Raw genomic sequence first — 115,343 nt, forward strand, 5'->3', positions numbered from 1 at the left:
AAAGCTTGAGCTTGATCATTTATATTATGGCAATACAAAAGCACCAACTAATAAGGAAGCTCTTACGTATCGTATAGATTTCCCAATAGATGGTGCTTTTTATAATTCAGCTAATTAAGTTGTTCTAATAAACATGTCCTACACAAATACAAAGTTTGTAATAAAACTACTTTATATTCCGTCGTGCCGCCAAGCTACCAGCACTGCTGGCTAGACCAGCTCGATTGATATGTGGGTTCCCATGTTTGTACGTTTTTGGCTTACTACTTTTATCTTCTACCTTTGATTTTTCAAATTTAGTAAATAGATTGTCTAGCTCGCGCAAGAGCGCACGTTTTTGTGAGTCTTTCAACTCGAATACTTCACCTTTATAGGCGATGTATTTATTTTTGAGTACAGGACTGAGATCATAGATGGGCTCGTGTTGTTCTCCATTTACATCTAGCAGCTCATCCAAGGTCAATCCATAATAGCGAGACAGGGCACAGAGTGTATCTAAATCTGGTTCGCGATACCCTGTTTCGTAATTTGAAAGCGCCGCATTACTGATACCTACGGCCTTTGCTACTTCGATTTGGCTTTTGCCCATGCGCACGCGAGCACGCTTTAAGTTCTTATAAAACTGCATGTTCATCACCTACATCGATACATAAACAACTACAAACTATATATTTTATAATAATGTATCACTGATTTTTATAGTAGTGTATCACTAATCTTTATAGTAGTGTATCACTGATTTTTTTGAAAGCTTCATCAGCAACGGCTAATGTGCGTTCGATTTCACTGCTCTTATGGCAGATAGATACAAAGTTACTTTCATAAGGGCTTGGCGCATAGTAGATACCATGGCTCAAATTATGGTGGAAGAACATTTTGAATTGTTCTTCGTTGCAAGATGCTGCATCATCGAAGTTCTTAACTGGTTTATCAGTGAAGAAGATGGTGAACATGGAGCCTACACGTTGTACTACAACAGGCACATTGTATTGTGCTGCCAAGCGTTCAAAGCCTTCACAAAGGGCTATGGTTGCATCTTCTACTTGTTTAAAGATAGTTGGATCTCGTTGCAAAATAGAAAGCGTTGCAAGACCAGATGTAACAGCAATAGGGTTACCGCTTAATGTACCGGCTTGGTAAATAGGACCAGCTGGTGCGATTTGGTTCATAATCTCACGAGAGCCACCGAATACAGCGAGTGGCATGCCACCGCCAACGATTTTACCAAGGCATGTAAGGTCAGGTTTAATATTATAACGTTTTTGTGCACCCCCACTGCTAGCGCGGAAGCCACACATTACTTCGTCAAAGATCAATACTGTGCCATGAGCCTTAGTCACTTCCCGCAAGGTTTCAAGGAAGCCTGGTTCTGGAGGCACACAGCCCATGTTGCCCGCTACAGGTTCTACGATAATAGCCGCAATAGTATCACCGATGTCGTCGAATAATTTGCGAACCGCATCAGAGTCATTGTACGGCAAGGTAATTGTATTTTCAGCTACACCTTGAGGAACGCCAGGGCTATCTGGTACACCAAAAGTAGCAAGGCCTGAGCCGGCTTTTACCAAGAGTGCATCGCTATGACCATGGTAACAGCCAACGAATTTCACGATACGATCGCGACCTGTATAGCCACGAGCTACACGCAAAGCACTCATAGTCGCCTCTGTACCAGAGTTAACGAGGCGGATAACCTCCATAGATGGCATGAAAGCTTGTACCTTTTTCGCCAATTCTGTTTCTAATAGTGTAGGCGCACCGTAGCTAGTGCCGCGAGGAATCGCCTCTTGCAAGCTAGCGATAACCTCAGGGTTCGCATGGCCCAAAATCATAGGGCCCCAACTCAACACATAGTCGATGTATTCGTTGTTATCGATATCATAAATACGGCTGCCGCTAGCGCTGCTGATAAACGGAGGGTTAGAACCTACACTGCGGTAGGAACGAACCGGACTGTTTACGCCGCCTGGCATATAACGTTTAGCCTCTTCAAAGGCCTTTTCAGATTTACCGAGTTGGAACATGGTTTCTCCTTACTTTTGTAACCATTTAGCAATATCTATAGCATGGTACGTAATGATGATTTTAGCACCAGCGCGCTTCATGGAAAGCATTGTTTCCATAACGAGGCGTTCTTCGTCGATAAGACCAGCTGCTGCAGCGGATTTAACCATCGCATATTCGCCAGACACATTGTATACCGCTACAGGCAATTCATAGCGGTCACGTGTTTCACGAACGATATCCAAGTAGGACAAGGCTGGTTTAATCATGATAATATCTGCCCCTTCAGCGATATCCAGCTCGATTTCTCTGAAAGCTTCCAAGCGATTAGCTGGGTCCATTTGATAGGACTTGCGATCACCAAATTTAGGAGCAGAGTTAACAGCACCGCGGAACGGACCATAGTAAGCAGATGCGTATTTTGCTGCATAGCTCATGATGGATACATTAGTATAACCTGCCGCATCAAGGGCTTCACGGATAGCACCTACACGGCCGTCCATCATATCGGATGGGGCCACCATATGTGCACCTGCTTCCGCTTGGCTTACCGCTACTTTACAAAGCAATGGCAATGTTTCATCATTTAAGATTTCATGATCATCAATCATGCCACAATGGCCTGTTGTCGTATATTGGCACAAGCATACGTCAGCTACGACCAATAGATTTGGCACCGCTGCACGGATTGCTTTGATAGCTTGTTGTACAGGTTGGGACATATCCCATGCAGAGGAACCTTGTTCGTCCTTATATGTAGGAATACCGAAGATTTCTACGCCAAGAATACCAAGATCATATACCTCTTGAGCCATTTTTACAGCTTCATCAACGGATAAGTGGTATTGGCCTGGCAATGTATCGATTTCTTTTTTGATACCTTCACCAGGAACAATAAATAATGGATAAATTAAATCAGTTACGTCGAGTGTCGTTTCACGTACCAAATCACGCATTTCTGGATTGATACGCAAGCGGCGAGGACGGTATGTTAAATCGTACATGTAATCCTCCTAAATGTCCTTTACAATAGCATTTACCAAGCCATCAGTTGTATATACATCGCTGATAACAGCTGGTTTAAGACCTGCACTCATAGCTGTAGCAGCTGTGATAGGTCCGATGCAAGCAATCTTAGTATTGCCTAATAGTTTCAATGCATCATCGCCCAATAATTGGATTGTATTAGTTACTGTAGAGGAACTTGTAAACGTAATATAGTCTACAGTACCTGCAGTTAATGCATTTACTAATGCTTCTTGTTGAGATGTGTCTTGTGTCGTTTCATATAAACGCAAGATATCTACATCTATATCGTGATGACGCAAAGAGCGTGGAATTACATCGCGAGCCACTTTTGGTTGGATGAGCAATACGGAATCGCCTGCTTTGAGTTCTTCTTCAAGAGCCTCTACAGCAGATTCAGCTTTGTAGTCTGCAGGAATAATATCTGGAACAATGCCGTATTTTTGAAGTTCTCGAGCTGTAGCACAGCCGATAGCCGCCACTTTAGAATTACCTAAAGCACGTGTATCCTTGCCTTCTTTATAGAGAGCATCGAAGAAGTAGCGAACCCCTTCACCAGATGTGAATACGATGCATTGGTATTGTTTTGTATTATTGATGATACGACGATCTTCATCAAACAACTCCAATGGAGATGTTTTAATCGCTGCCGCTTCCACTACATTAGCACCTTGAGCTTCTAATTTTTCGCGGAATGCACTAGCTTGGGAGCGAGCGCGTGTAACTACAATAGTTTTGCCGAATAACGGTTTATTATCGAACCATTGTAATTTTTCACGAAGGTTAACTACATCGCCTACTACAATAATAGCTGGCGCCTTTAATTGTGCCTTTTCTACGTCTTCTACTACATGTTCAAGAGTAGATACGAGAACCTCTTGAACTGTTTTTGTACCCCAACGAACAAGCGCTACCGGTGTATTAGCTGGGCGACCATGAGCCATCAATTTTTCTGCAATAGTAGGCAAATTGCCAACGCCCATAACAAAGCAAAGTGTGTCTACTGCTGTAGCAAGGCCTTCCCAGTGAATGCCAGATACGGCTTTAGTTGGATCTTCATGGCCTGTTACAACTGCAAAGGATGTAGCCATAGCGCGTTGTGTTACAGGAATACCTGCATAAGCAGGTGCTGCAATTGGAGATGTTACACCAGGTACAAACTCAAATGGTACGCCAGCTTCACCAAGAGCCATAGCCTCTTCACCACCACGGCCAAATACGAGTGGATCTCCGCCTTTTAAGCGAGCTACGATTTTACCTTCTTTACCTTTTTGTACTAAAAGCTCATTAATTTCCCATTGGTGCATTGTGTGATCTTTACATTGTTTACCAGCGTAAATCAATTCTGCATCTGGGCGTGCCCATTCAAGTAAATGAGCATCTGCTAAATAGTCATATACAATTACATCTGCTTTTTCAATGCATTCGCGACCTTTTACAGTAATAAGTTTAACATCGCCAGGGCCTGCACCGATTAGATATACCATACCTGTCATTTTATGATTCCTTCCTCTATGAGAGCATCCACAATATGTTTGCCACCTTCTTCATATAAGGCTTTTGCAAGGTTTTTACCAAGAATTTCAGCTTTTTTAGCAGGGCCAGAAATTTCTCCTTCGTACACAGTTTTACCGTCGAGGGAGGCAATCATAGCCTTTAGTATCAATTGACCTTTATTAATAGTACCATGTACACCCATCGGCACTTGGCAACCACCATTTAACTGACGCAAGAAGCTGCGTTCCCCTTCAACGGCATAGCGTGTAGCTTCGTCGTTAATAGGAGCTAGCATTTCAAGCATTTCCGTATCGTCAGCGCGGCACTCGATAGCAAGAGCACCTTGACCAACGGCAGGAATCATTTCATCAGCTTTAAATACTTGGGTAATTTGATCATCTAAGCCCAACCGTTTAAGACCAGCTTGTGCCAAGATAACACCATCTAGCTTCTCTGTTTCAATCTTGCTCAAACGAGTTTGTACATTGCCGCGGATAACCTCCACCTTAAGGTCCGGTCGCACATGTAATAATTGGGCTTGACGGCGCAAGCTACTCGTACCGACGCAAGCACCTTCAGGCAATTTATCTAATGTTTTATACACAGGGCTTACGAGCGCATCGTAAGGAACTTCACGGGCTGAAATAGCACCTAGCGTAAGACCTTCTGGCAACTCTGTAGGCATATCTTTCAAGCTATGTACGGCGATATCGATGTCGCCTTTATGCATAGCCTCTTCTAGCTCAGCGGTAAATAAACCTTTGCCACCAACTTGAGCCAGTGGTTTTTCCAAGATACGGTCACCCTTTGTATTAAAGTGAACAAGCTCTACTGTAATGTTTGGGTACAGACGTTGTAACTCTGCACTAATATGTTCAGCCTGCCATAGGGCAAGGGCACTTTTTCGCGTGCCGATTCGAATATGGTCTCTCATGGCATTAGCCTTCTTTCTCAAGATTAAACATATCTTTGAATAAATCCCAGTACAAACCTTCTTCCTCTGTACCGGCGATTTCGTTAAAGTGAATCATCGGTTCACGCAACATTTTGCGAATGATCATGCGACTCATAGAGTCCATAATACGGCGCTCTTTATCTGAAATGTCAGGTAATTTCGCCAATGCACGATGTAACTCACGACGGCGAATGCGCTCTGCTTTTTCCGTGAGCAATGCCATCATAGGGCGCACCGTTAGATAGCTCAATTTATCTAATAATTCTTCAATGGCATCGTGAATGATAGGCTCTGCACGACGAGCTTCTTCTTCGCGTTGTGCCTTATTTTCTTCTACTACGCTTTCAAGGGAATCAATATTGAATAAATAAATACCATCCATATCTGCCACAGTAGGGTCGATATCACGAGGTACTGCAATATCAATCATAACGATAGGCTCACCCTTGCGAAGAGATGCAATTTTCTTTGCTTCTCGTTCCGTAATAATATAATGTGGCGCCCCTGTAGATGTGATGAGGATGTCCGCATCTTTAGCGTAATCTACAAAGTTATCGAGCTTAACAGCCTTACCATTAAAACGCTCAGCCAATACCTCTGCCTTAGCAAAGGTTCTATTAGATACGAAAATCGTTTTTACACCCTTTGCTTGTAAGTGCGTTGCGGTCAACTCACTCATGGTACCGGCCCCTAAGATGAGTACCGTCGCTTCAGATAAAGGTTTATCTAAGCTGTCCTCAGCTAGGTTAACAGCGGTGTAACTAACGGATACAGGCGTATTCGCGATGCCAGTATTGGTACGTACTTTTTTACCAACACTAATGGCTCGTTGGAATAAAATATTAAAAATCGTACCTGTACAGCCTGCACTATAGGCTTGGATATAAGCCCCTTTTAATTGGCTCAAGATTTGTCCTTCCCCCAACACAAGGGAATCGAGGCTTGCAGACACACGGAATAGATGTTCAATGCAATCTCGTTCTTCATAGAAGAAGAATGCATCTTCATCGATGTGATCGGCACCTTTTAAATCCTTTAATACTGCCAGCATATATTCTTTAGGGAACTCTACACCTTCTAAGGCCGCGTAAATTTCGGTTCTATTACAGGTAGACAAAATAACGCATTCTGCTACACAGTCAAATTCATAGAGGCGGTTCAGTGCTGAGGCGACCTCGTCCTTATCAAACGAGAAACGTTCACGCACCTCTACAGCGGCACTTCTATGATTTAGACCTAATACCACTAATTTCATGGTCAAGTTTCTCCTCTATAGTCATCCACTCTCCCTTGAGAATGGCTTCAAATGTTTCTACGGTCAGATGGTCTCGCCAAAATTTCTGTCGAGCCTCTGGAGTAGGAAGTAGTAACTTTACTTCTTCTCTAAATATTTTAAGTCTAGGCATAGCCTTTTGCAACTGACCATAACGATTCATCATATCTTGCTTTACGAGGCGATTGATACGAGGTCCTACGTTATTAGCGCTAATAGCGATATGAAGATCGCCTAGTTCAAGGGATGAAGGTACAGTAAATCTGCATGCACTAGGGGCGTCACTGCGATTAGTCCAAACGCGGTGTTTTTTCCCCATATCATATAACGTATCGTTTAATTCGCTATTATCTGTACAGATAAAGAACAAACTGCTCGTTATAATGTGGTGTTCATCATCCATTGTGAAAGCACGGTCGTACCACGTGATACGATTATCCTTTGCCCATTGGCAAATCCTATCTGTTACAGTGGGAGCAATCACCACAATGTTGCATGGCTCATCAATAAAGAGCTGCATTCGTCGCTCTGCGACCTTCCCGCCGCCAACGAATAGGATTGTATCTTCAGTTGTAGGTTGAAATGTTATGGATACCATGGCTGTCCTACTATATACAAAAAAATCGGCTTGATGGTCAAGCCGATTTTCAATTGCCTACATGAATCGTTTCAGATATACGCCGATACGCCCCTTACGAGATGTACCTGTAATGGCTTCTACCTTCATTCGGCCACGACCACGCATAGAGATTACATCCCCTTCTTTAACTTCTTGGGATGCACCCTTAGCTGGTTGCCAGTTTACTTGCAATAATCCTGCATTTATAGCGCTTACCAATTTAGTACGAGACACGCTAAAACCAGAACTTGCCACCGCATCTAAGCGCAAAGAAGCAACTGTAGTGCGGACTTCTTTAATTTTTTCTTCTTTTGGTGCAATATCTGATAGGTCAATAGCCTCTACAGATACAGAAACCATAGCAATTTTTGTGAAGTTTTGAATCACAAAGTCTGCTACGCTTTCATCTACCAAAATTTGAGCGCCCCCTTGTTGAACGATAACGTCCCCAAATTTGGAGCGATCAATGCCAAGACCCATCAGGGAGCCAAGCACATCGCGGTGGGTAAGCAATCGGAACCGTGGGTCCCAATTTACCTTAAGGGCGCGAATCCCCATATCCACAGTACCGTTAAAGTCGCTATCTACAAAGGCGATGCGGATACGTTCCGCCCCTTCATAGCCACCGTCTGTCTTAACGATAAGCTGTGGGTAGTTAGCCTTGATTGCGTCTGCAATGACAAGACCTGCAGGGCTCGTAAAGTCCGCCACGCGGTATGGGCGACCTTTTACAACCTGCTCAGCCAAGTCTAGCATGCGGCGAGCTTCCTCACCACTGCCACTGGCTTCAAAATATCGTATTAATTTACTAGTATCTGCCAAAATTATTTCCCCAATTCATTCGACCGAGCAAGACATGCTACTACGCCGTCTTGGAGAGCACTGCGAAGTCCACCTTTTTCCATGGCACCAATACCGGCAATGGTAGTGCCACCTGGACTTGTTACTTGATCTCGTAGTACTGCTGGATGATTGCCACTTTCAAGAGCCATCTTACCAGCACCATACATCGTTTGAGCCGCTGCCTTGATTGCCAAGTGACGAGGCAATCCAATGCGAACGCCCGCATCAGCTAACGCATCAAGAATGACGAACATATAACCAGGGCCCGCACCAGATAGTGCACCTAAGCGATCTAAATCAGCTTCGCTTACCACCGCTACCTCGCCAACAGCCTCAAATAATGCTTGAACATCACGACCAAGGTCAGTATGTACATCATCCCCGGCAAGAGCCGTCATGCCTGCACCGATAGAAGCCGGTGTATTTGGCATAGCTCTAAACCAGTTAGCTTGCGGAATTGCTGCATCTAGAGTATCTAAGTTGATACCTGCAGCAACGGAAATCATAACAGTCCCATAAGGTACTTCTTTTAACGTCTCTAATACAGATGGTAACACTTGTGGTTTTACGGCCAACAAAATCGTATTGTACTCGTTTACATTAGGCAATGTAGTAAAACCTACTACACCGAGCTCCTCAGTTAGAGCCTTACATTGTTCTTCGCGACGCACGAGAATGTGTATATCACTTGCTTTCAACACGCCATGCTGTAATGCACCGCGCAATAGAGCGCCACCCATTGAGCCAACGCCGATACATAAGGTTTTACCTAACATCGTTGTCACCACCATTTATAGAGAAATTATTTATTGTCCCAAGCGTATTCGTTTTGCTCAGCTTTGTTACTGTCATTATCAGAATAATCAATGGAAATGTTTACAGGTACACACATGAAAATGTCTTTACCTACTTTTTCCAATTTGCCATCCAATGCAAAAGTCGCACCAGATACGAAGTCCACAATACGAGCTGCTTCATGAGGATCTGTATTTTCAAAGTTGATCAATACAGGACGCATGTCGCGCAATTGATGTGTAATATTTTCAGAGTCTTCAAATACTTTTGGTTCAATTACAACTACTTTCATAGCTGTTGGACGTTGTGTCATCGTAGATTGGCCTCCTACCTTGCGTGGATGAAATTCAGATGCGCCGGATACTGGAGCTACTGGAGCTACTGGTGTAGGTTCCGCTTCATAGTCCTCTTCATCTTCATAGTCATAATCATCATATTCATAGTCATCATCATTTTTGCCTAAGAATAAGTTTTTTGCTTTGTCTAAATAATCTCCCAATGCCATTTGGATTTCCTCCTAATACTTAACGCTATCGATTATCAGGCAACCCGAGCCTTAATCATATACACGTCCCCCAAAAATTGCTGTGCCTACACGAACGATGTTAGCCCCTTCTTCCAAAGCGACTTCAAAGTCGTGAGTCATCCCCATAGATAAATATTGAATCTGTCCTTCTTCAAAATAGCCCTTCATATCCTCATACAAAGCGTTTGCTACGCGGAAGATTGGACGTGCTTCCTCTGGATCGTCGAAAAATGGCGCCATACACATCAAGCCCCGTACACGTACATGAGGTAATGTCTTTGCATAATCTCGAATCTCTGGAAACTCCTCTACGGACATGCCCGTTTTGGATGCCTCTCGAGCTACATTGACTTGCAACAATACGTCTTGCACCTTGTCGTGCTTTGTAGCGACCTTTTCGATTTCATCTAATAATTTACGGCTGTCTACAGAATGAATTAAATCAAACATAGGCACCGCTTGTCGCACCTTGTTGACCTGTAAATGACCAATCAAGTGCCATGTTAATGCTGGACCTTTATAGGTGAGCTGTTTTTCTTTAGCCTCTTGTACTCGATTTTCCCCCACATGAGTAACACCGAGACGTGCGACCTCTTCCACCGCTGATACAGGGTGGTTCTTAGTAACAGCTACTAATAATGCTGTATCTACGCGACCAACGCTCGCCATAGCATCTGCCATGCGCTGCTGTATTGCGTGTAGGGATTCTTCAATCATGTGATTCCCCTTCAATCTATATTTAAAAACCATAAAATATATTTGTATAGACTATTCTATTATATAGTATTTATTATTGATTGTACATCATTTAGGGCTTATAAAGCCTATAAATCTATGTATGTATATACTACCGTTCTTGTAGCATACCAAATAAAGCCATGCGACCTGTTTTACCAGATTCCCGGCGGTAGGAATAACAATCTACTTCGGTTACACTATCGGTACCACCGATAGCGATATGTTCTTTAGGTACACCATTAACCATAAGCCCTTCAGCAATAAAGTTCCATAAGTTAATATAAGCTTTATCTGATTTATCACCTGGATAGTTTACTACATCAGCAACGCTACGCTCTGTCATACCACGCCAAGCTAACTCAAAACGTTTGCCTAGCTCTATATCAACTTCAAAGGACTCCGGTCCAATACTAGGTCCAAGATATACATAACAATCTTTGAACTCAGTACCGTAAGTTTCTTTCATTGCCTCAATAGTAAGGACTGGTAAATGCCCTATCGCTCCGCGCCACCCTGCATGTACCGTAGCGATAGCGTGATGCTTAGCATCATAAATACCTACAGCTACACAATCAGCAATAAATAAAAATAGTGGTACATTCGGTAATTTTGTAAATACAGCATCACAATCGGCTATAGCTGTATCCTCTCCAAAGGCACCTGCCCCTATGAGGCCTTCTGTGATTTCCACAGCCTTTAAACCATGTACTTGATTACCACAAGAGATTCGCTCTGGTTCAACACCTAAATATTCAGCAACAATAGCACGGTTTTCACGAACATGCTGCGGCTTATCCCCTACGTGAAAGGCTAAATTTAGTGATTCATAGGGCTCTTGAGATACACCACCATGACGGTACGTATCACCTATTGTAATAGGAAAATGGTCTGCCCAATTAGGAGTTTCATAAGACCAAGTACCATGAGGTCCTTTAACATCTATACGTTTTACAGATTGATTCATGAGTGCCTCCTATTTACAAACACCACAGCGCTTACAGCCTTGTACACATGGCGGTGTATACGCTTCATCCACAGAACGTTTCCATTCCATTTCAAGATATCCATCGTCCATCCCCATGTCGAGGTGACTCCATGGTAAAAATTCATCAAAGCTGCGTTCACGATAGTTCATCTCGTCCATGTCGAGGCCGGCAGCCTTCATTTCAGACTTAAAGGACTTACTGCCACGATCTGCTGCACATGCCGCAAGAACAGCACCAAGACGGCGATCACCACGAGCTAGTACGCCTTGGATATACGCCTCTTTAGGTGATTCAACGAGCACCTCTATACGACGGTTCTTTTGCAATGCTTTTTTAATATATTGAAGTTTTTTCTCCACCGTTTTTTGATGATCCATAGCCATCCATTGGAATGGTGTAAAAGGCTTTGGAATAAATGGATTGATACTGAGCGTTAAACGACCTTTACAGCCTACCTCTGCCATATGGGCTTGCGTCCGTTCTGCAAGTCCTACAATTGCTTCAATATCTTCGTCAGTTTCCGTTGGCAACCCAATCATAATGTAGAGTCGCATATGTTGGATACCAGACTTAGCGGATAAAGTGGCAGCATTTTGTAAATGCTCTTCGCTAATACCCTTATTAATTACGCGCCGCAATCGTTCACTGCCCGTTTCTGGCGCAATAGTAATCGTCTTTTGCCCACTATCTGCCAAGCCATCTACAACAGCTTGTGTCAAAGAATCTGCACGCAAGGATGCACAGGAATAGCGCATATCCTTAGACCGAATATAGTTAACCAGTTCATCTACCTCAGGATAGTCCGAAATGGCTGCTCCCATGAGACCAACCTTTTTGCCAAGCTTTTCTGCCCGGTCTACGCCTTCTTTCAAAATTTCTAAAGGCCGTACACGAGGTACGCGGAAGCAATACCCAGCCATGCAGAATCGACAGTGGCGACCACAGCCACGGGCTACCTCAATGATATACATGGCGCCAAACTCTGTATAGTTTGTAGCTACTACGGTTTCACCACCGCTGGTAAGCATTTCAAAGTGACGTTTTATGGTCTTAGGAACGCCATCTGCTATATCATAGCCTTTAAACGCACCATCTTCGCTATAAATCGGCACATATAGAGATGGTACATACACGCCAGTTACATCTGCCAATTGGCGTAAAATAGTATGACGATCTAACCCTTCCATCTGTCCATCTCGAATCACATCTAATACGCGGCTGACGATGCCCTCCCCTTCACCGATAATAAAAGCATCGATAAAGTCGGCAAACGGTTCTGGATTGAAGGTTGCACAAGGGCCGCCAGCAATGACGATAGGATCGAACTCTGTGCGGTCTTTAGCCATAATAGGTACACGACCATGGCGCAACATAAGTGGAATATGGAAATAATCCATTTCAAAGGTTACATCAAAAGCCACCACATCAAATTGATGCATAGGCCGCTGTGTTTCAACACTCATCAACGGTGTCTTAGTCTTATCGTATGCTTCTAATTCTTTCTTCTCAGGCAAGAAAATGCGTTCACATACGCTATCATTGCGTAAGTTGATTTCCTCATAAATAATGTGCAGACCAAGATTACTCATGCCTACAAAATATGTATTAGGATAGACGATTGCTACCTTTTGCCCTGCATGAGGGTTTACAGTAACCCGACTATCTTCGTCTTTATATAATTCTTGTAATCGATCAATTAAATCTTTACGATTCACTAGTTCCCTTTCTATATAAGCCCACTATGAATAGTGGGCTTAAAAATACTACATATTAGATTTTAAAATTTAGATTTCAATGTATTTTTAGTAGAAATAGTTTTAGTCTTTAAAGCACTTACAATTTGAGGACGATGTTTTCTTTCATACGGATAGATGACTACCTCACCATCTTTGTATTCAGCAATATATACATCTTTTATTTTATACCCTTGCTTTTCAACCTCTTTTTCAAGCCACTCTTCTTCTTTTTCAATTACAGCTAATGTAAAATGATTAATCTGACCATCATCAATAAGGTCAAATTTAATATTTTCATCACCAAATTGAACAACGCTTAACTGACCATTTTGTTCTAGTACAGCACGTTTTACATCGGTTACATACTGAACACCAGCAGTACGCAATTTCAATTTAAGCTCTGCAGCTTGAATACCATAGCGCATACACTCTTCAGTTAACACGTGACCTTTTTCAATTACAATAACTGGGTGACCATCAAGAATGGTTTTGAAGAAACTAAGATTGCCTTTTAAGAACTTAAGAGTCATTACAAGAATAGTCCATAAAATGAGGACTAACATAAATTGTAAAATACCAATTTGATCATTATAAATGATGGCACCAATAATACCACCAAGTACATAGTTTTGCAATTGGTCAAGTGCAGAGGTTGGAGCTAAGTTCCCTTTCCCCATTAAGTTAATTTGTAAAATAATCGCCAAGAGACCAATGGCGAGTTTGGCAAAGACCATCCCATAGACGGCCATAGCTTCTGTCATATGTGGTCCTCCTTATGGTAATACATCCTCGACATCATGAATTCGATCAGTAGGGCTTACCTTATAGACACGGGTACTCGTATAGGTTGAAAACTCTGGGTTGAACTGAACCTCATAATAAGCATCATTAACCTTTAAAATCATACCATTACGAATCTTTAAGGAGTTAACCGCCAGTTGTTCACTTGGTATGGATTGATCAGTACTAAACGAATGTAGAAATTGAGCCATACGAGAAGAGTCTTCAGAGTATGTTTTCATTCGGTTATATTCTTGATACTCCAGTCCTAAGAAAAACACTACAACTAAAGACAAAATAACCAATAAATCACGATAGCGATTAGTAAAACCATTTCGCAATACCTGTACCCCTAGAACAAGCAGTGCTAAAAGAATGGCAACAAAAACGATAAAGCCCCATGTTTGGCTTGTCACAGCCTGACTTTCAACATAGGCCAACGTGTAAAAATCCATATTGTTCTCCTTTCATATATTATTCTTTATTATATCACAAATAAATATGCTAATAACCAACAACGACTTATAAAAAATAGAGCTACCACAACGATAGCTCTATTAAACAGTTACTATACTAATTTATTTACATTCACGGTACACGATGATATAAGCATGAGTATTCGCTGTAAAACCAGATTCTAATTCTAGTTCAACTTCTAAAACGACATCGTCAACGTCACCTTTATAATACGCATTCCGTTGTTCCGCGGAATAGAAATACATAGCCGCATTATATTCATTACCCGCTTGTACTGGGATTGTAATGCTAACAGGCTGTGTTTCAACATTCTTTGTTTTAGTGCCCACATTGTCCGTTGTGTAATATACGGCTTCAATAGTGTGTTCACCAGGTGTTAATGCCACAATGACTTGACCATATTGACCAGTTTTATGATCAATAGTAGAAAGGTCCTTACCATCAACCTTTACAGATTTACCATAAATATGAAGAATCGCTTTATTAGCATTCTCTTGAACAAATTGTTGTTCACCGGCTTGTCGTTTCTTATTGAACTTCATAAATACGGCAAACAAAATGGCCCAAATAACTGCGACAGCCACGATGATAATAATAGTTGTAGAACTCATAGTATCTCTCCTTATACCAAAATATACTACACTGACTCTACGCTAACTATATCATACGTACTTATATTACTCAATTAAAAAGCGACCCCAAATGGGGTCGCTTTCAGTAAGCTTATGCTTATCAAGAAATTACTACAGTAATCTCTTATTTCAACCAGCTCATCAAGTTGCGAAGTTCTGCACCAACTGGTTCGATTGGATGGTTAGCAGCTGCTTCACGATGTTCTTTAAGGAATTTTTGACCATTTTTGGAATCAGCCAAGAATTCGTCAGCGAATTTACCAGATTGGATATCAGCCAAGATTTGTTCCATAGCTTTTTTAGTATCTGCAGTAATTACGCGAGGACCTGCATGGTAGTCACCATATTCAGCTGTGTTGGAAATGGAGTGGCGCATTTTTTGGAAGCCACCTTCGTAGATAAGGTCTACGATCAATTTCATTTCATGCAAGCATTCGAAGTAAGCGTTTACAGGTTCATAACCAGCTTCTGTTAATACTTCGAAACCAGTTTTGATCAATTCAGTAACACCGCCGCACAATACAGCTTGTTCACCGAAGAGGTCAGTTTCAGTTTCGGATTTGAAGTTAGTTTCCAAGATACCGGAACGGCCACCACCGATACCAGAAGCCCATGCTAATGCAACTTCTTCAGTATCACCAGAAGGATCTTTTTCTACTGCGTACAAGCAAGGAACACCGGAGCCTTCTTGGTATGTACGACGTACTAAATGACCAGGGCCTTTAGGAGCTACCATGAATACGTTGATGTCTTCACGAGGTACGATTTTACCAAAGTGAATGTTGAAGCCGTGAGCAAATGCCAAGTATGCACCTTGTTTCAAGTTAGGAGCAATATCTTGTGCATATACGTCTGCTTGTAATTCGTCTGGAATCAATACCATAACGATGTCAGCACCTTTAACTGCTTCTGCAGTTTCTTTAACTGTAAGGCCTGCTTCTTCAGCGACTTTCCAGCTAGAAGAACCACCACGAAGACCAATTGTTACGTCCATACCATTTTCTTTTAAGTTCAATGCATGCGCATGACCTTGAGAACCGTAACCTAAAACTGTAATTTTTTTGCCTTCCAATTTGCTCAAATTACAATCTGCATCATAATAAACTGTAGTACCTAAAATTTTACCTGCCATACTAGACAACCTCCAATATATATTCAATAGAATATTTAATATATATACTGTACACAATCTCACAAATAAATGCAAGATTTGTAGTGTATATCGTAATTTATCGAATAGTCAAATAGACTAATCTACAACTTAAATTTGTACCCTTTTTGTATTAAGAAAAAATGAATTATCCCAGTTTTAGCTCTTACTTAACTATAATCCATGGGCGATTTTTCTCCCATACAACAGATACATCAATACCAAATACGTCGCTTAGAATTTCATCTGTCAAGATGTCTCGCTTCTTGCCTTTATACACAATGAGGCCATCTTTAATAATAGCTACATGTGTAATACTGGGCATAATCTCTTCAATTTGATGAGATACATAAATAAAAGGCTTATGCTCCTCTCGTGCCATATTCTCAACAGTTCTTAAGAATTGCTCGCGAGCAGGCAAATCAAGGCCAGAGCAAGGCTCATCTAGAATGAGCAAATCTGGATTAGCCATAATAGCCCGTGCTAATAATACGCGGCGCTGTTCACCAGCGGACAATGTATGAAATCTATGGCCTTCCAAATAGGACAAACCAAACTCAGACAATAATTGCAGTCCTCGTTCACGTACTTCAGGCTCTACCTGTTGATAGATACCGATACTATTAAAGGCACCAGAAATAACAACATCTTCTACGACTTGTTTATCCAAGGTGGACTGGAATTGTCCAAGCGCCGAACTAACAAAGCCTAATCGGGCCTTGATCTTAGGCCACGCATATTTACCAAATTCATGACCAAATACGCGTAATAGTCCTGTTGTAGGAATTTGGTAAGCTGGAATCATGCTGAGCATCGTCGATTTACCAGCCCCATTGAGACCTAATAAGGCCCAATTCTCCCCTTCTTCAACATGCCAATTAATGCCTTTTAAAATTTCGCGACCTTCACGACGAAACTTGACGTCTTCATAATGGAGTAATTCACTACTCACACAACCATCTCCTAAATCTTTTCTCCACGGCTCATTGCGGTAATGCCAGTTTTGGCAATTTCAAGGACACCATAAGTTTCCATAATTTGAATGAAACCGCGTAATTTTTCTATGCTACCAATTACTTCAATAATCATAGAAGTAGGAGAAATATCGAGCACATTGCCACGATATACATCGGCAATTTGTACAATTTGAGAGCGTGTTGCAGCAGTTGCTTTTACCTTGATAAGCATTAACTCACGGCACACCACATCATGATCTTCAAAGACTTTAACCTTTACAACATCAATGAGCTTGTAAATTTGTTTTTGAATTTGATCCAAGATGCGATCATCTGCCTCAACGGTGAGGGTAATACGAGCGTAGCCTGGTGTATTGGTAATACCAGATGTCATCTTTGTAACATTAAAACCACGACGGTTAAAGAGTGCCAATATACGTGCACCAATGCCTGCTGTATTTTTTGCAATTACTAAGACTTGATGTTCTCTCGCCATTATAGCACCCCTTTCTTGCCCATCATACCACTTACAGTACCGCCAGCTGGAATCATCGGCAATACATTATCTTCTCTTGCTACACGGCAATCCAAGATGATACTTTCATCAGATGTAATGAAAGATTTAAATTCTTTATTGAAATCCTCTACATTATCGATACGCGCGGCTTTCAAATCAAAGGCATCTGCCAATTTCAAGAAGTCTGGACTCGTTTCCAAATCTACATAGGAATAACGGCGGTTATTAAAGATTTGTTGCCATTGACGAACCATGCCAAGGTAACCATTATTAATGATAACAATCTTAATTGGTAAATTATATTGGCGAACCATCATGAGCTCTTCGAAGGTCATTTGGAATCCACCATCACCAACAACAAGGATAACTTGTTTATGAGGTGCCCCCACTTGAGCCCCAATTGCAGCTGGTAAACCATATCCCATAGTACCTGCACCACCAGATGTAACAATGGTATGAGGTTTTTTATGAGTTAAGAATTGAGCCGCCCACATTTGATGTTGGCCTACGTCTGTTACAATAACTGCATCCTCTTTGGCAATCTTGTTAAGTTCAGATAATACGTATTGTGGATGTAATACACCATCTTTAGATTCAGGAATTACCATAGGATATTCCGCTTGCCATTCACGAATTTGTCCGATCCACGCTTCATGAGTTGTAGGTTCTACAAGCGTATTAAGTTCAGATAAAACTCGCTTCAAGTCACCTACAATTGGTACGTTAATAGTAACGTTTTTATCAATTTCTGCTGGGTCGATATCGATATGTATGATTTTAGCTTTTTTACAGAAGAAATCTGGATGACCTGTAATGCGGTCGTGGAAACGAATACCAGCTGCAATAACAAGGTCTGCTTCTTCTGTACTATTATTAGCCGCTACAGAGCCATGCATACCCACCATACCAAGAGCAAGCTCATGGTTACCTGGGAAACCACCAAGGCCAACTAATGTATTTGTTACAGGAATTTGAGCTTTTTCTGCCAATTCCTTTAACTCATCCATAGCGCCAGACTTCAATACACCAGCACCGGCAATGATGAGCGGACGTTTCGCATTTTTAATGAGTGTAGCCGCTTTTTTAATTTGCCCTTGATGACCTTTATAGGTTGGATCATAACCTTCAAGATGGATAGGTACTTCATATAATTTATTGTATTCTGTCATGGATATTTTTTCTGTTTGAATATCCTTTGGAATATCAATAAGAACTGGTCCTGGACGACCTGTACTAGCAATAAAATACGCTTCTTTAATGATGCGAGGTAAATCGCGAATATCTTGAACAAGGTAGTTATGTTTTGTAATCGGCATGGTAATACCTTGGATATCTGCTTCTTGGAAGGAATCCTTACCAATAAACGGACGACCAACCTGACCAGTAATGGCCACCATAGGTACAGAATCCATGTAAGCAGTCATAATACCTGTAACAAGATTAGTTGCACCAGGACCGGATGTAGCAAGGCATACGCCTACTTTTCCAGATACGCGGGCATAACCATCTGCTGCATGAGCTGCACCTTGTTCATGACGAACAAAATAATGTTTAATTTCAGGGAAGCTATAAATTTCATCATAAATTGGAATTACCGCGCCACCTGGATAACCGAACATGTCGGTTACACCAAGGCGATGCAATGTTTCAAGGACAATGCGTGCCCCATTGATTGTTTCTGCGCTCATAGGAACCCTTTCGACCAGCTATTCAGATAAAATCTCGCTGGAATTTAATCGTTTAATAATGTAACCATTATTTTTGAAAGTATCAATAATGTGTTTGATGTGTTCTTCACCATTTGTTTCTACAGTCACTTGCAATTCCACTTCATGGAAGCGGTCAAGGTTTTTAAACTGATTATGATCAAGTTTAATAACGTTTGCATCCGCATCTGCAAGCATTTCAGATACAGCAACCAATTGACCTGGTTTATCCGGAAGGTTGACAGAGAAAGTGAAGATACGACCACGTAATACGAGACCTTTATTGATCATAGAAGAAATCGTAAGTACGTCGATATTACCACCACTAACAATGGCTACTGCCTTTTTGCCTTTACAGTCTAATTTTTTTAGACCTGCTAATGGTAAAATACCGGAGTTTTCTGCGACTAACTTATGTTTTTCTACAAGCAACAAAAATGCTTCCATCAATTCATAATCAGAGACAGTAACAATTTCATCTACATATTTCTTAATATATTTTAATGTAGTTTCGCCGATTTGACGTACAGCTGTACCATCTGCGATAGTTGCCACCTCACTAAGTGGTACAGGATGATCTTCTTTTAACGCAGCTATTGCACTAGCCGCGCCTTCTGGTTCTACACCAATAATTTTAATGCTAGGATTTTTTAATTTTGCAGCAGCTGCGATACCAGAAACAATACCGCCACCACCAACAGGAACTAGCAATACATCCGCATCAGGCAATTCCTCAAGAACTTCTAATGCAATTGTACCTTGCCCTTCGATAACATCTTCGTCATCAAAAGGATGGACGAACACATAGCCGTGCTCTTGTTGTAATTCCATCGCTTTTTGGTAAGCTTCATCATAAATCTCACCATGTAGAACGACTTCGGCACCATATTGTTTTGTAGCATTAACCTTGATGAGAGGTGTATGTTTTGGCATAACGATTGTCGCTTTAATGCCTAGACGTTTTGCAGCAAGCGCTACACCTTGCGCATGGTTACCGGCAGATGCGGCAATAACGCCGCGCGCCTTTTCTTCTTCTGTTAATTTTGCAATTTTATTATAGGCACCACGAACCTTAAAGGAACCTGTTATTTGCAAGTTTTCTGGCTTGATATATACATCATTGCCACTTTCATCGGAGAACACATCACTGTGAAGCAATTTTGTTTTCACCGTGATTGTGCTTAATCGCTCACGAGCCTCCATAAAATCATACAACTTATGCATGTACTCTATCTCCTCTAGTTAGTATTAATGAAAATCTACTATTAGTCTTCAAATACTTCGATAGCACCTTGTGCTGCAGAGGATACATGAAGAGCGTATTTTTTAAGATATCCAGTTACATTGGATTTGAATGGTTTCAATGCTGCTTTACGACGAGCGATTTCTTCATCAGATACAGCTAATTCCAATTTGCCGTTTGGAATATCGATGTTGATGATATCACCATCTTCAACAACGGCGATTGTGCCACCTGCTGCTGCTTCTGGAGATACGTGACCAATAGATGCACCACGTGTAGCACCAGAGAAACGACCGTCAGTCAACAATGCTACGTCTTTATCAAGACCCATACCAGCAATCATGGATGTTGGTGTCAACATTTCGCGCATGCCAGGGCCACCTTTAGGACCTTCGTAACGGATAACTACCACATCGCCTTTTACGATTTTACCGCCTGTAATAGCTTCAACAGCTTCTTCTTCGCTGTTGAATACCTTTGCTGGACCAGAGTGAACAAGCATATCTTCATCTACGGCACCTGCTTTTACAACGGAACCGTCTACAGCAAGGTTACCTTTAAGAACGGCAATACCACCTGTTTCATGAACAGGATTATTCCAAGGATGAATAACGTCTTCATCAGTTACATGAGCTACCGCTGCAATTTCACCTTGTGTTTTAAGAGCTACAGTTTTGCAATCTGTATGCAAACGACCATTTTCGGCTAAACGTTTCAACACAGCAGATACGCCACCGGCAGCATACAAGTCTTCGATGAAGTATTTACCAGATGGAGAAAGTTTAGACAATTGAGGTGTGTTTTGTGCAATGCGATCAAAGTCGTCCAAGGACAATGGTACGCCTGCTTCGTGAGCGATAGCTGGCAAATGAAGTGCTGTATTAGAGGAACCACCCAAAGCCATATCTAGAGCTACTGCATTTTCAAAGGCTTCGCGTGTCATAATGTCTTTAGGACGAAGGTTTGCTTTCAATACCTCTACTGCTTGCATACCTGCTAATTTAGCAAGACGTAAACGTTCAGAGTATACTGCTGGAATTGTACCATTACCAGGAAGGCCCATACCAAGAGCTTCTGTTAAGCAGTTCATTGTATTAGCTGTATACATACCAGAGCAAGAACCACATGTAGGACATGCTGTATTTTCGATTTCAGCTAACTCAGCATCACCCATTTCACCAGTTTGATGTTTACCTACGGCTTCGAATACATCAGACAAACCGATTTTTTTGCCATTATGTACGCCTGCAAGCATAGCACCACCAGACACGAATACGGATGGAATATTTAGACGAGCTGCAGCTATCAACATACCAGGTACTACTTTATCGCAGTTTGGAATGAATACCATAGCATCAAATGGTGTTGCCATAGCTGTTGCCTCGATGGAATCAGCGATGATATTACGAGTTACCAAGGAGTATTTCATACCGATGTGGTTCATCGCCAAGCCGTCACAAATACCAATTGTATTGAACTCGATTGGCACACCACCTGCGTTGCGAATGCCGTCTTTTACGGCTTGTACAATATTTTTCAAGCCCACGTGACCAGGGATAATTTCGTTGAAAGAGTTCGCAATACCAATGACTGGTCTGCCCATTTCTTCATCAACAAAACCAAGAGCTTTTAGCAAAGATCTGTGTGGTGCACGTGCTACGCCTGTTTTTAAATTGTCACTTCTACAACTCATGTTAATCTCCTCACTTTTCTTGAAAGCATCCACTTGGATGCTTTTCAACTTAATAAAAAAAGACGATTCTTATGAATCGTCTTAAAAGTTTACAAATGATATTCCTTTTGTTTACAGAATCCCTATATACATAAACGACCTATGTATCCCTTGGAATAAATACACATAAGAAACAAACCGTATAGTCAATTCTTATTGATTGTATATTAAACCATTCGTGGAACTTCTAAGACAAAAACGTGTTAAGTTGTTGTTCATAATTCGAATGTTTTTAATAATCACGACGAGCGCGATAATCAACAAGCTAATGACTAAACCCAACATGTTTCCTCCTAAAGTAATCTGTAATCATAAAATAATAATAACACTTTATATAATGTCGTGCAATAAATATTCTATAGATTTATCATATAAATTTTTAAAGTTTACCATATATAAAAACTATAGCAATAACAATAATACACTACCTATCTAATACATATAGAAAATAAAACGATAACAAACTACTAAACAGATAGCGCAAACAAAAAATCCCCCACTACCGTGAGAGATTTTTGAATATTATAGAATACCGAATAGCCACATACCAAGGGTGCCGCCCCAGAAGTGAATAAGGAAGCTTACTACAGAAATGGCAAGACCTACACGCCACCACGTTCCTTGCGGTACGTAGCCCGCACCGAAGAAGATTGGCGTTACACCAGAGCTATAATGCGTTAATGTACAGCCAGGACTATTCATCAAACCAAAGAGCAAGATGGTAAATGGAATTGGTGCTCCCATCGCTACCAAGATGGCTGCAAAAGCGGAGAATAACGCTGTAATACGCGCTGTACCACTGGCAAAGAAATACTGAGAGTATACAAAGGTTGCAGAGATAATAAAAGATGCCCAGAACCAATCAATACCTACAAGATGTTGACTTACAAAGTCTGCAAACACCGCTACAACACCTAATTTACCAAGTAAACCAGCCATACCAACGAGGGTACCCATCCAGATTAGAATATCCCAACCTGTGCGTTCACCTAGAATATCTTCCCAAGTAAGGGATCCTGTAACTACACAAGCAAGTACGCCCATCATAGCAACTACAGTAGGATGTAACTTCGTCCAAATCGCTGTGGACCACAGCAAAATACAAATTACAAAAATAATAGCCACTGAAATTTCAGCCTTTGTAATAGGACCTAGTATATCTAGCTCTTTTTGGGCCATTACCGCTGCTTGAGGCGTCTCCTTGATTTCAGGTGGATAGATTTTATAAATAAACCAAGGCATCAAGATCATACAAAGTACACCAGGGATTACACCTGCTTGGAACCATTCCCACCATGAAATATCATAGCCAAATAATTTTGCACCTAAGGATGTAATCAATAAGTTACCACTACAAGCAGTTAAGAAGATTGTTACAGTAATGGTGTTTATCGTATGAGCCGTGGTCATCAAGTACGCCCCAATACGACGTGCTGTACTACCATTTGGCTCAGAATCAAAGGCTAACGAAATATTTTGTACAATAGGGAAAATAATACCGCCCCCACGAGCCGTATTAGATGGCGTGGCAGGAGAAATAATAAGATCCGTACAAGCCAATGCATAAGCTAACTTTAAGGAACTAGTACCAAAGGAGCGAATCAAAGTATACGCGATACGCTTACCAAGGCCAGAATTAATAATGCCTCTAGAAAAGAATACAGCTGCTACGATAAGCCATACATTGGCTTCAGCGTAACCACCTAATGCTTGCACCATGGTAATAGAATTTGTTGCTACAGCCGCAACAATACCAAAGAGTGCCATAATACCTGTTGGCCAAGGTCGTAAAATAAAACCTACAATTGTAGCTGTGAAGATAGCTAATAAATGCCATCCTTCAGGCTTAATCGCCTCTGTGTGAGGCAAGAACCAAATTACAAGTCCTACCAGTACCGTCAGTGCGGCGCGTGTAAAGGTATTCATAGAACCTCCCTATCAAACTACACATATCAACAGTTACTGTTGATTATAAAAAACTATATGGCGGTCATTACACATAACCGCCATATAAATTAGCAACTTTCCAAAAATTCTTTAATCTTTGGATTAGAGCGCAATGTATCCATCTCTTCAGGGGTTAATAATTTCACCTTGTCCCGATCTTGGTTAACCAAGCAAAGGAATCCGATATAATCTCCTTTATTAGCCCGGAATTGATGTATCGTTTTACCTGGAATTTCAATAAAATCACCAGCTTCTACATCATGGATTTCATCGCCTAATAAGACTTGACCCTTCCCGCGGAATATCATAACCATATGTGTATGTTCATGATATTCAAGCGTAGAATACCCACCTGGCAAGCATTCAAAATAGCGGAATTGGCATGGAATATCAAAGGCCCCATCGTATAAAACTTGACGTGTTACATCTTTAAAAGGGCTACCATCTTGTTTATATACCAAGGTATCGACGCCATCCCACTTGAAATTTTCAGCATCAAACTTGCGTATCATTTTATTACCTCTTTATGAAAAAAGGCTGCATCGAAACAGTGTTTCAATACAGCCCTATGGGTTCGATTATTTGAAGAAACGTTTCAATGTTCCTAGTAAACCATGACTATGTTCTTGTACACCATCTGCAACGCTTTCTACTTCAAAGCCTGTACGTTCAATAGCTTTTGTAATATCTTCAACAGATGCTTTTGCTGGATCAAAAGAAACAGTCGCTGTTTTCTCTGGCAAATTTACCTCTGCACTCAAAACACCAGGTAATCCAAGGGATGCACCTTCAACAGTTTCTTTACAGTTATTGCACATCATACCAGGTACAGTAAATACCTTTGTTACAACGCCATTATCTTCACCACAACCACAATCTTTGCACATAGTAATACCTCCTATTAATCATTAACTTCTTTATGTTTATCGTCGTTTTTAGCCCCTGCTGTTACGTCAATAGTAGTCGCCTTTTTAACGGCTTCTTTCGTTTCATCAACAGCTTTTTTAGGGCCGGAAATAGCATCTTTAAATTCATTGATGCCCTTACCAATAGCTTTACCTACTTCAGGCAACTTACCAGGTCCGAAGATAACTAGAGCGATCACTAATATAACTATTAATTCAGGTGTTCCTATAGATCCCATATGTATCTCCTTTATATTTACTAAAACTTACATCTTTTAGTGTACATCATTATAGGCTGCCTTGTCTACATACCAGGTCACAGCTTCTTGTGAAAGCACCGCACCAGGCAATGTACGACCAATGCGTTTATCCCACGTTAAATCCTCGTAATCTTCGCGTTGGTATAATACCTTTGTCAATGCAGTTCGCTTGCTTTCACCAGTCACAGTAAACCAGACAGCATCAGATTTTGCTAGGAAAGAAAAAGTCATAGAAATGCGTTCCCATACCTTGCCATCCTCAACGGCAACCACATCTTGATCAGCTACACGAAGCGCGTGAGAGCCTGCAAATAATCCTGCCGTATGACCATCCTCGCCTAAATCAAGCAACGCTAAATCAAGACCAGATTTTTTACATGCCTTTAGGACATTGCGAACCTCTTTTTCATATTCTTCAGCCGCTTCATGTACGGTTTTAGAATCCGTATTAATCGGCAAGAAATGAGCAGCCCCCTTTGCCTTGCATAGCAAATGAGGTTTTACGCGATTGAAGTAATTATCCTCATGCGTTTGTGGCAAGAAACGCTCATCAGTCCACAAGAAGAATATACGTTCCCAATTAAGGCGCTCAATATATTCAGGAGAGTTAAGTAATTCTAACAAACCATTTATAACAGTACCCCCAGTAATACCAACGATGCACGTTTCAGTACGGCTAATTTCATCATTCGTAAAATCAATAAAATCCTCCGCCAATGCTTGGACTACATCACTAGGACCGTCATAACATTTAATTGTATCTTGAGCCATGTAATAATGACCTCCTAAAACTATTATAATAGTACTATTATATATACTTTTGCTTTTTTATGAAAGCAAAACCGATGTAACTCAATATATAGAGCCACATCGGTTCGAATTATATTAGTAACTGCTTATAAAATACATGATATTTCAAAGAATTACAAGAGAATAATTATTATTTTTGACCAAATTTAGGGCGACGACGTTCTGTGAAAGCTCGTACACCTTCCTTAAAGTCTTCAGAAAGACCTAAGGAGCATTGATTTTCTACTTCAAACTTCTTGTACTCTTCCCAGCCAGATAAGAAGCTATTCCACATCATTTCTTTCATAACGCGGTAAGATTGTGCAGGACCTTTTGCTAATTTCTCTACAAGACGTCTTGTAGCAGTTTCTAGATCTTCTAATTCACAAACTTTATATACAAAGCCAAGTTCTTTACCTTTTTCAGCAGATACGGCTTCACCAGTCATAACGATATGCATAGCACGGTTCATACCAATGGAACGAGTCAACAAGAACAAACCACCTGCATCTGGAGCAAGACCTACGTTTACGAAAGCTTGAATAAAGCGTACGTTATTAGCTGCCACCACAAAGTCTGCAGCTAACGCCATGTTGAACGCCGCACCTGCTGCTGCACCTTGAAGGCTCATGATAACAGGTTTAGGTAAGCGTTTCATAGCCATAGAAATTTGAGCTACAAGCTCAACAATTTCAAATAAAGACTCTGTATCACCATCATTTACAGCCCGTTCCATTTCTGTTAAATCGCCACCAGCAGAGAATACCTTGCCTTCAGCATTGATGAGCAATGCACGAACACTTTCATCATTATGTGCTTTGTCTAAAACCTCAAGGATCTCCTTGCACATCTCGATATTAAAACCATTCGCCACTGTAGGCCGATTAAATGTCAACGTACCAATGCCGTTGTCCACTACGTACTGAATTGTATTATAAATCATATGAGTTCTCCTATATGAAAATCCATTTTCGAAAAAATTCGATGATATATCTCTATTATAGGAGAATTAAATGTCCCTGTAAATGATAGAATTACATAACCCAATAAAATCAAAGCAATACTATTATCCTATAAGCTATAAGCCACAAACTAAAAATAAGACCTAAGCTATAAGTAGTCTATAATGCAAAAACACCTGCAGACATTGTCTGCAGGTGTAATAACCTGTATTCCAAATATTAACGTTTGGAGAATTGGCTTGCTTTGCGGGCTTTTTTAAGACCGTATTTTTTACGTTCTTTCATACGTGGGTCACGAGTCAAGAAGCCAGCTTTTTTCAAAGATTGACGAAGTTCACCATCTACGTCCAATAACGCACGGGAGATACCGTGACGAATTGCACCAGCTTGACCGGAAGGACCGCCACCAGCTACAGTTGCGATTACATCGTATTGTTCAACTGTGTTAGTCAAGTTCAAAGGTTGTTTTACGATCAATTCCAAAGTTTGGCGACCGAAATATTCATTAAGTTCACGTTTGTTAACAGTGATTTTACCTGTGCCCGGTACCAGACGAACTCTAGCAACGGAAGATTTTCTACGACCAGTGCCGTAATATTGTGCTACTGCCATTATATGTTCCTCCCTCTAGATTATCGTACGGAAATTTCTAATACTTCTGGTTTTTGAGCTGCATGTGGATGCTCAGGACCAGCGTATACGTTTAATTTACGGTATTGTTGTGCACCCAATTTATTTTTTGGAAGCATACCACGAACTGCCATTTCAACAACACGTTCAGGTTGTTTTTCAAGCATCATGGACAATTTAGTGAAACGGGAACCACCTGGGTAACCAGAGTGACGGAAGTATTCCTTTTGTTCCAATTTTTTACCAGTTACGCGAATTTTTTCTGCGTTTACAACGATCACATGGTCACCAGTGTCTACGTGTGGTGTGAAAGTTGGTTTATTTTTGCCCCGAAGAACTTTTGCAACTTCGGCAGCAAGGCGTCCTAAAGTTTTACCTTCAGCGTCAACAACATACCATTTCCGTTCGATTGTGTTCGGATTGGCCATAAATGTAGTTTTCATGCTGCATATCCTCCTAATAACGTCATAATTCTACCAAAATCAGCTTGTCCTTTGCTTCCGGGGCTAATGGAAACACGACTAAAGCTTACTCAAAATAGTATACAGATTTTATAGGTTTGTGTCAATTAAAATTTAGTACTTATATGCTGTCATCAAATTATTTTTTTAATATAGAATTACATTGCTGTATTACATCATTCAATACGGTCTGATCAGTATTAAGAAGAAGTTTAACCCAATTATCACGCCAACTGCCTCCTAATTGAGCTTCTACTTTTATATGTCCATATGAATTACATATAATATGGACATAATCATCCGAATCATCATAAGCAATACGAACTTCTCCATCTAATGTTATATATATTAATTTGAGTTGACTGATTAATTCTCTAAATTCATTTACAGTATAAACAAAGGTACCTCGACCAGAAAAGTCTCCACTTTTGATATATACACTAAAGGCAATACACTCTTCTCGCGGCTCAGCATCAGCGATATATTTTTCTTCTAACTCAACACGGATAATATCCATTAATATCTCCTCTAAATAATAAAAATGAACAGTCCCCTTTATTATCTTTCATTAGCAGAAACCTACTTATATTACACATTACTTTATATTGTGCAGGAAATTTAAATATTTATATAGAATTATGAATGTATAACATCAAAATTGGTAAAAGTTTAATTGAGATTTTGTAAAATAATACATATTATATCAGTACATCTATTATCTAGGAGATGATAGTATGAATCTAGAAAACAAAAACTCATTTCTCTTAAATAGTGCTCTATTCTTTTCAACAATGGGAAGCACCGCAACAACACTAGGTTTTATAACATATATATTCAATACCACCCACAGTCCCTTTGATACAGGGGCAGTTACAATAGCGACATTATTAGTTGGAATGTTATTAGGCCCATTTTTAGGGATACTCGTAAAAGAAAAAGGCTTAATGTGGTCTATGGTTGTTCCTGAAATAGTTTCGGGTTTTATATTATTAATTTTTGTTTTCATAGATAACCTATATCTAGTATATATCATAGCTTTTCTTATAGGTTTTAATAATAAAATTTTAGGAATCGCTAGACTTTCTTTTGTACCTAATATTACAAATGATTTAGTCAAATTCAATGCACTGCTCCGGTCTATTAATCGTTTTGCATTAATAAGTGGTTCCTTATTATTTAGCGTTATAATTAATTACTCTTTAACGCTAGTATTCGTTATTGATGCAATTACTTATATTATTTCCGCCTACCTACTTTATCGTTTAAATAAAAATGTAAGAATCCAATCACACTCAACTATCTCCAAAAAATCTATTAGGGAAAGTATATATGATCGCATTCAACTTTTATTAAAAGGATATAAGTTATTATTCCTAAATAAAAAAATTAATTTTATAGTTTATTTGGGTATATTAGCCAGAATATTTTATATGTGTATACCTATTCTACTATTAATATTTATTAAAGATATCTTACATTTAACTGATAGTCAGTATGGATATACGCAAACAATCTCTAGATTGGCATCATTCATTATTTTTGGACTTCTTGCTAAATATTTTACTATTAACTTAGCAACGAGTTTTAAAAAAGTTTTGTTCCCTCTTTTTATACTATATGGAGGAAGTATTTTTTGCATAGGCTATATAAAAACAATAGAACAACTTTATATTCTATATAGTATATCTGAAATATTATTATTTACAGCCGTTGTTTTAGTTCATGCATATATACAATCTATTTTTTCACAAGAAGAGTTAACATTGGCTAGCGGTTCTGTAAGTACAGGTTTCTCTATTGGATCAATATTATCAATAACTATATTTACAAACTTAGCAAATATATTACCGCTACATGATATATTTTTTATATGTGGACTGGGGATAATTATAAGCGCAGTTATTATAATAGGCTATACTCGATTAAACCAAGAAAGATAGATTTTATGATAATTATTTGATTTACCCTTTTATAAATGATACACACATAATATATAAAAAATCCGCAGTGCGTTGCACTGCGGATTTTTGCGCCAAATTATTTGGAGTACAATTCGACGATAAGTGTTTCGTTAACTTCGATAGGAAGTTCTTCACGTTGAGGAAGACGAGTGAATGTAGCTTTGAAGCCTTCCAAGTCTTTTTCAATGTAAGGAAGTTCGAAAGAACGAAGTTCTTGGAAGTTAGTTTTGAACATTTCGTTGTCACGAGATGCTTCGCGCAATTCGATTACATCGCCTGGTTTGCAGGAGAAGGAAGGAATGTCTACGCGACGACCGTTTACCAAGATGTGGCCATGGTTTACCATTTGACGAGCTTGACGAATGGAGTTACCGAAGCCGATGCGATATACAAGGTTATCAAGACGTTGTTCCAAAAGGATCAACATGTTTTGACCTGTAACACCTTGCATTTTTTTCGCTTTATCATAATAGCGTACGAACTGGCGTTCTAGCAAGTTGTAGTAAGCTTTAACTTTTTGTTTTTCTAATAATTGTGTGCCATACTCAGACATTTTTTTCTGACGTTGGTCTTTTTTGACGCGATTCAAGGCTTTTGCGTGACCGAATACGTTCACACCAAAGCGACGACAAAGTTTGAATCGAGCCTCTCTTCTCGTTGCCATGTGATTATCACCTCATAAGATTAATATAAACTTGTACCTACACATAAAGGTACTCATGTATAATATCATTTTCATTTACTTATGTCAATTATTGATAATGGTGAAAGTCATTGAAATAAGTGCATAATAGCGAACTGATTTTACACTTTTTTGCGATAATATTGCTCACTATATCGATTGTGCATGCTTCATCATATTTTATAGATTTAGATGAAAAAACAATTATAGTATGCTACAATATTAGTAAGAAAGGTAATAGGTATCATTGGAGTTTTATGTCAATATTGGGGGAATACTATGAAAGAGTTACCTACAATGCAAGAGCTACAAAGTTTTATTACCTATAATAAAACAGGAAGCTTTACATTAGCTGCACAATCTATGAACATTACACAATCAGCTTTCAGCGCTCAAATGAAAAAATTAGAGCGTCTAGTTGGTGTGAAATTAATTTCCCGCTCTACACGAGGTAGCCGTTTGACACCAGAAGGTGAATTATTCCTACCAGAAGCAGAACAAGTTCTCGACACATTGGAACGTGCTATTCAATCAATCCGTTTAGCCAGCAAGGTAGAACGTCCAATCTTAAATATTGGTGTATTGCGTAGTTTAGGGGACATTCGCCTTAACGGATATGTATCCCACTTCTTCCAAAACCATCCTGAGTTCTCTGTCAGCATTTATGACATGGAAGAAGAAGAGTTGATGCTCGACTTACGCGAAAATCGTATCGACATTGCCCTCCTCTACTTACCAAATAACAAGGATATGTCAGCATATGAATCTACAGCCCTTCGCGAGGACGAATTCGTATACTATGCGCCAAACATTATCGATGGTATGGAAGTTGCTAGTTTGAAAGCAATTCAGCAACAACCGTTGCTTATGTATCCACCTAAGTACTTTATGTATCGCACATTGAAAAACTATGTGGGTAACGGCCAACAAAACCTACATATTAGAGGTAGCCGTTTATCCAACCCATATACAATGATCGACTACTGCCAAAAAAATAAATCTGGCTGCATCGTAGCACGCCAAATCTTAAATTCTTTAAATATCAATGATGGCTTCATACCTTTAGAAAAACCGTTTAAACTGCAAGTGTGCTTCGCATTCAAGAAGAATAACTCTAAATCCGAAACAATGCATACCTTTATGGATTATGTGCATAGCGAATCACCAGCACGTTTATAAGAACGAACCAAAGCCTGTACACAAATACGTGTACAGGTTTTTTTATTGCCCTCTACCGTTACAAGTTGTAAAATAGAGAATAGATTTCAATTAATATTGTGAGGTTATTATGCTCTTATCTATTTTCTTCTTTATATTGGCTGGTCTAGCCGAAATCGGTGGTGGCTATTTAGTATGGCTGTATATGCGCGACGATAAAAGTCCTGTCTATTTACTAGCTGGTGCTTTCATCCTGTTCTTATACGGCATTATCCCTACCTTTCAACCAGAAGCAAGCTTTGGTAAAGTTTACGCAGCCTATGGTGGCGTATTTATCGCCCTCTCCATCCTATGGGGTTGGCTCATCGATGGTTTACGACCAGACACATATGATATCATCGGCGGTCTTGTATGTCTTGTAGGCGTCTATATCATCATGTACGCGCCGCGTTAAATACTAAGAATCCAACTACTATATAAAGAACAACAATAACTACATAAAGTGCAAAGAGTACAACCACTACAGTTGTACTCTTCTTTTTATTCCTATTACTATTGTTTTATATAGGTAACCATTTTCCTATAACTATCACCTTAAACAAATGGCTATTCCTTTATCTATAAATATATGTTGTTTACTATAACAAAAAGCGGTCATCCGAAGATAACCGCTTACGTTGGTGGACGATGACAGGATCGAACTGCCGACATCCTGCTTGTAAGGCAGGCGCTCTCCCAGCTGAGCTAATCGTCCATGTGGTGACCCGTCCGGGAATCGAACCCGGGATACCGCCGTGAAAGGGCGGTGTCTTAACCGCTTGACCAACGGGCCATATGAAATTGGCTCCTCGAGTAGGACTCGAACCTACGACCGATCGGTTAACAGCCGATTGCTCTACCAACTGAGCTATCGAGGAACATTAATGGAGCGGGAAACGAGATTCGAACTCGCGACCCCCGCCTTGGCAAGGCGGTGCTCTACCGCTGAGCTATTCCCGCATGTGGTGGACGATGACAGGATCGAACTGCCGACATCCTGCTTGTAAGGCAGGCGCTCTCCCAGCTGAGCTAATCGTCCATATGTGGTGACCCGTCCGGGAATCGAACCCGGGATACCGCCGTGAAAGGGCGGTGTCTTAACCGCTTGACCAACGGGCCAGAATGGTGACTCACCCGCGACTCGAACGCGGGACACCCTGATTAAAAGTCAGGTGCTCTGCCAACTGAGCTAGTGAGTCATGAATGGCTCCTCGAGTAGGACTCGAACCTACGACCGATCGGTTAACAGCCGATTGCTCTACCAACTGAGCTATCGAGGAATGTATGGAGCGGGAAACGAGATTCGAACTCGCGACCCCCGCCTTGGCAAGGCGGTGCTCTACCGCTGAGCTATTCCCGCATACAGAACCGATAATTAATATAACATAATCATCAATCTGTCGTCAAGAAGAATTTAAGTCTGTCCTGACTGCCCTATAATAATATCAATTTACACATATAGTGTCAATGGTTTTTCCATGAAATTCTCAGTTAATTTTGCATAATTGAGCATAAAACATATAAAAAGAGGGATTTAATAACCCCTCTTTTATATAGATTACTCTTTGTTCTTTTGTCTACCTTTACCGGCCCCATCTTCAGCGGCTTTAACCTCAGCTTCGACGAAGGTTTTCATATCATTCAGCATATGCATGGATGCATCAATAATGGATAGTCCCATTGTAGAGCCTAATGCTTCATCAATTTGTAAGTTATAGTGCAAACATGGTTTTACACCTAAGAATCGACATTGCTCCTTATGGATTGGTTCCTCATATGCTGCAGATGGGAATATATAGTCCTTAACCAATGGCTCAATAGTAACTGCCGCTAATACAGCTGCACCGGTTACGGCATTATCAAACACTACCGCCATACGATGACTAGCAGCACCTAAAATAAATCCAGTTAAGAATGCAATATCTAAACCACCTGCGACATGAAGCAAATGCAATACCGCATCACGACGCTCGCTTTCACTCAAAGCAGACCAATCATCAACGGCAATGTTGAAACGATCTACAAAGGAATGAATATGAGCAGCTCGTTGCTCAATGGTAGGTCCACATTCAGTATGAACTAGAATATCGTCATAGGCGCAACCTGTAATCGTTGCTGTCGTTACTAGAGAATCCAAGAAAGCTCGTTCACCAATATTACCAATAGCAACTACTTGCAAGCCAGCCTTATGTAATTTCTCGGCATAGGTAAAGCCTAGTTCAAGGGCCTCTTCTAATTCATCACAAGAAATAACAGGTTCTACACCAAAGAAATGGGAACCCTTACGGATAACCTTTTGGTCAATATTCGTCAAATCCGTTGTATCTTGTTCAAGGCCTATATTTACTACATGCACAGGTGCTTGTAACTTAGATGCCGCACCTTGTGTAGCCGTTCTACCATCATTGAAACGCTTAATAGCTGCGTAGCTTTCACGACCATGCTGACTATTTTGAGGACCATCTACTAAGTGATCCGCCGCCACCACAAGTACACCATATTGCAAATGGTTTGGTTGAGGATTTGCCAGAATGCCCGCAAAGCGCTCAGCTATTAACTCTAATGTTGCAAGACTATAAATAGGTTTTGTTAAATTATCGATACGTAATCGGCATGCTTCCATGGATGGCGCATGTAATGGTTCAATTGTAAAAGTTCTCATGCCTTACCTCCTGTAACAGCCAAATACATATGAACAGCAAGATCTAGCATTCCCATTTGAATGGAGCCACCAGAGGCCTCACCGAGACATAGCCCTAAATCAACATAGGCTTCAAGGCCTAAATTTTCTAAAGAAGATTTAGCCGCTTTTTCAGCTGATAAATGAGATGCCATTACATAATCCATCGCCTGTGGAACTAATGTTTTAGCAACCAATGCACAAGCAGATGTATTAAAACCATCAATAATAACAAGTGCATTATTCGCTGCAGCACCTAGAATAACACCTACGATACATGTAAATTCAAAGCCGCCCACAGAGGATAAAATTCCGATTGCATCATCTTTCGGAATATTTTTATATTTTTCTAATACATCATGCACAATGCGTTGCTTTAATTTTAGACGCTCATCAGAAATATTAGTGCCTCGCCCTGTAGCTTCCTCTGCAGTGAGTCCTGCAAACTTGGCAGTCATAAGAGCACTAGCAGTAGTATTAGAAATTCCCATTTCCCCTACTAAGAAAACATTAAAGCCTTCGTCGATTTTCTCTTTTACAAGGCGGATACCTATTTCAATGCCTTCAACGGCTTGTTCACGTGTCATGGCCGGTTCTTCAACAAAGTTTTTTGTGCCCATACCAAGTTTATGACTACGGAGTCCTGGTACCCAGCTCATATCTGCATCAATGCCCATATCGATGACTTCCATTTGAGCCCCACAGTAATTAGCTAAGGAATTGGCACCCGCCCCTTTAGGAATTAAGTAGTTTTGTGTCATCCCTACAGTTGTTTCCTTTGGATACGCACTTACGCCCATATCGGCCACGCCATGATCGGCAGAGGCAATAATCATACAAGGCTTTGGAACCGTTAAGTGTTCCTGATTTGTAGCCGCACCATATTGAGCCACCACGTTTACAAGTCGCCCATATTGTTCTACAGGTGAACCTGCATTCCAACTATCAATTATATGTTGTTCAATCTCATGACTGCGCCCAGTAATAGCGTCACAAGTTTCTTGTAACAAACTCATAATATCTCCCTTAACTAAATCATATGTTACATGTATATTCTTTACGAACCCTAGTATACACATTATACTGCATAAACCGCGTTACTTCAGCTATATAAATAGACATCAAACTCAAATGAATGTTAATTACTCATTGTTAGTACTCTATGAATGTTAACCAATGTATAGCCTTAGCTAATAATTATTTATCATTAGCTATTCTTTATTTGTCCTGTTAAATATGGTAATTTACCGCGAATTTCTCTACTTCGTTCTAAATAGGTTTCTAGACTTTGACCTTCGTCTTCTTGTGAAAGTATCTCTTTTACCCGTTGAATTTCAAATTCGATTTGTGAAAGACCTTCAATTACATTGTGTCTATTACCGTAAATGATTTCACGCCACATAGATGGTAATCCACCGGCAACACGTGTACAGTCTCTAAAGCCCCCTGCGGACAATTTCATGCGCAACTCGCCTAGTTCATCACCACCGGAAACTTGAGTTAGAATGGATGCCAATAAATGTGGCATATGGCTTACCATGGCTAAGTATGCGTCGTGAGCGTAGATATCTACAAATTCAATACGAGATCCTACAGCGCGACCCATTTCAGCCAATTCTTGAGCCACCTCTTCACTATATACATCAGAGGCCTTATCCTCTAGTACAATCCAGCCCATACCTTTAAATAGGTTTTTATGAGATACTTCGTAGCCCCCCTTTTCAGAGCCCGCCATAGGATGAACAGATACAAAAATTGTCCCTTTCGGAATGGAACTATATACAGCTCGTACAAAGTTTTCCTTTGCACTAGATACATCAGTTACCACTTGTCCTGGTCTAAAAAGATGTGCCGTTTCTGTAAATAGTCTTGCATTTGTATCTGGAGGTAGTGAAAATACGACAATATCCGAATTCTCAATCAATGGTTCTACCTCAGTCCAGGCAGCTTTCACCACACCATCTTGAATGGCTGCATCACAAACCTCTTGGCGACGCGCATAGCCCACTACCTCATAATCGGTATAAGCCTTTAACGCCTTTGCCAACGAACCACCTAATAACCCCAAGCCAATAATACCTACTGTCTTACTCATATAAACCTACTTTCACAAATAATTAGCCTTACACTCTCTAATGTAAGGCTAACTATATCTACAAACTACTAAATATATACTGAAATCGTGTAACTATAAGACTATGCCTCTATGAGGCGTCTATTTTTCCACTTCCCACTATACCAGCGATATACAAATAATAAACCTCGTAAAATTTCATCTACCGCCATGGCAATCCAAATGCCTACGAGCCCCCATCCCCAGTAAATACCAAAGAGGTAGGACAATGGCACAGCACATAGCCACATGCCAAAAACGCCTACGAGCATCGGCGTTCTAATATCCCCTGCTGCTTGTAAGCAGCCAACCATAACAATATTAACGGCACGACCTAACTCAAGGAAAATCTCAATCAGTAATACATTATGTGCTAACGATAGGATTTCTGGATCCGTAGTAAATATGGATAGTACAATATCACTGGTACTATAAAAGAACGTAGCCAGTCCTACACTAATGGCAATGGCTAACAACATAGAATGCCATACGCGATTTGTCACCTCAGCTTGTCGTTTAGCCCCCATCAGGTAACCCACAATAACTTGAGATGCATTTGCTAATGCTATGGTATATACATAGCAAAGCATGGCAATAACCGATACATACACCTTTGTATTAATAACAGCTAACCCTAAGATGTTGACCATTTTCATAATCGTTGTCTGAGATAACTGATAACTTAAGGTTTCACCACCAGAGGGAACACTGATATTTAGTAAAGACTTAACCGTATGCCACGGGAATGGTTTTAAAAATTTGAAGCTCACCTCTAAAGTAAGCAACTTCTTAAAGGTATAGCCGATAATTACGAGGCCTACCACCTTAGATAACCAGGTAGAAATTGATACCCCTAGTACACCAAGGCTTGGTATGGGACCATGACCAAATATTAATACATAGTTAGTTGTGATATGGATAATATTCATAACTAACGCGATATACATAGTAACACGCGTTAATGAATGGCCTCTAAATACGGCAACCAACGCATAATACATAGCCTGAATCGGTAATCCTGCGGCCACAATGGTCGTATATATCGACGTATCGCTCATCGTTTCTGGCGGAATACCAAGCCATGTAAAAATCCATTCATGACAGGTGATAAAGAATACAGCCGCAACAGATGAAAACAAGAAGTTCAACACCAAACTGACCGTACATACCTCTGATAGCTTAGACTGATTTCGAGCCCCTAAATACTGGGCAATCAAAATCGTCGTAGCTGTACTCATAACAATGATGAGCATAATAAATATATTTAAAATTTGATTGGCATTAGCCACAGCTGCTACCGCTTGAGGAGAGTAGTGACTCATCATCACTTGGTCTATATTACCTACTAACAGCTGTAGGAATACTTCAATAAATATAGGCCAGCTCAATGTCCAGATAGACAAGCTAATCCCTTTTTCATAAGACTTCATAGTATCCCCTTATATACTAATGTCAGATTTTATAGTATGCCCTTTATACACTAACGTCCAATTGCCTATCCCTTAAAAGAAAACGTCCTTAGCTTTTTCTTTAGTTTCTTGATCTGCAATAAATGGAATTCTAGTAGTTCTACCTTCTTTTGCAGCTACAATCTTTTTAAATGGGAATTCAAAGATTTCTCTATTCCAAGTATTTACAGCATCATTATACAACGTTCTAGCTGCAGTAATTTCTTTTTGTAAGTAAGAATTTTGTTGCATTGCATCACGAATTGTATCTTGGCTTTGTAATTCAGGATAATTTTCTATAGCTACGTTGAGGGCTCTTGTAGCCTTGTTAAGTTGTGCATTCACATCACTTCTAGATTCTTCAGAAAAATTACCACTTCTATACTTAGCAATGTCTACAAGGATATCCTTATCAACTTCAATAGATTTTTCCACAAGTTTAGCCGCATTAGAAAGAATCACCACACGTTGCTCCATATAGTTATCAATTTCAGATGCAGCATTTTGAATTCTTTGTTCCATCATATTAAACTCTGAGCTAATTTGTTTTAATCGCCACCATGGATAAATCAATACAATGGTGCCAATAATAGATACTAGATACTTGTCTATAACTATGCCAAAAACGATACCGATAACACCAACTGCCATAAGGATCGTTGGAAGAAGTTTTTCAAAGCCACTAGTTTCAACAGGGATTACCTTAGCGATAACATGCACATCTCTGCCTTCAGACATAATTTCCGGATTCATTTCGTCGAGTTGGTTAGCCATTTTGGGTACCTCCAAATTCTTTGTAAATAGTATTTAATAAATCGTCGAGAGACTGATTTTGTCGATATAGTTTACCTGCCATAAAGTGATCGTATGCAAAAGACCTATCTCTATTATTTTCAGATTTTTGATACTGATCTAGACCTTTAATATGATTAAAATCCTCTCCAGCAGATTTAATTTCTGAAACCTCTATCAATTCGTGTTTTGTAACAGGAACATACTCGTCCCAGCGGACTGGAACATAATAGGTTCTACCATTACCAGCTCGTACAGGTACTTGATCTACGTGTTCGATGGCCCTATAAGAATAGGCATCTACCTTAATTACCTCAGAGTCACCTTCATTTTTATGGTGGCTAGTCTTAAGAATTGTTTTTACATTATTCTGCTGAGCCGCATCAGGAGGAACAAATAAATTAAGTCCCATTTTATTTGCTAGCATTTCTGTAATGTAATCATTATATTTGAAATTATAAGACTTGCCATAAATATAATCATTAGAAGCCATTTGTTGATACACAGGAATCGCTAAAATTGGTAGGAATGAGAAATACATGTGTTCAAAGTAACTGCAGTTGTAATTAATGAACTTCTCTTTAATCTTTTGGAATGAAAAATCATAATACTGAGATGGTGATGTATCAAAGTCCCAATTTTGAGAATTGTCAGCTTTAATCTCATTAATTTTACACTCTTTATTAAATATAAAATCATCTCCATATGGAGAGTTTTCAAAAATATCCTTATAGTTGTTTTGTGCTAATGGCGTAAATAGTACGCGGAACTCAACCTCATTGTTGCGATCTAATGCATTAAATTGTGCATCAAACTCTTCATTGGCTAAAGCTTGGAAGCCTCCACCATTCTCCAATGAATCCTGACTCTTCTGTCTAAGACTAGCAATACCTTTTGCTATCTTACTCTTAGCGCCACCGAAATTAAAGAATCCTTTTTCCGGTGGCTTCCTATGGAATGTTAGGTTAGGTGCTGCATGATTACCATACACTAAAGATACTTTATTGGCATAATAAGGACCAGGTTGTCTTATAACGGCCCGTAATGTTTCGTTAACATCACGAGTTTTTAGATTCCCATTAGAATCAACATACTCTTCTGTATACGTAACATTTAAGGTGCCCTCATACGTATAATCATCCATCCAGTGGATTATGCGCTTCAGAAAAACAAAGGGGTTTCCTAAAATATCACCAGAAGCAATATCTAAGGTGGAATGATTTACATCACCTTTTTCTAAAAATCCATAATCTTTAACGAGCTGTTCATATCGTTCAATATTAAAGTTAGAATCCATATGAATAAAAGGAATCGCCTTTTTTATAAGTTCTACAGTCATTTCACTATGAAATAGATTGTTTAAAGGGGCCATCATCTCATAGCCTTCTTGACGCATTTTAGCTAATGTCGCATCTAAATCATTAAGTTTTTCTTCAAGGCTTTTACTATTAGGCTTAATCCAATATAGGTAAAGCCCTACACTTAGAACTAATATAAGTATAGAAACAATAATCGCTACAATATCAATATGATCTTGTGAAAACTGATAAATACCATAAATAATGGCACCTATACCAATAACAATATCAACCTTTTTAATAAGGCCAAATCGTTTATAGGATGTGTTTGATTGATCGCGATTTTCTGATACATCAGTATACTTATCTATTAATAATTTATTATTATCTATATCAATCTTTGATTGATCTACTAGTTGTTGAAAGTATTCTTCGGTTACTTGTTGAAACGCGTCCTTTAACTCTTCCCGATAATACTTAAGTGGCTCTAGTAATGCTTCATTATATTCATTCGACACGTTACTCATTCCCTCTCCTTAATGAATCGCATAGTAAATGATACTTCTATACGTTTCCATTATGCCTCATATTCTGAAATAATAGCCTCTTATACTTATAAGCGTTCAATTTTTACTTAATTATAAATATCCTAAATTATAAATTAGTATATCAATTAAGAAAACCTCCGTAAAGTAATAATACGATTCATACCACTATAAAATAACCATATCATTCACAACACTCTAAAGTAATCATACTATTCATAATGTCATAATGTAAAAACCCCTCTTTACTGGACATTCAGTAAAGAGGGATTCAGATTATACATAATTCAATTTAGATAAGATTATTTAAATTGATTGCAAAGGCTATCAAATAGCGCTTGATCTGGTTTTACCACATCTTCAGTTAATGGACGAGGATGTGGACCACCATTTGCTGCTGCCAAGGATTTTTCGAAGGAAGGTTTAGATGTATTTTGGTAAATAAGACCAGTAACCAAACCATCTGTATCGCCCAAAGTTTTAAGTGCTGCTGCACGATCTGTTGGATTATAGCCTTCAGGCAATGCTACTAAGTGTTCTTTGAACCAGTCATAGCTGTTGCGTTTGTTGTATGTAACACATGGACTAAATACGTTGATGAAGGAGAAGCCATCATGGTCCATAGCCTTTTGAATCAAATCAACAAGTTCTTCACGGTTGATCATGTAGCTTTGAGCTACGAATGTAGCACCTGCTGCAATCGCAGTTTCACAGATAGACAATGGAGACTCGAACGCCCCACGAGGAGTTGTTTTTGTAACAAAACCGATGTCGGAACGAGGGGATGCTTGACCTTTAGTCAAACCATATACATGGTTATCCATTACGACGTATGTCATATTTACATTACGTTTAAAAGCATGGATAGTGTGACCCATACCGATAGCGAACGCATCACCGTCACCGGAGAATGCGATAACTTCTAAGTCTTGGTTAGCAAGTTTAACGCCTTGTGCGTAAGGAAGCGCACGACCATGAGTTGTATGAGCACCATATGCGTAGAAATAACCACCGATACGGCTGGAACAACCGATACCGGAAATTACTGCTAATTTTTCTGGTGGAATATTTTTCGCTACTACAGCGTCAGTAATCGCTGCTTGAACCCCATAATGGCCACAGCCTGGACACCAGTTAGGACGAATATCGTTTCTGTAATCTTTAGCTGTTGTCATATTATAGGACCTCCTTAATCGCATTTTTCACATAACTTTTTGTGAATGGATTACCATCGTATTTCAAGCAGCTGGAAATTTTAGATTTCTTATGCATGTTGATTTTAAATAAGTTAGTCAATTGACCTGTTGCATTGTGCTCAACGATAACCACTTTTTTTGCAGCATCCATAAATGGTTGTAATTGTTTTGCTGGGAATGGTTTAATCAAGCGCAATTGCAAGTGATTAACTTTAACACCTTCTTGATCGAATTCAGCAACAGCTTCTTCGATAGCGCCACGGCTAGAAGCCATACCTACAACGAGAACATCTGCTTCGTCGTATTTAGCGTTATTCAAGAATGGCTCGTAATTATCAGCTACAGTTTCCAATTTGCGGAAACGTTTATCAGTTTGCGCTACGTGCATTGTAGGCGCTTCTGCTGGTTTACCTTCTTCATTATGTTCTAAACCTGTGGAAAGGAAGAGACCATTTTTCATACCAGGAATTGTACGAGGAGAAATACCATCTTCAGTCAATTCAAAGCGTTTGAAGTACTTAGGTTGTTCCAATTCAGGAAGGTCAGCTTCTTTCATCATTTTACCGCGGTTAATAGGTACACGGTTCAAATCGAAGGAAGGAACGGATTGTTTATTCAAACCTTGTTGTAAATCCGGCATGAAGATAACTGGACATTGGTACATTTCTGCCAAGTTGAAAGCTTTTTGAATTTCATAGAAGCATTCTTCAATAGATGTTGGAGAAATAACGATACCAGAATAATCGCCATGTGCATTGTAGCAAGCCGCAGCAATATCGGATTGTTCAACCTTTGTAGCCATACCTGTGGATGGGCCAGAACGTTGAACGTCGATAACAACCATTGGTAATTCAGCCATGGAAGCCATGGATAAGGATTCAGCCATCAAGGAAAGACCCGGGCCAGAAGTACATGTGAAGCCACGAACACCTGCGTATACACCGCCCATAGCTGTCATGCATGCTGCGATTTCATCCTCTGTTTGAACGATAGTAGCACCCAATTTATCCATATTTTTAATCATATATTCCATTACTTCAGATGCTGGAGTAATAGGATAAGATGCCATGAAACGGGAACCCGCAGCAATAGCACCTAAAGCACATGCTTCATTACCTAATAAGAACATTTGATCTTTCTTACCAGGAGCTGGCAATGTATCGATTTCCACATCGCCCAATTTTTCCATTACAAGGCTATGACCATCGTCAAAGGCAGCTAAGTTTTTATCCACGATTTCTTGGGATTTTTTCGCAAATTTAGCAGCAATCGCATCTTTAAACATCTTAGTATCAAAACCAAGAAGTGCTACAGACATACCAAGTGCTACGATATTACGCATCAACAAGGAACCTTGTTTCATTGCGGTTTCAGAGATTGGCAAGGACAAGCAATTAACCTTTGTACCTTCAAATTTAGAGAAGTCAGGATTTACTTTGCTGTCACAGATGATGTAACCGCCCTCACGAACTTCAGAACCATGCATATCAACTGTTTCTTGATCAAGAGAAAGCAAGAAGTCTACGCCTTCACCAATGGACATAACTTGTTCTAATGCAACGCGCAATGCGAATGTAGTATGACCACCTTTGATACGAGATGCAAATAAACGTTGGCTATACAAGGAATAACCTTCTTTAGCGAGGATTGTCGCCATAATTTCGCCACAACTCTCGATACCTTCACCTTGTTGGCCGCCCATTTTCCAGATAAAATCTTTACGTTTTTGCAAGAGATTCACCCTCCTTAGGATAAAAATTACACTGCTGACAAGAGTCTACCTTACTATGTTAATGTTTTATAGTACGAACCTGTCCATATCGTCATTGTATCATGTATATATTGGGTTTACAATGTATCATTTCACATAATAATAGGTATAAATTAAGGCATTATAACTAAAAATTATAAGAAAAAAGGATACTACATGCTATGTAGTATCCTTTTAGTATTAATAGTTATCGTTTTAAATAAATTCTAAGAGAATGCAGTCTATACAAAATTATATAGAATATTTATTCTGTAACACCTCTTGCTGACGTTCTTCCGTAAAGAATATCTCCTCTAAACATAACCCTTGGGCTGGCGCCGTTTTACCTATAACACGACGATCTTTAGCGGCTAAATAGCCCTTAATATCCTCCACCTTGCGTCTTCCAAGGCCTACATCGACGAGGAGCCCTGCAATATTGCGAACCATGTGGTATAAGAACCCATCTCCCACTACAGAAATGGTAACATGAGAGCCTTCTGCCTCTACATGAATTCCTATAATTGTTTTTACCGGATCAGCGGGCGTTGAATTCGTCCCCTTTAAGGTTGTAAAATCATGGGTGCCTAATAATTCATTGCCTGCAGCTTGCATGAGATCGATATTAAGAGGCTTCTTAACATGCCAATGGTATCGTTTTGTCAAAGGATTGGCAATGAGCTGATTATGAATGGTATATACATATTCCTTACCATATATATTCCATCGAGGCTTCCAATCGAGTGGAATTTCCAGGGCTTCAAGAACAACGATATCCTTTGGAATATGCGCAATCATAGCACGAGGAATGTTTTCTACTGGTATAGATCCAGATGTTTGGAACGTACATACTTGAAACTTTGCATGTACACCTGCATCTGTTCTAGAAGCTCCATAGATTTGTATGGGTTCGTTACAAATTTTGGACAATCCATATTCTAAGCAACCTTGTACTGTTAAGCCCTTATCATCAGGTTGCTTCTGATAGCCTGCTAAATCGGTGCCATCATAAGCAACTATGATTCGTATATTTCTCATAGACCTAACCACCACAATGCAATGAGTACAAGGGTAATCAAAATAACAGCACCGACGCCAATATAATCAACATAGGTAACTTGTAGTTCCTTCATACGCGTACGGTTTACACCACCTCGATAGCAACGCGCTTCCATAGCAATAGCCAGTTCATCAGCACGTCTAAATGCACTGATGAATAAAGGAACCAATAAAGGTACCATATTTTTTGCCCGTTGAATGATAGACCCTGTTACAAAGTCTGCACCACGAGCAGATTGAGCTTTCATAATACGATCCGTTTCATCCAATAAAGTAGGAATGAAACGTAATGCAATGGTCATCATCATAGCCAATTCATGAGCAGGTACGCCAATACAACGGAATGGGTTTAGCAAATGCTCAATACCATCGGTCAAACGAATTGGTGATGTCGTATAGGTCAATAGGGAGGAGAACAAGATTAAAAAGATTAATCGTGCTGCCATTTGTAGACCCATAGCCAAGCCTTGATCTGTAATATTAATAATGCCCCATTGGAAAACTGAATTACCTGGGGTCGTAAAGATATGAATACCCATAGTAAATACAATGATAATCCAAAGTGGTTTAATAGCTGACCACATCAAGCGTAATGGCAATCTTGATAACAACATAGCAAAGATGGTAAATGCTCCTACCAAGCCATACGCAAGAGGAGAATTTGCTAGGAAGATAGCTACCACAAAGATAGTTGTAGCAATAATCTTGGCACGAGGATCCATGCGATGCAAGAAGGAGTTTCCTGGGAAGTATTGCCCAATAGTAATGTTATTTAACATGGCTACCTCCTTCTAGAATGGCTTGTACTGCATCATCTACAGATAATACACGATTAGATACATCTAATCCTTGTTCACGCAAATATTCCATGGTTACAGATACTGGTGGTACGTCTACACCAACAGCTTGCAATGCATCGCGGTGATGATTAAAGATTTCCATCGGTTCTCCATCGAGAACGATACGACCTTTATCGAGTACCACGAGGCGAGATGCCATGCGAGAAATATCCTCCATGTTATGTGATACAAGGATTACAGTAATGCCCTTTTCTTTATGAAGTCGAATGATCTCTTCAAATATTTCTTCACGACCAAATGGGTCAAGGCCTGCAGATGGCTCATCAAGGACTAGGAAATCTGGATTCATAGCCACTACTCCTGCAATGGCAACACGGCGCATTTGTCCACCCGATAAGTGGAATGGAGAGCGCTCCGCGTAGGTGTCGTAATCAAGACCTACAAATTTCATTGCCTCCCGTACCCGTTCATCTACTTCATCAGCACTGAGGCCTAAGTTTTTAGGGCCAAAGGCAATATCTTCGGCAATAGTTTCTTCAAACAACTGATGTTCTGGATATTGAAAAACCATGCCTACCTTATGGCGCATCTTTTTAGCTTCCTCTGTAGAAGCACTAATATCTACACCATTAACGGTAACCGTTCCTGTTGTAGGATGTAATAAGCCATTTAAATGTTGTACAAAGGTAGATTTACCAGAGCCGGTATGACCAATGATGCCTAAAAACTCACCGTTTTCAACAGTAAGAGATACACCGTGAAGGGCTGTCTTTTCAAATGGAGTACCTACACCATAGGTATAAGTAATATTATCTATTACAATCGCCATTAGTGTGTGCCCTCCCCTCTTACTACATTTGAATTTTCATTGATAGGAGAACTTATCGTTTTAGCACCTACGTTATGTTCACTTAGTAATTGATCCGCTAATTTAGAATGTTTTAGACCTACTGCTAATTCTTCATTATTGATGATACTTTTACCGATCTCATATCCTTTTTCATTTAATTTGAAAGCAATTTCAGACGCTACTGGTACATCGAGGCCAAGGCCTTTTAATGTATCTACATGGCTAAAAATCTCACGAGGGGTACCATCATGTAACTTCACGCCATTTTTCATTACCACCACACGATTAGCTGTGACAGCTTCCTCCATAAAGTGTGTAATGTACACGATAGTGATACCTTCTTCTTTATTGAGTTTATGAACTGTCTCTAATACCTCACGACGACCTTTTGGATCGAGCATAGCCGTTGGTTCATCAAGAACGATACAATCAGGTTTCATGGCAAGTACGCCTGCAATAGCAATACGTTGCTTTTGACCACCAGACAACAAATGAGGACCATGCTCTCTATATTCAGTCATATTAACAGCCTCTAATGCTGCATCGACACGTTTTCTAATTTCAGCACTAGGAATTCCAAGATTTTCTGGACCAAAGGCAACATCTTCTTCTACGACAGCTGCCACAATTTGGTTATCCGGATTTTGGAACACCATACCTACATGTTGGCGTATATCCCAAATATGTTCTTCATCACGCGTATCATAGCCACATACATTGATATACCCTTCACTAGGTTGTAATAACACATTGAAATGCTTGGCTAGTGTACTTTTACCACTACCATTAGTACCGATGATACAAACAAACTCGCCACGCTTGATGGATAAACTCACATCATTTAGTGCGTGTACATCATTGCCATTTTCATCGGTATAGATATGACTCATATGATTGACCTGAATCATAATGTCTTTTTCATTCATGGATAACCTCATATCTTTCTAGTCAATTTCGCTTCTATAAAAGTAGAACCATTTACAAATCAATCATTCCCATATTGAGCCTACTAGCATCAATATAATATGTCCTGTTCATACACTTAGAATGAAATAGTATCTAAGGTATACTGTAAAAGGTTAACAATAGACATTTAATATTTACGATAACTGCTAATATATTACGATATTATACTCATCGATTGTACCATAAAATTGACAATAAAAAAACGGTGCTGCAACATAAGTTACAACACCGTATAGAGTTTGATTAAACTAACTCGATAATAGCCAAAGGTGCAGCGTCACCTTTGCGAAGACCAGTTTTGATTACACGAGTATAACCACCTTGACGGTCTGCATATTTTGGAGCAATTGTATCAAACAATTTTTTTACTACGCTTTCATCCATGAGGTATGCAAGAACTTGGCGACGTGCATGAAGATCACCACGTTTAGCCAAAGTTACCATTTGATCAGCTAAAGAGCGAAGTTCTTTCGCTTTAGCTTCTGTAGTTTCAATACGCTCATATTGGAAGAAAGATGTTAACATGCTACGGAACAACGCTTTACGAGCGGAGCTGTCGCGGCCTAATTTTCTGTACATTCGTCTTCCTCCTTATTCGCCTTTTTGTTTAAGTTGAAAACCACCTGGATGATTATTGAGTTTTTCCTCAATTTCATCGATGGATTTTTTGCCTAAATTGCGAACTTTTCCTAAGTCATCAATGGTTTTGTCTAGCAAATCTGCAATTGTATTAATGCCAGCACGTTTCAAGCAGTTATACGCACGAACAGAGAGTTCCAACTCATCGATGGAAATCTTTGCTGGGCCTTCATCTACAGCTGGTTCTTCATTATCGGAACCTACTGGATCAACAACGATACCGCCTTCACCTGTGTTTACATCTACAACATCTGCAGAGTGCGCTAATTTAGTGAAGTTCCCTAAATAACCAATCATAATGGCAGCAGATTTTGCCACTGCATCAGCAGCAGTAATGGAACCATCAGTCCAAACTTCTAATGTAAGTTTGTCAAAGTCCATTTCATTGCCTACACGAACATCACTCACTTCGTATTTGGCACGAAGAATTGGAGAGAAGATGGAATCGATTGGAATACAACCGATTACATCTGTGTCTTTTTTATTCTTCGTAGAAGGAACGTAACCTTTGCCACGTTCAATCACTACGTCCATTACGAGATGAGCTGTCTCATCCATAGTCGCAATCACAAGTTCAGGATTCAATACTTCCACTTCTGGTGGGAATTGCTCAGCTAAGTCAGCTGCTGTCAATACACCATCCTTTTGGAAGTCAAAGTGAACTTCCAATGGTAGTTGCACATCTTCTTCAACTTTGATGCACAATTGCTTTAAGTTAAGGATGATATCCGTAACGTCTTCGCGAATACCAGGAATAGTAGAGAATTCATGAAGAACTCCATCAATTTTGATAGAGGTGATAGCTGCCCCATCCAAGGATGAAAGCAAAATTCTGCGTAAGCTATTACCGAGAGTGATACCATAACCACGGTCTAATGGTTCACATACGAACTTACCATAGCGACCGCCTTCGGCGATGTCCACCTTCTCGATTTTAAGTTTCTTTTCTTCGCTCATCAGGAACATCCTCCTATACAACACACGTTCATAGTTTAATTATAGCACCGTATCAAATCGGCCGCTATTAATTATACACGACGGCGTTTTGGAGGGCGACAACCATTGTGAGGAATTGGAGTTACGTCTTTAATGGAAGTAACTTCAAGACCTGCAGCTTGTAAAGCACGGATTGCAGCTTCACGGCCGGATCCAGGACCTTTTACGAATACTTCAACAGTGCGAAGACCATGTTCCATTGCAGCTTTAGCAGCTTGTTCAGCAGCCATTTGAGCAGCGAATGGAGTGGATTTACGGGAACCACGGAAGCCCAAGCCACCAGCGGAAGCCCAAGACAACGCATTACCGTTTGTATCTGTCAAAGTTACGATAGTGTTATTGAATGTAGAACGAATATGAGCCGCACCGGATTCAATATGTTTCTTTTCTTTTCTTTTAGTTCTAACAACTTTTTTAGCCACGCTTTATCCCTCCTTTATCTTATTTCTTTTTACCAGCAATTGCTTTTCTAGGACCTTTGCGAGTACGTGCATTCGTTTTAGTACGTTGACCACGAAGTGGTAAACCCATACGATGACGTTTGCCTCGATAGGAGTTGATTTCAATTAAGCGTTTAATGTTAAGAGCTTCTTCACGACGAAGGTCACCTTCAACTTTGTAATCAGCATCTAACAATTCACGGATTTTCGCTACTTCATCTTCAGAAAGATCACGAACACGTGTGTCAGGATTGATGCCAGTTTTAGCAATGATTTCAGATGCTAAAGTTGGACCAATACCATAAATATAAGTTAAACCAATTTCCACTCGTTTATCACGAGGTAAATCTACACCGGCGATACGTGCCATCTAATCATCCACCTCCTATCAGATTATCCTTGTTTTTGTTTATGTTTTGGATTTTCGCAAATAACCATTACACGGCCTTTGCGTTTAATGATTTTACATTTTTCGCATATCTTTTTAACTGATGGTTGAACCTTCATTAGTACCTCCTTTGTGGACCCTATGCTTATTTGAAGCGATAGGTGATGCGACCACGATTTAAGTCATACGGTGTCAGTTCCATAGTAACTTTATCACCAGGAAGAATACGGATAAAATTCATACGCATTTTACCTGACACATGAGCCAATACGATATGACCATTTTCCAATTCAACTTGGAACATGGCATTCGGTAAAGCCTCAACTACCGTACCTTCCACCTCAATAACGTCTTCTTTTGACATATCTTTTCCTCCGGTTACCTGTTTTATTTAATTAACCGCGGTTCATCACGCATGGTTAATATTTCAGGGCCGTTTTCTGTAACAACCACTGTATGTTCGAAATGAGCAGCAGGTTTACCATCTACGGTAACTGCTGTCCAGTCATCCCCTAATACATGAACACGATAACTACCCATTGTAATCATCGGTTCAATACACAATACCATACCTGGTTTCATTAAAGGTCCTTGATCAGGACTACCATAGTTTGGTATTTGCGGATCTTCATGCATTTCGCGGCCTAAACCATGACCTACGAAGTCGCGAACGACACCGTAACCATGTTTCTCACAATACGTTTGAACAGCGTGACCGATAGCACCGATACGGTTGCCAACTTTCACTTGTTCAATTCCCTTGAACAGACTTTCTTCTGTAACTTTTAACAATTTCATCACATCTGGTTTGACGTGACCGATAGGAATCGTCACAGCCGAATCGCCGTGATATCCATCAATAGATGATACAAGATCAATACTGAGGACATCACCGTTTTTAAGCTTACGCTTAGCGCTCGGAATACCATGAACAACTTCATCATTGATAGAAGCACAGATTGTAGCAGGGAATCCATAGTACCCTTTACAACTTGGTATACCACCGTGGCTGCGAATATATTCTTCGGCAATTGTATCTAACTCAAGCGTCGTGATGCCAGGTTTAGCCTTTTCTACTAACAAGGACAACGTGTCTGCTGTAAGCTTACTTGCCTTGCGGATACATTCAATTTCATGGGGCGATTTTAAAATAATCATGGATTATTTCTCCAAAGCCTTAATGATGTCAGCAAATACTGCGTCTACATCTTGTAAACCGTTAATTTCTTCATATAAGCCGCTGTTGCGGTAGTAATCAATTAAAGGTTTAGTAGATTCTTCGTACACAGCTAGACGTTTCTGTACTGTTTCAGGGTTATCATCAGCACGATTTTCTAGAACAGCTCGTTCGCTAATACGTTTAACTAATTCCTCGGAAGGAACATTTAAGTTAAGTACAGCGTCCAAAGAAATTCCTAATTCTTTAAGGATTGCATCCAAGGACACAGCTTGCGCTGTTGTTCTTGGGAATCCATCAAGAATAAATCCAGATTTGCAGTCATCTTTCACCAAGCGATCACGTACGATACCAACAGTTACACTGTCAGGTACCAATTGACCAGCATCGATGTATTTCTTAGCCTCAACTCCAAGAGGTGTTTCGTTCTTAATCGCAGCGCGGAACATATCACCTGTTGAAATTTGGGGAATACCGTATTTTTCAATAAGTCGAGCTGCCTGAGTGCCTTTACCAGCACCAGGAGGTCCCATTAATAGAATATACATATTGTTTCCCTCCTATTTCACAAAGCCTTTATAGTGGCGTGTTACCATGAGCGACTCAATTTGTTGCATTGTATCAAGTGCTACACCTACAACGATAAGGAGAGCCGTACCACCAAAGTATACGCCTTGGACGCCGGTAATACTACCGAGGAAATTCGGTATAATAGCAACGACAGCTAAGAATACAGCGCCAGCCAAAGTGATCTTGGTCATCACGTTATCCACATAATCAGCAGTTGGTTTACCCGCACGAATACCTGGGATAAAACCACCGTATTTTTTCATATTATCTGCCATATCTGTAATGTTGATAGAGATTGCAGTATAGAAATACGTAAAGATAAAAATCAATAATGCATACAATGCCGTTTGTAACGGCGTCCCCCATGTAAATAAATCTGCAATTTTATGAACATATTCATTGTCAATAAATTGCGCAATTGTCACAGGGAACATCAACACAGATGACGCAAAGATAATTGGGATTACACCTGCCTGATTGACTTTCAACGGCAAGAATGTAGAGTGACCACCGTACATTTTACGACCTACTACGCGTTTAGCATATTGAATCGGAATACGACGTTGGCCTTGTGTAACTGCAACTACGACAGCAATCATCGCAAGAGCAATTACAGCAAATAAGAATGCTTGGAACATATTGATTGTTCCGTTTTGGATATATTGATAAATAGTTTCTAAACCATCTGGTAATCGAGCTACGATACCAGCAAAGATGATCAAAGAAATACCATTACCTATACCATATGCTGTGATTTGTTCACCAATCCACATCAACAAGCATGTACCTGCTGTTAGGATGATGGCCACAACGAATACACTAAGGAAATCATTATTTACCAAAGCGTTGTTTGCTCTAAGAGCAAATGCCATGCCTGCGGCTTGTACAAAGCCGAGGACTACGGTGCCATAACGAGTTACCTTCGCTATTTTCTTACGCCCGTCTTCACCATCTTTACTCCATGCTTCAAACTGAGGAACTACAGACTGAAGCAGTTGCATGATGATGGAAGCATTGATGTAAGGTGTAATACTCATTGCAAAGATAGAGAACTTACTAAGCGCACCACCAGCAAACAAGTCTAATAGACCGAATAGGTTACCGGATGTAAACAAGGATTCGATAACAGACGCATCAACGCCTGGAACAGGAATGTGGATACCAGCTCTAAAGATGGCAAACATCATTAATGTGTAAAGAATCTTATTACGTAATTCGGTAATCTTAAAGATGTTCGAGAGGCTATCTAGCACCCTAGATCACCTCTACTTTTCCGCCTGCTGCTGTAATTTTTTCTTCAGCAGATTTAGTGAAGCCATTAGCGATAACTGTTAAGTTTTTAGTTTCCAATGTACCGTTACCTAAAATACGAATGCCATCGCGTACATTTTTCAAAATGCCAGCTTCAATAAGAGCTACTGGATCAACTGTTGCACCGTCTTCAAAACGGTTCAATTGTTCTACGTTAACTTCAGCATATTGTTTAGCAAAAACGTTGTTGAAACCACGTTTTGGTAAACGACGATAAAGAGGCATTTGGCCGCCTTCAAAACCGGAGCGAACGCCACCGCCAGAACGGGAGTTTTGACCTTTTTGACCACGACCAGATGTTTTACCCAAGCCAGAACCTAAACCACGGCCTACACGAGTACGAGTTTTTTTGGAACCAGCAGCTGGTTGTAATTCATGAAGTTTCATTCAGTGCACCTCCTTATCAGTATTAAACTTCTTCAACTTTTACTAAATGTCTAACTTTGTGAAGCATACCTTCGATTTGAGGTGTTACTTCTTTTACAACTTGAGAATTAGTTTTTTTCAAGCCCAAAGCTTTAACTGTCGCGCGTTGATCTTCAGGACGACCGATTAAGCTTCTTGTTAATGTTACTTTAACTTGTGCCATTTCTTGTCTCCTTATTACGCGTTATAAATTTCTTCAACGGTTTTACCACGAAGTTCAGCAACTTCGCTAGCGCGTTTCAAATCTTTCAAACCTTCGATTGTAGCGCGAACCATATTGTTAGGGTTAGAAGAGCCCAAAGATTTAGTCAAGATGTTACGAACACCTACTAATTCCAATACGGCACGAACAGGGCCACCAGCGATAACGCCAGTACCTTCAGCAGCTGGTTTCAAGAATACGCGGCCTGCGCCGAATACGCCTGTTACGCTGTGAGGGATTGTACCATTTTTAATTGCTACGTTTACAATATTTTTCTTAGCATCATCGATACCTTTGCGAATTGCTTCTGGTACTTCCGCTGCTTTACCTAAGCCAACGCCTACATAACCGTTGCCATCACCAACAACTACAAGAGCGCTGAAGGAAAAACGACGACCGCCTTTAACTACTTTGGCTACGCGGTTGATGAATACTACTCTTTCTTTAAGATCAAGACTGGTGTAGTCAATTCTCGCCATGTCTATAGTTCCTCCTTCTTAGAATTTTAAGCCTGCTTCACGAGCACCTTCTGCAAGGGCTGCTACGCGGCCGTGGTAAATGTAACCACCACGGTCAAACACTACAGTGTCAATGCCTTTAGCGATAGCTTTTTTAGCAACTGCTTCACCAACAGCTTTAGCAGCAGCTACGTTACCACCATAGGATAAGTTCAAATCTTTATCTAAAGAGCTAGCAGCAACCAAAGTTGTACCTGCTACGTCATCGATTACTTGTGCGTAAATGTTGCTCAAAGAACGGTAAACGTTCAAACGTGGGCAAGTTGCCGTACCAGAGATGTGACGGCGAATACGAAGATGACGTTTTGCTCGAGCGATATTTCTACTAGATTTACGAGGCAAGATATTCACTCCTTTCATTCATATAGATGATATTACTATTTACCTTTTGCACCAGCTTTACCAGCTTTGCGACGAACAACTTCGCCTTCATAGCGGATACCTTTCCCTTTGTAAGGTTCAGGTTTTCTCCATTTACGGATATCAGCTGCTACTGCGCCTACAACTTCTTTGTCTGCACCAGAAACAACGATTTTGTTAGGAGCTGGAACTTCAATTGTAATACCAGCTGGAGCTTCCATTTCTACTGGATGAGAGAAGCCAAGTGTAAGAGCTAATTTATTGCCTTGTTTAGCCGCTCTGTAACCAACACCGTTGATTTCAAGAGTTTTTGTGAATCCTTCAGATACGCCTGTTACCATATTAGCAACAAGAGCGCGAGTCAAACCGTGAAGGGAACGATGAGCTTTATTGTCGGAAGGACGAGCTACTGTAATTGTGTTACCTTCAACAGTGATATTCATATCTGGATGCAAATCGCGAGATAATTCACCTTTAGGACCTTTTACGTTCATATGATGGTTATCATATGTAACAGTAACGCCTGCAGGGATCTCGATAGGCATTCTACCGATACGTGACATTATTTCTACCTCCTATTGCTACTATTACCAAACGTATGCGATTACTTCGCCACCAAGACCTTCTTTACGAGCTTGTTTGTCGCTCATAACGCCTTTGGATGTAGAAATAACTGCGATACCCAAACCACCAAGTACACGAGGAAGTTCTTCCTTTTTCGCGTAAACACGTAAACCAGGTTTGGAAATACGTTTAATTCCTGTAATAACTTTTTCGTTATTGGAACCATATTTCAAAGTTACTTTTAAAGTGTTTTCTTCTTTTTCTACGTTCTTTACGAAACCTTCTTGTAAAAGGATGTCAAGAACAGCTGCTTTCATTCTAGATGCAGGAATGTTTACCGTTTCATGAAGTGCAGCATTTGCATTACGGATGCGCGTAAGCATATCCGCGATAGGATCGGTCATTACCATAATCTAAAAACCTCCTCTCGTCTAATATTACCAGCTGGCTTTTTTAACACCAGGAATTTGTCCTTTGTACGCCAATTCACGGAACGCAATACGGCTGATACCGAATTTGCGCATATAGCCGTGAGGACGACCAGTTAAGTTGCAACGGTTGTGTAAGCGTGTTGGGGATGCGTTTGCTGGTAATTTGGACAAGCCTTCATAATCACCTGCTGCTTTTAACGCTGCACGTTTAGCTGCATATTTTTCAACGATTTTAGCGCGTTTCTTTTCGCGTTCAATCATAGATTTTTTAGCCATCTATATGTTCCTCCTATTATTTTTCGAAAGGCATACCGAATTGAGTCAACAATTCACGAGCTTCTTCATCTGTTTTAGCAGTTGTTACTACGATGATATCCATACCAGTAACACGTTCTACTTGATCATATTCGATCTCAGGGAAGATGAGCTGTTCTTTAAGACCCAAAGCGTAGTTACCACGGCCATCAAATGCTGTTGCGCTGATACCGCGGAAGTCACGTACACGAGGTAATGCCGCATTGATCAATTTGTCGAGGAATTCATACATGCGTTCGCCACGAAGAGTAACTTTTGTACCCAACGCCATGCCTTCACGAACTTTGAAGTTCGCAATGGATTTTTTAGCTTTTGTGATTACAGGTTTTTGACCAGAAATGATAGTCAAATCATTAACTGCTGCTTCCAATGCTTTTGCATTGCCTACTGCATCACCAACGCCGATGTTGATAACGATTTTTTCCAATTTAGGGATTTCCATAACGTTGCCGTATTGGAATTTTTCTTGCAAACTCTTTTTGATTTCAGAGTTGTATTGTTCAAATAAACGAGACATTTATTTAGCTCCTCCTTTCCTGATTATTTAAGTACTGTACCAGATTTAACTGTAGCGCGAACGAATTTACCGTCTTTGCCTTCAACTTTTTTGATACGAGTAGCTGTTTTAGTTTCTGGGTCAACGATCATTACGTTAGAAACATGGATACCAGCTTCTTTAGTAACGATGCCGCCTTGTGGGTTAGCTTGAGAAGGTTTTGTGTGACGTTTTACAGTGTTAACGCCTTCAACAAATACGCGTTCTTTTTTAGGTTCAGTTGCAATTACTGTACCTTGCTTACCTTTATCTTTACCGGAGATAACAACAACTGTATCGCCTTTTTTGATTTGTAGTTTAGCCATATGCTGCGTTCCTCCTTCTTATAATACTTCTGGAGCCAAAGAAACGATTTTCATGAAGTCTTTTTCACGAAGCTCTCTAGCTACAGGTCCAAAGATACGAGTACCACGAGGGGTCTTGTCATCTTTAATAACTACTGCTGCGTTTTCATCGAAACGGATATAGGAACCGTCTTGACGGCGGATACCTTTTTTAGAACGAACAATAACAGCTTTGACTACATCGCCTTTCTTGACAACGCCACCGGGTGATGCATCTTTTACAGAAGCAACGATTACGTCACCGATATTGCCGAATTTGCGATAAGAACCGCCCATGACTTGGATACACATAATACGTTTTGCACCAGTGTTGTCGGCAACATTCAAAATTGTTTGTTGCTGGATCATCGTCTATTCCTCCTTACATCACTCTTATTTTTGTCTTTCAAGAATTTCAACAACTCTCCAACATTTATCTTTAGAAAGTGGACGAGTTTCTACAATTTTAACTGTATCGCCAATTTGGCACTCATTGTTTTCATCATGAGCTTTGAAGCGTTTAGTGCTAACCATTGGCTTATTATATAATGCGTGAGGTACTTTACGTTCTACAGCAACAACAACAGTTTTATTCATTTTGTCGCTTACAACTTTACCTACGCGGACTTTACGTACGTTTCTTTCTTCTGCCACGATTTTAAGCCTCCTTTTCAACCTTTAACAAATCTGTTATTATGCGTTTTCAGATTTAAGTTCAACTTCACGTTGTACAGTTTTAATACGAGCGATTGTCTTCTTAACTTCACGAATGCGCATAGGATTTTCTAATTGACCTGTTGCAAGCTGAAAACGGAGGTTAAATAACTCTTCCTTAAGACCGGAAACTTTTTGTTCCATTTCGGCAGCGCTCATATTGCGAATGTCATTAACCTTCATTTACGTCACCACCCAATTCTTTACCCTTAACAACAAATTTGCATTTGATTGGAAGTTTATGGCTTGCAAGACGCATAGCTTCACGAGCTGTAGCTTCTGGCACACCGTCCATTTCAAACATTACACGACCTGGTTTAACTACTGCTACCCAGTATTCAGGAGAACCTTTACCGGAACCCATACGAGTACCAGCTGGTTTAGCTGTGATTGGTTTGTCAGGGAAAATTTTAATCCATACTTTACCACCACGTTTGATATAACGAGTCATAGCAATACGGGCAGCTTCGATTTGACGGTTAGTGATCCAAGATGGTTCGCATGCTACCAAGCCGAACTCACCATGAGACACTGTATTACCGCGCATAGCACGACCTTTCATACGGCCGCGGAATTGCTTACGATGTTTTACGCGCTTTGGAATAAGCATTACTTGCCACCTTCTTCCTTCTTAGCAGGTTGTTTCGCTTCTGGCAAAACTTCACCTTTGTAAATCCATACTTTAATGCCGATACAACCATATGTTGTATGAGCTTCAGCAGTACCGTAGTCGATGTCTGCACGAAGTGTATGCAAAGGAATAGAACCTTCACGGTAGGATTCGCTACGAGCGATTTCAGCGCCGCCAAGACGACCGCTTACCATGATTTTAATACCTTTTGCACCTAAGCGCATTGTACGACCTACAGCTTGTTTCATTGCACGACGGAAACCGATACGGCGTTCCAATTGGCCAGCAATGTTTTCTGCAACCAAAATTGCATCCATGTCTGCTTGTTTAATTTCTGCGATGTTAACGTCCACTTGTTTGTCAGTGAAACGAGTCATTGCTTTTTTGATATCTTCGATACCAGCACCACCACGACCGATAACCATACCTGGTTTTGCAGTGTGGATAGTCAATTTAATACGTTTATTTGTACGCTCGATTTCAATGCGGGAAATACCAGCAATGAAAAGGGTTTCTTTCAAGAAGTTACGAATTTTTACGTCTTCATGAAGATTAGCAGCGAAATCTTTATCTGCATACCATTTTGCGTCCCAATCTTTTACGATACCGACACGCAAACCGTGTGGATTAACTTTTTGACCCACTCTGTTTCCCTCCTTCTTAAGCTCTTTCTTTAACTACTACTGTTACATGGCTAGTGCGTTTCAAAATTTTGAAAGCTTGACCACGGGAACGAGGATGAATGCGTTTTAATGTAGGGCCTTGATCAACGAAGATCTCGGATACGTAAAGATTGTCAACATTCATATCGAAATTATGTTCAGCGTTTGCGATTGCAGAACGCATAACTTTTTCTACTACATCAGCGCCAACTTTCGGAGTGAACTTCAAGATGGCAAATGCTTCGCCGATGTTTTTACCGCGCACTAAATCTGCAACGATACGGATTTTACGAGGCGCGATTCGGATATGTCTAGCGATTGCTTTTGCTTCCATGTATTATTTCCTCCTATTTTTTGCCTGTAGATTTTTCGTCCTTACCATGACCTTTATAAGTACGTGTAGGAGCGAACTCACCTAATTTATGACCTACCATATCTTCTGTAATGAATACAGGTACATGTTTGCGACCATCATGCACAGCAATTGTGTGGCCTACAAAACTTGGGATAATAGTAGAGGCACGGGACCAGGTTTTTACAACTTTCTTTTCGTTAGTTTCGTTTAAAGCTTCAACTTTCTTAAGCAAATGATCTGCTACGAAAGGGCCTTTTTTAATAGATCTGGACACTATTTTATCTCCTTTCCTTTATCCTATTTTGTACGACGTTTAATGATTAAGCTGTTAGAAGCTTTTTTCTTGTCGCGAGTTTTAACACCATGTGCTGGTTTGCCCCAAGGTGTAACAGGATGTTTACGACCAACAGGAGATTTACCTTCACCACCACCATGTGGATGGTCACAAGGGTTCATTACAACACCACGGTTGCCAGGGCGAACGCCCATCCAACGATGACGACCAGCTTTACCAATTACAAGGTTGCTGTGGTCAGCGTTACCAACAACACCTACTGTTGCACGGCACTCTTGACGAACACGACGCATTTCACCAGATGGTAAACGAAGAATAGCATAGCCATTATCTTTACCCATCAATTGAGCAGATGTACCAGCGGAACGAACGATTTGGCCACCTTTACCGATTTTCAATTCGATATTGTGGATTTGTGTACCGTCTGGAATATTAGCCAATGGTAAGCAGTTACCAGGTTTAATATCGGACTCAGGACCGGAGAATACAACGTCACCAACTTTTAGACCGTTAGGAGCTAAAATGTAGCGTTTTTCACCATCAGCGTAGTTAAGCAAAGCGATACGAGAAGAACGGTTAGGATCATACTCGATTGTTGCTACTTTAGCTGGAATATTATCTTTAGTACGTTTGAAGTCAATAATACGATATTGACGTTTATGACCGCCACCTTGGTGACGAACTGTCATTTTACCAGTATTGTTACGACCACCTTTTTGAGAAATCTTAGCTAGCAAAGATTTTTCTGGTTTGCTTGCTGTGATTTCGTCGAAGGCGGATACTGTCATAAACCGGCGACCAGCGGAGTACGGTTTAAATGATTTAATTGCCATTAGTGGGCCTCCTTACAACTAGACTCTTAGACACCTTCAAAGAATTCAATGGATTCGCCAGCTTTCAAAGTAACGATAGCTTTTTTGTAATCGCTGCGTTTACCTTGTGTACGACCCATGCGTTTAGTTTTGCCTAAAACACGAATAGTAGCTACTTTTTCTACTTTTACATTGAAGATTTTTTCAACTGCTTGACGGATTTGCACTTTATTTGCAGTCAAAGGCACACGGAAAGTGTATTTGCCTTCTTCCATAAGCATAGTGGATTTTTCGGTAATAACCGGGCGGATTAGTACATCATGTAATTGCATTATCCAAGTACCTCCTCGATTTTTGCGACAGCACCTTTAGTAATGAAGAGCTTATCGTAATGAAGAAGATCGAAAATGTTCATACCTTCGCAAGCCAACGCTTTAACACCTTGGATATTGCGAGCGGAACGTTCAACATTTACATCACCTTCAGTGATGAACAATACTTTTGCATCACCAACATTGAAGCTATTGATAATATTCAATACTTCTTTAGTTTTAGGAGCTGCTAATGTGATTTCTTCCAAAACGTATAATTCGCTATTATTCACTTTATCGCTAAGAGCAGATTTAACTGCTAAACGTCTAGCCTTACGAGGCATAGCTTTGTAATAGCTGCGAGGTTGTGGACCAAATGTAGTACCGCCACCAATCCAGATTGGGGAACGGCTGGAACCGGAACGTGCACGACCAGTACCTTTTTGTTTCCAAGGTTTGCGGCCACCGCCACGAACCATACCTCTAGTTTTTGTTGCATGTGTGCCGAGACGTTCGTTAGACAATTGACGAACTACGGCTTGATGCATTACGGCTTCGTTAACTTCAACGCCGAATACTGCATCGTTTAACTGTATTTCACCGACTTTAACGCCGGATTGATTATATGTTGCTACTGTAGGCATTACATAATCCTCCTTTCGACAAATGATTATTTAACAGGTTTAACCGTGTTGCGAACCATAACCAAGCTACCTTTAGCGCCTGGGATACCACCTTTAACCAATAAAAGGTTACGTTCAGCATCAACTTTCTCAACGGATAAGCGTTGTACGGTAACTCTGTAACCACCCATTTGTCCAGGGAGTTTTTTACCTTTGTATACCTTACCGCCGCCACCGGAGATCATAGGACCGATGGAACCAGGTTCACGGTGAGATTTAGAACCATGAGTTTCAGGACCACGGGAGAAGTTATGGCGTTTAATTGTGCCAGCAAAACCCTTACCTTTACCTGTACCCACTACGTCCACCAATTCACCTTCTGCGAAGATATCAGCTGCCAGAGTTTGGCCTACTGTGTAGTCAGCTGCATTAGCTACGCGAACTTCGCGAAGATATTTAACTGGAGCTACGCCAGCTTTGTCGAACTGACCTTTTACAGGTTTTGTTAAATGTTTTTCTTTAATGGAACCGTAACCAATTTGTACTGCTTCGTAGCCGTCTGTTTCAACAGTCTTAACGCGCACTACAACGCTTGGGGTAGTTTCCACTACTGTTACAGGAACTAATTGGCCTTCAGCTGTGAAGACTTGAGTCATTCCTAATTTTTTACCCAAAATAGCTTTAGACATTATCGCACCTCCTTATAGTTTTATTTCAATAGATACACCAGCTGGTAAATCTAAACGAGTGATAGCATCTACTGTTTTCGAATTTGGTTCAAGAATATCGATTAAGCGTTTATGTGTACGCATTTCGAATTGTTCACGAGAATCTTTGTTTACGTGTACAGAACGAAGAATTGTGAAGATATTCTTTTCTGTTGGCAATGGAATCGGACCAGATACCATAGCGCCATTTCTTTTTGCAGTGTCTACGATCTTAGCAGCGCTTTGATCGAGAGCTTTGTGGTCGTATGCCTTAAGGCGAATACGGATTTTTTGCTGTTTAGCCATTATTAATAATTCCTCCTGTCGTCCATTTCATGAATGGGCTGCTCCATAGAAATTCTCCTCCGCAGAGGCAACCTTCTACTTCATAGTTTAAAAACACAACACTAGAGCGGCATTACTGCCGCTCTGAATGCTGCATGTATTGTGCTCAACGCATCACTACGATGAGCATAAAAGGTTAAATTAACCTTCGATTTCAGTTACAACGCCAGCGCCTACTGTATGGCCACCTTCGCGGATCGCGAAACGAAGACCTTCTTCGATAGCGATTGGAGTGATCAATTCGATATCCATTGTTACGTTATCGCCAGGCATACACATTTCTACACCTTCAGGAAGGTTTACAACACCTGTTACGTCTGTTGTACGGAAGTAGAATTGTGGACGGTAGTTGGAGAAGAATGGAGTATGACGGCCACCTTCTTCTTTAGTCAATACGTATACTTCTGCTTTGAATTTTGTGTGTGGGTTGATGGAACCTGGTTTAGCCAATACTTGACCACGTTCGATGTCTTTGCGGTCTACACCACGAAGCAATGCACCAACGTTATCACCTGCTACTGCAGAATCCAAAGTTTTACGGAACATTTCAAGACCAGTTACTACGTATTGTTCAGCTTTTTCTTTCAAGCCTACAACTTCTACTGTGTCGCCTACGTTTACTTGACCACGTTCAACACGGCCAGTTGCTACTGTACCACGACCAGTGATTGTGAATACGTCTTCCACAGGCATCAAGAAAGGTTTGTCAGTATCACGAACTGGAGTTGGGATGTAGGAGTCTACAGCTGCCATCAATTCGTCGATTTTAGCTACATATTGAGCGTCGCCTTCCAAAGCTTTCAAAGCGGAACCTACAACGATAGGTACTTCGTCGCCAGGGAATTCGTAGGAAGAAAGAAGTTCACGAACTTCCATTTCTACCAATTCGATCAATTCTTCATCGTCAACCATGTCAGCTTTGTTCAAGAATACTACGATTGCAGGAACACCAACTTGGCGAGCCAACAAGATGTGTTCGCGAGTTTGAGGCATAGGGCCGTCAGCTGCGGAACATACCAAGATAGCGCCGTCCATTTGAGCCGCACCAGTGATCATGTTTTTAACATAGTCAGCATGGCCTGGGCAGTCAACGTGTGCATAGTGACGGTTTTCAGTTTCGTATTCAACGTGTGCAGTGTTGATTGTGATACCGCGTTCACGTTCTTCTGGAGCTTTATCGATCATGCTGTAATCTTGGAAATCAGCTTGGCCTTTTTCAGCCAATACTTTAGTGATTGCAGCAGTCAAAGTAGTTTTACCATGGTCAACATGACCGATTGTACCGATGTTAACATGCGGTTTCGTACGTTCAAATTTTTCTTTAGCCATTTTAAATTATCCTCCGAGGAAAATAGTAATTCTATTAATCTAATGTAAGATTAACCGTTTTTCTTTGCTTGAATTTCTTCAGCAATTTTCTTAGGAACTTCTTCGTAATGATCGAATGTCATGGAGTAGTTACCGCGACCTTGAGTTTTGGAACGAAGGTCAGTTGCGTAACCGAACATTTCGCTCAATGGAACATATGCTTTGATATGTTGGTTACCATTACGAGCTTCCATGCCGTCCATGCGACCACGACGGGAGTTCAAGTCACCGATAACGTCGCCCATGTATTCTTCAGGAACGTCTACTTCTACGGACATATATGGTTCAAGCAATGCAGGATCTGCTTTGCGAGCACCTTCTTTAAAGCCCATGGAACCAGCGATTTTGAAGGCCATTTCGTTGGAGTCAACGTCATGGTAGGAGCCGTCAAATACGATAACTTTGATGTCAACCATTGGATAACCAGCGATAACACCGGATTCCATAGCTTCTTTAACACCATTTTCAACAGGTCCGATGTATTCACGAGGAATTGCACCACCTACGACCTTATTTTCAAATTCGAAGCCAGCACCTGGTTCTTGAGGAATTAATTCCAACCAGCAGTGACCATATTGACCACGACCACCAGATTGACGAACGAATTTACCTTCAGATTTAACAGCTTTACGGATAGTTTCGCGATAAGCTACTTGAGGTTTACCTACGTTACATTCTACTTTGAATTCACGGTTCATACGGTCAACGATGATATCCAAGTGAAGTTCGCCCATACCGGAGATAATAGTTTGACCTGTTTCTTCATCAGTACGAACTTTGAAAGTAGGATCTTCTTCTGCCAAACGAGCAAGAGCTGTACCCATTTTTTCTTGGTCAGCTTTTGTTTTAGGTTCAACAGCAACGGAGATAACTGGTTCAGGGAATTCCATGGATTCAAGAATTACAGGATTCTTTTCATCACAAAGAGTATCACCAGTAGTAGTATCTTTCAAGCCTACAGCTGCAGCGATGTCGCCAGCGTAAACCATGTCGATTTCTTTACGAGTGTTAGCGTGCATTTGAAGAATACGGCCGATACGTTCTTTCTTACCTTTTGTGGAGTTGAAAACGTAGGAACCGGATTCCAATGTACCGGAGTACACACGGAAGAACGCTAATTTACCAACATAAGGGTCAGCCATGATTTTGAATGCCAATGCGGAGAATGGTTCATCATCGGAAGAAGGACGAGTAGTTTCTTCTTCAGTACCAGGAACGACACCTTTAATAGCTGGAATGTCGATAGGAGCTGGCATGTAATCCACAACAGCGTCCAATAACATTTGTACACCTTTGTTTTTGTAGGAAGAACCACAAAGAACTGGGAACAATTGGTTAGCAATAACTGCTTTACGCAATGCTGTTTTCAATTCTTCAATGGAGATTTCTTCACCTTCCAAATATTTCATCATAATATCGTCATCAGTTTCAGCGATAGCATCGATCATCATTTCGCGACGAGCTTCAGCTACTTCTTGATATTCTGCTGGGATATCAGTGATTTCATATTCTTTACCGTCATCGGATTTGTAAATTTCCGCTTTCATAGTCATCAAATCGATGATGCCTTCGAAAGTATCTTCAGCGCCGATTGGCACTTGAATAGCTACGGAATTTGCACCCAAACGGGATTTCATCATATCAACTACGTTGAAGAAGTCAGCACCTACAGTATCCATCTTATTTACATAAGCGATACGAGGTACGCCGTAGTTAGAAGCTTGACGCCATACTGTTTCGGATTGTGGTTCAACGCCGCCTTTAGCACTGAATACCGCAACAGAACCGTCAAGTACACGTAGAGAACGTTCTACTTCTACAGTAAAGTCAACGTGACCAGGAGTATCGATGATGTTGATACGATGATCTTTCCAGTGACATGTTGTCGCAGCAGAAGTGATTGTGATACCACGTTCTTGTTCTTGCGCCATCCAGTCCATCGTAGCAGCACCTTCATGTACTTCGCCGATTTTGTGAACAATACCTGTATAGTAGAGGATACGTTCTGTAGTTGTTGTTTTACCAGCATCGATGTGAGCCATGATACCGATATTACGAGTTTTTGCTAGGGAAAACTCTCTTGCCACAGTTGTCACCTCTTATTACCAACGATAATGAGCAAATGCTTTATTAGCTTCTGCCATTTTATGAGTATCTTCTTTTTTCTTGATTGCAGCGCCTGCATTGTTGAAAGCGTCCATCAATTCGCCTGCTAAGCGTTCTTTCATAGTGCGTTCACCACGAAGACGAGCATAGTTTACAACCCAGCGAATACCGAGTGTTTGACGGCGATCAGCACGAACTTCAACTGGCACTTGGTAGTTCGCACCACCGATACGGCGAGCACGCACTTCAAGTACAGGCATAACATTTTTCAATGCTTGATCAAAAACTTCCATTGGGTCTTGACCCATTTTGGAACGAATAATTTCGAATGCATCATATACGATAGTTTCAGCAATGCCTTTTTTGCCATCGTACATAACTTTGTTAATGAAACGTGTTACTAATTTGCTGTTGTACACCGGATCTGGAAGTACATCACGTTTCGGAACAGGGCCTTTTCTTGGCATGTTCAATTCCTCCTTTATAATGATGTGTGTTAGTTTCGTTTAATGGCTAAAATTATTTTTTAGCTTTTTTCGCGCCGTATTTGGAACGACTTTGCATACGGTTTTGTACGCCAGCTGTATCCAATGCACCACGAACGATGTGATAACGCACACCTGGAAGGTCTTTTACACGACCGCCTCTGATAAGTACAACACTGTGTTCTTGTAAATTGTGACCAATGCCTGGGATGTAAGCAGTTACTTCAATAGCGTTTGTCAAACGTACACGGGCAACTTTACGAAGCGCGGAGTTTGGTTTCTTTGGAGTAGCTGTGTACACACGAGTACATACACCACGTTTTTGTGGAGATTCTTGAAGTGCTGGAGCTGTAGATTTTTTAGTCAAGCTCATGCGACCTTTGCGTACTAGCTGATTAATTGTTGGCATTTGGGCACCTCCTTTCCAAATTTGAGATTTATAATTGATCCGTCATAACAAAGTGTTACATCGGATATTACCAAGATTAACGTAGGATACCTACCGCTGTGGCCCGCACCTTAATGCGACACGCACGACCAAGGTCATCCATAGTGTGCTTGTCATTCACAGGTATTCCCTGTTCAGCACAAGCATTTCGTATAGGTCCAACTACACTTTCATCACTATCATGTCCTACGAACACATACTTCACAGTCCCTCGTGCAATGTTTTTCAACGTTTGCTTGGCACCGATTGTTTTGTTCATCGACTTCAGATGGGCAATGTCCATAGTAAAATTCTCCTTACGAAATTATGCTACTTAGGCATACTTGCCCCTGAGCACTATGTAAGTATACCAATTACACAATCACATGTCAAACGTTTTTCGATGCTCTACACCGCTATACAACTGCATTTTATGTGTACACGTTTCCGTGCGTTTCACAATAGCGAATCATATAACAATATATGTAATTTTTATGCAAGAATGGTTATTTTATTCTCATTTTTATACATTATTTTCATATTATTTTAATTAATCACATTTCATGTATGCATAATTGATATAACTGAAAAATAAATAGTCATTTTTTCGATTCATTTTATTTGCTTTATTCAAAATAACGATTTTATTAGACTTATTATTTTATTTATCCATATGACACGTCTATCTGTAACAGCAAGTTTGGGATAAAAAAAAGAGCGTGCCCTAAGGCACGCTCTTTTATAGTATCCCTATAGATTATTCTTCTATAGCAGATTCTTCTGTAATATCGATAATTTCAGGTGTGTTTTTAACAACCTCAATCTTACGGTAACGGCTCATGCCAGTACCAGCAGGGATCAATTTACCGATAATTACGTTTTCTTTTAAGCCCAATAATGGATCGATTTTACCTTTGATAGCGGCATCTGTAAGAACACGTGTTGTTTCTTGGAAGGACGCTGCAGACAAGAAGGAATCCGTTGCCAAAGCGGCTTTAGTAATACCCAATAATGTACGTTTGCCTGTAGCATTTTCACGGCCATTAAGAGTAAGACGACGGTTTTCTTCGTCAAAGGTATTAACGTCGACCATATCCCCTGGAAGCATATCTGCATCGCCAGCTGTTTCAACTTTTACTTTATGAAGCATTTGACGTACGATAACTTCGATATGTTTATCATTAATTTCTACACCTTGAGATTTATATACTTTTTGTACTTCGTATACGAGGTAACGTTGAGTTGCTTCAGTACCCATTACGCGCATAATGTCATGAGGGTTGATAGAACCTTCTGTTAAACGTGCACCTAAGGATACAACATCACCGTCTTTAACGATAATGCGAGAACCATAAGGGATGAGGTAATCGAGTTCAATACCGTCTTCACCAGTGATGAAGATAGTATTAGTACCTTTTTTACCTTCGTTAGGTACAACGCGAACTGTACCTTCGTTTTCTGCGATGATAGCATTACGTTTTGGTTTACGCGCTTCGAATAATTCTTCGACACGTGGCAAACCTTGTGTAATATCGTCACCTGCGACACCACCTGTATGGAATGTACGCATTGTCAACTGAGTACCAGGTTCACCGATGGATTGCGCTGCAATAATACCTACAGCTTCACCAACTTGAACTTGACCGCCTGTACCAAGGTCGCGACCATAACACTTGCGACATACACCATAAGGGCTGCGACAAGTCAATACGGAACGGATTTTAACTGTTTCGTAGTGTTTTACAACTTCATCAGCCAATGGTTCTGTGATTTCACCGTTAAGAGGAACGATAACTTCGCCAGTTTCTTTATTAACTAATTCTTCAGCTGCAATACGGCCTACGATACGATCTTTTAATGGTTCAATAACGCCAGTACCCTCAACGATTGCTTCCACTTCAATACCGTGGATTTCGTTGTTACGTACTTGTACTTCTTTTACATCAGAGTTAAGGATAGCTTCGATGCCTTCTTCAGTGAGGCGAGTATTAGCAGGGAAGATTTCTACACCTTCACTGTCAACAATTGCTTGTACAGTATCCTTGTTCAACATATTTTGAACCATAGTTTCTTTTAATGTTGCACGGATGCTGTCGTCACTTTCACCAAGAATAATTTTTTGAACCAAATTAGTATGGTTGATATCGCTATCAGAGCCCAAGTGAGCACCGCGCAATGCGACAGATGTAACACCGGATTCTGCAATATCAGCTAAGCATTGTTCGTCCAAGATAGTTTCAGCAGGTACAACAAGTTCCCCTGTTTCTACATTCACTACATCTTTATCTAGAACACGACCAATAAGCTTGTCTTTCAACAATTCCAATGCTTGACGTGGAGATGTAGCCAAACGAGCGCGTTCACGAACGAGATCGATACCTACAACGTCACAATCGTCCTCACGAACGATAACGTCTTGAGATACGTCAACAAGACGACGAGTCAAGTAACCGGAGTCAGCTGTACGAAGCGCTGTATCGGCCAAACCTTTACGAGCACCATGAGAGGATGTAAAGTAATCCAATACAGTCAAACCTTCTTTAAAGTTTGCTTTGATTGGTAAGTCGATGATACGACCAGATGGATCGGCCATCAAACCACGCATACCAGCAAGCTGACGGATCTGTTGTTTGTTACCACGGGCACCAGAGATAGCCATCATGTAAACAGGGTTGAAGCCATCTTTGTCACGCGCCATATTATCCATCATGGCATCAGTAACATCTTCTGTTGCTTGAGTCCACAATTGGATAGTTTTACGGTAACGTTCTTCTTCTGTAATAAGACCACGGCGATACAAGCGAGATACTTTTTCTACTTCTTGTTCTGCTGTGTCTAATAAACCAGTTTTTACTTCTGGTACTTTAATATCTGCAATAGCTACAGTCATACCTGCGCGACGAGCGAAGGAGTAACCCAAGGATTTGATACGGTCCAAAAGTTCTGCAGTTTTTTCATTGCCAAACAATTGGAAGCATTGGTCAACCAATTTACCAACTGTTTTCTTATCCATAACCTTACCTAAAGAGTAAGTGCCATCTTCACGTTTTTCGTATTGCCATAATTCTGGGAATAGTGCATTGTTGAAGATTAAGCGACCAGCTGTAGTTTCTACACGGCCATGGTCAGGTAAACGGATATAAAGAATATCTTGCAAGCCAATGATATGAGACTCGTATGCAAGCATTACTTCGTCATAAGTAGCAAATGTTTTTGCTTTATCACGAGTATCTTCGCGTACAACTGTTAAGTAGTATGTACCCAAGATCATATCTTGAGAAGGTACTGCTACTGGTTTACCGTCTTTAGTAGACAAGATGTTATGGCTAGAAAGCATCAATGTACGAGCTTCTGCTTGTGCTTCTACGGACAATGGTAAGTGACACGCCATTTGGTCACCGTCAAAGTCGGCGTTGAAGGCTGTACATACTAATGGATGCAATTTGATAGCACGGCCTTCCCAAAGGATTGGTTCGAAGGCTTGGATACCAAGTCTATGCAATGTAGGGGCACGGTTCAAGAGAACTGGATGTTCTTTGATTACCTCTTCCAAGGATTCCCATACACCAGGGCCAATTCTTTCTACTTGGCGTTTAGCTGCCTTGATATTGGATGCTTGACCGCGTTCTACCAAACGTTTCATAACAAAAGGTTTGAACAATTCCAATGCCATTTCTTTAGGCAAACCACATTGGTGCATTTTAAGTTCAGGACCTACTACGATAACGGAACGACCAGAGTAGTCAACACGTTTACCAAGCAAGTTTTGACGGAAACGACCTTGTTTACCTTTAAGCATATCGGACAAGGATTTCAATGGACGGTTACCAGGACCTGTTACAGGACGGCCACGGCGACCATTATCGATCAATGGGTCAACAGCTTCTTGAAGCATACGTTTTTCGTTGCGCACGATGATATCAGGAGCACCTAAGTCTAACAAACGTTTCAAACGGTTGTTACGGTTGATAACACGACGGTACAAATCATTGAGGTCAGATGTAGCGAAACGACCACCATCTAATTGAACCATAGGGCGCAATTCAGGTGGGATAACAGGGACAACATCCATGATCATCCATTCTGGGCGGTTGCCAGATTGACGGAATGCTTCTACTACTTCTAAACGACGAACTGCACGGATTTTACGTTGACCACTAGCAGTGTTCAATTCTTCGCGCAATTCAGCATTCAATGCTTCAAGATCAAGTTCTGCTAAAAGAGCTTTTACAGCCTCAGCACCCATGTCGATACATACGAAGAGAACCTCTTCAGCAGCGCCCAATTCATAACGCTCTTCACGAGTTAATTCTTCGTATTCTTTATCAGCTTCTGGGATTGTTGCATCATCGCGAAGAGCCGCATTATAGCGCTCTTTGCGTTGTGCTTCACGAACAATAGCCAAACGTTCGTTACGTTGAGCTACTGTTTCGATTACGACGGATTTACCACCGATAGTATAACCGTCTTCGTTAAATTGAGCTTCATATTCGCGGTACTCTTGCTCGGACAACAATTGGCGTTTTGCCAATGGAGTACTAGCTGGATCTACTACGATGTAGGAAGCAAAGTATAATACGCGTTCCAAGGAACGTGGAGATACATCAAGGATGAGGCCCATGCGGGATGGGATACCTTTAAAGTACCAAATGTGAGATACAGGAGTAGCCAATTGGATATGGCCCATACGTTCACGACGTACTTTTGCACGTGTAACCTCTACACCACATTTATCGCAGACTACGCCTTTATGGCGAATGCGTTTATATTTGCCGCAGTGACATTCCCAGTCCTTTGTTGGTCCAAAAATGCGTTCGCAGAATAGACCATCACGTTCTGGCTTCAACGTACGGTAGTTAATAGTTTCAGGTTTCTTAACTTCCCCATGAGACCAAGCTAAGATCTGCTCTGGAGAGGCTAAACCGATTCGCATGGAATCGAATTCATTTACGTCTAGCACTACTATCGCTCCCTTCCTTATAGATAGTTTTAGTCTTCATCGTTAGAGGAATCGCCCATTGGGAACGCCAATTGGCTAAGGATATCGTCTTCACCGCCGTTATCAGCAGGTGCTTCTTCCTCTACTACAGTTACTTCATCAGTTTCTACTGCACTGCCTTCCATAACTTCTTCAATGCCAGTTTCTACCACTTCATCTTCGTCATCAAGTTCTTTCATAACAACTTCTTCTTGATCTTCATTCAAGATTTTTACATCAAGACCAATACTTTGAAGTTCTTTGAGCAATACCTTGAAGGACTCAGGTACACCTGGTTCAGGGATGTTTTCGCCTTTAACGATTTTTTCGTATGCTTTCACACGACCAACAACGTCGTCAGACTTAACAGTTAATAGCTCTTGAAGTGTATAAGCTGCGCCATATGCTTCGAGAGCCCAAACTTCCATTTCCCCGAAACGTTGACCACCGAATTGAGCTTTACCGCCCAATGGTTGTTGTGTAACAAGGGAGTACGGACCTGTGGAACGAGCATGGATTTTATCATCAACCAAGTGATGGAGTTTAAGCATGTATACGTAACCAACAGTTACACGGTTATCCATAGGTTCACCAGTACGACCATCGTACAATACTGTTTTACCATCATCGGAACGACCAGCAATGCCTAATGTTTCAAATACGTCTTTTTCATGCGCACCATCAAATACAGGTGTAGCAATATGAATACCAGCTACATCTGGTTTTGGCATGCCATATGTTTCATAATCGTAACCAAGGCCTTCGAGTTCATGACGAATTTCAACGCGTTTAGCACGAGCAGATTCAATATGGTTCAATGTAGTTTTAACTTTATTAATAGCTTCTAATTCTTCTACAAGAGCTGGATCCATTTCTGGAGCGTCTTCTTCAGAGTCGAAGAATTCTACATGAAGTGCATTGTATTTAGCTTCAATAGCTTTAAGCTCTTTATAACGAGCTTCGCCACCAAGAGCTTCAAGTTTCTTTTGCGCTGCAGATTCTACATGGCCAAGAATTTGAGATTTCAAGTCGATGATTTTTTCATCGATGTCGAAATGAGGAACTGTCACATCTTCTTTAGCTTTTGCTTCTAATTCTTCAATTTCAGCATATAAGCCGCGAATAGCGTCAATTTGTTCCCAATAAGATGCATCAGTACGAGCTTCTTTCAATACATTTTGAATGTGAAGGTCTGTAGCTTTGATTTTCATACCTAAGCCTTGAACAGCCCAACCCAAGTGAGTTTCAAGAACCTGACCGATGTTCATACGAGAAGGTACGCCCAATGGGTTCAATACGATTTGTACTGGAGTACCATCTGGAAGGAATGGCATATCTTCTTTTCTCATAACGCGAGAAACGACACCTTTGTTACCATGACGGCCCGCCATTTTATCGCCTTCATGAATCTTACGTTTTTGAGCGATGTATACGCGAACAAGTTTATTTACACCTGGTTGTAATTCGTCGCCGTTTTCACGAGTAAAGACTTTAACGTCTACTACTTTACCAGATTCGCCATGAGGTACACGCAAGGATGTGTCGCGAACTTCACGTTCTTTGTCGCCAAAGATAGCGCGCAATAAACGTTCCTCTGGAGTAAGTTCAGTTTCGCCTTTTGGTGTAGCTTTACCTACTAGGATATCGCCAGGGTGTACTTCTGCACCAATGCAGATAATACCTTCTTCATCTAAGTTTTTAAGTGTGTCGTCACCAGTATTAGGCAATTCGCGAGTGATTTCTTCAGCGCCTAATTTAGTGTCGCGCGCATCACATTCGTATTCTTCAATATGAATGGATGTATAGATATCTTCTTTGCAAAGTTCTTCACTAAGCAAGATCGCATCTTCGTAGTTATAACCTTCCCAAGGCATGAACGCTACAAGAACGTTATAACCTAATGCCAATTCGCCGCCATCAGTAGCAGGACCGTCAGCCAACACTTGACCTTTTACAACATGGTCGCCACGATTAACGATTGGTTTTTGGTTAAAGCATGTGGATTGGTTAGAACGAAGGAATTTATTCATACGGTATACATCAACACGACCATCGCTATCGCGAAGAACGTGGATTTCATTACCCCAGCAACGTACAACTTTACCAGCTTCACGGGCAAGTACGCAAACACCGGAGTCAGTAGCTGCTGTATATTCCATACCTGTACCAACAAGTGGAGCTTGCGCACGCAAGAGTGGTACCGCTTGACGTTGCATGTTCGCACCCATCAAGGCACGGTTAGCATCGTCATTTTCAAGGAATGGAATCATAGCTGTACCAATGGATACAACTTCTTTTGGACTAACGTCCATGTAGTCAACCTTATCAGGTGTAACTTCTAATACATCATGACCACGACGACAAGCAACATGTTCATTAGTGAAGTAACCTTCCGCATCGATTGGAGAGTTCGCTTGGGCAATTGTCATGCCTTCTTCTTCATCAGCTGTCATATATACAACGGAATCAGTGACACGAACTTTTACAACCTTGTCTGCATCAGCGCCTGTACCATAGATTTTTTCTACTTTACGGTATGGAGCCTCAATGAAACCGAATTCATTTACCTTCGCATAGTTAGACAAGGAGTTGATCAAACCGATGTTTGGACCTTCTGGAGTTTCAATTGGACACATGCGGCCATAGTGAGAGTGATGCACGTCACGAACTTCGAAGCCTGCACGCTCACGAGATAAACCGCCAGGGCCAAGGGCAGATAGACGACGTTTATGAGTCAATTCTGCTAATGGGTTTGTTTGGTCCATGAACTGAGACAATTGGGAGGAACCAAAGAATTCTTTGATTGCTGCCACTACAGGTCGAATGTTAATCAACGCTTGAGGCGTAATAGATTCGATTTCTTGAATTGTCATACGTTCACGAACAACACGTTCCATACGAGTTAAACCAATACGGAATTGGTTTTGTAACAATTCACCTACACAACGAAGACGACGGTTACCCAAGTGGTCGATATCATCTGTATGACCTGCTCCATCCATAAGGTTGAGCAAATAAGAGATGTTAGCGATCATGTCTTCACGTGTTACTGTACGGTGATCATATGGCAAGTTGCAGTTGTTACAGATAACTTTGGATTCTACACCATCGTTATTTACGATGTAGAACTCAGCGAAACCTTCACCATCGAATACATGGCTATTAGCAACGATATCAAGTTGTTCTTCTCCAACTTGTACACCTGCATCAAGAATGATTTCGCCAGTTTCTGGATCTACGATTGGTTGAGCCAATGTTTGACCCAACATACGTTGACGCCAGCCAAGTTTTTTGTTCAATTTGTAACGACCAACGCGCGCTAAATCATAACGGCGTGCATCGAAGAACAAGTTGTCGAACAAGTTACGAGCAGACTCTACTGTTGGAGGCTCGCCTGGACGTAATTTTTTATAGATTTCAACCAATGCTTCATCAGCAGATTGAGTTGTATCTTTTTCTAATGTACGAACGATGCGTTCATCATATACTGGCAAACCATCTTCATCAGTTTTACCATTCCAGAAGAGGTCAAGGATGCTTTCATTAGTATCCCAACCTAATGCACGTACCAATACAGTAGCTGGTAATTTACGGTTACGGTCAATACGAACAGCAACAACTTCGCTTGCGTCAGTTTCAAGCTCAATCCATGCGCCACGGTTAGGAATAACTGTGGAATCGTACAAACGGTTACCCATTGTATCGATTTCTTTATTGTAGTAAACGCCTGGAGAACGTACCAATTGGGATACGATTACACGTTCTGCACCATTGATGATGAAAGTACCTGTGTCAGTCATCAATGGGAAATCGCCCATGAATACTTCTTGTTCTTTAATGTCCATATTTTCTGGATCATTATTTACTAAGCGAATATTTACACGAAGTGGTGCTGCGTAAGTAGCATCACGGTTTTTACATTCATTAATATCATACTTAGGTTCACCTAAGCTGAAACCTTCGAAAGAAAGAACTAGATTACCTGAATTGTCTTTAATCGGAGAAATATCGTTGAAAATATTTTGTAAACCACTCTCCAAGAACCACTCATACGATTTACGCTGAATGTCCAATAAATGCGGCATCTTGATAACTTCGTTAATTTTTGCGTACGTATAACGAGTTCGTTTGCCTACCTGTTCAGGTTTGAACATATTTGCTTTCACCCCTATCAAAACACACTGGTCTACCATTTTCTATAACGGCACGGAAAAGACATCTTACAGGTCTCAGTTTTCCTGCTCGGATAACGTCAAATAAAGCAAGGCCCATTTCATTTTTAAAAATAACCTTGCTTTCCATTAACCAAGCACAACCTTGGAAGAAAACCTCATCACTATTCAAGTTATAGTTTTTATATCCAAAAGCAGGAAACGCTACTTTTGCAATATATAATTCTATCAGTATTAAAAAAGACTGTCAACCAAAAGGGTTGACAGTCTTTCATTTTCATGCTTTATTCATGTATCAAAACAACTGACTATGTTAGTTGCCTTTATGTTTTAAAAGATTAGCACCAGCAATACCAGGGCGAGTCATTTCTTTAGGAGAAAGGATATGATTGATTTCATCTTCAGTCAACAAACCTTTTTCCAAGATGATATCACGGATAGCACGACCAGTGGTATATGCTTCTTTCGCAAGAGAAGATGCTGTTTCATAGCCAAGGTGTGGCAACAATGCTGTTACGATACCAACGGAACGATTCAACCAGTATTCGCATTGTTCACGATCTACTTCAAGATCCACGAGTAATTTATCAACGAATGTATTTACACCGTTTTTGAGGTAGCAAAGATTATTGAACAAATTGTAAGCCAATACAGGTTCCATTACGTTCAATTCGAATTGACCATTTTCTACAGCCAATGTGATGGTTAAGTCATTACCGATAACTTGATAACATACTTGGTTCAATACTTCGGCGATAACAGGGTTAACCTTGCCTGGCATGATGGAAGAACCAGGTTGACGAGCTGGTAATTTTAATTCCCCAATACCACAACGAGGACCAGATGCCATCAAGCGGAAGTCGTTGGCCATTTTAATCAATACGAGAGCAGTAACTTTCAAACCGCTGGAAATATCTGCAAAGATATCTGTATTGTTAGTAGCATCAATTAAGTTTTCAGCTGTATAGAATGGTTCGCCTACTACTTCACTAAGTTCGTATGCTACATCATGAATATAATTAGGTTCCGCGTTAAGGCCTGTACCAACTGCAGTAGCACCCATGTTAATTACATGTGCACCTTCAACGGCAGATTTAATACGTTTAATACCGCGGCGAACACCAGATGCATAGGCACCCATTTCTTGGCCTAATGTAATTGGCACCGCATCTTGTAAATGAGTGCGACCCATTTTCAAAATTCCGCTATATTCATCAGCCTTTTTCTCAAGTTCATCAACAAGGCGTTGTAATGCTTCAAGTAAAGGTTTAGATTTTAAAATTGCACATACCTTGATTGCTGTTGGGAAAGCATCATTTGTAGATTGTGCCATATTACAATGGTTGTTAGGGCTTACAATATCATAGCTTCCTTTTGGATGCCCCAAAATTTCACAAGCACGGTTAGCCAATACTTCGTTCATATTCATGTTTACAGAAGTACCTGCACCACCTTGAATTGGATCAACAGGGAATTGGTCAGCAAATTGACCTTCAATTACTTCGTCTGCAGCTTGTACAATAGCTTTACCAATAGATACATTTAAGCGACCAGTTTTCATATTCGCTAAAGCAGATGCTTTTTTAACCATTGCCAATGCTTTGATAAAGTCTTGGTCCAAATGTTTTCCTGTAATATGGAAGTTTTCTAATGCACGAATTGTTTGTACACCGTAATATAATTCATCAGCTACTTCTAATTCACCTAAGAAATCATGTTCTTTTCTCATAATAAATCCTCTTTCTACTATTTTTATACAAAATAGTATTTCAATGAAACGGTTTTATCTTACGCGCTCATTATAGCATGTATTTTGTATACATAAAAGTCATTTCATGTATTCTGTACAAACAATATTCTATACAATATATTATTTCATAAATAATTTTTTTGTAACTATTTCCATATTGCTAAAAGCTTTATCTTTCATTGGTTTAATTATTACACGCCCTATAGTACAATAATATAAACTATGTAAGTAAGGAGTAATTATGATTAACAATCACATGCTGCGCATAGGTGCGCTATTTTTATTAACCGTACTAAGTTACGGTTTCTATAATGCCTATCTACCCATAACCGATCCGGTTGAATCTAACTATGTATTATCTGCTATTACAATGTTAAAACATAACTCATGGATATCCCCCATGATATATGACCAAGTCTGGTATGATAAACCGCCCCTCACCTATTGGGCGCTTATGATAAGCTATAAACTATTTGGCATATCTGACTTTACATCGCGCATACCAAATACACTTATTGCTGGTGGCAGTGTTGCGCTTATGTACCATCTTGTGTATCGCATTAAAGAGTCCACGCATATAGCAATTACGAGTGCCATACTTTTGTTTGGTGCCTTACAGTTCTGGTACATTTCTCACGCAGTCATAACAGACGGCTTCCTATTCTTCTTTTCACTAGCTATCTTCGGCTATTCTTATCTAGCTTTCACCAACAACGATAAACATTCCATGGTAAAAGCCTATGGAGCGGCAGCCTTAGCGGTTGTAACTAAAGGGCCCGTTGGTATTGTTCTGCCTGGATTAATACTATTACTATTCATTGCTGCACGATGGCTTACCCAAAAAGATAAAGATGAATACTCACTTGCTAAGGATATTACATTATTATTTAATCCTTTGGGAATTCTCTTATTTATAGTTCTTGCCAGTCCATGGTACATCGCTATGTACTCGATTCACGGTCAAGAATTCATATCTGGTTTCCTAGGGCTTCACAACATGGAGCGAGCACTTGTATCTGAGCATCCAAAATTCAATGTTTGGTATTATTACCTAATCATTGTCCCTCTTGCTCTATTACCATGGACACCAGCCGTTATTTACCGACTCAAAAACATTACCTGGAAAAATAATTTTTATCTTCTCGGCGCCATCTGGTTTGTAGTAATTGTATTATTCTATTCACTAGTGGCCACAAAGTATATAACCTATACGTTACCAGCAATAATCCCATGTCTTATCTGGGGTGCTGAAGCTATCACAACTAGCTGCCATAACAAGAGTACTAGTTTTAAATATATTGTAACGATTCCATTAGGCATATATACAATCTTATTCCTAGTAGCCAGCATCGCAACACCAGAATTAAATCCTATACCATTAATTAGTGCATTCGTATTACTAGTACTATTTGCACTAGTAGTTAAACGGTATAGAAATCGCAACGTACCATTATCTATCTATTTAGCCACACCTTTAACTATTTTATATACGGCAATCACAATAACTGTAACACCTATTTTATCTGATCAATCGGGGCTTCAATTCAAGCCATATATTGAGTCAAGTGCACAACACACATATATATATGGTACCTACTATACATCGATTGTGTATTATACAAAAGATACACCAACTCAAGTATTTGTACATACTACAGATAATCCAGTATGGACAGCAGGCAAAACATTGATGCCCACAATAACAGTAGAAGAATTTGATACTAGGATATCTAATGAGAAAGGTGCTACCATCATTGTGCCAAATAAATATAGTAAAGAATTTGCTAATTCACCAACTAACAACATAGCAACAGAGGTTGGAAAAACTAAATCGGCTAGCATTTATAAAATTCAATAATCATAACCAAAACTTGCTAATTGGTATTGATAGATAACTACAAAATTTTATTTCTATAACAAAAAAGGCGTACCCGAGGGTACGCCTTTTATTATGGCTAGAATTATTTCAATTCTACAGTTGCGCCAGCTTCTTCCAATTGAGCTTTCAAAGCTTCAGCTGCTTCAGTAGCTACGCCTTCTTTTACAGGTGCAGGAGCGCCGTCAACGATAGCTTTAGCTTCTTTCAAGCCAAGACCAGTTGCTTCACGAACAACTTTGATTACGTTGATTTTGGATGCGCCAGCATCTTTCAAGATTACGTCGAAGGAATCTTTAGCAGCGCCGCCTTCAGCACCACCAGCAGCTGCTACAGCTACAGGAGCTGCTGCAGTTACGCCAAATTCTTCTTCAATTGCTTTTACAAGATCATTAAGTTCAAGAATAGTTGCTTCTTTCAATTCAGCAACGATGTTTTCAATGTTCAATGCCATTTTAGTTTTCCTCCATAAAATAGTTTATTGTATCAGTCTTAAGCGACCAATGAATACTTCGCAGAAATTATTATTCTGCAGCTTCTGCTGGTTGAGCTTCTGCAACAGCTTTGACAGCGTATGCAACGTTGCGAACAGGAGCTTGCAATACGGAAAGCAACATGGAAAGCATGCCTTCGCGGTTTGGAAGACTTGCAATTGCTTTAACGCCTGCAGCATCCATAACTTCGCCTTCAACGATACCAGCTTTAACTGTTACAACTTCTTTCTCAGTAGATTTGATGAATTGTTCGATTACACGAGCAGGTGCAACAGCATCTTCTTTAGAAGTAGCCAATGCAGTTGGACCTTCTAAATGCTCAGCGAAACCTTCAAGATTCAATTCATTTGCAGCAATGCGAGTCAAAGTATTTTTGATTACTTTGTATTCAACGCCTTCAGCCAACATTTTGCGGCGAAGATCAGTTGCTTGCGCAACAGTCAAACCAGTGTAACCAATCAATACAGCGCCTTTTGCTTCAGAAAGAGTTTCTTTCATTTGAGCAACGATTGCTTTCTTTTGTTCAGTGACAGCCATTAGATTACCTCCTTGTAGATTTTTTGGTGCTCTATGTACTATCTTAGCGTAAAAACGACCCCATCGCACGCGATGAGGTCGAACTAGTCCTAGATTATCTAGTGTCAGCCTCAGCGGGCGGATTTTCATCCATTATACATACCAGCCGTCTACAGCTAAGAGACATATGTGATTATTGCTCTTTTGTAACGTTGCTCAATTTGAACACGTTCAAAGGCACACCAGGGCCCATTGTAGCGGACAAGGTTACAGATTTAATGTATTGACCTTTAGCTGCTACAGGTTTAGCCTTGATAATAGTATCAACGATTGTACGGTAGTTGTCAAGTAATTTTTCTTCATCGAAGGACGCTTTACCGATGGAGCAAGAGATAATACCTGCTTTATCAGTACGGTATTCGATTTTACCAGCTTTGATTTCGTTTACTGCACGAGCAACGTCTGGAGTTACTGTACCAACTTTAGGGTTTGGCATCAAGCCTTTAGGACCCAAGATTTTACCAAGACGGCCAACTTGACCCATCATGTCTGGTGTAGCAACTACTACGTCGAAGTCGCTCCAACCACCTTGGATTTTAGCTACTAACTCTTCAGAACCTACGAAATCTGCACCAGCTTCTTCAGCTGCTTTAATGTTGTCGCCTTTTGCGAATACAAGAACGCGTTTAGTTTTGCCAGTACCATGAGGCAATACTACTGCACCACGAACTTGTTGATCAGCGTATTTAGGGTCGACATTCAAGTTGAAAGCGATTTCAACTGTTTCATCGAAATTTGCAGTTGCAGTTTTCTTAACCAACTCGATTGCTTCTACTGGTTCGTAGAACTTACCAGCTTCAATAAGTTTTACTGCCTCAGCGTATTTCTTACCTACTTTTGCCATTATAATATCCTCCTTATGTGGTCAAACGGGAATTCCCTCCCACCGATTTGCGCCTTATGCGCAAGTCGTACGCTTATTAGTCAACGATTTCAATGCCCATGCTGCGAGCAGTACCTTCTACCATGCGCATACCTTGTTCTACGGTATTAGCATTCAAGTCAGGCATTTTCAATTCAGCAATTTCACGAACTTTATCGCGACCTACTTTTGCTACTTTATCACGGTTAGGTACACCAGAACCTTTTGGAATACCTGCAGCTTTTTTCAATAATACTGCAGCTGGTGGAGTCTTAGTGATGAAGTCGAAGCTACGATCTTCATATACGTTAATAACTACTGGGATAATTAAGCCAGCTTGTTTAGCAGTACGTTCGTTGAATTCTTTTGTGAAAGCAACGATGTTAACACCTGCTTGACCTAGTGCAGGACCAACTGGTGGTGCTGGAGTAGCTTTAGCGGCTTCAATTTGTAGTTTTACTTGTTTAACTAATTTCTTAGCCATGGGTAATTAAACCTCCTATGCTTATACTGTGGTGGTAACGGATATACATCCTCCCACTGGCAACCAAAATCGATTGCTCTTTTTTAGAGTTATAATATATATATTAAAGAGCTTTCTCAATTTGAGAGAACTCTACCTCTACCTCGGTATCTCGGTTGAACATTTCCACATTAAGTTTTAATGTTCCTTTTTCAGGGTTAAGTTCGGTAATAACACCTAGTTTATCTTCAAAGGCCCCGGACGTAATGCGTACCGTTTCACCAACTTCTACATCGATGTTGATGCTTGGTTTCTTATCCAAGCCCTGAGACTTAAGTATATGTTCTACTTCGGAATCAGAAAGTGGAACTGGTTTAGTGGCAGAGCCAACGAAGCCTGTTACACCTGGTGTGTTGCGCACAACATACCAAGAGCGGTCGTTAACTTCCATTTCAACCAATACGTACCCAGGAAATATCTTACGTTTTACTACTTTTTTAACCCCATCTTTTTCGTCTATTTCGTCTTCAAGAGGTACCAAAATTCGGCTAATCACATCTTGTAGACCCATAGACTGAACTTTAAGTTCAAGAGTGGTTTTAACTTTATTTTCGTAGCCTGAATAGGTATGAATTACATACCACTTCTTATCTGCTTCCATGAAATGGCCCCCTTATCCAACAAAGTGCAACAACGTATTAAAAAGTTGGGCAAAGACTGCATCAAGTACATAAATAATAAAGGCGATAAAAATCGTCACTAAAAATACTACTATTGTGTAATTGATGAGTTCTTTTTTTGTTGGCCAGACTACTTTTTTAAGTTCAGCTTTCACACCGCGGAAGAATTTTCCAAATCCACCACGCTGCTGCACTGCTGAGTTAGACTTTGCCATTGTTTCACATCCTCAAATCAACAGGTAATGAATGATAAGAATTATTTTGTTTCACGGTGTAATGTATGTTTACCGCAGAATTTGCAATATTTCATCATTTCAATACGATCAGGATTGTTCTTTTTATTCTTGTTCGTTTGATAGTTACGTTGTTTGCAATCTGTGCAAGCTAAAGTAATGGCATTACGCATCCGGATACACCTCGCTTTTTATTTACTAATCTGTCTCTTGTACTCGAAAACGCTCGACTACATACTAAAGAAATATATCATACGTAGCAAGCGATGTCAAGAATTTTGAGCAACTCAAAAAAGCCAGGCACATGTACCTGACAGGGATAGTATAACAAAAAATGGCGTTCCTTGTCTAGAAAGGAACGCCATTAATATGGTAATAAATTATCACATATTTTTCATGCAATTTATGCCGTTAATGCATAGAATTATATTATGCCTGTCAATTACGATTTCTTCGGAAATAGAACTTTCACAATTTGCCAGAAGAATGCTACGGCACCAATGATTAGTATTGTATCACCAATCATACGAAGCCAACGCAAGTTTTGTAACAATGGTTGTTGCATAAATTCTTCGCTACGTGCAAACCACAAACCATGTGTAATGCTTGCCCACGCTTGGATAAGACCAATCGGCAATAAGCTGATGAGCACCATTAAGGCAAGGCCTATATTGAGAGCCCAGAACCCAAATTTCATCAATTTATCGTTGAATTCAACTTCAGGTCGAATATAACGAGCAATAAGGAATACAAAGCCTAAGCTTAAGAAACCATATACGCCAAACAATGCGGTATGCGCATGTACTGCAGTTGTATTAAGACCTTGAATGTAGAACAAGGATACAGGCATATTGATCAAGAAGCCGAAGACCCCCGCACCAACAAGATTCCAGAAGGATACCGCAATGAAGCAGTATACAGGCCATTTCAAACGATGCATCCAAGGTGCGCTGTGAAGACGTGTATAGTTTTCAAAGGCTTCATAACCTAATAGTACAAGTGGTACTACTTCCAATGCGGAGAAGGATGCGCCTGTCGCCACAATAGTAGAGGTAACACCTGTAAAGTATAGATGATGGAATGTGCCAGGAATGCCACCGATGAGATAAATAGCGCCAGAGGAAATGGCTGCCACAGTACCAGCACGATACGATACAAGACCAAGTGTAACAAAGATAAATGCCATCAATGTAGTAGAGAATACTTCGAAGAAGCCTTCTACCCAAAGATGAATTACCCACCAACGCCAGTACTCCATAATTGCTAAGTGGCTATGTTCACCATAGAACAAACCTGGACCATAGAAGATACCTACCATGATAACAGAGAAGATAAAGGCAGCAATAAGGTTTTTATCCCCTTTTTGTTTGAAAGCACCAATAATACTGCGTATCATGAGTACAAGCCAGAATAGAATACCAATGTATTCAATCCATTGCCAAATACGTCCTAGTTCTATATATTCGTAACCTTGGTGTCCGAGAAGGAAATTCCAGGCTGCTGGAATTTGATGTGCTACACCTAAATATGTGCCAGCGAAGGAACCAACTACGAGGACTACAAGCGCCCAGAATAAAATATCTACACCTAGCTTTTGATATTTAGGATCCTTACCACCATTAATGATTGGTGCCAAGAATAAACCAGCGCTCAAGAATGCCATAGCAATCCAGAACAAGGACGCTTGAATATGCCATGTACGCGCAATAGAATAAGGGAAATATTGTGCCAATGGAATACCATAGAACGCTTGGCCTTCTACAGTGTAGTGAGCAATAATGCCGCCCATCCCCAATTGGAATAAGAACAGTGCTAAGATTGTAAATAAATATTTACCTAATGCACGTTGAGATGGAGTTAAAGTAATCTTGCTAATTGGATCTTCTATTGGCAGAACCAGTGCATGCTCATCATCCTTTTTACCAAAGGCCCATAACCATACAACTACACCAATGCCACATAATAAGATAATAACACTCACAACAGACCATGCGATACTTTCAGGTGTAGGATTATGATCCAACAAAGGTTCATGTGGCCAGTTGTTTGTATACGTTGCATCCGTACCAGGACGTTGCGTAGAGGCCATCCAAGTAGTCCAGAAGAAGAAGCGTGCCATATCAATGCGATCTTGTAACTCAGGTAGTGTGTTATCCTTCATTGCAAAATGATCACGAGTCAATGTTAACTCAGGGTTATCACCGTACAACTCAACAAAATAACGACCTGTAATATTCATCGCCGTAATGCGTTCTGGAGATAAAACCACAGTTCCATCATCGCGAACAGCACTACCTAAATATTCTTCTTTTACAACTTCTTTAACTGCTGCTTGTTGTGCAGTTCCCAATTGGTTATAAAGAACCCCAAATGCCTCTTGAGATTTAATATCCAGCATTATAGATACTTCTTTATGCAACCAATCTGCAGTCCAGTCAGGTGCTTGATATGCGCCATGACCTAAAACGGTCCCTACCGATTGACCACCTGTAGATTGCCATGCCGATTGACCATGTAAAATATCTTCCTTAGTGAACAAGACTTGTCCATCTTGAGATACATACGCAGTCGGTACTGGCGGTGCTTGATGATACACATCAGTACCTAGATAACCAAGGATTGAAAAACCAATAATAAGTACGGCTACTACGGCTATCCAATACTTTTTGTATTCACCCATCACATTACCTCCTTTTCTATAAAAACACAAAAGGAGGGCCTTTGCCCTCCTTGAGATTATAATAACACTATTAGCAGAATAATTCTGTATCTTTGGTTACAAATACAATAATCAATATATAAGTTAATACAAAAATAGGACCCCAAACGGGGTCCTATTTACTACAAAGATTATGAATTAACCTTCGATTTCAGTTACAACGCCAGCGCCTACTGTATGGCCACCTTCGCGGATCGCGAAACGAAGACCTTCTTCGATAGCGATTGGAGTGATCAATTCGATATCCATTGTTACGTTATCGCCAGGCATACACATTTCTACACCTTCAGGAAGGTTTACAACACCTGTTACGTCTGTTGTACGGAAGTAGAATTGTGGACGGTAGTTGGAGAAGAATGGAGTATGACGGCCACCTTCTTCTTTAGTCAATACGTATACTTCTGCTTTGAATTTTGTGTGTGGGTTGATGGAACCTGGTTTAGCCAATACTTGACCACGTTCGATGTCTTTGCGGTCTACACCACGAAGCAATGCACCAACGTTATCACCTGCTACTGCAGAATCCAAAGTTTTACGGAACATTTCAAGACCAGTTACTACGTATTGTTCAGCTTTTTCTTTCAAGCCTACAACTTCTACTGTGTCGCCTACGTTTACTTGACCACGTTCAACACGGCCAGTTGCTACTGTACCACGACCAGTGATTGTGAATACGTCTTCCACAGGCATCAAGAAAGGTTTGTCAGTATCACGAACTGGAGTTGGGATGTAGGAGTCTACAGCGTCCATCAATTCGTCGATTTTAGCTACATATTGAGCGTCGCCTTCCAAAGCTTTCAAAGCGGAACCTACAACGATAGGTACTTCGTCGCCAGGGAATTCGTAGGAAGAAAGAAGTTCACGAACTTCCATTTCTACTAATTCGATCAATTCTTCGTCGTCAACCATGTCAGCTTTGTTCAAGAATACTACGATTGCAGGAACACCAACTTGGCGAGCCAACAAGATGTGTTCGCGAGTTTGAGGCATAGGGCCGTCAGCTGCGGAACATACCAAGATAGCGCCGTCCATTTGAGCCGCACCAGTGATCATGTTTTTAACATAGTCAGCATGGCCTGGGCAGTCAACGTGTGCATAGTGACGGTTAGCAGTTTCATACTCAACGTGTGCAGTGTTGATTGTGATACCACGTTCACGTTCTTCTGGAGCTTTATCGATGTTGCTGTAATCTTGGAATTCAGCTTGACCTTTTTCAGCTAATACTTTAGTGATTGCAGCTGTCAAAGTAGTTTTACCATGGTCAACGTGACCGATTGTACCAATGTTAACATGCGGTTTCGTACGTTCAAATTTTTCTTTTGCCATTAGGATTGTATCCTCCTTCACAAAAACAAATTACATTCTAGTATTAATATAATATATTAACCCTAATTTATCAATGGAATATAAGATTCCCTTATACATTATTATACCATATATAGAAAAACTTCTAAAAATACAAATATTCTTCTAAAATAAAAAAACTGACAAATGTAATCTTTACACTCATCAGCTTCAATTTATATTTTATGGAAAATAAAAAATCCTCACCAACGTGAGGTTTAATGGTGGCGGCACACGGATTTGAACCGCGGACACACCGGGTATGAACCGATTGCTCTAGCCAACTGAGCTATGCCGCCATGTATGGAGCTAGTGACCGGGATTGAACCGGTGACCTTATCCTTACCAAGGATACGCTCTGCCGACTGAGCTACACCAGCACAATGAACGATCATTTCACTGTGAATTTTTGTGGTTGCGGGGACAGGACTTGAACCTGCGACCTTCGGGTTATGAGCCCGACGAGCTACCAACTGCTCCACCCCGCTATAAATGGTGGAGGGAGAAGGATTCGAACCTTCGAAGTCGAAGACGGCAGATTTACAGTCTGCTCCCTTTGGCCGCTCGGGAATCCCTCCAAAAATAAAATGGAGCTGGCGATAGGAATTGAACCCACAACCTGCTGATTACAAGTCAGCTGCTCTACCAATTGAGCTACGCCAGCATCATTACGACAAGATGTATTTTATCATCCGCCTCACTAAGTGTCAAGAACTTTTTAAAAGCTTTTTTGAAGTTTTTTCGTTCACTGCGGTAACCCTTAGTGCTTAATCATAATAACATGAAACGATACCCTATGCAAGTATTTTTTCTAAACTTTTTAAACTTCATTTTTTCCTCATCGGCAATCATAGATAAAGGTAGATAATCGCTAGTATAGCAACAATAATTCTATAATATCCAAAGGAAGATAATGAAGAGCGATTTAAATACCATAAAAATACTTTTACAGTGATATACCCTACTATATACGATACTAATGTGCCAATGGCAAACATAATAATATCATTTAGTTCTAGTAAATGGATTACCCGTAACAAATCATACACGCAAACAATGATCATAACAGGTACAGCCATAATAAAAGAAAAATCAGCGGCAGCTCTACGCGTACATCCAATCAACATGCCTCCCGCAATGGTCGCACAAGGCCTACTATGACAGGAATTGGCCCAAATAGATACCCTTTAATAATATATTGTAAAAGATAGCCCGCTGTTAATACAGGTAGCACACCTGCCCCAATATGTAATAGAGATACGCCACGAGTTTTAATCCAATTCTTCCGTTTTAAAAAGCTATTAAAGGTCCGTCTATAATGTGTATATATAGCAAGAATAGCCCCAATTTGAATAAACACTTCAAATACATCGGCATGGGCGGCTTCAAAATTAAGCATATGCCCAATAATAATCATATGACCTGTACTAGATACAGGAATGCATTCGGTTATACCTTCTATAATACCCAAAATGAGGGCAATTATATATTGTTCCATGATATCACCTACCTTTATAAATGCGGTCATAACTCATGGCAATATATAATGCCCTCAGTAATCAATATAGCTTTAATTAATCAATAACCATAACACGTTCAGGTTTAGTAACTGTTACAACCGCATGTTTTGGATCATTATTGTGTTCTAAGTATAATTGATCACCTTCGAGATGACCACGCCAACCTACAACAATCGGATATGTTTTACTAATAGTCTTTAATAGTTCAAGAGGATTTAAATTTAAAATCGGTGCAAACAACACATTAATACCATCGATGAGCACCACTTCTGTATCACTACGACTTAATGCACGGCGAATTACTTCTTCTGCCAATTGTGGTCTTTCATCACGAGGTACTAACAAAAATTCTTCTTCAATAAGTTGTTTCGCTTCTAAGTACTTCCAACCTTTTTGCTCAGACAATTCACGAATTAGCAAACTTTTACCAGAACCAGGACCACCAACGATAAACAATATGCGTTCATCATCACCTTGAATTTTTTCCCAACGTTCTCTTACATCTTGAACAGTAACCATATCCTTTGCCTCCTCGCTGTGACCAATCCTACTTAACTGGACGGTCAGATAACATAACGGATTTGATATATTGGTTTTTATCATCTAGGGCAAACTGTAAATATGAATCGCTTGCCGCTGGATTTTTATATTCATATACGGTAGACGTGCCCGCATTTGTTGTAGATTCAACGATACGAGTTGGCATACCATACACAAAGAGCAATAGATACTTAGTATCGCCCATCGCGATGCCACGACGGGTAGGTGTGTAAATGTTTAACAATACGCGATTGATAAGATTTTTTTTATCAACACTTACACCATATTCGTTATATCCAATAAAGGTGGAACCAAACAACATACCTTGATGTTTCCAGTCGTTATTTGGATCATTAACAAAATGATCATTCAATTTATAGCCACGCAATACAAAATCATCAGCAGTCAACTTACCAGCTTCGAAATCATATACTGGAGCTTTAGGTAATCCAAATCTTGGCCATACTTGACCACTAATCATATCAACAGCTTCTACATTGCTTTGTTTGATGGTGAAAGCAATATATTCTTTCTGTTGTCCTAACATAGATTGTTGTTGGCTATTATTATTTGTATTCTCTATCGAGCCGTTAAAGTCCTTTTTTCGAGACAATGAATTTTCGGAATGACCTTCATAAAGGAAAATATAGCTTTCATTTTTCAAGTCACGCCACATCGCATTAGGACTGCCATAAGCAAATACCAATTCCATGCGCGTACTACCCACACCTATATCGCGTACAGTACGGGCGCCTTTTTTCGTACTATGAATATTAGTAATAGTATTTGGCTCAAAGAAATAGGTAGCCCCTTGACCTCGCAATTGATTGTTTATCAATCGTTCTTGAGTAGGTCCCGTATATACGGTTACCTCCAAATCTTTCATATAGTACGTCGTAAAGTTATCACGCACTACCGTTTTTTCTACATCTTTAGGTGCTACAAACTGATCACCTAAGCGGTACCCATCAATGGCATAATCATCTTCAGACCCTATGGTTGGTAAATTATTAGCCGTATAGGACTTGCCGATATCCGCCAAATTATTTTGCGTTACACTAGGCAAGGATCCTTCATTTTCGCTAGCTGCTTGCCAAAATTGTATGGAATCACCAAACTCGGTAACTGCCATTTGTTCGGCCAACCAACCTGTTTTTGTGTTTTCCTTCTTTATTTTTGTATCAATTTTAACGGCTTTAATCGGTGCATTATCTATATACGCAACAGAATTAGCCGCATCAGGTTCCACCGTTTCTACAGGTGCAGCAGTAGCTGCCGCATCATTTGTATCCTCTGTAGCTTCTACAGCCGTCGGTTTCACTGTGGAAATAGCCGGTTCTGCCGCATACCCTACCGTTGTAGCAGATAGGCCAACTAAAAGTGCCGCTACGATACGGCTCTTAATAGAATGATTCATCGATTACTCTCCAATTGCGCACGCAACCATGTCAACCATGGCTCTAACCCATTATGGGCCGTGCAACTTACTTCAAAAATCTCTCCTGTTGGATTCAAATTACGTATATCTTGTATTGCCTTGTCTTTTTTAAATGGTACATAAGGCAATAAATCTATCTTATTAATGAGAATAGCCTTTGACTCTTTAAAGATTAATGGGTATTTAAGAGGCTTATCTTCACCTTCAGTAACAGATAATACAGTTACTTTCATGCTTTCACCAATCTCAAATTCTGCAGGGCATACAAGGTTACCTACATTCTCGATAATGATCATATCCAGTTCATCAAGATTTAAATCACCTAGTGCATCTTGAATCATTTGTGCATCAAGATGGCAACCTCCCACTGTATTGATTTGAATAACAGGAACTCCTAATTCATGAATCCGTTCCGCATCCTTAGCAGTAAATAAATCACCTTCAATAACAGCAAGGCGGTAATCTTTTTTCAAATCATGTAAAGTTGCCTCTAACAGAGATGTTTTACCAGCTCCTGGAGAACCTAATAGATTAAATACAAAAATATTTTTTTCCTTAAACAACTGTTGTAAGGACTCTGCAATGGCATCATTTTTTGCCAATACATTAGTTTTAACTTGAACTTGCATGTCCTAACCTTTCTATCAATCGATATCCATGGAGGTCACTTGTAGTTCACGGCCACCAATGGTTTGTACGAAATGACTGTCACAATACGGACAGATAAATTTATAATTTTCTACAGGAAATGTTTTATCACAATCCAAGCACTTTCCTTCAATAGGAATGGTGTTGATTTCAATACGTGAGCCTTCTGCGGCGGTCCCCTTTGTAACGGCTTCCCAACAGAAAAGAAGCGAATCTGGTTCCACGCCACTCATAAGACCCAAATCGAGTTGAACAGAATGAATCACAGATGCATCGTGTTGGCGTAACGTATCGAGGGCTACATCAAGTATGCCTTCTGCTATAGACATCTCATGCATGGTATGCCTCATATACAGCTTCAAGCATCATAGTAGTCGTTACAGAGCCTACACCACCAGGTACTGGAGTAATTGCAGACGCAATATCTTTTACCGCTTCATAATCAACATCGCCTACCGTCTTACCTTCTAGTTCATTAATGCCTACATCGATAACAACAGCACCTGGCTTAATCATATCTGCTGTAATCATATGAGCACGACCCGCTGCAGCAATGACGATATCGCCTCGTTTTACTTGCTCTGCCAAATCAGGAGTTCTAGAATGGCACATTGTAACAGTACCATGTGCACCAAGGGTCATAAGAGCTACTGGTTTGCCAATAACTTGGCTACGACCGATTACTACCACATGTTTCCCCTCTACAGGAATATCGTAGTGATTCAAAATTGCCATGCACGCCTTAGCAGTACAAGGGGCAAAACCACCTTTACCTGCAGTTACAAGGCCAATATTGTACGTAGTTAAACCATCGATATCTTTTTTAGGATCTAGCATATCAATAAGAGCCTCTGTATCAATGTGTTTAGGCATCGGCATTAACGGTAAAATTCCATGAACAACCGCATCATTATTTAATTCTTGCAATGCTGTAACTACTTCATCCTGTGTAGCCGTTTCAGGTAATTCCTTTAATACAAAGCCATAGCCAAAGTTCTTAGCTGTCTTTTCCATAAATGTAGCATACATATGAGCCCCATGGTCTTCACCAACGAGTAATACTGCCATAGTAATTACAGAGTCGCCTACTGCTGCAACTTTTTCTTGTAAAATCGCCTTGTGAGCATCTGCTACTGCTTTACCGCGTAATTCAATCATGTGTATCTCCATTCATTCAAACTATCTATAAAATAAGGTGCCTCCGGAGAGGCACCTAAGTCTCTTATTCTATTATATAACGAACTGTCTATAATTTCTAATTATGACCGAATTCGTTTTATCTACGGAAATGAACAGTAATTGCTGTACCAGCCTGAACAGTTGTACCGCTACTTTCATCTTGAGATGTAGCCGTACCAGTTCCATCCGGTTTAAAGGCAAGTCCCGCCTTATGTAACCAATCACGCACTTCACCATAGGTAAAACCAGTAAAGTTAGGCAATGTAACAGAACCATCACTTCCCGGTTTTGGTTCAGGTAATGTATTAGCAGCTTTAACAGCTACTGGTGTACTTTCTTTAACATACGGACTCATTTGGTAATACCGTACAAGTTGAGATACGATGTCCTTAAATACAGGGGCTGCAATTTGACCACCATAAATAGAACCCTTTTGTGGGTCATCAATAACGACAAGAACTACAAATTTTGGATCCTCTACAGGGCCAAAGCCAATAAAGGACGCAATGTATTGTCCGTCGAGATAACCGCCATGTTTGGTATCTAGTTTTTCCGCCGTACCAGTTTTACCGCCGAAGTGATAACCTTCTACCATCGCTTTTGTACCGCCACCTTCGGATACTTCTTTTTCTAGAATATCTACAATGGTTTTAGCGGTTTCCGCCGGAACTGGTTGTCCCACAACAGATGTTTCAGTCGTACTTGTAACATCGCCTTGAGAGTTACTATAAGACTTGATGATATGTGGTTTCATCATAGCCCCACCATTAGAAAGTGCACCAAAGGCGCGAACCATTTGTAATGGTGTAACCGCAATACCTTGACCGATGGACATAGTCGCAACGTCTAGCTTACTCATATCCTCTGGATTATACAAAATACCTGCTCCTTCACCAGGCAATTCAATACCTGTTTCAGAACCAAAGCCATAATCACGTACATATTTCGAGAGAATATCTGCGCCTGTTAATGTACCAATTTCAGCCATACCAGTATTAATAGAGTACTTCAAAATATCTAGCAAACGAACAGGACCATATCCCTCACCATTCCAGTTTCTAATGATATGTCCATTGGCAGCGAAGGCCCCTTTATCGTTATACACAGTGTCTAACTTCCATTTGCCTGCTGCAAGAGCTGCAGATGCAATGATAGGTTTGAATGTAGAGCCTGGTTCATATAAATTGGTAACCGCAATATTTTTGAAAGCCTCTTCACCACTTTGGTTGTAGTTATTAGGATCATAACTTGGACGATTGGCCATCGCTAATATTTCACCGTTCTTTGGATCCATAACGATAACGCTGGCATGCTTAGCTCCTGTATCAACCATCGCCTTATCAAGAGCGCGTTCTGCAATAAATTGAATTGTTGCATCGATGGTTAAGGTTACACTTTTACCCTTATCTGGTAAAAATTTAGATAGTACGGAACCAAAGATGGCATTCCCTTTATTATCAGTAGCTACAATTTCTTGTTGTACGCCCCCCTTTAATTCGTCATCAAGAACCATTTCTAGCCCATCAAGGCCTTTATCATCAGTACCGACAAAGCCTAATACTTGTGCCGCTAAGACACCATTTGGATAATAGCGCTTAGATTCTTCAACGAAATTAAGGCCTGCAATATTATTATCCTTAATAACTTGTTGTACCCCTTTTGATTTGTCTGCATCCATCATACGATTCAACCAGACAAAGGCGGTATCCTCTTGCAAAGCTTTCACAATATTCTCTTTTGACATCGTTACGTACGGTGAGATGAGATCCGCAATCTCTTGAGGAGACTGTTTAATCATCTTCGGATCCGCATATAAAGATTTTGTAACTACACTCATCGCCAAAGGCTTGCCATTACGGTCATAGATTGTACCGCGCGGCGATTGTAATTTTCTATCTACTTGAACTTGTAATAAGTTTTTCTTCTCTAGGTCAAAGGTATCAAAGACCTGTAACTGTGCTAAACGCCCGATAAGGACGAAGGCAACGGTCATGAGTATGGCAAGGCACCACGTAGTGCGACTCCAATCACTCATGCGTAATAACGCTTTATTTAATAACTTCATCATTTCTCCACTGGACGGCGTAACTTATGGTCTAATGCATCATATAATGCATCTGGTTCATTGGGAATCACCCCATTTTGAACCTGACCTAATAAATACTGCAATCCTTCCCCCACTTTTTTCCCTGCAAGCTTAATAACTCGTTCGTCATAATTTAAATCCTTTGTATGGATAGGCATCTCTAGGCTAAGATCTGCCATACATTCACCAAAGGCTAAGGTGCCATCCGTCGATGCATAAGGCTTCCCACAGCCTAATACATCGGCAGCACAAACCTTAGATAATTGTTCCCATGCAATTCGCATAATTTGACTATCTCGAAACTCACCGCTGCGAGCCTCTTTACGGATCCACTTCTTCTCATTAGCTTCCCCATTTTGTACAAAATAGTGAAAGCGCATATGATTTTTTACAATCCAAGCTACACGGCGCACAAAACTCTTAGGGTAACCTAAACGAGTAAGTAATGTTTCTGTCATTTCAGCCCCTAATGTATCATGACCACGATCTGTGAGGCGACCATTCACCACAGCACGCACCGTAGGCATCCCCTTTGCTACATCGTGTAACAGTGCACCCCAACGTAATGTTAAATCTGGTTCTGTATGAGATACAACGGCTAATGTATGATACCAACCATCAAATTCGTGAAAGTCTTTTTCTTGTGGTAAATTCACAAGATGGTATAGCTCTGGTAAAATAGGCACTTCACGAGCCACGCCATTTTCTACAACGCGACAAGAGCACTCGGCCAAGCGAGATTGTACTAATACATCAAGGCCCTTAGCCACAGCGGGCTCTAACATGAGTCGGTCCAGTTCACTACGGACTCTCTCAAGAGATAACCCAGGCACACGATAAAATGCCTTTGGCATAGCTTCTAATAAGTCTTCGGTAGGTAAGAAATCTAGCTTTGCCACAAAGCGGCATGCTCTAAATAATCGCAATGCGTCTTCTTCGAAGCGTTGCTGTGCATTGCCAATGGTTCGCAATGTCTTATGCTTGATATCTCGACGTCCCCCTACTAGGTCTATGACCTCACCAAAACGATTCATCGCCATGCCATTGACCGTAAAGTCGCGACGCAACACGTCTTCCTCCAAGGTATCGGCATAAGCGATTTCTTCTGGTCGATGACTATCCGCTCCATATCGTTCAGTGCGATACGTTGCAATTTCATATTGCTTTCCTTCTAGTGTAGCTACTACTACACCAAAAGATTTTCCTACTAAGTCTGTCGTTTGAATATCTTGACCGCGTAGGACTTCAATTACCGTATCAGGGCGTGCAGACGTCACAATATCAAAGTCATGAGGCTTTTGATGCATCAAAATATCACGCACTGCTCCGCCAATGATATAGGCTTCATAACCTGCTTCTTCTAATACAGTCAATATTCGATTGGCTTGTTCCATCATGCACACTCCTTTCTGAACTAGTCTAACCTTTATTTTACTACAAATGAAAGCATGAAAAAAGTGCAATCCTATAAGGATTGCACTCGTTCTGCAATAGCTGTACCCGTCGGTGTTACCGCAAGGCCGCCATCACTTGTTTCACGCAATGCTGCTGGCATAGCGCGACCGATATTATTCATTGCTTCAATAACTTCATCTGGTGGAATTTGACTTTCAATATTCATCAAAGCCAATTCAGATGCAGTAATGGCATGAACTGCATAGAAACCATTACGTTTAACGCACGGTACCTCTACAAGCCCTGCTACTGGATCACAGGCAAGGCCCAATAAGTTTTTCATGCACAATGCGATAGCATGTCCTACTTGACGAGGCGTACCACCCATCATTTCTACAATAGCACCGGCAGCCATACAAGCGGCCGTACCAATTTCTGCTTGGCAACCGCCAACGGCACCGGCCACACAAGCGCGATTCGCTACGACATTGCCAATGCCAGAGGCAGCCAAGAAGCCCTTTACCATAGTTGCTCTATCTAGCTTGTAATGGTCCGCTACTGCTTTCACCGCACCAGGCATAACACCACAAGATCCAGCCGTAGGGCACGCAACAATGCGGAACATCTTTGCATTTGCTTCATTAACAGCAATAGCATAGGTCATAGCTTTGTACGCAATATCACTCATAAATCTTGGTGTTTGTCCATTAAGCTGTGCTGCCTGGCCACCGGACATACCAGACGCTGTTTTTTCTGCATAGTCTATACCATCTTGAATAGAACCTTCAAAGATGTCTAAACGATGCTCTATTTCACGAATAACCGCTTCTTCACTGCGGTCATAATTTTCTAATTCATAACGCAGTACTACTTCACCAAAGGAAATGTTATTTTCCTCAGCTAAGCGAATAATATCTGCAATTGTATCGTATGCATAACTCATCATTCGCCCTCCTATAACGCTTCAAAGGTCATCACATCTTGAATGCCTGGACACTCGCGCATAAACTGAACGGTAATAGGATTTACTACTGTATCGGTAGTAATGACCATCACTGCATCCTTGTGCTTACCCTTACGGAATACACGCATGGTAGCAATATTAATATCGGACTCACTCAATGCTTGGCTCACAAGAGAAATGGCACCAGGTCTATCCTCATGAAATACGACAAGGGTAAACTCATCGCCAGTAATAGACATATCATTGCCATCTACTTCGGTAATCATAATTTGACCACCACCAAGAGAACGACCAATAACAGTCATATGACGATTATGTTCATCGTACATATCAAAACGAACTACATTAGGATGGCCTACATCGAGAGGAGACTCAATAAAGTTGTACTCCATCCCCTCTTTCTCAGCTAATTTATGAGCAACACGAATATTCGTATCATCCTCTTTGAACCCCAATAAACCGCCAATCAAAGCACGGTCTGTACCATGACCTTTATAGGTCTTCGCAAAAGATCCATATAAGGTTAAATCTACCTTTTTAGGTGTGGAACGGAAAATACACCGCGCCATCTTACCTAGCCGCGCAGCACCAGCTGTATGCGAACTAGACGGGCCAATCATAACAGGCCCTATAATATCAAAAATACTATTCATACACGCCTCTATATACACATCAACAATGTGAAAAAATCTTACTTTACCTATAGTATAACAATCGATATTGATTACTGTCTATATGCACATTAGGGGCATAAATGTACTTCTACAGAGGACTATACGTATACATCGACATCCCCACTCTACGTTACTATTTTGAAAAACACTATTTTATAAGTTTGTATATTGATGGAACTTATTTTCCACGAACCTTTCTGCTAATGGGCATAACCTATTGAGTGCAAACCGCATCCCTCTCCAAGTACTATTTTGGTGAAAGCTATTTAAGAATTAGTATATTGATGGGACGCCTTCTTATCTACAGTTATAAAAAGGAAAGACTATACTTATGCAGCGACATCAGGTCACGAGGAGCAAAGAAGTATAGTCTTTCCTTTTTAACTAAGTTGTAGATACAAACTGGGCCCCATCAATATACAGCCACTAAGATATAGCTTTCAAAAAAATAATAAAAAACGCACCTTAGGCGAACCTAAGGTGCGTTATTTATAACAACAGTCCTAAATCATAAAAGAGAGGGGAAGTAGGACTGTGGTTAATAGATTAATGGATCCGATTAGCCCAAGATAGCTTTCATGTCAGCTTCTGGAGTTGTAATTGGATGTAATTGGAATTTTTCTACCAAAATGTTCAATACATTGCTGGAGAAGAATTTAGGCAAGGAAGGTCCGATGTAGATGTTGCGGATACCCAATGCCAACAATGTTAACAAGATACATACTGCTTTTTGTTCGTACCAGGACAATACCAATGTTAATGGCAAGTCGTTTACGTCACATTCAAATGCACCAGCCAAAGCTACTGCTACTTGAATAGCGGAGTAAGCATCGTTACATTGACCCATATCAAGGATACGAGGGATACCGCCGATTTCACCGATGTTAAGGTCGTTGAAGCGGAATTTACCACAAGCCAATGTCAATACTACAGTATCATCTGGAGTTTGTTTTACGAATTCTGTGTAGTAGTTACGGCCTACTTTAGCACCGTCACAACCACCAACTAAGAAGAAGTGTTTGATTGCGCCAGCTTTTACAGCGTCGATTACTTTATCAGCAATACCCAATACTGTACCGTGACCAAAACCAGTAGTTACTTCGTGACCACCGTTGATACCAGTGAATTCTTGAGCTTCTTTGTAGCCGCCCAATTCGATTGCGCGTTCAATAACAGCGGAGAAGTCTTTAGTGCCATCAGCTTTTTCTTCTACGTGTGCACAGCCGTCGAAACCTACCATATCTGTAGTGAAGATATTAGCTCTGTAGTTTTCTTTTGGTGGCATAATGCAGTTTGTAGTGAACAAGAATGCGCCAGGAACGTCAACGAATTCTTTTTGTTGGTTTTGCCATGCAGTACCGAAGTTACCTTTCAATTGAGGATGTTTTTTCAATTCAGGGTAAGCGTGGCAAGGTAACATTTCACCATGAGTATAGATGTTTACACCTTTACCATCAGTTTGTTCCAACAATTGATTCAAGTCGTGAAGGTCATGACCAGTTACAACGATGAAAGGACCTGGTTCTACAGTCAAAGGTACTGTAGTTGGTACTGGAGTACCATATGTTTCAGTGTTAGCTTTATCAAGAATAGCCATGCATTTCAAGTTGATTTGACCGAATTCCATCAACAAGTTCAACCATTCTTCAGCACTGTGGTCTTTAGCGAATTCTACCATGCCTTTGATGAACCAAGCATCAACTTCAGGATCATGGAAACCAAGGCGTGCAGCATGCCATGCATAAGCAGCCATACCACGCATACCTAACAATAATGTGGAACGAAGGGATACGATATCTTCTTCACCTTTCCACAATTGTTCCCAATCGAAGTTTTGAGCTGCGCTATCGATTTTTGCATGATAAGCGTTTACTTCGTCGATGAATTCTTGAACGCGGTCTTCAGAGAAGTTTACGTTTGTTACACACATGAACAAACCACGCATTAAATAGTCAACGCCTTCTTTAGTTTGGCCTTTTACGTCTAAAGCGCGTGCTAAACCAACTAAAGCAGCAGTTAATTCGTCTTGTAAGTTAGCAACTGGTGCAGTTTTACCACATACACCTTGTACAGTACAGCCGCCTGGTGCTGCAGATTGTTCGCATTGATAACAGAACATACTCATTTAAAAATCCTCCTTTGCGAGACTTCCTCGCATTCAAGCTAGATAATATAAAACCTATACATTACACTGATGAATTATCAGGTGTCTGATTGATTACATTTGAAAGTATAACGTAAAGATGATACAATTTCTGTAGCTTGAGCAACAAATAAAAAACTTTTTCAAAATTTTTACCTGGCTCCCCTTTCGGAACAGGTAGGTCATTTGACCTTATACTATTATTATACAATAATCAATTTAATTTACTATAGACTTCGTCACATCGGAGGCGACCATGAAGCAAATACTTTCAAATGACATTATCAACCAATATCTACCTACCCTAATTAAATGCCCTTTATTTAATAAGTTGGGCGAACCTGAACTACGCAGCTATTTACATAATGCAAAGGTTATTGTACATAGCTATAAGAAAAATGATTTTATTGCCCTCTCTGGGGATCCTATGGAAGGCATTGGCGTTATTCTCGAAGGCAGTGCGTTACTGACACGGGAAAATGTTATGGGCCAACGCGTTATTATGGCTAACCTTGAACAATCTGATATTTTTGGTGAAGCATTGCTATTTAGTAAACAACCATTATGGCCTGCTACGATTAAAGCTACAAAGGTTAGTAAAATTATGTTCATTCCTCTTGAAACATTTATTGATACATTGCCTGATTGCCAACAATGCCAAACAAAAATTTTGTCCAACCTATTGGAGGACTTGTCTGAAAAAGCTATTCTCCTTACAAGAAAGGTTCATTATCTTACCTTGAAAGGTATGCGCGAGAAGATTTTCGCGTACTTAACAGACATTTATAAACGTCAGCAGTCTACAACAATCCATTTGCCACATAACCGTGAGCAAATGGCAGAAGTACTCAATGTATCTCGCACAGCACTTAGCCGTGAGCTCGGTCGACTTCGCGATGAAGGCATTATAGATATTACAGGTCGCACGGTAACGTTAAAAGATATTGAAGGAATTGAAGAATTTGGTTTTAATAGTTTCTAACATGTAATCGCCCTATCGTTTTTAAAATGTAATCAAATCGTCGTTTCTAATAAATAATACAATTATTCGTTCTAACATATAATCAAACGAAAAAGGTCTCCCTAGATCATCTAGGGAGACCTTTTATAGTTTAATTATTTTCTTTGGTTATTAGAACCAATGAGATAAATCGAATTCTTCACCAATAGTTGCTTTCACATGAGCACGGCCTAAGTAAAGGCCAAGCAATGTTAAGCTGATTTTAGACATCGGCGTATGATCAAATACATCCGCTAAATCTAGTAGAACTGGAGAAATATCATCCATAATATCACGTGCTTCTTGACCTCTGAAAGCAGTCGGTTTACTCTTCATAAGCGCAATGAGATCACGTTGAACCATAGAATCAGAAATACGAGTTTGTCTAAAGAAACGAGGTGCTAAAGACTCGTCAACTAACGCCAATTTATAAAGATTGGAATTCAAGCTACGCACCACATAACGTGGATCAACGCCATGACCATCAGTAGCACGGAAGAGTTCCTCCTTGGAGAAGCCACGATAGTTGAACACAAATGGATAGGAATTGGATAACACTTGAGCTAATGTAATTGGTTCGCGTTCCTCTTGCGTACAGCGTAAATAGTCTAGCTGGCGGTAGAAAGAATTGTTTTGAGGCAAATCAGAAATGAATGGCTCAATATATTTTTCTACATAATGTTGGAAGTGAATCAATCCATAGTTATTAGAGTTTCTAGAGTATTGTAATAATAGGGTCAATGCCATGACTTGGAAATGACCTAGCGTTAAATGTGGCAATACGCGTAATGCATCAAAGGCTACAAGGTACGGCGTACTAGACTTAGGCGATTGTACTACATCTAGGAATGCGCCTAGCGCAGCGGATTTCATCCACTCTGTATTCGTAGCAGCATAAGCCTTTTGCATGCTCATTAGTGCTTCTTGAATTACAATATTATCAAGAAGTGCGTTGACTTCAGCTAACTTTGTAATATTAAGAGCAGCTAACGCATCTCTTGTAATGGATTCCACATAATGTTGTGTATCGCCATGTAATACACCAAAAGCATGAACAAATGGTGCAATCGCTAACTCAACACATTTATCTTCATGTGCTGCTTTAGCCCATTGCCCTGTAGGTACCTCTTCTTCAACCATACTAGCTGCCGCCAATTGAGCTTCTATTTCAGAAGCGTCAAACAAGCGTGTTTCATCCAATACAGATGGACCTTCTACTGTTTGTACCTCGTCGGCACCACCAATCATTTGCGTAACATCTAAATTCTCAGCTTCATCAGCTTCTAAGGCTTCTACAGACTCGCCCATAGCAATCGTATCCTCTACGGAATTAGCTCGATTGCGCAGTTCATCTGTTACGGCATCGAGAACAATAGTCTTATCCATCAATGGAGTAGCATTATGCTCAACATTTTGAAGTCTATTATCTGAAACAGCGGGCATTACAATGGTTTCATCCATACTAGGTGCTATTGGACTAGATACTGGCACCTCTTGGGAAACAGATTCTTGTTGAGTCGATTCGCCAGAAACAGTTGAATCTTGAACAGTTTCCTGTTCTTCCAAGATTGGTTTACCAGACTCTGTCTGAGTTGACTCTGCTTGATGACCTAATGCTAATGAATATCCTGTAGAGGAATTTTCAACATGTAATTGATTCCCATCTCGTCGATTATAGGATGTATCTTCATGATCCACCATAGATTCAGAAGCTTCGGAATCCTTATTGTCATCCATAATGGAGGCTGTATATACATTGGTTCCACCTTCATGTGTAACCGTTACATCCCCAACCTTGGATTCATTAAGCGATTTTTCTTTATGATGTTCATCATTAGGCTTAGTAACAGATCTATCACGATGCTCATGTTTCGCTTGGCTTTCACCATCATTACGATTAAAAACAGCGTAACAAATAGCAAAAAATCCGAGCGCCACAACGGCTAATACAAAATACGGTATTACGTTTGACATACTAACCCCCTACATCAACGCTTCATTATATGCAGCACGTTCACCACCAATGCTCTTAGGTCGAACACGACAAGCTGTTACATGGGCCCCACCAATTTCTTTAATGCTGAGGCGCACTGGTACGGTAACATGTTTCATATGCATGCCTATAAAAGTATCCCCAATATCGATACCAGCATCAGCTTTAATAAATTCAACCATTACTGGATCTTCAAAACGTTCATAAGCAGTAACTGCCATAGCTCCACCTGCATGACGTTGAGGCACTACATTAACCTCTTCCTCCCATGTTACCGCGCTACGTTCCATAACAAGCGCACGGTTAATATGTTCACAGCATTGAACCGCCAAATTAAGACCTTTAGCTTTAACAGCTTTATATATTTCATCAAATAAGACCTGAGCCACATCAATGTGGGAATCAGTACCTATTTTCTTACCCATAACTTCGCTAGTGGAACAGCCCACAACGAACAATTGACCTTCTCGAACCTTTGCCAAATCGAGTAATTCAGCCATCGCTGTGCGCACTGACTGACGAATAGTTTCTACAGAAGTCATGATATCGCCTCACTCACTTTGAATGTATAAATCTATATGTATATTATCACAAAATGGACAGAATCGGTAGACTTTACTCTACGCAATACAAGTGAACATTACATAAGACTATAGTAATTATAAAAGTAGTTTTATTTATTACTATCATACTAATAAACAATGTAATAATCATTAAATATATACATTTACAGTGATACATATAGATTTTCTACAAATAAAAAGAGGCTTGCAAATGCAAGCCTCTTTTAATCACTCAACGGTGATATTAGATTTTTCTGTAAGGTTTTTGACCTTGTTCGTAGAAGTTGTTACCTTCAGTATCGCCAACTACGATGCAAGGGAAATCTTCAACTGTCAATTCAGCCAAAGCTTCTGGACCAAGTTCACCATAAGCAAGTACTTCGTATTTTTTGATGGATTTTGCAATCAATGCTGCAGCGCCACCAACTGCTGCGAAGTATGTGCAACCATTTTTCTTCATGGATTCAACTACTGCTGGTTTACGGGAACCTTTACCGATCATGCCTTTGATGCCTTGATCAAGCATTGTTGGTGTGTAAGCGTCCATACGACCAGAAGTTGTAGGACCAGCGGAACCAATTGGGTCACCAGGTTTTGCAGGTGTTGGGCCAAGGTAGTAAACGAATTTGTTAGTCCAATCGATTGGTAATTTTTCACCGCGTGCTAAAGCTTCAGTCATAACTTTATGAGCAGCGTCACGAGCGGAGTAAATTTTGCCAGTGATAAGTACGCTATCACCAACTTTTAATTTACGGGAAAACTCTTCATTATATTCTTCAGTATTAATGCGAATTGTTTCAGCCATTGTAATTACCTCCTACCGATTAAAGTACTACGTGTTTATGACGAGCAGCATGACACATAATAGTAACAGCAACAGGAAGGCCGGCGATATGAGTTGCACCCCATTCGATGTTTACACCGATACAAGTTGTTGTGCCGCCCAATTGTGGACCGATACCAGTTTTGTTAACCATTTCCAAAATTTCTTCTTCCAATTTTGCATACTCAGGATCTTTATGAGGAGTGCTAATATCGCGAAGCAAAGCTTTTTTGGACATAACAGCTGCTTGGTCCATAGTACCACCAATACCTACGCCAAGTACGATTGGAGGGCATGGGTTAGGGCCAGCATGTTTTACGATTTCAAGAACTGCATTTTTAACGCCTTCAACGCCATCTGCAGGTACCAACATAGCTACGTCAGATTTGTTTTCGGAACCGAAACCTTTAAGTTCTACGTTGATTTCTACTTTATCGCCAGGAACGATATCGATGTAAATGATTGCAGGTGTATTGTTTTGAGTGTTTTTACGGTTGAACAATGGTTCTGCTACAACGGATTTACGAAGGTAACCTTCTACATAGCCTTGAGCAACACCTTCATTGATAGCTTCTTTAAGATCGCCACCAACAAAATGTACGTCTTGACCTACTTCTAAGAATACCAATGTCATACCAGTATCTTGGCAGTATGGACGATCTTCAGCATCAGCAATTTCTGCATTTTTGATGATTTGATCGAGAACGATGCAACCAACTGGAGACTCTTCTGTTTCACGGCCTTTTTTCAAGCCTTCATAGATGTCTTTTGGCAAGTGGTAAGCTGCGTCCATACACATTTGACGGACTGTTTTTGTGATTTCAGATACTTGAATCTCGCGCAAGATAATCCCTCCTCAGGAACATAGTTGAATATTAATTCTAATTACCGTGAGATAACTTTTTACTCTCGAGTATATGAAATATATGTATCTCATACACATCGAGATTAACTCTATGCATCAATCGTAACACACAATATACAGGCTTTCAACGGCTCAACTATACAGTTTTCTCAATGCTTTTTCATATTTTGAGAACAATTTTCATGAATATTGCTGTATATATTTCGGCATGTCAACATCACTTTTTTACCCTTTTTCGTCCCCAAAAAATCACTTCGACGATGTGATAAAAGTCATAGTTAATCATAGGTTGAAAGTATTTTTATACTCTTTATCACAATCGACTTTTAGAGGTAAGAATTAGGTTAAAAGCACCTTATAAATGCAGAGTATATCTAAGATGATGAATACGCTTTTAAGCTACTTGATATTACTTTTCAAATAAAAGGTTTAAACTTTTTTACAATGCATATGTATACCGATTATATTCAATATACTTATATTGCTAACTCTTAAGAAAATATACATTATGAATCCCTTATAAATATAGGCATTATCTATGTTTATTCATCTCTATAGATTATATAAATTTTAATGACTTGCTTATCACTATTTTTGATAAGTTATTTTTTGTATAAAGTTATGTGTTTTAGTCATAATTAACGCCTTTTGATTTATAGTAATTTTAAAAAAAACGCTTGCTTTTATAATTAATCTAACATATAATAACAATCGTACCATTCCTCGATAGCTCAGTTGGTAGAGCAATCGGCTGTTAACCGATCGGTCGTAGGTTCGAGTCCTACTCGAGGAGCCATTCTGGCCCGTTGGTCAAGCGGTTAAGACACCGCCCTTTCACGGCGGTATCCCGGGTTCGATTCCCGGACGGGTCACCACATGGACGATTAGCTCAGCTGGGAGAGCGCCTGCCTTACAAGCAGGATGTCGGCAGTTCGATCCTGTCATCGTCCACCAGACCAAGAAGCAAGCATAAAGCTTGCTTCTTTTTTTTGTATATGTGATATAATAGTACCAGTTGTTTTGTTTGTAAAAATTTAAAGAGTTTTATTAAGAGGAGGAACTATGTTTCGTAAATTCGGACGCTATAAACGTTCGCTACTTACAGTACTAGGTGTACTATTGGCATCTACACTTGCTACAGCAAGTGCGGCCACAATTAATATGAGTCAATTAACATCCAATAGGGCTCAACCGGTTGTTATTAATTCTGTGCAATCCAATGTAGATACAACTACACCTACATTACAATCCGATAATAATGGTCAACCTATTTTGAAGGTTGCCAACACACCTGTTTCTACTCCAGTTGTAGGAACCCCTGAAAAAGCGACGATCAATACATCTAATTCTAATTATGATGGTCACTTAGAAAACTTCCCTAGTCGCAAGGTAACAATCGTAGTACCTGCCAAGTTGCGCAATGAAAATACAGCACAATTTGGTCGTTACATGACAGACCGCCTATCTAACACACTTAAATATCCGTACTACGACACAGCAATCGTAAGTACTAATACGCCAACAGCAGAAATTAGAGCTGTTGACCTTGCACAAATTGCATCTGCACAAAACTCTGAAATTGTTATCATGCCTGTACCATTGCAAGACGTTTACGTACAAATCAATGGTGTAAATAGCCCATACGCATATAACAATGATGATCGCGAAATGTACATTGCAGCAAAGGTAAATGCATTGTTATATTACTACGATGTGAATGACCAAGTTATTCACACTGTACGCAGTGGATTCAATCAAACAGATGATTCCTTGACAATGCCAACACATAAGGCTGTATGGAATAAAGTTATGACCGTATTACTTGATAAATTACCGTATAAACGTATTCCAACAGACCATGACCGCTATCAAGCACCTGGCATCAACTCTGAATCTCCTGTTGTACTTGACTTCCAAGTAGAACAACCTAGAAATACTGCTTACTCCTTAAAAGGTGTTAGCGTATTATAAGAGACAATAAAAAGACCGTTAAGCAATTGCTTAACGGTCTTTTTGTATTCACCTATTAATGATACATAACTTAGTGAATCAAGCCGATTAATCTAAGTTGATGCTCTGTAAAACCAGCATTTCTTAAAAGTGCAGTAAATGAACTACGGAAGGAATCAGATAAATCGCTTACGTAATAAATTGAATCATCATCTTTTGCACTTGCCGTACTTGTATTAGTAGTCGCAGCATATTTAGCATTATTAGCTTCATTTTGTTTAACCATGTTAGCTCTAAAAGCATCATTTGTAGGAGTTTCTACTGGTGGGCGAACCGAGTCAGTATATTTATAACCATAAGATGCGTCTACATGTGTTCCTAGTGTAGATGCACCAAAACAGCATGCTAATACAGCAAAAGCAATGAAAGATTTTTTAGATACGTTCATTAGAAAACCTCCAAATTAACACAATAAGTCATTAAATTTAAATGACAAATTTTAGTATAAGCAGATGACCTTAATGTTAGATGAGTGTTTCCTATAAACAAAATGAAATTCTATAGAAAAAGGCTAGCCCTATGGCTAGCCTTTCATTTTATAGTTGTTTAGTTACATGCAAGCGCAATAATGCACGTTGCAATGCTGCTTCTGCGCGTTCTACATCAATATCTGGTGTAGGATTGGATAACCTACCTTCTGCACGTTCTTTAGCTCGACGAGCACGTTCCACATCAATAGATGATGGATCTTGGCAGTCTGGAGTTACAATACTCACCTTATTATGTTCAATTTCACAGAAACCACCAAATACTGCAAGTTCACGAGATGTTCCATCTGGTTGATCTATGCGTAACGGTGCTAAATCTAATGCAATAATCATAGGTGCATGATTTGGCAAGATACCAAATTGACCATCAATGGCTTTACCTACAAAGAATGTAGACTTACCTTCAAAGACAATCGCATCAGGTGTAATGATCTGTAGGGACATAGGTTCCGCCATGGATTATTCCCCCTTCTCTTGCATTTCCTTTGCTTTTTGAACGGCTTCATCAATGGTACCAACCATGTAGAATGCACCTTCTGGCAAATCGTCATGTTTACCATCAAGGATTTCTCTAAAGCCTCTCAATGTTTCGGACAATGGTACATATTTACCAGGAGAACCAGTAAATACTTCTGCTACGAAGAATGGTTGACTCAAGAAACGTTGAATCTTACGAGCACGAGATACAGTCAATTTATCTTCGTCAGACAATTCTTCCATACCAAGAATTGCGATAATATCTTGAAGATCACGATATTTTTGCAATACTTCTTGTACGCCACGAGCTACTGTATAGTGTTCTTCACCAAGTACATGTGGGTCCAAAATACGGCTTGTAGAATCGAGTGGATCTACAGCTGGATAAATACCAAGTTCTGCAATGGAACGAGACAATACTGTTGTTGCATCCAAGTGAGCAAATGTCGCAGCTGGAGCAGGGTCAGTCAAGTCATCGGCTGGTACGTATACAGCTTGTACGGAGGTAATAGAACCTTCTTTGGTAGATGTAATACGTTCTTGTAAGGCACCTACGTCATTAGCCAATGTAGGTTGGTAACCTACGGCAGATGGCATACGACCTAAGAGGGCAGATACTTCAGAGCCCGCTTGAATAAAGCGGAAGATGTTATCGATAAACAAGAGTACGTCTTGTTTCTTCACATCACGGAAATACTCAGCCATTGTAAGGCCTGTAAGACCTACGCGCATACGAGCCCCAGGTGGCTCATTCATTTGGCCATATACAAGAGCTGTTTTGTTGATAACGCCGGACTCTTTCATTTCGTTCCACAAGTCGTTACCTTCACGAGTACGTTCGCCTACGCCGGAGAATACGGAGTAACCACCATGCTCTGTGGCAACATTGTGAATCAATTCCATAATCAATACGGTTTTACCTACACCAGCACCACCGAAGAGGCCGATTTTACCACCTTTTACATATGGTGCAATAAGGTCAACGACCTTAATACCTGTTTCCAAGATTTGAGTATCTGGAGAAAGGTCATCAAATTTAGGTGCTGGACGGTGAATAGGCCATTTTTCATCGGCTACAACTGGAGCTGGATCATGGTCTACAGTTTCACCCAATACGTTAAAGATACGACCCAACACGCCTTCGCCTACAGGAACGGCAATTGCAGCACCAGTATCTTCAGCATCCATATTACGGGTCATACCGTCAGTAGAGCTCATCGCAACACAACGTACAGTATCGTCACCTAAGTGTTGCATAACCTCTACTACAATTTTTTGTCTATCATGTGCCTTATGATCATGGTAGATGTTGATGGCGTTGTAGATGCTTGGCAAATGACCAGCATCGAAGCGCACGTCTACAACTGGACCAATGACCTGCACAACTTTACCAATATTATTACTCATCGACAGATGTCTCCTTATTTATTGCAAGGCATTAGCGCCACCAACGATTTCAGAAATTTCGTTTGTAATGCTAGATTGACGTAACTTGTTATATTCAAGTCCTAAGGAATCAATGAGTTCCCCTGCATTATCTGTAGCAGATGTCATGGCTGTCATACGAGCACCCAATTCACTTGCTGCAGATTGCAACAATCCATTATAAACAGTAATCTCTAAATATTTTGGTAGCAACGCCTCCAAGACAGATACAGCAGATGGCATGAAATCATACTCTTCGCCCTTTACCTCATCTTGTGGTTGCTCTATTGGCAACAAGCGCTCAGCCTGTGCAATTTGCGTCATAGAATTTACAAAACGTGTATAGATCATGATGACTTCGTCAACTTCATGACGTTCGTATAGTGAAAGCGCTTCATGCATAATAGCACGGGCATGTTCATAAGAAGGTTTATCAGAGAAGCCCGCATAGGACTTATCGATATGAATTCCTCTAGATTTCATACTGTCTCTAGGCTTTTTACCTGCCGTGATAACACGGTATGTATCGGAAGATTTACCATGCAATTGTTCCATAGTAAACTTCAATACATTAGACGAGAATGCCCCTGCAAGGCCCTTATCAGCACCTACTACGATATAGCATGTGCGTTTTATAGGGCGTACCTCTAACAAAGGACTGCTAAAGCCTTCTAAATCACTATTAGACATATGACGCAAGATTTGCCCAATCTTCTCTGCGTAAGGACGTGTAGATTCCGCTTTTGTTTGTGCCCTACGAAGACGAGCTGAAGCAACCATCTTCATCGCTTTTGTAATTTGTTGCGTATTGGTAACACTTTTTATGCGTTTTCGCAAATCTTGTGCACTAGCCATACATTACGCCTCCTTATGAGACACTAATGTATGCGTAGAACCAAATGCTTCTACACATTCTGGGATTGCTTGCTTCAATAGATTTTCAGTATCTTCATCAATTTTCTTAGACGTTTCAATATTCGTGATAATTTCAGGATAGTTAGCTTTCACAAAACGTAAAAGTTCAGATTCAAATGATAATACATCAGCTACTTGAATATTAGCTAAGTATCCTTTTGTACCAGCGTAAAGATTGATAACCATTTCTGCTACGCTCATAGGTTCATATTGACCTTGTTTTAACATTTCAGTCAAACGTTCACCGCGGTCTAATTGTGCTTTAGTAGCCGCATCAAGATCAGAACCGAACTGTGCGAAGGCTGCCAATTCACGATATTGTGCAAGGTCCAAACGCAATTGGCCTGCTACTTGTTTCATCGCTTTAGTTTGTGCACTACCACCTACACGGGATACGGACAAACCTACGTCAACAGCTGGACGGATACCAGAGTAGAACATATCTGTCCCCAAGAAAATTTGACCATCAGTGATGGAGATTACGTTTGTTGGGATGTATGCAGATACGTCACCCGCTTGTGTTTCAATGATTGGCAACGCTGTAATAGAACCACCGCCAAGTTCTGGTGAAAGTTTAGCAGCACGTTCTAATAGGCGGCTGTGTAAGTAGAATACGTCGCCTGGATACGCTTCACGCCCTGGTGGACGGCGTAATAATAGAGACATAGCACGGTAAGCAGCTGCTTGCTTAGTTAAGTCATCATATACGCAAAGTACATGTTTGCCTTTGTACATGAAGTATTCACCCATAGCAACCCCTGCATACGGAGCAATGTATTGTAATGGAGCACCTGTAGAAGCACTAGCAGAAACGACGATTGTATAATCCAACGCACCTGTTTCTTCTAATTTTTGTACTACACGAGCTACGGTAGATTCTTTTTGACCAATCGCTACATAGATACAAATAACATCTTTACCTTTTTGGTTGATGATTGTATCAAGAGCGATTGCAGTTTTACCAGTACCACGGTCACCAATGATGAGCTCACGTTGGCCACGGCCAATTGGTACCATTGCATCAATGGCTTTCAAACCAGTTTGCAAAGGTTCATTTACGGATTGACGATCCGCAATACCAGGAGCTGGATGTTCTACAGGACGACGTTCTGTCGCTTGAATAGCACCCTTACCATCGATAGGCTGACCCAACGGATTTACTACACGACCAATAAGTGCATCACCTACTGGTACGTCCATAATTTTGCCAGTACGGCGTACTTGGTCACCTTCTTTAATCAAGAAGTCATCACCCAATAGTACGGCACCAACATTATCTAATTCTAAGTTCAAAACCAAGCCATATACGCCGTGTGGTAACTCTAACAACTCACCGGCCATGGCTCTTTCAAGACCATAAATATGGGCGATGCCATCCCCTACGTCGAGAACAGTACCCACGTCATCGACATTGAGGTCAACATCATAGTCCTGAATCTGCTGTTTAATTATAGCAGTGATTTCTTCAGGCTTCATTTTCATATATACCCATTCACCCCTATCTAATAGAGTTCGTTCTTAATAAAGATTTTTCTAATTCTTGCAAGCGACGAGATACAGAGCCATCAATGCGTTTATCCCCTACTTGAATGATAATACCACCCATAATGGAAGGATCTTGACGCACGGATAGAATAACATCTTTGCCCGTTACCTCTCGTAATTTAGCTTGTACAGATGCTTCTATATCAGCTGTGATTGGTTCTGCTACAGTGACAGTAGCTTCTAGAATACCACGAGCTTCGCGTGATTTCTTAATAAATGCCGCAATAGTCTGCTTTATATAGCGATCACGACCACGTTTAATCATCACATAAATAAAATGCAAAGCAACCTTATCGAGACTAGATTCAAAAATTTTACCAATCAGCTTAATCTTTGCATCTTCTGTAACAGTTGGATTTTCAAGGAATGAGCTTAATTCAGGTTGCTCATCCATTACAAATGCTACATAGCCTAATTGCTCCTCCATGAGATCCAACTTATTTTGTTCTTGAGCTAATTCAAACATAGCTGAACTGTATTTATCTGCTACAATTTCTATGCTCATCGTATCACAACCCTATCGTTTTACTATCAAGTTGACGAATAGCGTCTTCGATCAATTTCGTATTAGTTTCGCTGTTCATATCTTTAGCAACAATTTTACCAGCCATAGCTACAGATAAGGAAACAACTTCATTGCGCAAGCTGTTCATAGCACGATCACGTTCAATGGCAATATCTTGACGAGCACGATTTTTTTCTTGTTCAATTTGCTCGCGAGCTGTTGCTAATTGTTCACGTGTTGTATTTTCTGCTTCTTGAATTGCTTTTTCAACAATTTTTTGTGCCTCTACACGAGCATTAGAAATTTGAGCTGCATAATCAGCTTTAAATTCCTCTGCTTCTGCACGAGCTTTTTCTGCAGCTTCTAAGTCTTTAGCAATTCGTTCTTTACGTTCTGTCATCATAGCCAATAATGGTTTATATGCAAAACGAGCCAATAGCCAAACTAATATAAAAAAGTTCAACATTTGAGCAAGAATCGTTCCAAGGCTTAAGTCAACCAAGGTTATTCCTCCTCGTTATTATCTGAATAACAAAATAAATGCTACTACTACACCGATGATAGGCATCGCTTCGATCAAACCAATCGCTACGAACATTGTAGACATCAATTGACCACGTAATTCTGGTTGGCGTGTAATACCTTCGATTACTTTGCTAGATACAAGACCATCACCGATACCTGCACCAATGGCACCACAACCTACTGCGATTGCTGCTGCTAATGCGAATAAACCTTGAGCTTCCATAATATATCCTCCATATAAAATAATTAATGTTCCTCACTAAGAGCCATCCCCAAGTAGGAGGCAGTAAGAACTGTGAAAATAAAGGCTTGAATAATACCGATAAATAAACTAAAAGCAATCCAAACCCATGGTACAGGTACAAACCAAGGCAAGTTATACAATACTTCTAACAAAATTTCACCAGCTACGATATTGCCGAATAGACGGAAAGCAAGTGTAACTGGTTTTGCAATTTCCTCAAAAATATTAAGGATTAGCAAAGCCTTATAAGGTTGTACAAAATGATTGAAATAGGATAAGCCTTTAACTTTAATCCCCATAACCCATACCACTAATGTGCTACATAGAGCTAATGCAATTGTAGTATTAATATCGGATGTTGGTGATGTTAAAGCCTTAAACGTTGGCATTAAACCCAGTTCGTTCCCTACAAAAATAAATAAGAAAAACGTAAATAACAAGGAACTTACCATCGGCCAATGACGACCCAAGTTCGGAGCTAGCTGCCCCTCTAAGCCTTCTAATATAGCTTCCACTATATTTTGCAAGCCTACAGGCACCAATTTACGTCCTCGGGTGGCCAATACTGTTACCAGTATTACAATAGCCATAGTAACCCATGTAGCAATCAAGGTATCAATATTAAATGTTAACCCCAACCACTGCACGACCTCATGGTGTCCCGCATGTAATTCCACGTTCTCAACCCCTTCCATAGTCATAATAAAAACCTTATATATTTACAATTAATATAAATATATTATATATGTATCATCATACATCGTTATAGATATATAATCAACACTTACAAGGTAAACAATTCCAATTACTCATAATCACATTGTGTATAACGCATTATCGGTATACACCTATCATTCTTACTGCTACTTACGGGGTCAGAAATGCCGACTAAGCCACCAATACACCACATATAATGCCGGTTGTATGAGTGCAATACCTATAAACATGCTAACAGCTTCAACGCCAGGTATTTTTAATCCTAAGACGACCAAAGAGCCTACTAACATAAGACGCCATATCATCTGCCTGCGAGCTTTACGTACGGCTTTATAAGGGTCTCCTGACACAATAGATTGTCCATGCAAAGCCAAGCTAAGCAAGTAGAGTACCATTATAAAAATGCCCCAAAGCCATCCCCATAGATACACTTCTAAGCCACATAAAACTTGTATTATACCGCCTAAAAAGGCAATAAAAAAACAAGTTAGTAGCACACGCACTATGAATTTAATATATTGATTCATATATACCTCACTACTTAACTTGTTTATATAACATATAAAAGCCTGTTATAGCTCCAATAAGACCAAATATAACCATACATAATGGTTCAGTTCTAAACCAACCATCTAGTATATATCCAATCCCAATAAAGCCACCTATACAGAAAACGAGTGTGAGCCCCGCCGATGTTGCCATGACGAGGGCTTTCACAAGGTCCTTATCCATATTATTTACCAAAACGTTCAGGACGATTAGGATCGCCTAAAAATTCATGGCGCAACGCTTGGATGATGCGTTCAGATGCTTTGCCGTCACCATATGGGTTAACGGAATTAGACATCAATTTATAAGCCTCTGCATTGCTCAACAATTCATGAGCTGCTGCATGTACAGCGTCTTTGTCAGTACCTACAAGGCGCACAGTACCAGCTTCAACAGCTTCTGGGCGTTCTGTAGTATCACGCAATACGAGAACTGGTTTACCAAGAGCTGGTGCTTCCTCTTGAATCCCACCAGAATCAGTAAGAATCAAATAGGATTTAGCCATCAAATTAGCAAATGGTTCGTAATCAAGCGGGTCAATTAATGTAACACGTTCTACAGAACCGAGTTCTTCTTGTACAACTTGGCGAACTTTAGGATTCTTATGTACAGGGAATACCACTTGAATATCTTTAAATTCATCAAGCAAATCGCGAATAGCTTGGTATACATGGCGCATAGGCTCACCCAAGTTTTCACGGCGATGTGTAGTAACAAGCACTGTACGTTTTTCAGGATCTAATGCATTGATAGCAGCATCATCAAACACATAATTTTCTTGTACTGTTGTATCAAGGGCATCAATAACCATATTGCCTGTTACATACAAATGGTCTGTATTTATATTTTCTTTTTTAAGATTACTTTCAGAACTAGCTGTTGGTGCAAAATGATATGTCGCAATAGAACCAGTCAACTTGCGGTTCATCTCTTCTGGGAATGGAGAGTAAATATCACCAGTGCGAAGGCCTGCTTCTACATGGCCTACAGGAATTTCTTGATAGAAGGACGCCAAAGCACCTGCAAAGGTAGTTGTAGTATCACCATGTACAAGAACCACATCAGGTTTAGCTTCTTCTAATACATCTTTAAGGCCCATCAATGCACGGTTTGTTACATCGTACAATGTTTGACCTTGGCTCATAATATTCAAGTCGTAATCAGGGGTAATATTAAACAAGTTTAGTACTTGATCGAGCATATCGCGATGTTGTGCCGTAACGGTTACAATCGGTTCCATATCCGGTGCTGCTTCTAATGCTTTTACAAGAGGAGCCATCTTGATAGCCTCAGGTCTTGTACCAAAGATTGTCATAACTTTTAACATAGTTGCCTCCAACATAGTAGGATAGAAAAAATGGGGCGCCAAGCGCCCCACATGGTTATTTCTTATGGGAATCCTCGGATTCCTCTAAAGCTTTTGCCA

General features: G+C 40.3%; 124 protein-coding genes, 17 tRNA genes and 1 pseudogene (1 of these 142 running past the window's edge). 9 read left to right on the top strand and 133 right to left on the bottom strand.

Annotation, left to right across the window (positions count from 1 at the left end; translation table 11 throughout):
* Positions 1–166 precede the first annotated feature (166 nt).
* The 31 genes from EL171_RS07480 to EL171_RS07630 form a co-directional block, all read right to left on the bottom strand.
* Positions 167–628, bottom strand: a complete 462-nt coding sequence (locus EL171_RS07480) for a helix-turn-helix domain-containing protein (RefSeq protein WP_005385599.1) — start codon at positions 626–628, stop codon at positions 167–169.
* Between the two features lie 91 nt (positions 629–719).
* Entirely contained in the window at positions 720–2,024 is a 1,305-nt protein-coding gene (hemL, locus tag EL171_RS07485; RefSeq protein ID WP_005385598.1) for a glutamate-1-semialdehyde 2,1-aminomutase, read from the bottom strand.
* A gap of 9 nt (positions 2,025–2,033) precedes the next feature.
* On the bottom strand, positions 2,034–3,008 hold the full coding sequence (gene hemB, locus EL171_RS07490) for a porphobilinogen synthase (RefSeq protein ID WP_039969007.1): 975 nt from the start codon (positions 3,006–3,008) through the stop codon (positions 2,034–2,036).
* 9 nt (positions 3,009–3,017) lie between these two features.
* Positions 3,018–4,526: a uroporphyrinogen-III C-methyltransferase gene (gene cobA / locus EL171_RS07495; protein WP_005385595.1), complete on the bottom strand. Its 1,509-nt coding sequence runs from the start codon at positions 4,524–4,526 to the stop codon at positions 3,018–3,020.
* On the bottom strand, positions 4,523–5,461 hold the full coding sequence (gene hemC / locus EL171_RS07500; RefSeq protein WP_039969005.1) for a hydroxymethylbilane synthase: 939 nt from the start codon (positions 5,459–5,461) through the stop codon (positions 4,523–4,525). Before hemC ends, cobA begins: the two co-directional genes overlap by 4 nt.
* Positions 5,462–5,465: 4 nt before the next feature.
* Positions 5,466–6,737 carry a glutamyl-tRNA reductase gene (gene hemA / locus EL171_RS07505; RefSeq protein WP_005385587.1) on the bottom strand — a complete coding sequence of 424 codons (1,272 nt, stop codon included), beginning with the start codon at positions 6,735–6,737 and terminating at the stop codon, positions 5,466–5,468.
* On the bottom strand, positions 6,706–7,353 hold the full coding sequence (locus tag EL171_RS07510) for a precorrin-2 dehydrogenase/sirohydrochlorin ferrochelatase family protein (protein WP_005385585.1): 648 nt from the start codon (positions 7,351–7,353) through the stop codon (positions 6,706–6,708). The genes hemA and EL171_RS07510 overlap by 32 nt, the downstream gene beginning before the upstream one ends.
* A gap of 57 nt (positions 7,354–7,410) precedes the next feature.
* Positions 7,411–8,196, bottom strand: coding sequence for a YlmH family RNA-binding protein (locus EL171_RS07515; protein WP_005385583.1), 786 nt, complete (start codon positions 8,194–8,196; stop codon positions 7,411–7,413).
* 2 nt (positions 8,197–8,198) lie between these two features.
* On the bottom strand, positions 8,199–8,993 hold the full coding sequence (gene proC, locus EL171_RS07520; protein ID WP_039969003.1) for a pyrroline-5-carboxylate reductase: 795 nt from the start codon (positions 8,991–8,993) through the stop codon (positions 8,199–8,201).
* Positions 8,994–9,019: 26 nt separating this feature from the next.
* Positions 9,020–9,517 (bottom strand): cell division protein SepF, encoded by a 498-nt coding sequence (locus EL171_RS07525; protein ID WP_005385578.1) that lies wholly within the window; start codon positions 9,515–9,517, stop codon positions 9,020–9,022.
* Between the two features lie 51 nt (positions 9,518–9,568).
* Positions 9,569–10,255 (bottom strand): YggS family pyridoxal phosphate-dependent enzyme, encoded by a 687-nt coding sequence (locus tag EL171_RS07530; RefSeq protein ID WP_039969002.1) that lies wholly within the window; start codon positions 10,253–10,255, stop codon positions 9,569–9,571.
* 130 nt (positions 10,256–10,385) lie between these two features.
* Positions 10,386–11,240 carry a purine nucleoside phosphorylase YfiH/LACC1 family protein gene (locus EL171_RS07535; protein ID WP_005385574.1) on the bottom strand — a complete coding sequence of 285 codons (855 nt, stop codon included), beginning with the start codon at positions 11,238–11,240 and terminating at the stop codon, positions 10,386–10,388.
* A gap of 9 nt (positions 11,241–11,249) precedes the next feature.
* A complete protein-coding gene (locus EL171_RS07540; protein WP_005385573.1) occupies positions 11,250–12,977 on the bottom strand; it encodes a radical SAM protein in 1,728 nt (575 codons plus the stop codon).
* Between the two features lie 62 nt (positions 12,978–13,039).
* Positions 13,040–13,759: a DUF421 domain-containing protein gene (locus tag EL171_RS07545; protein WP_005385572.1), complete on the bottom strand. Its 720-nt coding sequence runs from the start codon at positions 13,757–13,759 to the stop codon at positions 13,040–13,042.
* Between the two features lie 12 nt (positions 13,760–13,771).
* Entirely contained in the window at positions 13,772–14,233 is a 462-nt protein-coding gene (locus EL171_RS07550; RefSeq protein WP_005385570.1) for a DUF3290 family protein, read from the bottom strand.
* Between the two features lie 123 nt (positions 14,234–14,356).
* Positions 14,357–14,866 carry a hypothetical protein gene (locus tag EL171_RS07555; RefSeq protein WP_005385568.1) on the bottom strand — a complete coding sequence of 170 codons (510 nt, stop codon included), beginning with the start codon at positions 14,864–14,866 and terminating at the stop codon, positions 14,357–14,359.
* Positions 14,867–15,011: 145 nt separating this feature from the next.
* Positions 15,012–16,019, bottom strand: coding sequence for a ketol-acid reductoisomerase (gene ilvC, locus EL171_RS07560; protein ID WP_005385566.1), 1,008 nt, complete (start codon positions 16,017–16,019; stop codon positions 15,012–15,014).
* Positions 16,020–16,203: 184 nt separating this feature from the next.
* Positions 16,204–16,989 (bottom strand): ABC transporter ATP-binding protein, encoded by a 786-nt coding sequence (locus tag EL171_RS07565; protein WP_005385564.1) that lies wholly within the window; start codon positions 16,987–16,989, stop codon positions 16,204–16,206.
* Between the two features lie 11 nt (positions 16,990–17,000).
* Positions 17,001–17,489 carry an acetolactate synthase small subunit gene (ilvN, locus tag EL171_RS07570; RefSeq protein WP_005385562.1) on the bottom strand — a complete coding sequence of 163 codons (489 nt, stop codon included), beginning with the start codon at positions 17,487–17,489 and terminating at the stop codon, positions 17,001–17,003.
* Positions 17,489–19,198, bottom strand: a complete 1,710-nt coding sequence (ilvB, locus tag EL171_RS07575) for a biosynthetic-type acetolactate synthase large subunit (protein ID WP_005385560.1) — start codon at positions 19,196–19,198, stop codon at positions 17,489–17,491. The genes ilvN and ilvB overlap by 1 nt, the downstream gene beginning before the upstream one ends.
* Positions 19,199–19,216: 18 nt before the next feature.
* Entirely contained in the window at positions 19,217–20,440 is a 1,224-nt protein-coding gene (gene ilvA / locus EL171_RS07580; RefSeq protein WP_005385558.1) for a threonine ammonia-lyase, read from the bottom strand.
* Positions 20,441–20,481: 41 nt separating this feature from the next.
* A complete protein-coding gene (ilvD, locus tag EL171_RS07585) occupies positions 20,482–22,152 on the bottom strand; it encodes a dihydroxy-acid dehydratase (RefSeq protein WP_039969000.1) in 1,671 nt (556 codons plus the stop codon).
* Between the two features lie 561 nt (positions 22,153–22,713).
* On the bottom strand, positions 22,714–24,117 hold the full coding sequence (locus EL171_RS07590) for a DASS family sodium-coupled anion symporter (protein ID WP_005385555.1): 1,404 nt from the start codon (positions 24,115–24,117) through the stop codon (positions 22,714–22,716).
* Between the two features lie 89 nt (positions 24,118–24,206).
* Positions 24,207–24,650: a cupin domain-containing protein gene (locus tag EL171_RS07595; protein WP_005385552.1), complete on the bottom strand. Its 444-nt coding sequence runs from the start codon at positions 24,648–24,650 to the stop codon at positions 24,207–24,209.
* Between the two features lie 66 nt (positions 24,651–24,716).
* Positions 24,717–25,025 carry a heavy-metal-associated domain-containing protein gene (locus tag EL171_RS07600; RefSeq protein ID WP_005385551.1) on the bottom strand — a complete coding sequence of 103 codons (309 nt, stop codon included), beginning with the start codon at positions 25,023–25,025 and terminating at the stop codon, positions 24,717–24,719.
* Between the two features lie 14 nt (positions 25,026–25,039).
* Positions 25,040–25,282, bottom strand: a complete 243-nt coding sequence (locus EL171_RS07605; protein ID WP_005385550.1) for a Sec-independent protein translocase subunit TatA/TatB — start codon at positions 25,280–25,282, stop codon at positions 25,040–25,042.
* A 36-nt stretch (positions 25,283–25,318) separates the two neighbouring features.
* Positions 25,319–26,074 carry a 6-phosphogluconolactonase gene (pgl, locus tag EL171_RS07610; protein WP_005385548.1) on the bottom strand — a complete coding sequence of 252 codons (756 nt, stop codon included), beginning with the start codon at positions 26,072–26,074 and terminating at the stop codon, positions 25,319–25,321.
* A 169-nt stretch (positions 26,075–26,243) separates the two neighbouring features.
* Positions 26,244–27,035, bottom strand: a complete 792-nt coding sequence (gene fabM / locus EL171_RS07615; protein WP_005385546.1) for a trans-2-decenoyl-ACP isomerase — start codon at positions 27,033–27,035, stop codon at positions 26,244–26,246.
* Between the two features lie 238 nt (positions 27,036–27,273).
* Positions 27,274–27,666, bottom strand: a complete 393-nt coding sequence (rpsI, locus tag EL171_RS07620; protein ID WP_005377846.1) for a 30S ribosomal protein S9 — start codon at positions 27,664–27,666, stop codon at positions 27,274–27,276.
* A 20-nt stretch (positions 27,667–27,686) separates the two neighbouring features.
* Positions 27,687–28,127 (bottom strand): 50S ribosomal protein L13, encoded by a 441-nt coding sequence (gene rplM / locus EL171_RS07625; RefSeq protein ID WP_005381375.1) that lies wholly within the window; start codon positions 28,125–28,127, stop codon positions 27,687–27,689.
* 157 nt (positions 28,128–28,284) lie between these two features.
* Entirely contained in the window at positions 28,285–28,662 is a 378-nt protein-coding gene (locus tag EL171_RS07630; protein WP_005385543.1) for a WapI family immunity protein, read from the bottom strand.
* 217 nt (positions 28,663–28,879) lie between these two features.
* Between EL171_RS07630 and EL171_RS07635 the strand changes: the two genes are divergently transcribed.
* Positions 28,880–30,085, top strand: a complete 1,206-nt coding sequence (locus EL171_RS07635) for an MFS transporter (RefSeq protein WP_005385542.1) — start codon at positions 28,880–28,882, stop codon at positions 30,083–30,085.
* 97 nt (positions 30,086–30,182) lie between these two features.
* On the opposite strand, the gene rpsD is transcribed toward EL171_RS07635, so the two are convergent.
* A complete protein-coding gene (gene rpsD / locus EL171_RS07640) occupies positions 30,183–30,770 on the bottom strand; it encodes a 30S ribosomal protein S4 (RefSeq protein WP_004695181.1) in 588 nt (195 codons plus the stop codon).
* Between the two features lie 297 nt (positions 30,771–31,067).
* On the opposite strand from rpsD, the gene EL171_RS07645 reads away from it, so the two are divergent.
* Both EL171_RS07645 and EL171_RS07650 read left to right on the top strand, forming a co-directional pair.
* Entirely contained in the window at positions 31,068–31,967 is a 900-nt protein-coding gene (locus EL171_RS07645; protein WP_005385540.1) for a LysR family transcriptional regulator, read from the top strand.
* A gap of 109 nt (positions 31,968–32,076) precedes the next feature.
* Positions 32,077–32,400 carry a YnfA family protein gene (locus EL171_RS07650; RefSeq protein ID WP_005385538.1) on the top strand — a complete coding sequence of 108 codons (324 nt, stop codon included), beginning with the start codon at positions 32,077–32,079 and terminating at the stop codon, positions 32,398–32,400.
* Between the two features lie 224 nt (positions 32,401–32,624).
* Here the strand turns inward: EL171_RS07650 and EL171_RS07655 are convergent.
* From EL171_RS07655 to EL171_RS07945, 59 genes are all read right to left on the bottom strand, one after another.
* A tRNA-Val gene (locus tag EL171_RS07655) sits at positions 32,625–32,700 on the bottom strand.
* A 3-nt stretch (positions 32,701–32,703) separates the two neighbouring features.
* Positions 32,704–32,778 (bottom strand) — tRNA-Glu (locus EL171_RS07660).
* Between the two features lie 9 nt (positions 32,779–32,787).
* Positions 32,788–32,863, bottom strand: a tRNA-Asn gene (locus EL171_RS07665).
* Between the two features lie 7 nt (positions 32,864–32,870).
* Positions 32,871–32,945 (bottom strand) — tRNA-Gly (locus EL171_RS07670).
* A gap of 3 nt (positions 32,946–32,948) precedes the next feature.
* Positions 32,949–33,024 (bottom strand) — tRNA-Val (locus tag EL171_RS07675).
* A 5-nt stretch (positions 33,025–33,029) separates the two neighbouring features.
* Positions 33,030–33,104: transfer RNA gene (locus tag EL171_RS07680), tRNA-Glu, on the bottom strand.
* 4 nt (positions 33,105–33,108) lie between these two features.
* Positions 33,109–33,184 (bottom strand) — tRNA-Lys (locus tag EL171_RS07685).
* 5 nt (positions 33,185–33,189) lie between these two features.
* Positions 33,190–33,265 (bottom strand) — tRNA-Asn (locus EL171_RS07690).
* A gap of 5 nt (positions 33,266–33,270) precedes the next feature.
* Positions 33,271–33,345 (bottom strand) — tRNA-Gly (locus tag EL171_RS07695).
* 198 nt (positions 33,346–33,543) lie between these two features.
* Positions 33,544–34,647 carry a nicotinate-nucleotide--dimethylbenzimidazole phosphoribosyltransferase gene (locus tag EL171_RS07700; protein WP_005385536.1) on the bottom strand — a complete coding sequence of 368 codons (1,104 nt, stop codon included), beginning with the start codon at positions 34,645–34,647 and terminating at the stop codon, positions 33,544–33,546.
* Positions 34,644–35,681 carry a nicotinate-nucleotide--dimethylbenzimidazole phosphoribosyltransferase gene (locus EL171_RS07705; protein WP_039968997.1) on the bottom strand — a complete coding sequence of 346 codons (1,038 nt, stop codon included), beginning with the start codon at positions 35,679–35,681 and terminating at the stop codon, positions 34,644–34,646. The genes EL171_RS07700 and EL171_RS07705 overlap by 4 nt, the downstream gene beginning before the upstream one ends.
* Before the next feature lie 191 nt (positions 35,682–35,872).
* Entirely contained in the window at positions 35,873–36,760 is an 888-nt protein-coding gene (locus tag EL171_RS07710) for a prephenate dehydrogenase (protein WP_005385533.1), read from the bottom strand.
* A gap of 101 nt (positions 36,761–36,861) precedes the next feature.
* Positions 36,862–38,208, bottom strand: a complete 1,347-nt coding sequence (locus EL171_RS07715; RefSeq protein WP_005385531.1) for an MATE family efflux transporter — start codon at positions 38,206–38,208, stop codon at positions 36,862–36,864.
* 72 nt (positions 38,209–38,280) lie between these two features.
* Positions 38,281–39,000 carry a LemA family protein gene (locus tag EL171_RS07720; protein WP_005385529.1) on the bottom strand — a complete coding sequence of 240 codons (720 nt, stop codon included), beginning with the start codon at positions 38,998–39,000 and terminating at the stop codon, positions 38,281–38,283.
* Positions 38,993–40,843: an MAG1210 family protein gene (locus EL171_RS07725; protein WP_005385527.1), complete on the bottom strand. Its 1,851-nt coding sequence runs from the start codon at positions 40,841–40,843 to the stop codon at positions 38,993–38,995. Before EL171_RS07725 ends, EL171_RS07720 begins: the two co-directional genes overlap by 8 nt.
* 320 nt (positions 40,844–41,163) lie before the next feature.
* The gene (locus tag EL171_RS07730; RefSeq protein WP_005385526.1) at positions 41,164–42,036 is read right to left on the bottom strand and encodes a 2-oxoacid:ferredoxin oxidoreductase subunit beta; all 873 of its coding nucleotides are present in this window, start codon (positions 42,034–42,036) and stop codon (positions 41,164–41,166) included.
* A 1-nt stretch (position 42,037) separates the two neighbouring features.
* The gene (locus EL171_RS07735) at positions 42,038–43,789 is read right to left on the bottom strand and encodes a 2-oxoacid:acceptor oxidoreductase subunit alpha (RefSeq protein WP_039968993.1); all 1,752 of its coding nucleotides are present in this window, start codon (positions 43,787–43,789) and stop codon (positions 42,038–42,040) included.
* 270 nt (positions 43,790–44,059) lie between these two features.
* Positions 44,060–44,845 carry a tRNA pseudouridine(38-40) synthase TruA gene (truA, locus tag EL171_RS07740; protein WP_005385522.1) on the bottom strand — a complete coding sequence of 262 codons (786 nt, stop codon included), beginning with the start codon at positions 44,843–44,845 and terminating at the stop codon, positions 44,060–44,062.
* The gene (locus EL171_RS07745) at positions 44,842–45,645 is read right to left on the bottom strand and encodes an energy-coupling factor transporter transmembrane component T family protein (protein ID WP_005385521.1); all 804 of its coding nucleotides are present in this window, start codon (positions 45,643–45,645) and stop codon (positions 44,842–44,844) included. Before EL171_RS07745 ends, truA begins: the two co-directional genes overlap by 4 nt.
* On the bottom strand, positions 45,635–46,495 hold the full coding sequence (locus tag EL171_RS07750; RefSeq protein WP_005385519.1) for an energy-coupling factor transporter ATPase: 861 nt from the start codon (positions 46,493–46,495) through the stop codon (positions 45,635–45,637). The genes EL171_RS07745 and EL171_RS07750 overlap by 11 nt, the downstream gene beginning before the upstream one ends.
* Positions 46,495–47,442: an energy-coupling factor transporter ATPase gene (locus tag EL171_RS07755; protein WP_005385518.1), complete on the bottom strand. Its 948-nt coding sequence runs from the start codon at positions 47,440–47,442 to the stop codon at positions 46,495–46,497. The genes EL171_RS07750 and EL171_RS07755 overlap by 1 nt, the downstream gene beginning before the upstream one ends.
* A gap of 283 nt (positions 47,443–47,725) precedes the next feature.
* Positions 47,726–48,061 carry a 50S ribosomal protein L17 gene (gene rplQ / locus EL171_RS07760; protein WP_004695155.1) on the bottom strand — a complete coding sequence of 112 codons (336 nt, stop codon included), beginning with the start codon at positions 48,059–48,061 and terminating at the stop codon, positions 47,726–47,728.
* 12 nt (positions 48,062–48,073) lie between these two features.
* A complete protein-coding gene (locus EL171_RS07765) occupies positions 48,074–49,078 on the bottom strand; it encodes a DNA-directed RNA polymerase subunit alpha (RefSeq protein ID WP_039968990.1) in 1,005 nt (334 codons plus the stop codon).
* A gap of 71 nt (positions 49,079–49,149) precedes the next feature.
* The gene (gene rpsK, locus EL171_RS07770) at positions 49,150–49,539 is read right to left on the bottom strand and encodes a 30S ribosomal protein S11 (protein ID WP_004695151.1); all 390 of its coding nucleotides are present in this window, start codon (positions 49,537–49,539) and stop codon (positions 49,150–49,152) included.
* Between the two features lie 19 nt (positions 49,540–49,558).
* On the bottom strand, positions 49,559–49,927 hold the full coding sequence (gene rpsM, locus EL171_RS07775; RefSeq protein WP_004695149.1) for a 30S ribosomal protein S13: 369 nt from the start codon (positions 49,925–49,927) through the stop codon (positions 49,559–49,561).
* A 23-nt stretch (positions 49,928–49,950) separates the two neighbouring features.
* Positions 49,951–50,064: a 50S ribosomal protein L36 gene (gene rpmJ / locus EL171_RS07780; protein ID WP_004695148.1), complete on the bottom strand. Its 114-nt coding sequence runs from the start codon at positions 50,062–50,064 to the stop codon at positions 49,951–49,953.
* Positions 50,065–50,090: 26 nt separating this feature from the next.
* The gene (gene infA / locus EL171_RS07785; protein ID WP_004695147.1) at positions 50,091–50,309 is read right to left on the bottom strand and encodes a translation initiation factor IF-1; all 219 of its coding nucleotides are present in this window, start codon (positions 50,307–50,309) and stop codon (positions 50,091–50,093) included.
* A gap of 23 nt (positions 50,310–50,332) precedes the next feature.
* Positions 50,333–51,103 (bottom strand): type I methionyl aminopeptidase, encoded by a 771-nt coding sequence (map, locus tag EL171_RS07790; protein ID WP_005385514.1) that lies wholly within the window; start codon positions 51,101–51,103, stop codon positions 50,333–50,335.
* Positions 51,104–51,106: 3 nt separating this feature from the next.
* Entirely contained in the window at positions 51,107–51,670 is a 564-nt protein-coding gene (locus EL171_RS07795; protein ID WP_005385513.1) for an adenylate kinase, read from the bottom strand.
* A 12-nt stretch (positions 51,671–51,682) separates the two neighbouring features.
* The gene (gene secY / locus EL171_RS07800) at positions 51,683–52,945 is read right to left on the bottom strand and encodes a preprotein translocase subunit SecY (RefSeq protein WP_039968988.1); all 1,263 of its coding nucleotides are present in this window, start codon (positions 52,943–52,945) and stop codon (positions 51,683–51,685) included.
* 1 nt (position 52,946) lies between these two features.
* Positions 52,947–53,390, bottom strand: coding sequence for a 50S ribosomal protein L15 (gene rplO, locus EL171_RS07805; protein WP_005385511.1), 444 nt, complete (start codon positions 53,388–53,390; stop codon positions 52,947–52,949).
* Between the two features lie 22 nt (positions 53,391–53,412).
* Positions 53,413–53,592 (bottom strand): 50S ribosomal protein L30, encoded by a 180-nt coding sequence (gene rpmD / locus EL171_RS07810; protein ID WP_004695138.1) that lies wholly within the window; start codon positions 53,590–53,592, stop codon positions 53,413–53,415.
* Between the two features lie 14 nt (positions 53,593–53,606).
* On the bottom strand, positions 53,607–54,110 hold the full coding sequence (gene rpsE, locus EL171_RS07815; RefSeq protein ID WP_004695136.1) for a 30S ribosomal protein S5: 504 nt from the start codon (positions 54,108–54,110) through the stop codon (positions 53,607–53,609).
* Positions 54,111–54,128: 18 nt separating this feature from the next.
* The gene (gene rplR / locus EL171_RS07820; RefSeq protein WP_005385510.1) at positions 54,129–54,509 is read right to left on the bottom strand and encodes a 50S ribosomal protein L18; all 381 of its coding nucleotides are present in this window, start codon (positions 54,507–54,509) and stop codon (positions 54,129–54,131) included.
* A gap of 17 nt (positions 54,510–54,526) precedes the next feature.
* Positions 54,527–55,072: a 50S ribosomal protein L6 gene (gene rplF / locus EL171_RS07825; protein ID WP_039968986.1), complete on the bottom strand. Its 546-nt coding sequence runs from the start codon at positions 55,070–55,072 to the stop codon at positions 54,527–54,529.
* Between the two features lie 24 nt (positions 55,073–55,096).
* On the bottom strand, positions 55,097–55,483 hold the full coding sequence (gene rpsH / locus EL171_RS07830) for a 30S ribosomal protein S8 (protein ID WP_004695128.1): 387 nt from the start codon (positions 55,481–55,483) through the stop codon (positions 55,097–55,099).
* Positions 55,484–55,510: 27 nt separating this feature from the next.
* A complete protein-coding gene (rpsN, locus tag EL171_RS07835; protein WP_005377140.1) occupies positions 55,511–55,780 on the bottom strand; it encodes a 30S ribosomal protein S14 in 270 nt (89 codons plus the stop codon).
* Between the two features lie 16 nt (positions 55,781–55,796).
* On the bottom strand, positions 55,797–56,336 hold the full coding sequence (gene rplE, locus EL171_RS07840) for a 50S ribosomal protein L5 (RefSeq protein ID WP_005385508.1): 540 nt from the start codon (positions 56,334–56,336) through the stop codon (positions 55,797–55,799).
* Positions 56,337–56,359: 23 nt separating this feature from the next.
* On the bottom strand, positions 56,360–56,680 hold the full coding sequence (rplX, locus tag EL171_RS07845) for a 50S ribosomal protein L24 (protein ID WP_005385506.1): 321 nt from the start codon (positions 56,678–56,680) through the stop codon (positions 56,360–56,362).
* Positions 56,681–56,698: 18 nt separating this feature from the next.
* Positions 56,699–57,067 (bottom strand): 50S ribosomal protein L14, encoded by a 369-nt coding sequence (rplN, locus tag EL171_RS07850; protein ID WP_004695117.1) that lies wholly within the window; start codon positions 57,065–57,067, stop codon positions 56,699–56,701.
* A gap of 24 nt (positions 57,068–57,091) precedes the next feature.
* Positions 57,092–57,352: a 30S ribosomal protein S17 gene (gene rpsQ, locus EL171_RS07855; protein ID WP_005385504.1), complete on the bottom strand. Its 261-nt coding sequence runs from the start codon at positions 57,350–57,352 to the stop codon at positions 57,092–57,094.
* A 39-nt stretch (positions 57,353–57,391) separates the two neighbouring features.
* Positions 57,392–57,595, bottom strand: a complete 204-nt coding sequence (gene rpmC, locus EL171_RS07860; protein WP_004695115.1) for a 50S ribosomal protein L29 — start codon at positions 57,593–57,595, stop codon at positions 57,392–57,394.
* A complete protein-coding gene (rplP, locus tag EL171_RS07865; RefSeq protein WP_004695114.1) occupies positions 57,585–58,022 on the bottom strand; it encodes a 50S ribosomal protein L16 in 438 nt (145 codons plus the stop codon). The genes rpmC and rplP overlap by 11 nt, the downstream gene beginning before the upstream one ends.
* Positions 58,022–58,687: a 30S ribosomal protein S3 gene (gene rpsC / locus EL171_RS07870; RefSeq protein ID WP_005385501.1), complete on the bottom strand. Its 666-nt coding sequence runs from the start codon at positions 58,685–58,687 to the stop codon at positions 58,022–58,024. Before rpsC ends, rplP begins: the two co-directional genes overlap by 1 nt.
* 16 nt (positions 58,688–58,703) lie before the next feature.
* Entirely contained in the window at positions 58,704–59,039 is a 336-nt protein-coding gene (rplV, locus tag EL171_RS07875) for a 50S ribosomal protein L22 (protein WP_004695112.1), read from the bottom strand.
* A 13-nt stretch (positions 59,040–59,052) separates the two neighbouring features.
* On the bottom strand, positions 59,053–59,334 hold the full coding sequence (rpsS, locus tag EL171_RS07880) for a 30S ribosomal protein S19 (protein ID WP_005385498.1): 282 nt from the start codon (positions 59,332–59,334) through the stop codon (positions 59,053–59,055).
* 23 nt (positions 59,335–59,357) lie between these two features.
* Positions 59,358–60,188 carry a 50S ribosomal protein L2 gene (gene rplB, locus EL171_RS07885; protein WP_005385496.1) on the bottom strand — a complete coding sequence of 277 codons (831 nt, stop codon included), beginning with the start codon at positions 60,186–60,188 and terminating at the stop codon, positions 59,358–59,360.
* Positions 60,189–60,214: 26 nt separating this feature from the next.
* Positions 60,215–60,499: a 50S ribosomal protein L23 gene (rplW, locus tag EL171_RS07890; RefSeq protein WP_004695108.1), complete on the bottom strand. Its 285-nt coding sequence runs from the start codon at positions 60,497–60,499 to the stop codon at positions 60,215–60,217.
* Positions 60,499–61,122 (bottom strand): 50S ribosomal protein L4, encoded by a 624-nt coding sequence (gene rplD, locus EL171_RS07895; RefSeq protein WP_005377066.1) that lies wholly within the window; start codon positions 61,120–61,122, stop codon positions 60,499–60,501. The genes rplW and rplD overlap by 1 nt, the downstream gene beginning before the upstream one ends.
* 26 nt (positions 61,123–61,148) lie before the next feature.
* Positions 61,149–61,790, bottom strand: a complete 642-nt coding sequence (gene rplC / locus EL171_RS07900; RefSeq protein ID WP_005385494.1) for a 50S ribosomal protein L3 — start codon at positions 61,788–61,790, stop codon at positions 61,149–61,151.
* Between the two features lie 12 nt (positions 61,791–61,802).
* Positions 61,803–62,114, bottom strand: coding sequence for a 30S ribosomal protein S10 (rpsJ, locus tag EL171_RS07905; RefSeq protein ID WP_004695100.1), 312 nt, complete (start codon positions 62,112–62,114; stop codon positions 61,803–61,805).
* Positions 62,115–62,294: 180 nt separating this feature from the next.
* Positions 62,295–63,482: an elongation factor Tu gene (gene tuf, locus EL171_RS07910; RefSeq protein ID WP_126413463.1), complete on the bottom strand. Its 1,188-nt coding sequence runs from the start codon at positions 63,480–63,482 to the stop codon at positions 62,295–62,297.
* Positions 63,483–63,532: 50 nt separating this feature from the next.
* The gene (gene fusA / locus EL171_RS07915) at positions 63,533–65,608 is read right to left on the bottom strand and encodes an elongation factor G (RefSeq protein ID WP_005385490.1); all 2,076 of its coding nucleotides are present in this window, start codon (positions 65,606–65,608) and stop codon (positions 63,533–63,535) included.
* Between the two features lie 15 nt (positions 65,609–65,623).
* Positions 65,624–66,094 (bottom strand): 30S ribosomal protein S7, encoded by a 471-nt coding sequence (rpsG, locus tag EL171_RS07920; protein ID WP_004693556.1) that lies wholly within the window; start codon positions 66,092–66,094, stop codon positions 65,624–65,626.
* Between the two features lie 52 nt (positions 66,095–66,146).
* Positions 66,147–66,521 carry a 30S ribosomal protein S12 gene (gene rpsL / locus EL171_RS07925; protein WP_004693554.1) on the bottom strand — a complete coding sequence of 125 codons (375 nt, stop codon included), beginning with the start codon at positions 66,519–66,521 and terminating at the stop codon, positions 66,147–66,149.
* 76 nt (positions 66,522–66,597) lie between these two features.
* A complete protein-coding gene (locus tag EL171_RS07930) occupies positions 66,598–66,843 on the bottom strand; it encodes a ribosomal L7Ae/L30e/S12e/Gadd45 family protein (protein ID WP_005385487.1) in 246 nt (81 codons plus the stop codon).
* A 453-nt stretch (positions 66,844–67,296) separates the two neighbouring features.
* Complete coding sequence (rpoC, locus tag EL171_RS07935; RefSeq protein ID WP_039968980.1) at positions 67,297–71,499, bottom strand: DNA-directed RNA polymerase subunit beta'; 4,203 nt, start codon at positions 71,497–71,499, stop codon at positions 67,297–67,299.
* 29 nt (positions 71,500–71,528) lie between these two features.
* A complete protein-coding gene (gene rpoB, locus EL171_RS07940; protein WP_126413465.1) occupies positions 71,529–75,671 on the bottom strand; it encodes a DNA-directed RNA polymerase subunit beta in 4,143 nt (1,380 codons plus the stop codon).
* Positions 75,672–76,002: 331 nt separating this feature from the next.
* Positions 76,003–77,418 carry an aspartate ammonia-lyase gene (locus EL171_RS07945; RefSeq protein ID WP_126413467.1) on the bottom strand — a complete coding sequence of 472 codons (1,416 nt, stop codon included), beginning with the start codon at positions 77,416–77,418 and terminating at the stop codon, positions 76,003–76,005.
* A 262-nt stretch (positions 77,419–77,680) separates the two neighbouring features.
* Between EL171_RS07945 and EL171_RS07950 the strand changes: the two genes are divergently transcribed.
* A complete protein-coding gene (locus EL171_RS07950) occupies positions 77,681–79,297 on the top strand; it encodes an ArnT family glycosyltransferase (RefSeq protein WP_005385478.1) in 1,617 nt (538 codons plus the stop codon).
* Between the two features lie 103 nt (positions 79,298–79,400).
* Here EL171_RS07950 and rplL read toward each other — a convergent pair whose 3' ends face one another.
* From rplL to hcp, 25 genes and pseudogenes are all read right to left on the bottom strand, one after another.
* Complete coding sequence (gene rplL / locus EL171_RS07955; protein WP_005385476.1) at positions 79,401–79,769, bottom strand: 50S ribosomal protein L7/L12; 369 nt, start codon at positions 79,767–79,769, stop codon at positions 79,401–79,403.
* Positions 79,770–79,839: 70 nt separating this feature from the next.
* A complete protein-coding gene (gene rplJ / locus EL171_RS07960; protein ID WP_039968977.1) occupies positions 79,840–80,346 on the bottom strand; it encodes a 50S ribosomal protein L10 in 507 nt (168 codons plus the stop codon).
* Between the two features lie 172 nt (positions 80,347–80,518).
* Entirely contained in the window at positions 80,519–81,229 is a 711-nt protein-coding gene (gene rplA, locus EL171_RS07965) for a 50S ribosomal protein L1 (RefSeq protein ID WP_005385473.1), read from the bottom strand.
* A gap of 76 nt (positions 81,230–81,305) precedes the next feature.
* Complete coding sequence (rplK, locus tag EL171_RS07970; RefSeq protein WP_004693535.1) at positions 81,306–81,731, bottom strand: 50S ribosomal protein L11; 426 nt, start codon at positions 81,729–81,731, stop codon at positions 81,306–81,308.
* A 103-nt stretch (positions 81,732–81,834) separates the two neighbouring features.
* Positions 81,835–82,371 carry a transcription termination/antitermination protein NusG gene (nusG, locus tag EL171_RS07975; protein WP_005385471.1) on the bottom strand — a complete coding sequence of 179 codons (537 nt, stop codon included), beginning with the start codon at positions 82,369–82,371 and terminating at the stop codon, positions 81,835–81,837.
* 12 nt (positions 82,372–82,383) lie between these two features.
* Positions 82,384–82,605, bottom strand: a complete 222-nt coding sequence (secE, locus tag EL171_RS07980) for a preprotein translocase subunit SecE (protein ID WP_005385468.1) — start codon at positions 82,603–82,605, stop codon at positions 82,384–82,386.
* 41 nt (positions 82,606–82,646) lie between these two features.
* Positions 82,647–82,796, bottom strand: coding sequence for a 50S ribosomal protein L33 (gene rpmG, locus EL171_RS07985; RefSeq protein ID WP_004693530.1), 150 nt, complete (start codon positions 82,794–82,796; stop codon positions 82,647–82,649).
* Positions 82,797–83,065: 269 nt separating this feature from the next.
* A complete protein-coding gene (locus tag EL171_RS07990) occupies positions 83,066–85,303 on the bottom strand; it encodes a nitric-oxide reductase large subunit (protein ID WP_005385467.1) in 2,238 nt (745 codons plus the stop codon).
* Between the two features lie 177 nt (positions 85,304–85,480).
* Complete coding sequence (gene tuf / locus EL171_RS07995) at positions 85,481–86,668, bottom strand: elongation factor Tu (protein ID WP_039968974.1); 1,188 nt, start codon at positions 86,666–86,668, stop codon at positions 85,481–85,483.
* A gap of 240 nt (positions 86,669–86,908) precedes the next feature.
* Positions 86,909–86,985, bottom strand: a tRNA-Met gene (locus EL171_RS08000).
* 5 nt (positions 86,986–86,990) lie between these two features.
* A tRNA-Thr gene (locus tag EL171_RS08005) sits at positions 86,991–87,066 on the bottom strand.
* 32 nt (positions 87,067–87,098) lie between these two features.
* Positions 87,099–87,174, bottom strand: a tRNA-Met gene (locus EL171_RS08010).
* Positions 87,175–87,179: 5 nt separating this feature from the next.
* A tRNA-Tyr gene (locus tag EL171_RS08015) sits at positions 87,180–87,264 on the bottom strand.
* Positions 87,265–87,274: 10 nt separating this feature from the next.
* Positions 87,275–87,350: transfer RNA gene (locus EL171_RS08020), tRNA-Thr, on the bottom strand.
* 184 nt (positions 87,351–87,534) lie between these two features.
* Positions 87,535–88,184 (bottom strand): annotated as a pseudogene (locus EL171_RS08025) (undecaprenyl-diphosphate phosphatase).
* Positions 88,185–88,260: 76 nt separating this feature from the next.
* Complete coding sequence (gene brxF / locus EL171_RS08030; protein ID WP_005385460.1) at positions 88,261–88,725, bottom strand: BREX-3 system P-loop-containing protein BrxF; 465 nt, start codon at positions 88,723–88,725, stop codon at positions 88,261–88,263.
* A gap of 28 nt (positions 88,726–88,753) precedes the next feature.
* Positions 88,754–90,163 (bottom strand): hypothetical protein, encoded by a 1,410-nt coding sequence (locus EL171_RS08035; protein WP_005385458.1) that lies wholly within the window; start codon positions 90,161–90,163, stop codon positions 88,754–88,756.
* Positions 90,160–90,813 carry a hydrogenase nickel incorporation protein HypB gene (gene hypB / locus EL171_RS08040; protein WP_005385456.1) on the bottom strand — a complete coding sequence of 218 codons (654 nt, stop codon included), beginning with the start codon at positions 90,811–90,813 and terminating at the stop codon, positions 90,160–90,162. Before hypB ends, EL171_RS08035 begins: the two co-directional genes overlap by 4 nt.
* Before the next feature lie 15 nt (positions 90,814–90,828).
* Positions 90,829–91,170 carry a hydrogenase maturation nickel metallochaperone HypA gene (gene hypA / locus EL171_RS08045; RefSeq protein WP_005385455.1) on the bottom strand — a complete coding sequence of 114 codons (342 nt, stop codon included), beginning with the start codon at positions 91,168–91,170 and terminating at the stop codon, positions 90,829–90,831.
* Positions 91,163–91,990: a bifunctional 5,10-methylenetetrahydrofolate dehydrogenase/5,10-methenyltetrahydrofolate cyclohydrolase gene (locus EL171_RS08050; protein WP_039968972.1), complete on the bottom strand. Its 828-nt coding sequence runs from the start codon at positions 91,988–91,990 to the stop codon at positions 91,163–91,165. The genes hypA and EL171_RS08050 overlap by 8 nt, the downstream gene beginning before the upstream one ends.
* A gap of 118 nt (positions 91,991–92,108) precedes the next feature.
* Complete coding sequence (locus EL171_RS08055) at positions 92,109–94,076, bottom strand: penicillin-binding transpeptidase domain-containing protein (RefSeq protein WP_039968971.1); 1,968 nt, start codon at positions 94,074–94,076, stop codon at positions 92,109–92,111.
* Positions 94,076–95,494, bottom strand: a complete 1,419-nt coding sequence (locus EL171_RS08060; protein ID WP_005385449.1) for a CCA tRNA nucleotidyltransferase — start codon at positions 95,492–95,494, stop codon at positions 94,076–94,078. Before EL171_RS08060 ends, EL171_RS08055 begins: the two co-directional genes overlap by 1 nt.
* Positions 95,495–95,562: 68 nt before the next feature.
* Entirely contained in the window at positions 95,563–96,435 is an 873-nt protein-coding gene (gene sdaAA, locus EL171_RS08065; RefSeq protein WP_005385447.1) for an L-serine ammonia-lyase, iron-sulfur-dependent, subunit alpha, read from the bottom strand.
* 11 nt (positions 96,436–96,446) lie between these two features.
* Positions 96,447–97,109, bottom strand: a complete 663-nt coding sequence (gene sdaAB / locus EL171_RS08070; RefSeq protein WP_005385446.1) for an L-serine ammonia-lyase, iron-sulfur-dependent subunit beta — start codon at positions 97,107–97,109, stop codon at positions 96,447–96,449.
* A gap of 580 nt (positions 97,110–97,689) precedes the next feature.
* Positions 97,690–99,255: a hydroxylamine reductase gene (gene hcp, locus EL171_RS08075; protein ID WP_005377073.1), complete on the bottom strand. Its 1,566-nt coding sequence runs from the start codon at positions 99,253–99,255 to the stop codon at positions 97,690–97,692.
* A gap of 274 nt (positions 99,256–99,529) precedes the next feature.
* On the opposite strand from hcp, the gene EL171_RS08080 reads away from it, so the two are divergent.
* Positions 99,530–100,255, top strand: a complete 726-nt coding sequence (locus EL171_RS08080) for a Crp/Fnr family transcriptional regulator (protein ID WP_005385445.1) — start codon at positions 99,530–99,532, stop codon at positions 100,253–100,255.
* 150 nt (positions 100,256–100,405) lie between these two features.
* On the opposite strand, the gene EL171_RS08085 is transcribed toward EL171_RS08080, so the two are convergent.
* The 4 genes from EL171_RS08085 to EL171_RS08100 form a co-directional block, all read right to left on the bottom strand.
* Positions 100,406–102,247, bottom strand: coding sequence for an LPO_1073/Vpar_1526 family protein (locus tag EL171_RS08085; protein WP_005385444.1), 1,842 nt, complete (start codon positions 102,245–102,247; stop codon positions 100,406–100,408).
* 9 nt (positions 102,248–102,256) lie between these two features.
* Positions 102,257–102,808: a TIGR01440 family protein gene (locus tag EL171_RS08090; protein ID WP_005385443.1), complete on the bottom strand. Its 552-nt coding sequence runs from the start codon at positions 102,806–102,808 to the stop codon at positions 102,257–102,259.
* 265 nt (positions 102,809–103,073) lie between these two features.
* Entirely contained in the window at positions 103,074–103,634 is a 561-nt protein-coding gene (locus EL171_RS08095; RefSeq protein ID WP_005385442.1) for a Fe-S-containing hydro-lyase, read from the bottom strand.
* A 19-nt stretch (positions 103,635–103,653) separates the two neighbouring features.
* Complete coding sequence (locus tag EL171_RS08100; RefSeq protein WP_039968967.1) at positions 103,654–104,496, bottom strand: fumarate hydratase; 843 nt, start codon at positions 104,494–104,496, stop codon at positions 103,654–103,656.
* 741 nt (positions 104,497–105,237) lie between these two features.
* Here EL171_RS08100 and EL171_RS08105 point away from each other — a divergent pair.
* From EL171_RS08105 to EL171_RS08120, 4 genes are all read left to right on the top strand, one after another.
* Positions 105,238–105,313: transfer RNA gene (locus EL171_RS08105), tRNA-Asn, on the top strand.
* A gap of 4 nt (positions 105,314–105,317) precedes the next feature.
* A tRNA-Glu gene (locus tag EL171_RS08110) sits at positions 105,318–105,392 on the top strand.
* A 3-nt stretch (positions 105,393–105,395) separates the two neighbouring features.
* Positions 105,396–105,471: transfer RNA gene (locus EL171_RS08115), tRNA-Val, on the top strand.
* A 108-nt stretch (positions 105,472–105,579) separates the two neighbouring features.
* The gene (locus EL171_RS08120; protein WP_005385440.1) at positions 105,580–106,488 is read left to right on the top strand and encodes a hypothetical protein; all 909 of its coding nucleotides are present in this window, start codon (positions 105,580–105,582) and stop codon (positions 106,486–106,488) included.
* A gap of 70 nt (positions 106,489–106,558) precedes the next feature.
* Here EL171_RS08120 and EL171_RS08125 read toward each other — a convergent pair whose 3' ends face one another.
* The 13 genes from EL171_RS08125 to EL171_RS08185 all read right to left on the bottom strand — a co-directional run.
* A complete protein-coding gene (locus EL171_RS08125) occupies positions 106,559–106,915 on the bottom strand; it encodes a hypothetical protein (protein ID WP_005385439.1) in 357 nt (118 codons plus the stop codon).
* 148 nt (positions 106,916–107,063) lie between these two features.
* On the bottom strand, positions 107,064–107,471 hold the full coding sequence (atpC, locus tag EL171_RS08130) for an ATP synthase F1 subunit epsilon (protein ID WP_005385437.1): 408 nt from the start codon (positions 107,469–107,471) through the stop codon (positions 107,064–107,066).
* Positions 107,472–107,474: 3 nt separating this feature from the next.
* Positions 107,475–108,899: a F0F1 ATP synthase subunit beta gene (atpD, locus tag EL171_RS08135; RefSeq protein WP_005385435.1), complete on the bottom strand. Its 1,425-nt coding sequence runs from the start codon at positions 108,897–108,899 to the stop codon at positions 107,475–107,477.
* Between the two features lie 18 nt (positions 108,900–108,917).
* On the bottom strand, positions 108,918–109,772 hold the full coding sequence (gene atpG, locus EL171_RS08140; RefSeq protein ID WP_005385433.1) for an ATP synthase F1 subunit gamma: 855 nt from the start codon (positions 109,770–109,772) through the stop codon (positions 108,918–108,920).
* 3 nt (positions 109,773–109,775) lie between these two features.
* Positions 109,776–111,314, bottom strand: a complete 1,539-nt coding sequence (atpA, locus tag EL171_RS08145; protein ID WP_005385431.1) for a F0F1 ATP synthase subunit alpha — start codon at positions 111,312–111,314, stop codon at positions 109,776–109,778.
* Between the two features lie 16 nt (positions 111,315–111,330).
* Positions 111,331–111,882: an ATP synthase F1 subunit delta gene (gene atpH, locus EL171_RS08150; RefSeq protein WP_005385429.1), complete on the bottom strand. Its 552-nt coding sequence runs from the start codon at positions 111,880–111,882 to the stop codon at positions 111,331–111,333.
* Between the two features lie 4 nt (positions 111,883–111,886).
* Positions 111,887–112,384: a F0F1 ATP synthase subunit B gene (gene atpF / locus EL171_RS08155; protein ID WP_005385427.1), complete on the bottom strand. Its 498-nt coding sequence runs from the start codon at positions 112,382–112,384 to the stop codon at positions 111,887–111,889.
* Between the two features lie 18 nt (positions 112,385–112,402).
* Positions 112,403–112,630: a F0F1 ATP synthase subunit C gene (gene atpE / locus EL171_RS08160; RefSeq protein WP_004695064.1), complete on the bottom strand. Its 228-nt coding sequence runs from the start codon at positions 112,628–112,630 to the stop codon at positions 112,403–112,405.
* 23 nt (positions 112,631–112,653) lie between these two features.
* Positions 112,654–113,352: a F0F1 ATP synthase subunit A gene (gene atpB, locus EL171_RS08165; RefSeq protein ID WP_005385425.1), complete on the bottom strand. Its 699-nt coding sequence runs from the start codon at positions 113,350–113,352 to the stop codon at positions 112,654–112,656.
* 174 nt (positions 113,353–113,526) lie between these two features.
* Positions 113,527–113,895, bottom strand: a complete 369-nt coding sequence (locus EL171_RS08170; protein ID WP_005385424.1) for a hypothetical protein — start codon at positions 113,893–113,895, stop codon at positions 113,527–113,529.
* A gap of 10 nt (positions 113,896–113,905) precedes the next feature.
* The gene (locus EL171_RS08175; RefSeq protein WP_005385422.1) at positions 113,906–114,100 is read right to left on the bottom strand and encodes an AtpZ/AtpI family protein; all 195 of its coding nucleotides are present in this window, start codon (positions 114,098–114,100) and stop codon (positions 113,906–113,908) included.
* Position 114,101: 1 nt separating this feature from the next.
* On the bottom strand, positions 114,102–115,244 hold the full coding sequence (gene wecB / locus EL171_RS08180) for a non-hydrolyzing UDP-N-acetylglucosamine 2-epimerase (protein ID WP_039968966.1): 1,143 nt from the start codon (positions 115,242–115,244) through the stop codon (positions 114,102–114,104).
* Positions 115,245–115,299: 55 nt separating this feature from the next.
* Positions 115,300–115,343, bottom strand: the end of a protein-coding gene (locus EL171_RS08185; protein ID WP_005385419.1) for a glycosyltransferase family 4 protein. Its footprint extends 1,108 nt past the window's final position; the window shows 44 of its 1,152 coding nt (coding positions 1,109–1,152); the start codon falls outside the window, past its right edge; it ends in the stop codon at positions 115,300–115,302.

This window comes from Veillonella dispar (assembly GCF_900637515.1).
Lineage (GTDB): Bacteria > Bacillota > Negativicutes > Veillonellales > Veillonellaceae > Veillonella > Veillonella dispar.

Excerpts from the sequence above, each read along its gene's own strand:
- EL171_RS08090 (WP_005385443.1), bottom strand. The coding sequence starts at position 102,808 with ATGACTTCTGTAGAAACTATTCGTCAGTCAGTGCGCACAGCGATGGCT.
- EL171_RS08095 (WP_005385442.1), bottom strand. The coding sequence starts at position 103,634 with ATGGCTGAAACAATTCGCATTAATACTGAAGAATATAATGAAGAGTTT.
- EL171_RS07700 (WP_005385536.1), bottom strand. The coding sequence starts at position 34,647 with ATGAGAACTTTTACAATTGAACCATTACATGCGCCATCCATGGAAGCA.
- atpD (WP_005385435.1), bottom strand. The coding sequence starts at position 108,899 with ATGAGTAATAATATTGGTAAAGTTGTGCAGGTCATTGGTCCAGTTGTA.
- rpoB (WP_126413465.1), bottom strand. The coding sequence starts at position 75,671 with ATGTTCAAACCTGAACAGGTAGGCAAACGAACTCGTTATACGTACGCA.
- EL171_RS07795 (WP_005385513.1), bottom strand. The coding sequence starts at position 51,670 with ATGTATATTCTATTAATGGGACCTCCTGGTGCTGGTAAAGGCACTCAG.
- map (WP_005385514.1), bottom strand. The coding sequence starts at position 51,103 with ATGATTATTTTAAAATCGCCCCATGAAATTGAATGTATCCGCAAGGCA.
- EL171_RS08170 (WP_005385424.1), bottom strand. The coding sequence starts at position 113,895 with ATGAATCAATATATTAAATTCATAGTGCGTGTGCTACTAACTTGTTTT.
- rpsD (WP_004695181.1), bottom strand. The coding sequence starts at position 30,770 with ATGGCAACGAGAAGAGAGGCTCGATTCAAACTTTGTCGTCGCTTTGGT.
- EL171_RS07590 (WP_005385555.1), bottom strand. The coding sequence starts at position 24,117 with ATGAATACCTTTACACGCGCCGCACTGACGGTACTGGTAGGACTTGTA.
- rplM (WP_005381375.1), bottom strand. The coding sequence starts at position 28,127 with ATGAAAACTACATTTATGGCCAATCCGAACACAATCGAACGGAAATGG.
- EL171_RS08050 (WP_039968972.1), bottom strand. The coding sequence starts at position 91,990 with ATGATTGAATTACGCGGTAAAGCAGTAGCAGATGCTCACAAGGCGATT.
- rplR (WP_005385510.1), bottom strand. The coding sequence starts at position 54,509 with ATGAAAGGAGTGAATATCTTGCCTCGTAAATCTAGTAGAAATATCGCT.
- rpsN (WP_005377140.1), bottom strand. The coding sequence starts at position 55,780 with ATGGCTAAAAAATCTATGATTGAACGCGAAAAGAAACGCGCTAAAATC.
- EL171_RS08080 (WP_005385445.1), top strand. The coding sequence starts at position 99,530 with ATGAAGCAAATACTTTCAAATGACATTATCAACCAATATCTACCTACC.
- EL171_RS08085 (WP_005385444.1), bottom strand. The coding sequence starts at position 102,247 with ATGTCAAACGTAATACCGTATTTTGTATTAGCCGTTGTGGCGCTCGGA.
- hemA (WP_005385587.1), bottom strand. The coding sequence starts at position 6,737 with ATGAAATTAGTGGTATTAGGTCTAAATCATAGAAGTGCCGCTGTAGAG.
- EL171_RS07750 (WP_005385519.1), bottom strand. The coding sequence starts at position 46,495 with ATGGCGATTGTAATAGATAATATTACTTATACCTATGGTGTAGGTACT.
- EL171_RS07725 (WP_005385527.1), bottom strand. The coding sequence starts at position 40,843 with ATGAGTAACGTGTCGAATGAATATAATGAAGCATTACTAGAGCCACTT.
- rplD (WP_005377066.1), bottom strand. The coding sequence starts at position 61,122 with ATGCCTACAGTAGCAACATATAATCAATCCGGCGTTAAAGTCGGTGAA.
- EL171_RS07705 (WP_039968997.1), bottom strand. The coding sequence starts at position 35,681 with ATGAGTTTGTTACAAGAAACTTGTGACGCTATTACTGGGCGCAGTCAT.
- atpG (WP_005385433.1), bottom strand. The coding sequence starts at position 109,772 with ATGGCTAGTGCACAAGATTTGCGAAAACGCATAAAAAGTGTTACCAAT.
- rpmG (WP_004693530.1), bottom strand. The coding sequence starts at position 82,796 with ATGCGTAATGCCATTACTTTAGCTTGCACAGATTGCAAACAACGTAAC.
- ilvN (WP_005385562.1), bottom strand. The coding sequence starts at position 17,489 with ATGGCGAGAGAACATCAAGTCTTAGTAATTGCAAAAAATACAGCAGGC.
- ilvC (WP_005385566.1), bottom strand. The coding sequence starts at position 16,019 with ATGGCAGGTAAAATTTTAGGTACTACAGTTTATTATGATGCAGATTGT.
- EL171_RS08060 (WP_005385449.1), bottom strand. The coding sequence starts at position 95,494 with ATGATGGAACAAGCCAATCGAATATTGACTGTATTAGAAGAAGCAGGT.
- hypA (WP_005385455.1), bottom strand. The coding sequence starts at position 91,170 with ATGCATGAGATGTCTATAGCAGAAGGCATACTTGATGTAGCCCTCGAT.
- rpsH (WP_004695128.1), bottom strand. The coding sequence starts at position 55,483 with ATGGTAATGACCGATCCTATCGCGGATATGCTTACGCGCATCCGTAAT.
- sdaAA (WP_005385447.1), bottom strand. The coding sequence starts at position 96,435 with ATGAGTTATGCATACGATACAATTGCAGATATTATTCGCTTAGCTGAG.
- rplA (WP_005385473.1), bottom strand. The coding sequence starts at position 81,229 with ATGGCAAAAGTAGGTAAGAAATACGCTGAGGCAGTAAAACTTATTGAA.
- EL171_RS07630 (WP_005385543.1), bottom strand. The coding sequence starts at position 28,662 with ATGGATATTATCCGTGTTGAGTTAGAAGAAAAATATATCGCTGATGCT.
- atpC (WP_005385437.1), bottom strand. The coding sequence starts at position 107,471 with ATGGCGGAACCTATGTCCCTACAGATCATTACACCTGATGCGATTGTC.
- nusG (WP_005385471.1), bottom strand. The coding sequence starts at position 82,371 with ATGGAAGCAGATAAGAAGTGGTATGTAATTCATACCTATTCAGGCTAC.
- fabM (WP_005385546.1), bottom strand. The coding sequence starts at position 27,035 with ATGATTTATAATACAATTCAGTACGTAGTGGACAACGGCATTGGTACG.
- rpmD (WP_004695138.1), bottom strand. The coding sequence starts at position 53,592 with ATGGCACAAGTTAAAGTAACATTAACAAGAAGCTTAATCGGTCGTCCT.
- EL171_RS07605 (WP_005385550.1), bottom strand. The coding sequence starts at position 25,282 with ATGGGATCTATAGGAACACCTGAATTAATAGTTATATTAGTGATCGCT.
- hemL (WP_005385598.1), bottom strand. The coding sequence starts at position 2,024 with ATGTTCCAACTCGGTAAATCTGAAAAGGCCTTTGAAGAGGCTAAACGT.
- hypB (WP_005385456.1), bottom strand. The coding sequence starts at position 90,813 with ATGCAAGTTCAAGTTAAAACTAATGTATTGGCAAAAAATGATGCCATT.
- ilvA (WP_005385558.1), bottom strand. The coding sequence starts at position 20,440 with ATGCATAAGTTGTATGATTTTATGGAGGCTCGTGAGCGATTAAGCACA.
- atpB (WP_005385425.1), bottom strand. The coding sequence starts at position 113,352 with ATGACTATGGAAGGGGTTGAGAACGTGGAATTACATGCGGGACACCAT.
- ilvB (WP_005385560.1), bottom strand. The coding sequence starts at position 19,198 with ATGAGCGCAGAAACAATCAATGGGGCACGCATTGTCCTTGAAACATTG.
- EL171_RS07755 (WP_005385518.1), bottom strand. The coding sequence starts at position 47,442 with ATGAATGAAAAAGACATTATGATTCAGGTCAATCATATGAGTCATATC.
- EL171_RS08035 (WP_005385458.1), bottom strand. The coding sequence starts at position 90,163 with ATGAATCATTCTATTAAGAGCCGTATCGTAGCGGCACTTTTAGTTGGC.
- rplW (WP_004695108.1), bottom strand. The coding sequence starts at position 60,499 with ATGCAATTACATGATGTACTAATCCGCCCGGTTATTACCGAAAAATCC.
- ilvD (WP_039969000.1), bottom strand. The coding sequence starts at position 22,152 with ATGAGTTGTAGAAGTGACAATTTAAAAACAGGCGTAGCACGTGCACCA.
- cobA (WP_005385595.1), bottom strand. The coding sequence starts at position 4,526 with ATGACAGGTATGGTATATCTAATCGGTGCAGGCCCTGGCGATGTTAAA.
- EL171_RS07525 (WP_005385578.1), bottom strand. The coding sequence starts at position 9,517 with ATGGCATTGGGAGATTATTTAGACAAAGCAAAAAACTTATTCTTAGGC.
- EL171_RS07595 (WP_005385552.1), bottom strand. The coding sequence starts at position 24,650 with ATGATACGCAAGTTTGATGCTGAAAATTTCAAGTGGGATGGCGTCGAT.
- EL171_RS07530 (WP_039969002.1), bottom strand. The coding sequence starts at position 10,255 with ATGATTGAAGAATCCCTACACGCAATACAGCAGCGCATGGCAGATGCT.
- rplL (WP_005385476.1), bottom strand. The coding sequence starts at position 79,769 with ATGGCATTGAACATTGAAAACATCGTTGCTGAATTGAAAGAAGCAACT.
- EL171_RS07950 (WP_005385478.1), top strand. The coding sequence starts at position 77,681 with ATGATTAACAATCACATGCTGCGCATAGGTGCGCTATTTTTATTAACC.
- rplX (WP_005385506.1), bottom strand. The coding sequence starts at position 56,680 with ATGGCTAAACTACAAATCAAAAAAGGCGATACAGTTGTTGTTATCTCC.
- secE (WP_005385468.1), bottom strand. The coding sequence starts at position 82,605 with ATGGCAAAGTCTAACTCAGCAGTGCAGCAGCGTGGTGGATTTGGAAAA.
- EL171_RS07945 (WP_126413467.1), bottom strand. The coding sequence starts at position 77,418 with ATGAGAAAAGAACATGATTTCTTAGGTGAATTAGAAGTAGCTGATGAA.
- brxF (WP_005385460.1), bottom strand. The coding sequence starts at position 88,725 with ATGGTTACTGTTCAAGATGTAAGAGAACGTTGGGAAAAAATTCAAGGT.
- rpsL (WP_004693554.1), bottom strand. The coding sequence starts at position 66,521 with ATGCCAACAATTAATCAGCTAGTACGCAAAGGTCGCATGAGCTTGACT.
- rpsG (WP_004693556.1), bottom strand. The coding sequence starts at position 66,094 with ATGCCAAGAAAAGGCCCTGTTCCGAAACGTGATGTACTTCCAGATCCG.
- EL171_RS07510 (WP_005385585.1), bottom strand. The coding sequence starts at position 7,353 with ATGGTATCCATAACATTTCAACCTACAACTGAAGATACAATCCTATTC.
- EL171_RS07600 (WP_005385551.1), bottom strand. The coding sequence starts at position 25,025 with ATGTGCAAAGATTGTGGTTGTGGTGAAGATAATGGCGTTGTAACAAAG.
- EL171_RS07555 (WP_005385568.1), bottom strand. The coding sequence starts at position 14,866 with ATGAGTTCTACAACTATTATTATCATCGTGGCTGTCGCAGTTATTTGG.
- rplQ (WP_004695155.1), bottom strand. The coding sequence starts at position 48,061 with ATGTACAGAAAATTAGGCCGCGACAGCTCCGCTCGTAAAGCGTTGTTC.
- hemB (WP_039969007.1), bottom strand. The coding sequence starts at position 3,008 with ATGTACGATTTAACATACCGTCCTCGCCGCTTGCGTATCAATCCAGAA.
- rplV (WP_004695112.1), bottom strand. The coding sequence starts at position 59,039 with ATGGAAGCAAAAGCAATCGCTAGACATATCCGAATCGCGCCTCGTAAA.
- pgl (WP_005385548.1), bottom strand. The coding sequence starts at position 26,074 with ATGGCTCAAGATACAATTAAATGTTATGACGGTCCTAGTGATGTAGTC.
- EL171_RS08175 (WP_005385422.1), bottom strand. The coding sequence starts at position 114,100 with ATGGATAAGGACCTTGTGAAAGCCCTCGTCATGGCAACATCGGCGGGG.
- atpH (WP_005385429.1), bottom strand. The coding sequence starts at position 111,882 with ATGAGCATAGAAATTGTAGCAGATAAATACAGTTCAGCTATGTTTGAA.
- EL171_RS07990 (WP_005385467.1), bottom strand. The coding sequence starts at position 85,303 with ATGGGTGAATACAAAAAGTATTGGATAGCCGTAGTAGCCGTACTTATT.
- rplB (WP_005385496.1), bottom strand. The coding sequence starts at position 60,188 with ATGGCAATTAAATCATTTAAACCGTACTCCGCTGGTCGCCGGTTTATG.
- atpE (WP_004695064.1), bottom strand. The coding sequence starts at position 112,630 with ATGGAAGCTCAAGGTTTATTCGCATTAGCAGCAGCAATCGCAGTAGGT.
- truA (WP_005385522.1), bottom strand. The coding sequence starts at position 44,845 with ATGAGAAATATACGAATCATAGTTGCTTATGATGGCACCGATTTAGCA.
- EL171_RS07550 (WP_005385570.1), bottom strand. The coding sequence starts at position 14,233 with ATGGATTTTTACACGTTGGCCTATGTTGAAAGTCAGGCTGTGACAAGC.
- EL171_RS07645 (WP_005385540.1), top strand. The coding sequence starts at position 31,068 with ATGAAAGAGTTACCTACAATGCAAGAGCTACAAAGTTTTATTACCTAT.
- rplO (WP_005385511.1), bottom strand. The coding sequence starts at position 53,390 with ATGAAACTTCATGAATTACAACCAGCTGCTGGTTCCAAAAAAACTCGT.
- EL171_RS07730 (WP_005385526.1), bottom strand. The coding sequence starts at position 42,036 with ATGACAACAGCTAAAGATTACAGAAACGATATTCGTCCTAACTGGTGT.
- rplJ (WP_039968977.1), bottom strand. The coding sequence starts at position 80,346 with ATGGCTGTCACTGAACAAAAGAAAGCAATCGTTGCTCAAATGAAAGAA.
- rplF (WP_039968986.1), bottom strand. The coding sequence starts at position 55,072 with ATGTCACGTATCGGTAGAATGCCTATCGAGATCCCTGCAGGCGTTACT.
- EL171_RS07715 (WP_005385531.1), bottom strand. The coding sequence starts at position 38,208 with ATGAAGTCTTATGAAAAAGGGATTAGCTTGTCTATCTGGACATTGAGC.
- tuf (WP_039968974.1), bottom strand. The coding sequence starts at position 86,668 with ATGGCAAAAGAAAAATTTGAACGTACGAAACCGCATGTTAACATTGGT.
- EL171_RS07930 (WP_005385487.1), bottom strand. The coding sequence starts at position 66,843 with ATGGACATTGCCCATCTGAAGTCGATGAACAAAACAATCGGTGCCAAG.
- EL171_RS07480 (WP_005385599.1), bottom strand. The coding sequence starts at position 628 with ATGCAGTTTTATAAGAACTTAAAGCGTGCTCGCGTGCGCATGGGCAAA.
- rpsJ (WP_004695100.1), bottom strand. The coding sequence starts at position 62,114 with ATGGCTAAACAGCAAAAAATCCGTATTCGCCTTAAGGCATACGACCAC.
- EL171_RS07765 (WP_039968990.1), bottom strand. The coding sequence starts at position 49,078 with ATGAGCGAAGAAAAGAAACTTAAAATCGAGAAGGTGGACATCGCCGAA.
- EL171_RS07635 (WP_005385542.1), top strand. The coding sequence starts at position 28,880 with ATGAATCTAGAAAACAAAAACTCATTTCTCTTAAATAGTGCTCTATTC.
- rplC (WP_005385494.1), bottom strand. The coding sequence starts at position 61,790 with ATGTCTAAAGCTATTTTGGGTAAAAAATTAGGAATGACTCAAGTCTTC.
- rplN (WP_004695117.1), bottom strand. The coding sequence starts at position 57,067 with ATGATCCAGCAACAAACAATTTTGAATGTTGCCGACAACACTGGTGCA.
- rplE (WP_005385508.1), bottom strand. The coding sequence starts at position 56,336 with ATGTCTCGTTTATTTGAACAATACAACTCTGAAATCAAAAAGAGTTTG.
- rpsE (WP_004695136.1), bottom strand. The coding sequence starts at position 54,110 with ATGGCGAGAATTGACTACACCAGTCTTGATCTTAAAGAAAGAGTAGTA.
- EL171_RS08055 (WP_039968971.1), bottom strand. The coding sequence starts at position 94,076 with ATGAAGTTATTAAATAAAGCGTTATTACGCATGAGTGATTGGAGTCGC.
- EL171_RS07710 (WP_005385533.1), bottom strand. The coding sequence starts at position 36,760 with ATGAGTAAGACAGTAGGTATTATTGGCTTGGGGTTATTAGGTGGTTCG.
- tuf (WP_126413463.1), bottom strand. The coding sequence starts at position 63,482 with ATGGCTAAAGAAAAATTTGAACGTACGAAACCGCATGTTAACATCGGT.
- rplP (WP_004695114.1), bottom strand. The coding sequence starts at position 58,022 with ATGCTTATTCCAAAGCGCGTAAAACATCGTAAGCAATTCCGCGGCCGT.
- rpmC (WP_004695115.1), bottom strand. The coding sequence starts at position 57,595 with ATGAAGGTTAATGACATTCGCAATATGAGCGCTGCCGAAATGGAACAA.
- rpsM (WP_004695149.1), bottom strand. The coding sequence starts at position 49,927 with ATGGCACGTATCGCCGGTGTAGATTTACCTCGTGATAAACGAGTGGAA.
- atpA (WP_005385431.1), bottom strand. The coding sequence starts at position 111,314 with ATGAAAATGAAGCCTGAAGAAATCACTGCTATAATTAAACAGCAGATT.
- rpmJ (WP_004695148.1), bottom strand. The coding sequence starts at position 50,064 with ATGAAGGTTCAACCATCAGTTAAAAAGATATGCGAAAAATGTAAAATC.
- EL171_RS08125 (WP_005385439.1), bottom strand. The coding sequence starts at position 106,915 with ATGAACGTATCTAAAAAATCTTTCATTGCTTTTGCTGTATTAGCATGC.
- EL171_RS07535 (WP_005385574.1), bottom strand. The coding sequence starts at position 11,240 with ATGAATCAATCTGTAAAACGTATAGATGTTAAAGGACCTCATGGTACT.
- hcp (WP_005377073.1), bottom strand. The coding sequence starts at position 99,255 with ATGAGTATGTTCTGTTATCAATGCGAACAATCTGCAGCACCAGGCGGC.
- EL171_RS08120 (WP_005385440.1), top strand. The coding sequence starts at position 105,580 with ATGTTTCGTAAATTCGGACGCTATAAACGTTCGCTACTTACAGTACTA.
- EL171_RS07545 (WP_005385572.1), bottom strand. The coding sequence starts at position 13,759 with ATGACAGAAGCTATGGCCGTCTATGGGATGGTCTTTGCCAAACTCGCC.
- sdaAB (WP_005385446.1), bottom strand. The coding sequence starts at position 97,109 with ATGAATAGTATTTTTGATATTATAGGGCCTGTTATGATTGGCCCGTCT.
- wecB (WP_039968966.1), bottom strand. The coding sequence starts at position 115,244 with ATGTTAAAAGTTATGACAATCTTTGGTACAAGACCTGAGGCTATCAAG.
- hemC (WP_039969005.1), bottom strand. The coding sequence starts at position 5,461 with ATGAGAGACCATATTCGAATCGGCACGCGAAAAAGTGCCCTTGCCCTA.
- EL171_RS07745 (WP_005385521.1), bottom strand. The coding sequence starts at position 45,645 with ATGTTAAATAACATTACTATTGGGCAATACTTCCCAGGAAACTCCTTC.
- rpsI (WP_005377846.1), bottom strand. The coding sequence starts at position 27,666 with ATGGCAGTAGCACAATATTACGGCACTGGTCGTAGAAAATCTTCCGTT.
- EL171_RS07720 (WP_005385529.1), bottom strand. The coding sequence starts at position 39,000 with ATGGCTAACCAACTCGACGAAATGAATCCGGAAATTATGTCTGAAGGC.
- rplK (WP_004693535.1), bottom strand. The coding sequence starts at position 81,731 with ATGGCTAAGAAATTAGTTAAACAAGTAAAACTACAAATTGAAGCCGCT.
- infA (WP_004695147.1), bottom strand. The coding sequence starts at position 50,309 with ATGTCAAAAGAAGACGTTATTGAGGTGGAAGGTACGGTAGTTGAGGCT.
- EL171_RS07650 (WP_005385538.1), top strand. The coding sequence starts at position 32,077 with ATGCTCTTATCTATTTTCTTCTTTATATTGGCTGGTCTAGCCGAAATC.
- proC (WP_039969003.1), bottom strand. The coding sequence starts at position 8,993 with ATGTTAGGTAAAACCTTATGTATCGGCGTTGGCTCAATGGGTGGCGCT.